We start from the raw sequence: 89,700 nt of genomic DNA on the forward strand, positions 1-89,700 counted from the left end.
GGCCGCGGCCGCAGGCTCCACCGCTCGCCCGTCGCCGACTGGGCCGACGCGCACGGGATCGAGGTCCTCGCCCCGGCCAAGCCCCGCGAGCCCGAGTTCCTCGAGCGGCTGCGCGAACTCGACGCCGACCTCGTCCCCGTCGTCGCCTACGGCGCGCTCGTCCCGCCCGCCGCCCTCGCGATCCCGCGGCTCGGCTGGATCAACCTCCACTTCTCCCTCCTGCCGGCCTGGCGCGGCGCCGCCCCCGTCCAGCACGCCGTCCTCAACGGCGACGAGATGACCGGCGCATGCGTCTTCCAGCTCGAAGAGGGCCTCGACACCGGCCCGGTCTACGGCCGCCTCACCGAACCCATCGGCCCCGGCGACACCGCCGGGGACCTCCTCGACCGCCTCGCCCGCGCCGGCGCCCGCCTCACCGTCGACGTCGTGGACGCCCTCGAAGCCGGCGCGCTCGTCGCCGAACCGCAGCCCGAGGACGGCGTCTCCTACGCCCCCAAGATCACCGTCGACGACGCGCGCGTCCGCTGGGGCGACCCGGCCTTCGCCGTCGACCGCCGCATCCGCGCCGTCACCCCCGCCCCCGGCGCCTGGACCGACCTCGGCGGTCAGCGCCTGCGGCTGGGCCCCGTCACGCCCGATCCCGACGGGCCCGCCCTCGAACCAGGGGAAGTCGCCATCGCCAAGCACCACGTCCACGTCGGCACCGCCACCGAGCCCGTCCGGCTCGGGCAGGTCCAGCCCGCCGGGAAGAAGCCCATGGACGCCGCCGCCTGGGGCCGCGGCCTCCAGACGACCCCGAGGTTCGCATGAGCGACAACCGGTCCCGCGGACGCCGCCGCCACGACGAGGCCCCGCGCCCGACGGTGAACCCCCGCCGCATCGCCTTCGACGCGATCCGCGCCGTCACCGCCGACAACGCCTACGCCAACATCGTGCTGCCGCGCATGATCAACGAGACCGGCCACACCGGCCGCGACGCCGGGCTCATCACCGAGCTCACCTACGGCACCCTCCGCAGCCTCGGCACCCTCGAAGCGATCCTCGCCGCCGCCTCCGGCCGGGACGTGCGCCAGCTCCAGCAGGACCTCGTCGACGCGCTCTGCCTCGGCGCCTACCAGCTGCTGTACATGCGCATCCCCGCGCACGCGGCGGTCGCCACCACCGTCAGCCTCGTCAAGGCCGCCGTCAGCCCGCGCGTGTCCGGGCTCGCCAACGCGGTCCTTCGCAAGGTCGCCGCCAAGGACCTCGACCAGTGGAGCGAGGCGCTCGCGACCGGCGACCGCCTCCACGACCTGTCCCTGCGCCACGCCCACCCCGAGTGGATCGCCCGCGAGTTCGAGGCGGTGCTCGGCCCCGACGAACTCGCCCCCGCGCTCGCCGCCGACAACGTCGCGCCCCCGGTCCACCTGTGCGCCAAGCCCGGCCGCATCACCAAGGGCGACCTGTCCCGCGAGACCCGCGGCGGCGTCCACGGGCGGTTCTCGCCGTACGCGGTGTACCTGCCCGGCGGCGACCCCGGCCGGCTCAAGTCCGTGGCGACCGGCCTCGCCCACGTCCAGGACGAGGGCAGCCAGCTCGTCGCCGTCGCGCTCGCCGAAGCGCCCCTGGAGGGCCCCGACGCCGCATGGGTCGACCTGTGCGCCGGGCCCGGCGGCAAGACCGGGCTCCTGGGGGCGCTGGCCGCGCAGCGCGGCGCGCACCTCGACGCGGTCGAGATCCAGCCGCACCGGGCCGAACTGGTCGCCAAGGCCGCCAAAGGGCTGCCGGCCACCGTCCACACCGGCGACGGCCGTCTCTTCGGCGAGCCGAATTCGGCCGACCGGGTGCTGGTGGACGCCCCGTGCTCGGGACTGGGCGCGCTGCGGCGCCGCCCGGAGGCGCGCTGGCGCAAGCAGCGGTCGGACCTGGACGCGCTGGTGCCGCTCCAGCGGGAGCTGCTCGCGGCGGGACTCCGCTTGGCGCGCAAGGGCGGTCTGGTCGCGTACGTGACGTGCTCGCCGCTGCTGGACGAGACCACGGAGGCGGTCGAGTCGGTGCTCAAGGCCGGGGGAGCGGAGCTCGTGCGGCCGGAGTGGCTGATCGACCGGGTGCCCGATTCGGTGCGCGGCGAGAGCGCCGCGGGCGCGTACGCGCAGCTGTGGCCGCACCGGCACGGCACCGACGCGATGTTCCTGGCGCTGCTGCGCAAAACCGGCAAACGGTAACATCCCAGCTCGGCCGCGGTCGGCCGCCGCTGTCGCTTTTCATCGGGTGGGGTCGCTAAAGTCTGATGTTTGGGACCGCTACCATACATTGACATAAGTGAATGTTCTCCGGGCTACCGGCACCTAGACCCCAAGGAGCACCAGATGAACCGACGACAGCGCCTCGCAGGCGTGGTCGCGGCAGTGGTCACCGCAGCGGCGGCCGCGCTGAGCGCGGGCCTCCTCCTCAGTCCCAACGCGGGCGCACAGGACGTCTCCGCCCAGGCGCAAGCACTGTGGACCAACCCGAACACGCAGGCGGCCCGCTGGGTCGCCCAGAACCCGGGCGACTCCCGCGCGAACATGATCCGCGACCGGATCGCCGAGACCCCCGCGGGCACCTGGTTCACCACCTACAACCCCTCGACGATCCAGAGCGAGGTCGCAGCGGTCGCCGCCGCGGCGGCCGCCGACGGCGCCGCGCCGATCATGGTCGTCTACAACATCCCCAACCGCGACTGCGGCGGGCACTCCGGCGGCGGCGCCCCCGACCACCAGTCCTACCGCCAGTGGGTCGACCGCTTCGCCGCGGGCCTGAACGGACCCGCCTACATCGTCCTCGAACCCGACACGCTCCCGCACGACTGCGCCGACCAGAACCAGCGGCAGCAGATCAACCAGTCGCTGACCCACGCGGTCCAGTCCATCAAGAACGCCGAGCCCCAGGCCAAGGTCTACATCGACATCGGCCACTCGAACTGGCTCGCCCCCGCCACGGCCGCCCAGCGGCTCCAGGCCGCCGGCCTCCAGTACGCGGACGGCTTCGCGCTCAACACCTCCAACTACCGCACCACCGCCGAGTCCACCGCCTACGCCAACCAGATCCAGAACATCGTCGGCTCCGGCAAGAAGGCCGTCATCGACACCAGCCGCAACGGCAACGGACCCGCCGGGGAGCAGTGGTGCGACCCGACCGGGCGCGCCATCGGGAACTTCCCGACCACCGCGACCGGCGCCAACGGCATCGACGCCTACCTGTGGGTCAAGCTCCCCGGCGAGGCCGACGGCTGCGCCGGCGCCGCCGGCCAGTTCATCCCCGACCTGGCCTACCAGCTCGCCAACAACGCCGGCTCCGGCTGGCCCGGCACCGTCGAGCCGACCGACCCGGTCACCTCCGACGGCCCGACCTCGGACGACCCGACCACCGGCGGCCCCGGCGGCGACTGCACCGTCCACATCGAACCCGTCTCGACGTGGAACAGCGGCTGGCAGGGCAAGGTCTCGATCACCGCCGACGAAGCGATCAACGGCTGGACCGTCTCGTGGACCTGGCCCGGCTCCCAGTCGATCCAGTCGAGCTGGAACACGCAGCTCACGACCTCGGGCAGCACCGTCACCGCCAAGGACGTCGGCTGGAACGCCGCCGTCGCCGCGGGCCAGACGAAGGAGCTGTTCGGCTTCGTCGCCTCCGGTCCGGCGGCCGACTTCGACGTCCCCTGCTGAGCCTCAGGTCCTGAAAAACTGACCTGAGCCACAGAAGGCACCAGGTGTCCGGCCTGCGTCGCGGTTTCGCGACCTACACTGTCCGTGTGGCACAGTTCCAAGCGGCGCAGGCCGACACCGTCATCGCCCCGAGCCTCCTGGCGGCGGACTTCGCCCGCCTCGCCGAGGCGGCCGACGCGGTCGAAGGCGCCGTGGACTGGCTCCACGTCGACGTGATGGACAACCACTTCGTCCCCAACCTCACCCTCGGCCCCCCGATCGTCAAGTCCCTCAAGGCCGCCACGGACATCCCGCTCGACTGCCACCTCATGATCGAGCGGCCCGACCGGTGGGCCGTCGGCTACGCCGAACTCGGCGCCTACAACGTCACCTTCCACGCCGAGGCCGCCGACGACCCCGTCGCCCTCGCCAAGGACTTGCGCGCTGCAGGCGCGAAAGCCGGCCTCGCCGTCGACCGCGACACCCCCGTCGAGGACTACCTCGACCTTCTCCCCGAGTTCGACACGCTCCTGATCATGACGATCAAGGCCGGATTCGGCGGCCAGGAGTTCATCCCCGCCATGCTCGACAAGGTCCGCACCGCCCGCAGGCGCGCCGACTCCGGCCACCTCGAACTGCGCATCGAAGTCGACGGCGGCATCGCCGAGGACACCATCGCGGCCGCCGCCGAAGCCGGAGCCGACGCCTTCGTCGCCGGCACCGCGGTCTACGGCGCCGCCGACCCAGCCGATGCGGCCAGGCGCCTGCGCGCCCGCGCCGACGCGGCGCGAACACCCCGATGAGCGCCCCATGGCCCCCACCCCTGACCTGGTCCTCATCGCCGACGCCGACCCCGAGATCGCGGAATTCCTCGCCGCGAGACTGAGGGCCGACGGCTTCGACACCGCGCTCGCCCGCGACGGCTACCAGGCCCTCGCCGGCATCGCCCTGCGCCGCCCCGGCATCGTCCTCCTCGAAGCCGTCCTGCCGTTCATCGACGGCCTCGCCCTCACCCGGCAGCTCCGCGCCGACCCGGCCACCGCGAGCCTGCCGATCATCCTCCTCGGCGCCCAGCCCTCCTCGGCCGACAAGATCGCCGGGCTCAAGGCCGGCGCCGACGACTACATCGCCAAGCCCTTCGACCCCGCCGAGGTCTCCGCCCGCATCGGCTCCGCGATCCGCCGCCACCGCGAGGTCCGCGAGTCCTCCCCGCTCACCGGCATGCCCGGCAACGACCGCATCCTCCGCGAACTCCAGTCCTGGATCAAGCGCGGCGACCCGTTCGCCCTCTGCTACATCGACATCGACCAGTTCAAAGCGGTCAACGACGTCTACGGGTTCGTCCGCGGCGACGAGTTCATCAAGGGCCTCGCCGAATGCGTCTACTCCGCCGCCGGCGACGCCGGCGCAGCCCCGGTCTTCCTCGGCCACGTCGGCGGCGACGACTTCACCATCCTGTGCGTCCCCGAACACGTCGAAGCCGTCACCGGGTTCCTCAACGACCACTTCGCGCGCCGCGTCCGCCAGCTCTGCGACCCCGCCGACGTCGAACGCGGCTACATCGAGCACGCCGACCGCACCTCCCGGCGCATGACCCGCTCCCGCCTGCCCACCCTCTCCATCGGCGTCGCCCTCTCCACCCAGCGGCGCTTCTCCGACGCCTACGAGGCCGTCGCCGAGGCCACCGCCCTCAAGAGCGTCGCCAAATCCCACACCGGCAACTACGTCGCCTACCCCGAGGGCCGGACCCCCGGCCGCACCGGCCGCCGCCCCGTGTTCTGGACGAACGAGCACTGAACCGCCCCGCCGCCAGTAGGGTGCGTCACAGTACGGACCGCCGCGGAATACCGGCGTGGCACAATTCCTTGTAGCAAACGCGCGTCAGCGGGGTCGGTGAAATTCCGAGCCGGCGGTGAGCGGCCAAGGCCGCAAGTCCGCGACCCGTCCGCAACCAGCGGACGGTTGACCTGGTGAGAATCCAGGACCGACGGTCAAAGTCCGGATGGGAGCAGACGCAACGCGGGCCGCCTTCGACGGCGCCTGCGCGCATTTCTCTTGCCCCCGCCTGCGCGTGAACTGACAACCGCAGCAGGTAGGGGGTTCCACCCGTGTTCACCGGAATCGTCGAAGAACTCGGCGAAGTCGTCAAGGCCGACGAGGCGTTCCTCGCCATCCGCGGCCCGCTCGTCACCACGGACGCCGCACTCGGCGACTCGATCAGCGTCAACGGCGTGTGCCTCACCGTGACCCTCGTCGAAGGCGACGTCTTCCACGCCGACGTCATGGAGGAGACCTACCGCCGCACCGCCATCGGCGACCTCCGCGAAGGCGACCGGGTCAACCTCGAACGCGCCGCCACCCTCACCACCCGCCTCGGCGGGCACCTCGTGCAGGGCCACGTCGACGGCGTCGCCCGCCTCGTCAAGCGCACCCCGGCCGCCGAATGGGAGGAAGTCACCTTCCGCCTGCCCCCCGGCCTCGCCAAGTACGTCGTCGAGAAGGGGTCCATCACCGTCGACGGCACCTCCCTCACCGTCGCGGCCATCGACGGCGACGAGTTCACCGTCGGCCTCATCCCCACCACCCTGGAAGCGACCACCCTGGGCCGCAAACAGGCCGGCGACCCGGTCCACATCGAGACCGACGTCGTCGCCAAGCACGTCGAGAAGCTGCTGCAGAGCACCGGGAGCGCGTTGTGAACGACATCCGCCTGGACACCGTGGAAGACGCGATCAAGGCCATCGCCGCAGGGCGGGCCGTGATCGTCGCCGACGACGCCGACCGCGAGAACGAAGGCGACATCGTCTTCGCCGCCGAGGACGCCACCACCGAACTGCTCGCGTTCACGATCCGCCACACCGGCGGATACATCTGCGTCGCCATGCCCGAGGACACCGCCGACCGGCTCGACCTGCCCCCGGCCTACCACGTCAACCAGGACTACAAGGGCACCGCGTTCGCCGTCACCGTCGACGCCCGCAAGGGCGTCACCACCGGCATCTCCGCGGCCGACCGCGCCCAGACCATCCGCGTCCTCGGCGACCCCGCGACCCTGGCGACCGACCTGAACCGGCCCGGACACGTCGTCCCCCTGCGCGCCAAGGACGGCGGCGTGCTCGTCCGCCGCGGCCACACCGAGGCCGCCGTGGACCTCACCCGTCTCGCCGGCAAGCAGCCGATCGGCGCGATCTCCGAGATGATGAACGACGACGGCTCCATGATGCGCGGCCCCGAACTCCGCGACTTCGCCGACGAACACGGCCTGCCGTTCATCACCGTCGCCCAGCTCGCCGAATGGCGCCAGCGCAACGAAGTCCACGTCAAGCGCCTCGCCGAGGCCCGCCTCCCGCTCGAGGCGGGGGAGTTCACCGCGATCGGCTACCGCGCCGTCTTCGACGGCAACGAGCACGTCGCGCTCGTCAAGGGCGACATCGGCGACGGCGAGGACGTCCTCGTCCGCGTCCACTCCGAGTGCCTCACCGGCGACGCCTTCGGCTCGCTGCGCTGCGACTGCGGGCCCCAGCTCCAGGCCGCCCTGCGCGCCGTCGAGGCCGAAGGCCGCGGCGTCGTCCTCTACATGCGCGGCCACGAGGGCCGCGGCATCGGCCTGGTCCACAAGCTCCAGGCCTACCAGCTCCAGGACCAGGGCCGCGACACCGTCGACGCGAACCTCGAACTCGGCCTGCCCGCCGACGCCCGCGACTGGGGCATCGGCGCGCAGATCCTCGCCGACCTCGGCATCACCTCGATGCGGCTGCTGACCAACAACCCGGACAAGCGCGCCGGGATCGAAGGCCACGGCCTCAAGGTCGTCGAGCGCGTGGCACTGCCGACCTACGCCACGCCCGACAACATCGCCTACCTCACCACCAAGCGCGACCGCATGGGGCACCTCCTCGCGGACCTGCCCCGGCTCGCGCCCGTCAACGCACTCGGAGCCGCATAGCCATGTCCGGACAAGGAGCACCCGAACCCAAGGTCCCCGACGCCACCGGGCTCACCCTCGGCATCGTCGCCACCGACTGGAACGCCGCCGTCGTCGGCCAGCTCCTCAAGCGCGCCCTCGAGGCCGCCGAGGACGCCAAGGCCGCCGAGGTCAAGGTCCTGCACGTCGCCGGGGCCGTCGAACTCCCGGTCGCCGCCCAGGCGCTCGCCCGCCGATACGACGCCGTGGTCGCCCTCGGCACCGTCATCCGCGGCGGCACCGCCCACTTCGACTACGTCTGCAAGTCCGTCACCGAAGGGCTCACCCGGGTCGCACTCGACGAGTCGACCCCGGTCGCCCACGGCGTCCTCACGGTCGACGACCAGGAGCAGGCCCTCGCCCGCGCCGGGTTCCCCGACTCGACCGAGGACAAGGGCTACGAGGCCGTCGTCGCCGCCCTCGGCGCCGCGCTGGCGATCCGCTCGCTGGACTGAATGCCGACCGAAGCCGCGCCCGCGTCTGCGGGCGCGGCTTCGCCGTACGCGTGACCGGTGGACCGGATGACGACCGCTCCGACCCGCCGGGCGGCCTAGCTGTAGTGCCGGAAGTCCGGCCACATCAGGTCCCATGCGCGGACCGGGCCCCGGCAGACGGCGACGACCGCGCCCTGCTCCTCGTTGTCGACCCCCACGCGGTTGTCCAGTTCGGCGGCGCGGTCGCACGTGTCGAAGTACGCGCCGACCGCGCCGAGTTCGAGCCCGACCGCGATCACCGTGTCGGTCCCGGCGGGCGGCGGGCCGTACTCGTGGAGGGCGTTGTGGCCGCTGTAGACCGGCGGCAGGTCCTCGCCGTACCGCTCGAGCGCGCCGGCCTCGCCGTAGTTCTGGGTGATGATCACCGCGTTCGCCCGGGTCTCGGGCGGCAGCGCGGCGACCACGGCCTCGACCTGGTCGGTGTACGCCTGCCAGCCGACCTGGTCGGGCACCGAGTTGTTCATGTCCGGGATCGGCGTGTCGCCGACGGCCGCGACGGGGATCAGCGGCAGGGCGACGACCGCGGAGACCGCGGCGTTGAGCGCGACCGCGCCGACCAGCCAGGCGCGGCGGCCCCGGCCGCGGGCCCAGGCCGCCACCGGGACGCACCCGATCGCGTAGAACGCGATCACCAGGCCCATCGGGTAGTAGAACTGGCCGCCGGTCACGAGCACGGCCGCCAGCAGCACCGGGTAGGCGATCGCGAGCGCGCGGATCGGCCGCCACTCGGCGCGCCTGACGAGCGCCCAGACGCCCGCGAACCAGACCGGCACGAGGAACAGCCCGACCAGCAGGAACTGGAAGGGCAGCAGCAGGATCCGGTTCTCGGCACCGTCCTCCTCAGCGATCGCCGAGGCCATCTCCAGCTGCGGCCAGTCGTTCACGGCCTGGTAGACCAGGTTCGGCGACCCGACGGCGAGCGCGATCGCGACGCCCGCCCACAGCCACTTCGAGGCGAGCGCCCGCCTGGGGCCCGCGGCGAGCAGTCCGACCGCGAGGCTCAGGAGCAGCAGCACGACCAGGTGCTTGTTGTAGAGCCCGATCCCGGTCGCGGCGCCGACCGCGAGCCACCACCGGGGGTCGCGCATCAGGGCCCGGATCGCGAACAGCAGCACCGCCACCCACACCACGAGGTCCACTGTGGCCGTCGAAAGGGTGTGCCCGAAGGCGAGGGCGACGCCGGCGAACGCCAGGCCCCAGGCGCACAGCGCCTGGGCGGCCCTGCCGCCGCCGAGTTCGCGGGTGATGAGCACCGCGAGCCACAGCACGCCGATCATGCACAGGACCGACGGCAGCCGCAGGGCCCACAGGCCGTCCCCGAACAGCGCGATCGAGGCCTGCCCGAGCAGCGGGGTGAGCGGCGGCTGGTCGACGTAGCCCCAGGCGGGGTCGAGCATGCGGAAGTACAGCTCGTCGCGGTGGTAGTCGTACCTGCCGTTGGTGAGGGCGAGCGCGGCGGCGAGCGCGAGGCTCGCCAGTGCGGGGTGGAGTCGGTGGAGAGGACGCATGGATCGGCGGCCTTTCGAGGGTGAGGGGGCCCGGCCCTGAGCGTACCGCTCCGGGTCCCCACTCGTCCCTCCGGCATCACATCGACGGCCGCGTGGAAGCCGGGCGCGTCCGCCGCGATGAATCGGCGGCGCCGGCGTCGTCTCAACGGGCACCAACGAACCCGAGGAGACGACATGGCCGACCCGCAGGATCTCGACTACACCTTCACCGCGCCGATCGAGAAGGACGGGTCCTTCCCGACCTACCTCACCGTGCCCGGCTCCGCCGAGCTGCTCGGCACCCGCAAGGCCGTGAAGGTCACCGGGACGATGGACGGCCACGAGTTCGCCGCGACCCTGATGCCCTCGGGCTCGGGCCCGCACTGGCTGCCGGTCCGGGCCGCCCTCGTGAAGGCCCTGGGCAAGGGCGCCGCCGGCGAAGCGGTGACCGTCCATCTGTCCCGGCGGCTGACCTAAGCCGCGTCGAGCCGCGCGAAGTAGGCGTCCACCAGGGGTCTGCCGATCCCGGTCATCCACTGCTCGAAGGTCAGCAGGCCCGGGTGGATCCGCCGCAGCGCCTCGATGTCGACCTCGATGCGGTGCCGGTTGAGCATGCCGATGGTCTTCGCGGTCGTCGGGTCGCCGGCCAGCGCCTGCGCGGCGTCGATGCCCACGAACGGCACCTCGCGCCCGGTGACGCGCGCGATGAGGGCCGCTTTCTCGACCTGGGTGAGGTCGTCTCCGGCGAGCTCGTACGCCTTGCCTGCGTGCGCCTCGGGGTCGGCGAAGGCGATCGCCGCGAAGGCCGCGATGTCGGCGGCGGCGATCTGCGGCTCGTACGTGTCGGCGTGCAGGAGCGAGACCAGCGCGCCGTCCTGGAGCTCCCTGGGGGAGTCGAACGTGTTCTCCATGAACGCGGAGGGCCGCAGGAACGTGTACGGGACGCCGCCCGCCTCGATCGCGCGCTCGGCTGCGGACTTGCGCTGCAGCATGTCCATGTGCGGTTCGAGCGGCCCGCCGACGCCGATCACCGAGGAGTGGACGAGGTGCGCGGCCCCAGCGGCCTTCGCCGCCGCCGCCAGGTTCGCGGCCGAGCGCTCCTCGTGTCCGAGGTCGTGCCCGTACGGCCCTCCCTCGTACGAGCCCGCGTGGACGCTGAAGACGCCCCAGACGCCCTCGGCCGCCCGGTCGAGCGATGCCCGGTCGTCGAGGTCGCCGGCCACGACTTCGGCCCCGGCCTCCTTGAGCGCCTTGGTCTTCGCGCTGGACGCGTCGCGGGTCAGCGCCCGGACCCGCCAGCCGTCGGCGAGGAGCCGGGCCGCGACGGCCCCGCCCTGACGGCCGGTCGCGCCGGTCACGAGAATGGTCCTGTCCGTGGGGGCCATGAGCGGTCCTTTCCGTTCCTTCGGCCGCCGACTAGTATCGGAGTCGGCGACCCGGTTGTTGAAACGGAACACTACACCCGTTTAACAGCGGGCGCGAGAGGGGGCACGTTGGAGACGACTGCGGAGGACGCGGCCAGGGGCACCGCGAAGCGGGCCGAACGCGCTGACGCCCAGCGCAACCGGCTCAAGGTGCTGGAGACGGCCGACCGCCTCTTCGGCGAGCGCGGCACCGCGGTCTCCCTGGGGGAGATCGCCGCCGCGGCCGGCGTCGGCGCCGGCACCGTCTACCGCCACTTCCCGACCAAGGACGCGCTGCTCGCGACGATCCTGGACCACCGCCTGTCCCAGATCGGCGAGTTCGGCGAGCGGGCCCTGCGCGAGCCCGACCCCGAGGCGGCCTTCTTCGGGTACCTGCGGTTCATCACCGGCCGGGCCCTGGAGAACCGGGCCATCTGCGAGGCCCTCGCCGCCCGCGGCGACTGGATCGAACCCGAGAAGGCGGGCGGGAAGTGCGTCATCGACGCGCCCCTCGGCGTGCTCCTGCGCCGCGCCCAGCGGGCCGGGGCCGTACGCGCCGACCTGGACGCGAGCGATGTCCGGGCCCTCATGTCCGGGTGCACCGGCATCGTCCGGTCCACCACCTCGAAGGACCAGGCCCGCCGGCTCGCCGAGATCGTGTGGGACGGGCTCCGCGCGGAACGGAACCCCGGACTTCGTAACGAAACGCGACCCGAGCGCGAGGCTCGTAACGAAATATCCGTAACGGAACGCGCCTGCCCGGTGTGCGGCGGACCGATCGCGCCGACCGCCACCGGCCGCCCCGCCAAGTACTGCTCCCCGGCCTGCCGCCAGAAGGCGTTCCGCGACAAGCGGAAGGCCGCCTGACCGGCGCCCGGCGCCGCCCCTCGGAACCGCTGCGCCTTGCGCCGAGGGCGCTGCCGCGCAGGCCGCCGCCGCATCCTGCCGCCGGAGCCGCCCCGAACTATTGCTTGACCGGTAAACGCTCGCCTAGGATCGACACGGCTTACCGTCGACCCCTTCGGAGGAGACCGCCTTGACCCGTCGATTCACCGCCCATGAGCTGCGCCCGGTCACCGTCCTCGACGGCGTCTGGGACTTCGCCTTCCTCGGCGACGTCGAGCCCGACGACGTGGCGGCCGCCGACCTCGCCTTCGACGACCTCATGGCCGTCCCCGGCTGCTGGGACGCCACCCCCGCATACGCCGGCCGCCGCGGCCTGGCCGCCTACCGCACCCGCGTGCGCACCGGCGCCGGCCGCCGGCGCCTGGTCTTCGACGGCGTCCAGCACTGGTGCCGGGTCCTGTGGAACGGCCGCCCGATCCGCGACCACGCGGGCGGCTTCACGCGCTTCTGGGCCGAGACCGACGCCGACGCCGGCGAAGCCGAGATCACGGTCCTGGTCGACAACCGCTTCGGCGAGCGCTCCCCGCTCCACATGGAGCACTTCGACTGGTACCACTTCGGCGGCATCAGCCGCAGCGTCGAACTCCACGCGCTCGGCCCGGTCCGCGTCGACGGCCTCAAGATCGACACCGCCTCGGTCGCCGAGCGGCGCATCGAGGTCCGGATCGACTACACCGCCGACACGCCCGGCCCCTCCCGCCTGGCAATCGATTGCGACGGGCGGACCGTGCTCACCGAGGACGTCGACCTCGACGCCGCCGGCTCGATCACCCGCACCCTCGAGATCCCCTGGGCCGCACCATGGTCGCCGGCCGACCCGAACCTGTCGGTCCTCGCCGTCGCCCTCGGCGGCGACGACCTGCGCGAGCGCTTCGGCCTGCGCGAGATCGCGACCGCCGGCGGCCGCATCACCGTCAACGGCGAACCGGTCCGGCTCCTGGGCGTCAACCGGCACGAGCTCCACCCGCAGTTCGGCCACGCCCAGCCCGCGCCGCTGCTCGTGGCCGACGTCCAACAGCTGCGCGACCTCGGCGCGAACTTCGTGCGCGGCAGCCACTACCCGCTCGACCCGCTGTTCCTGGATCTGTGCGACGAGGCCGGGATCCTGGTGTGGTGCGAGTCGATCGGCTGGCAGTACCCGGTCGAGCACCTCACCGACCCGGCGTTCGTCGAGGCCCAGCTCGCGCACATCGGCGAGATGGTCGCCGCCGCGCAGAACCACCCCTCGATCCTGCTGTGGGGCATCCTCAACGAGTGCCCGAGCTGGTCCGAGGCCGGATACCCGGTCTACGAGCGGCTCCTGGGCCGCCTGCGCGAGCTCGACCCGACCCGGCCGGTCACGTACGCGAGCATCAACGCCCACGACGACAAGTGCTTCGACCTGGTCGACGTCGTCAGCGCGAACACCTACCCCGGCTGGTACTTCGGCGACGTGCCGGGGATCCCGGCCGAACTCGACCGCATCGCCGCCCACGTCGACGCCCTCGGGCACGGCGACAAGCCGCTGATCGTCTCCGAGATCGGCGCCGGCGCGGTGCCCGGCTGGAACGACGCCAACGGATCACTGTGGACCGAGGACTACCAGGCCGAGCTGCTCGCCGCCGTCGTCGACCACGTCCTCGAGGGCCAGGACCGCATCTCCGGCCTGGCCATCTGGGTCCTCGGCGACTTCAAGACCACCGAGCTGCGCCGCATGGCCCTCACCCGCCCCCGCGGCGTCAACGACAAGGGCCTCGTCGACGAGTACCGCCGCCCCAAGCAGGCGTACAAGGCCGTCCGCGAGCGGTTCCGGAGCGCCGGCCGCGCCGATTGAGGCGCAAGCGGAGAGGGCCTCCCGCCCCAAGCCGGGAGGCCCTCTCCGGCCCGCTAGAAGTTCAGCGAGTAGCTGTTGACGCGGAAGTCGCGCCCGCCCGAGGACGAGGTGATCTCCCAGCCGAGCTGGATCTGGTCGATCCGCACGTTCGGCATCCGCCCGGTGTTGACCAGCCACTGGCAGATCGCGGTGATGTTCACCGACCCGCTGGTGAACTGGCTCTCCGCCAGGAAGCTGTAGACCGGGTTGGACCCGTTGCTGCCCTGGTGGTAGCGCCAGTTGCGGCCGCCGAGGTTGACCGTGGTCTGGTGGCCGCCGATCGGCCCGACCGGGCCGTACCACTGGGTCCAGATCATGATCTCGTGGGCGTGGCCGTTGCCCCACACGTCGTAGGCGGTGTTGTAGGCCAGGCCGGAGCCGCTGGTCGGCACCGTGACGTTGAGGTTGCTCGTCACGTTCCCCATGTTGGAGACCTGGCGCCCGAGCGTGCGCGACACGTTCGGGTAGGACTTGATGCCGCCGGTGTTCGGGTGGTTCGCCCACACGCCCCAGTTGCTGTACGAGTTCGCCCAGATCGACTGCGGCCCGTACCCGGAGCCCCAGATGTTGTTGTAGAGCGTGTAACCGCCGTTCTGCCAGGTCGCCCAGCGGTCCGAAGAGGACCAGGCGGCGGCCTGTGCCGGGGATTGGAGGGCGCCGACGGCGCCCGCGGTGGCCACGGGGGCGGCCAGCGCGGCGGTGAGGAGCGATCTGCGTCGCATGGCGGAACGCCTTTCTCATGAGTGGAGGTCCAGTCGTCGCCATTCATTCGCGAATGTCGATACTTTAATTAGATCATGCGACCCAATTAATGTCCAGGCCCGAAACGTGCGATTTCGTCCCGCCGTGATTCGCGTCCCACCCGTCCCGCCCAGCGGTCGCCGCGCCGCGTCGGCAGCGGTCCCGCCGGGTCCGGCGCGTAGAATTCGCGGACGTGAAGACCTTCGAGCAGCTCTACGCCGAACTCGCCGAGAAAGCAGTCACCCGACCCGAGGGCTCCGGCACCGTCGCCGCCCTCGACGCCGGCGTCCATGCCATCGGCAAGAAGATCGTCGAAGAGGCGGCCGAGGTCTGGATGGCCGCCGAGTACGAGTCGGACGAAGCCGCGGCCGAGGAGATCTCCCAGCTCCTCTACCACCTGCAGGTGATGATGGTCGCCCGCGGCATCAGCGTCGAAGACGTCTACCGGTACCTCTAGAAAGGCCCATCCGCATGCTCCGCATCGCCGTGCCCAACAAGGGCGCGCTCTCACAGGGCGCCACCGACATGCTGACCGAGGCCGGCTACCGGCAGCGCCGGTCCAGCCGCGACCTCCAGTCCGTGGACGCCGACAACGGCGTCGAATTCTTCTACCTGCGCCCCGGCGACATCGCCACCTACGTCGCCTCCGGCGACCTCGACCTCGGCATCACCGGCCGCGACCTCGCCGTGAACTCCGGCGCCGAGGTCGAAGAGGTCCTCGCGCTCGGCTTCGGCCGATCCACCTTCCGCTACGCCGGCCGTCCCGGCGAGATCGACTCCGTCGCCGGCCTCGACGGCAAGCGCATCGCGACCTCCTACCCGGGCGTGGTCCAGCGCGACCTCGACGCGCACGGCGTCAAGACCGCCATCGTCGAACTCGCCGGCGCGGTGGAGAACGCGATCGCCCTCGGCGTCGCCGACGCGATCGCCGACGTCGTCGAGACCGGCACGACCCTCAAGCAGGCCGGACTCGCCGTCTTCGGCGACCCGATCATGCACTCCGAGGCCGTCCTGGTCCGCAAGACCGGCAACGGCGACAGCGCGACCGAAGCCGGGCAGGCCACCGAACGAGCGGTGGAGCAGCTCCTGCGGCGCCTCCGCGGCGTCCTGGTCGCCCGCTCCTACGTCATGCTCGCCTACGACGTGCGCGCCGAACTCCTCGAAGCCGCCGTCGAGCTGACCCCGGGCATCGAGTCCCCGACGATCTCGCCGCTGCATCGGGAAGGGTGGGTCGCCGTCCAGTCGATGACCGAGCGCGCCGACCTGCACCGCGTCATGGACGCCCTCTACGAGCTGGGCGCCCGCGGCATCCTCGCCTCCAACATCGACGCCTGCCGCCTCTGAGGCGCGGCCGAGCGGGCGGCCGTCATCCGGCGCGTTCGCCCGCTCGCCGCACCTGGTCCCGGTCCGAGTCCCCGGCGACGCCCGCGCAATCGCGCAGCGAGCGAACGGACCCGGACACCGGTGATGCCGCACCCCCTGGCACGCAACCGGACCCGCACCGGCGGTCCCGTCACGACAGCCGCGGCCGCTCCCGTGCGGCCGCGGCGTCGGCGCGGTCCCGCAGCTCCGCGGCCATGGCGACCGCCTCTGCCGCGTCGCGGTGGGCCGCCACCGCGTCGTGGCCCAGCCCGCCCGCCGTCATCGCCCGCACCGTCGCGACCCCCTGCATCCGCTGCACGCGCCCCTGCGTCACCCGCACCGACTGGATCCGCGCATACGGCACCGCCACATGGGTGTTCACCCACACGCCGTGCCGCACCACGAACGCCCGTTCCGTGAGCGCCGCGCCTGTCCGCTTCCAGCGCAACGGCATCCGCCACCGCACCCGCGCCGGCGGTCGCTCCACGTCGAACACGCTCGGGAGGTCCGGGACCGCCGCGGCGGCCACCACCGCGACCTGGTCCGGGTCGCCGACCGGCAGCGCCGTCGTCGACTTGACCGCCGTGGCGCTCTGCTGCGCCACCGCCGCCGTCCACACCTCGACGCGCCGCCACCGCCGCGAACGCCACATGACCGGCTCGTCGAAGGCCACGCCCGTCACCCGGTCCACCGGGACCGTCTCATGGCTCGTGTCCGTCAGCCCCCGCTGGACGAGCAGGTTGCCGCCGTCGCGCGCGATCCGGAACCGGCCGTTGCGCAGGAACCGGTTCACCGCCGCCACCGTGCTCTGGAGGTACCCCAGCAGCGCCGGGGCGAAGAACCCCACCCACAGCGTGGTCGCGACCGTGCTGAACCCGAAGATCGAACCGGTCACCGCGAACGCCGTGCCGAACACCAGGAGCGCCGTGATCTGCACCGGCAGCGCCTCCAGCAGCGACGCCAGCGCCAGCCGCTTCACCGTCACCTGCGGCACCAGCAGCCCCGCGTCCCGGTCGGCCGCCGCCTCCTCTGACGCCGCCGCTTCGGCCGCGGCCTCCTGCGCCGCCGCCGGACGCCCGGCGATCGCCAGCAGCTCCGACCGCAGCGCCAGCGCCCGGTCGGCCTTCAGGTACGCCAGCCTCGCATCGGTCCCGTCGCCGCCGGCGACCTCGATGTTCAACTGCGCCAAGCCGAACAGCCGCGCCCGGATCGGCCGCGCCAGGTCCACCGACTGGAGCCGGTCCAGCGGGACCGTGCGGTGGCTGCGCGTGAACACGCCGCCGTAGATGTGCAGCTCGCGGCCCCAGACGACGAAGCCGCGGTACTGGAGCGCGATGAGGCTCGCGATCCCGCCGACCACGGCCGCCGCGAGCGCGATGTAGATCGCGAACAGGAAGTTCCGCGACGTGAACGCCTGGATGCCCGCGGCGGCGACGGCCGCGGTCAGGAACCGGAAGCTCTCCAGCAGCGGCGTGAGCGGGTGCAGGCGCTGGCGCCTGGCGCCTTCGGGCGGTGCGCTCGGCGCATGGGGCCCGAGCGGCGCCTCCGCGAGCGGGGGAGCGGGCTCGTCGCTCACAGGCCCTCCCGGACCTCGGCGGCCCGGACGGCGAGCCGGTCGCGCAGCGCGGACGCGACGGGCGGGTCGAGCCCGGGCACCTCGGTGGTCGAACCGAGCGCCGCGGTGCGCACCTGGACCGTCGTCAGCCCGAACATCCGCTCGATGGGCCCGGCGGACAGGTCGATGAGCTGGATGCGGCCGTAGGGGACGATGCTGAGCCGGCGCGTCAGGAGCCCGTGGCGCACCAGCAGGTCCTCTTCTCGCTCGGCGTAGCCCCAGGTCGCCACGGTCCGCGACACGGTCCAGGACCGCAGCCCCGCGAGGACGACGTACCCGCCGAACGCCCACAGGAGCCCGTCCCATCCGAGCCAGATCACCAGCCCCACGGCCGCGACGATCGCGAGCAGGAAGACGTTGACGAGGCTCCGCAGCACCCACACGGTGCGCAGCCGCGGGGACATCGGCTGCCATGCGAGATCGCCGGGCCACAGGTCCCACACCGGAGTCGCTTTCGGGCTCATCCCTTGATCATTGCACGGTCCCGGAAGGGGGCACTGTCTCGACGGCGCACGGGAATCCGCGCACGGTCAGGTACTCGCGGAGGACCGGCAGGTGCTCGTCGCAGGCGGCCCAGCGCTTCACGCGGTCGCTGCCGTGGATGCGCGGATTGCGCCACAGCAGCATCCAGGCGGCCTCGCGGCGGCAGCCGCGCGAGGAGCACACCGGCGCCTCGTCGGAGGGCGCGCCGCCCTGCGCGTCGTCGGCGCGGGCCGCGCCTCCCCGGGCAGCGCCGTCGCGAGAAGCGCCGTCGGTGGCAGCACTGCCGTCGGAGGCACTGCCGTGAGGAGCGCTCTCGTGAGGAGCACCGTCCTGGGAGGCACCGTCTTGAGAAGCACTGTCCTGAGAATCAACGTCGGGCACAGTGCGATTGTGCGCCACCGCCCTCACCCGTGGCGAGGCCAGACGGCTGTGTCGATGAACGCCTCGACGGCCTCGATGACGTCGGCGAGCGCGTGGGCGGAGTCCACGAGCGGCCTCCCGCGCAGGAACATGCCGTGGTCGGCGCCGCGGATCTCGCAGACCTCGCCGGGCAGCTCGCGCGCGAGCGCCTGGTTCCACGCCGGGTCGGCGGTCCCGCCGATGAGCAGGAACGGCGCGGTGGCCCGGCGCAGCGCCTGGACGATCGCGTAGTCCTGGAGCAGCGGGGTGAACCAGACGGCCGGGAGCCCGTGGTGCGCGGCGAGGACGGCGGCGGCGGTGCCGAGGGACTTGCCGACCAGCAGCGGCGGGTCGTCGTTGTGGACCCGGTCGAGCACGACCTCGGTCTGCTCGCAGACGCCCTCGACCATGGCCTGCCCGTCGGCCGCGAGCCGGTCGACGTTCCGCCACTGGATCGGGTAGGTGTGCGCCCCACGGGACTGCAATGCGACGTGGGTGTACATCAGCAGCGGCCCTTGGACGCTGTAATTGCGTCCCGGTAGGAGGAGGGCCTGGCGACGACGGGGCATGAAAGTGATTCTAGTTGCGCCGGGGCCGCAGGGCCGGTACTCGAGCCGCCACGGTGGGTCGCGGGCGCCAGTGCGTCCGGGAAGGGCGCGCCCCGGGAAACAGAAGTCCCGCACGACCACGGGGGAAGTCGTGCGGGATGGTGAAAGCATAGCGCTCCGACATTTCGCAGCAACGGATTGAATCCGCGCGGCGTGTCACGCTCCAGGGCAAACACCCCCTAGGGGTTTGCCGGATTTCGGCGAGCGCAGTCTAGACCTGCTGCGCCGCAAGGGGTTCGGAGAAAACTGTCGGGTTCCCGACAAAAGGCGGTGCGAAGGCGCGAAACGGGTCCCTCCGGCCCCCTGCGGCCCTCGAACGGGCGAATTACTATCGACAGCACCGGACCGTTAGAAGACCACGAGAGCTGGAGCCGCTATGGGATCGTCCGAGGCCGACCGTTCGAAGGACCGCTCGAGCGGCCTCCCCACCCCCGCGGAGAACGCCGCGCTGCTGGAGAAGGCCCTGTTCGAGATCAAGAAGGTCATCGTCGGCCAGGACGCCTTGGTGGAGCGGATGTTCGCGGCCCTGCTCGCGCGCGGCCACTGCCTGATCGAGGGCGTGCCCGGCGTCGCCAAGACCCTCGCGGTCGAGACCATGGCGAAGGTCGTCGGCGCCGAGTTCAACCGCATCCAGTTCACGCCCGACCTGGTGCCCGCCGACATCGTCGGCACCCGCATCTACCGGCAGTCCTCGGAGTCCTTCGACGTCGAACTCGGCCCGGTCTACACCAACTTCGTGCTCGCCGACGAGATCAACCGCGCCCCCGCGAAGGTCCAGTCCGCGATGCTCGAGGTCATGGCCGAGCAGCGCATCTCCATCGGCGGCCAGACCCACGTCCTCCCCAAGCCGTTCCTGGTGATGGCCACCCAGAACCCGATCGAGCAGGAGGGCGTCTACCCGCTCCCCGAGGCCCAGCGCGACCGGTTCCTGTTCAAGGTCAACGTCGGCTACCCCACCGACGCCGAAGAGCGCGAGATCGTCTTCCGCATGGGCGTCGACTCGCCCGTGCCCGACCGGGTCCTCGACACCGACGACCTCCTGCGCCTCCAGCAGGCCGCCGACGGCGTGTTCATCCACAACGCCCTCGTCGACTACGCCGTGCGCATCGTCATGGCCACCCGCAACCCCGCCGCCGCGGGACTGGGCGCCATCAGCCGGCACATCCAGTACGGGGCCAGCCCGCGCGCCTCCCTCGGCCTCATCCGCGCCACCCGCGCCATCGCACTCCTGCGCGGCCGCGACTACGCGCTCCCGCAGGACCTCGACGACATCGCCCCCGACGTCCTGCGCCACCGGCTCGTGCTCTCCTACGACGCCATGGCCGACGGCATCACCTCCGACCGCCTCGTCGGGCAGCTCCTCGCCGCCGTCCCGGCCCCCACGGTCACGCCGCGCCAGGACGCCGCGCCGCGCCCGACCTCGGAGCCGTCCTACCAGCAGCCCCAGCAGCCGGGGGCCTGGTAGCCGCGTGAACGCCGCCGACCTGCGCGCCCTCGACCGCCTCCAGCTCCTCGTCACCCGCCGCCTCGACGGGCTGCTCCACGGCGACTACCTGGGCCTGCTCCCCGGCCCCGGCTCCGAGCCCGGCGAAGCCCGCGAGTACCGGGCCGGGGACGACGTGCGGCGCATGGACTGGCCCGTCACCGCCCGCACCACGACCCCGCACGTGCGCACCACCATCGCCGACCGAGAACTCGAGACGTGGCTGGCGATCGACCTCTCGCCGAGCCTCGACTTCGGCACCGTCGGCATGCTCAAACGCGACCTCGCCGAAGGCGCCGTCGCCGCGTTCGCCTACCTCGCCGGCCGCGGCGGCAACCGCATCGGCGCCGTCGTCACCGACGGCGGCCCCGCCAAGGCGATCCCGCCGCGGCCCGGCCGCGGCGGCGCCCGCTCGCTCCTGCGCGCCGTCACCACCCTCCCGCGCGCGGCGGGGGCCGACCCCGCGAAAGCCGAAGGCCGGGAAGCGCACGGGCACGGCCTCGCCGAACTCATCGACAAGACCCGGCGCCACGCCCGCCGCCGCGGTCTCGCCGTCGTGGTCTCCGACTTCCTCGAAGACGAGGCGAACCCGAGCGACTGGCCCCGCGAACTGCGCCGCCTCGCCGTCCGCCAGCAGGTCCTGTGCGTCGAGGTCCTCGACCCCGCCGAACTCGCGCTCCCCGACGTCGGCGTCCTCGACCTCATCGACCCCGAGACCGGCCAGACCGTGGAGATCCAGACCGGCAACGCCCGCTTCCGCGCCCGCTACGCCGAGGCCGCCGCCGAGCAGCGCGCCCGCATCGCCACCGGGATCCGCTCGGGCGGGGCCGCCCACCTGCGCCTCTCGACCGGCTCGGACTGGCTGCGCGACATCGCCGCGTTCGTCGCCGAACGCCGGCACCTCGCCGCCTACCGCTGACGCAACCCGAAGGAGAACCGTTGATCCGCCTGCTCGAACCCGCGTGGCTGCTGGCGCTCGTCCCCGTCGCGATCCTCGCCGGGGTCTACGTCTGGGCCCAGTTCGCCCGCAAGCGGATCGCCGTCAGGTTCGCCAACGCCTCGCTGCTCGCCAAGCTCGTCCCGAGGGTCCCCGGCTGGCGCCGCCACCTCCCCGCCGGCCTCCTGGTCATGGCGCTCGCGGTCCTCGTCGGCGGCATGACCCGCCCCGCGGTCGACGTCGAGGAGCCCCAGGAGCGGGCCACGATCATCCTCGCCATGGACGTCTCGCTGTCCATGATGGCCGAAGACGTGCCGCCGAACCGGATCGACGCCGCCAAGGCCGCCGCCGCCGACTTCGTCTCCGAACTGCCCGAGGAGTACAACGTCGGCCTCGTCTCCTTCGCCGGATACGCCTCGGTCGTCGTGCCCCCCACCAAGAACCGCGCCGAGGTCGCCACCGCCATCAACGGCCTCACCCTCGCCGAGGCCACCGCCACCGGCGACGCCGTCTTCGCGTCCCTCCAGGCCGTCCAGCAGGTCATGCCCGACGAGTCCGGGCAGCTCGCCCCCGCCCGGATCCTCCTCATGTCCGACGGCTACCGCACCGCCGGGCGCACCGTCGAAGAGGCCGCCGAAGCCGCCGCCGCCGCGGAGATCCCGGTCTCCACCGTCGCGTTCGGCACCGACGAGGGCGTCATCGAACTCGACGAGGAGCTCGTCTCCGTCCCCGTCGACCGCGACGCCCTCTCGTTCCTCGCCGAGGAGACCGGCGGCGACTACTACGAGGCCGTCACCGCCGAGCAGCTCCGCTCGGTCTACGAGGACATGGGCTCCTCCCTGGGCTACCGCACCATCGCCGAGGACGTCTCGCAGTGGTTCATCGGCACCGCGATGATCCTCCTGTTCGCCGCCGCCGGGCTCAGCCTGGCCTGGACCTCCCGCCTGACCTGAGTCCGGTACCACACGGTGCGTGAAGGCCCCTTCGCCTCAGTAGTCGCCCGTCGCTACGATCGTCGGTGGCTTCATACAAAGAACATGAGGGAGTTCGGACAATGGCGCGCACGGTCCTCGTCACCGGAGGCAACCGCGGAATCGGCCTGGCGATCGCCAAGGCGTTCGCGGCCCAGGGCGACAGCGTCGCCGTCACCCACCGCGGCTCCGGCGCCCCCGACGGCCTCTACGGCGTCCAGTGCGACATCACCGACACCGCCTCGGTCGACGCCGCGTTCACCGAGGTCGAGGACAAGTTCGGCCCCGTCGAGATCCTCGTCGCCAACGCCGGCATCACCGACGACACCCTGCTCCTGCGCATGAGCGAGGACCAGTTCGAGCGCGTCGTCGACACCAACCTCAAAGGCGCCTGGCGCGTCGCCAAGCGCGCCTCCTCGAAGATGCTCCGCGCCAAGTTCGGCCGCATGATCTTCATCTCCTCGGTCGTGGGCCTCTACGGCAACGCCGGCCAGACCAACTACGCCGCCTCGAAGGCCGGCCTGGTCGGCCTCGCCCGATCCATCACCCGGGAACTCGGCTCGCGCAACATCACCGCGAACGTCGTCGCCCCCGGCTTCGTGCAGACCGACATGACCGACGCGCTCCCCGAAGCGCAGCGCCAGGCGTACCTCGACTCGATCCCCGCCAAGCGCTTCGGCTCCACCGAAGAGATCGCCGGCGCCGTCACCTGGCTCGCCGGCGACGCCGCCGCCTACGTCAACGGCGCGGTGATCCCCGTCGACGGCGGCCTGGGCATGGGCCACTAGGCCCCGACAGTTTTCAAGCACGAATAACGACGGAGGAACGCACATGTCTGGAATCTTGGACGGCAAACGACTGCTCGTCACCGGTGTCATCACCGAGCAGTCCCTCGGATTCGGCGTGGCCAAGTACGCGCAGGAGCAGGGCGCCGACGTGGTCCTCACCGGTTTCGGGCGCCTCTCCCTGGTCGAGCGCATCGCGAAGAAGCTCCCCAAGCCCGCCCCGGTCGTCGAACTCGACGCCACCGACCCCGAGCAGCTCGCCGGGCTCGCCGACAAGGTCCGCGAACACGTCGACGGCATCGACGGCGTCCTCCACGCCATCGCCTTCGCCCCGCCCGGCGCCCTCGGCGGGAACTTCCTGAACACCACGTGGGAGGACGTCGCCAAGGCCGTCGAGGTCTCGACCTTCTCCTACAAGTCGCTGGCCGTCGCCGCACTGCCGCTGATGGAGAACGGGGGCTCCATCGTCGGCCTCGACTTCGACGCCCAGCAGGCGTGGCCCGTCTACGACTGGATGGGCGTCGCCAAGGCCGGCCTCGAGGCCGTCAACCGCTACCTCGCCCGCGACCTGGGCCCCAAGGGCATCCGCGTCAACCTGATCTCCGCCGGCCCGCAGCGCACCATGGCCGCCAAATCCATCCCCGGCTTCGAGGCGTTCGAACAGGCCTGGACCAAGCGCGCCCCCCTCGGCTGGTCCCTCACCGACTCCGAGCCCGTCGCCAAGGCCTGCGCCGCCCTGCTCTCCGACCTGTTCCCGGCGACCAGCGGCGAGATCATCCACGTCGACGGCGGCTTCCACGCCGTCGGCGTCGAGCGCACTGAAGACGTGAGCACTGGGCAGTAGCGGAGCCGCCATGACTACCGAAACCACGAACGGATACGACGCCGTCCTGCTCGTCTCCTTCGGCGGGCCCGAAGGCCCCGGCGACGTCCTGCCCTTCCTGCGCAACGTCACCCGCGGGCGCGGCATCCCCGACGAGCGCCTCGCCGAAGTCGCCGAGCACTACTACCACTTCGGCGGCGTGTCGCCGATCAACCAGTGGTGCCGCGAAGTCATCGAGGCGCTCCGCCAGGAGTTCCGCAGGAGCGGCATCGACCTGCCCATCTACTGGGGCAACCGCAACTGGCCGCCGATGCTGGTCGACGCCGTCACCCAGATGACCGGCGACGGCGTCAAACGCGCCCTCGCCCTGTGCACCAGCGCGTACGGCTCCTACTCCTCGTGCCGCCAGTACGTCGAGGACATCAACGCCGCCCGCGCCGCCGTCGGCGAGACCGCGCCCGTCATCGACAAGATCCGCCACTTCTTCGACCACCCCGGCTTCGTCGGCGGCTTCGCCCGCCAGCTCGAGGCCAGCCTCGACCAGATCGAGGACCGGTCGAACACCCGCGTCGTCTTCACCGCCCACTCCATCCCCGACATCATGGAGGAGTGCTCCGGCCCCGAAGGCGCCCGCTACTCCGACCAGGTCGCCGAGGCCGCCGCGCTCGTCGCCGAACGCGCCGGCTGGAACGGGCCCTTCGACGTGGTCTGGCAGTCCCGCTCGGGCCCGCCGTCGATGCCCTGGCTCGAACCCGACATCAACGACCACCTCAAGACGCTCGCCGCCGAAGGCGTCGACACCGTCGTGGTCAGCCCCGTCGGGTTCCTCTCGGACCACATCGAAGTCCTCTGGGACCTCGACAACGAGGCCAAGGACACCGCCGCCGAACTCGGCCTGCGCTACCTGCGCGCCGGGACGCCCACCGTCGACGCCGACCTCGTCGGCATGTTCCGCGAGCTCGTCGCCGAACGCGTCCAGGGCGCCCCGCTCCGCCGGCTCGGCAAGCTCCCGGTCTGGGACCCGACCATCGAAGGCTGCTGCCCCGCCCGCCGGCCCCCGGCGCCCGAGAAGCACCGCAGCCGCTGACCGGACGGGCCCGCGCCCCGAGCCGCCGCTGCGGCCCCGGGCGCGGGCCCGACCGTAATCCCCGCTGGTCCCGACCGCATGACATGCTTAACAGGTGGACGACGTATTCATCTGGATCATCGTCGCCGTCATCCTCGGCGCGGTCGAACTCTTCACCGGCACCCTGGTCCTCGCCATGGTCGCCGTCGGAGCCGTGCTCGCGGGCGTCGGCGCCGCCGTCGGCGCGCCCCTGTGGCTCCAGGCCGTGCTCTTCGGCGTCGGCTCCGTGGCCTCGATCCTCGGCCTCCGCCCCTTCCTCAAGCAGGCCCTCGAATCCGACTCCGGCGCCGACCGCTCCCACCGCCCGTTCGGCACGCGCGCGATCGAAGGCGCCGACGCCCGCGTCGTCGAGACGGTCGACCGCTCAGGCGGACTCGTCGAGATCGCCGGCGACAACTGGACCGCCTACCCCCTCGAACCCGACCAGCTCCTCGAACCCGGCGACACCGTCACCGTCGTCGAGATCAAGGGAGCGACGGTGATCGTATGGAAGCAGTCGTTAAGTAGTCTCTGCCCATAGCCCGCCGATCCGCCAGACCTCTGGAGGCTGAGAAAGACCATGGAACCCGTAGGCATACTCCTGCTGATCGTCGCCGTCTTCTTGATCATCGTGCTCTTCCGCTCGATCAAGATCGTGCCCCAGCAGTGGAACTACATCATCGAGCGCCTCGGCCGCTACCGCCGCACGCTCGAACCCGGGCCGCGCCTCCTGGTGCCCTTCGTGGACTCCGTCCGCGCCAAAGTGGACCTCCGTGAGCGCGTCGTCAACTTCCCGCCCCAGCCGGTGATCACCGCCGACAACCTCGGCGTCCAGATCGACACCGTGCTCTACTACATCATCACGCAGCCCACCGCGGCCGTGTACAACATCGACGACTACCTCGCCGGCGTCGAGCAGCTCACTACGACCACGCTCCGCAACGTCGTCGGCTCCATGGACCTGGAGAAGACGCTCACCAGCCGCGAGGAGATCAACGCCCGCCTCGCCGCCGAACTCGACAAGGCCACCGACAAGTGGGGCCTCAAGGTCACCCGCGTCGAGCTGCGCTCCATCGAACCGCCGCTGAGCATCCGCGACGCCATGGAGAAGCAGATGCGCGCCGAACGCGACCGCCGCGCCGCCATCCTGAACGCCGAGGGCACCAAGCGCTCCGCCATCCTCAACGCCGAGGGCGAGCAGCAGGCCCAGGTCCTGCGCGCCAAGGGCGAGCGCGACGCCGCCGTCCTCCGCGCCGACGGCGAGGCCAAGGCCATCCAGACGGTCTTCGCGGCCATCCACAACGCCAAGCCCACCGAGCGGCTCCTGACCTACCAGTACCTCCAGATGCTCCCCACGATCGCCCAGGGCAGCGCCAACAAGGTCTGGATGGTCCCCGCCGAGCTCACCCGGGCCCTCGGCGGCATCGGCAACGCCTTCGGGGGCGGCGACACGTCGTCCTCCGGCGCCGCCGAGGAGGAGGTCGAGGTCGACACCAGCGCCCTCGAACTCGACGACGAGGCCAAGAAGGCCCTCGAGGCGGCCCAGCAGGCCGCCCGCGAGGTCCAGGACTTCGGCGAGGGCAAGGCGCCCGGCCAGCTCCCGCCGGCCACCGCATAGCACCACGTGACGGCCGGGACCTCCACTGGACGGTCCCGGCCGTTTCGCACGCCGTAGGGGAGAATCATCGCGTGCCCGACCGCGCCTTCGACGACCCCGCCGGTGACGACCGTGCCCCCGAGCACCGCGCCATCGAGATCCACGACCCCGAGGACGAGCGCCTCGCCGACTACCGGGCCCTCACCGACCTGGCCCTGCGCACCCGCTTCGAGCAGCCCCACGGCCTGTTCATCGCCGAAGGCCACCAGGTCATCGGCCGGGCGCTGCGCGCCGGATACCGCATGCGCTCCATGCTCATCGACGCCAAGCGGATCGACCAGCTCGCCCACCTCGCCGAGGACGCGCCCTGCTACGCCGCCGGGCCCGACGTCCTCGAATCCGTGACCGGCTTCCACGTCCACCGCGGCGCGCTGGCGTCGTTCCACCGCAAGCCCCTGCCGGAGCCGGCCGAGCTCCTCGCCTCGGTGCGGCGTCTGGTGGTGCTCGAGCGGATCAACAACCACACCAACATCGGGGCGATCTTCCGCGTCGCCGCGGGCCTGGGCTTCGACGGCGTGCTCCTCGCGCCCGACTGCGCCGACCCGCTGTACCGGCGCAGCGTGCGGGTCTCGATGGGGGAGGTGTTCGCGGTGCCGTACGCGTACCTCGAGCCGTGGCCGTCGGGCCTGTCGCAGGTCCGCGAGGCCGGGTTCACGCTCCACGGGCTCAGCCCCTCGCGCGGCGCGATCGACATCGGCCGGGTCAGCGCCGCCGAACGCGAGCGCCCCGCGCTGATGTTCGGCGCCGAGGGCCCGGGTCTGACCGCGGCCGCGCTCGACGCCTGCGACCGGACGGTCGTCATCCCGATGCACGCGGGCGTCGACTCCCTGAACGTCGCCGCGGCGACCGCGGTCGCCTGCTGGGAACTGTCGCAGCCGAACCCGCGCTAGCGCAGCCCCATCGGCGGCGTCGACGACCGCACCGGTGCCGGCGCGGCCGGCTCGGCGCTCGACGGCGTGCTCCACGTCCCCGGCAGACGGCCGCGTGCCGGCGGGGAGGAGCGGCGCTCGGCGGTGCGCTGACCGCGGTATGAACCGACCGCGAGGGGTCGGCGGGGGGAGGAGTCCGCGCAGTCCTTCGCTAGTCCTTCACCAGCGTGCTCGCGACGGACTCGGCGACGGTCGCCGTCAGCGTCGCGACCCGCTCGCGGTCGCCGCCGAGGATCAGGAGCCAGAAGAAGACCGGCCCGATGAGCTGCGCGTGCACCATGGCGATGTCGGGCCGGGACGCGATCTCGCCGCGGGCGACGGCCCGGTCGAGCACGGTGCCCAGGACGTACTGCTCGCGTTCGATGAAGGTGCCGTGGAAGCGGGCGCCGAGCCCGGTATCGGCGTGGATGTCCGCGAGCAGCCCGTGGAGCACGTCCGGCGGCGCGGAGGTGAGCTGCGCGGCGATGGTCCGGCACACGGCCGCGAGGTCGCCGCGCAGGGAGCCCGAGTCCGGGGGCGGCTCCTCCTGCATGTCGTGCACGGTGGCCGCGAAGATCATCTCCTGCTTGGTGGCGAAGCGCCGGTAGATGGCGGCCTTGCCGATCCCGGCCCTGGCCGCGACCGCGTCGACGGTGAGCTTCGCGTACCCGCGCTCGACGAGCAGCTCGCGGGTGGCGCGCACGATGGCGCCGTCGATCTGGCCGTCGCGAGGGCGACCCACGTTCGGCTTCGGTTCCTGCATGCCCCTACGATAGAGAACCGACAGTATTGGAACTACCAGTTCCGTAATTTAAGGATGGTCGACATGATCAAGTGGGCCGGTTGGATCTTCACCGTGCTGGGCGCCTGCCACCTCGTTCTCGGGTTCGCCCTCACCGCCTCCCATGCTGGCGCGTGGGCGGGCGGGGCCCTCTGGACACCCGACTTCACGATCGCCGAGATGCCGCCGAGCATGGGCGGCTACTGGATGACGTTCGGCAGCTTCGGCCTACCGATGGTGGCCCTCGGCCTCACCGTGCTCTGGCTCGAACGCCGAAGCATCACCCCGCCGGCGTTCATCGCCTGGGCGGTCGGCGCATGGTCGGTTCTCGCCGGACTCGTCTTCGAGCCCGCACCCTGGATCGTCGTCACCGCCGGCGCGGTCCTCCTCTGGGCCGGCGTCCGGAAGGCCGGCCCCTACAGCGCGACGGTCGTGAACTCCGACTCGCAGGGCGGGCCCCACGTGTAGGAGAACCGGAGCGCGTCGAGCTCCAGGTGCGCGGCGAGCGCGGTGTGCGTCCGCAGCTCCTCCGGGTCGCTCTCGACCGGGTGGCGGCACAGCCCCAGCGGGCCGCCGTCGTGGTCCCGCATGGCCGCGTGCAGCCGCTCGGTCGACACCGGCGACTCCTCGGAGAGCAGGTGCTCCATGCGCTCGCAGCGGTGGTAGGTCGATACCCGGCCGGTCTCGAGCCAGCTCTGGTAGACCCCGAGCGCGTCCGGATCCCGGAAGTGGTTGGCGTGCACCAGGGGAGTGGTCCCGTCCTGGTAGATGACCCGCGAACCGAGCGGTGAGGTCTCGACGGTCGCGACCCCCGAGCTCGCGCTCCCGACGAAGAAGTTCGCCGAGCACGCCGGCCGCGGCGCGACCGCGTGCCCGACCGCTTCGGCCATGGTGGTCGAATGCAGGATCCGCCACGTCCGCAGATGGAACGGCACCGAGTCGATCTTCCAGTCGTCGGCGCTCGCACCGAGGCCGTTGACGCACAGGCCGATCCCGGCCGAGTTGATCCCGATCTTGGTCCCGGCGACACCGGCTTCAGTGAACCCGACCACGGTCGTCTCGCCGTGCTTCCACTGGAGCAGCGCGCCCTCGACTCCGGTGAACCAGTCCCAGTTCTGCCCGATGTGGGTCCCGCCGGCCGCCCACACGCCGTCGGCGCCGCCGAACGAGGTGCACTCGGACCGGACCGAGTCGAGCGTCGGCCGCCCGAACTCGCTCCACGCGGTGTAGAGCAGCTCGTACCTCGCGTTGAGCAGCGCGATGTCCAGCAGGTTCTGCCCTGATCCGTCGGCGATGCCGTCCATGATCGCCCGGTACATCGCGTCCTCCCGGGTGAACACCCCGAGGTACCGCTGCGACCGCTCCGCGAGCTCCTCCTCCTTCAACCCGGAGGTCAGCATCCGCGACCGGTACACGGCCACGTTCGTCGCGATCTGCTTCCGCAGCTGCTCGCCGTGCTGCACCCCCTGCCGGTAGGGGCTTCCCTGGAGGTGGATGAGGGGCAGTTCAGTCATGCGAGCCATTGTGACAGAAGCGATATCGCCACGCCACCGTGATTTTCACCGGCCCATGAGCGACTGCTCGACCTGCGAGTAGTGGATCGTCCACCACTTGACCAGGCCGGTCTGCCCCGGCAGCAGGTGATCGCAGGCCGAATTGTGCCGCACGTAGTGCCATTCGATGACCCAGTTGTCGGTCAGCCGGTCCCACCAGAGCTGGTGCGTGGCCAGCCCGATCTCGGGCTCCCCGACGTCGAAGACGCTCCGGTACCCGCCGGCGAACGCGCGGATCCGGTCGCAGTCCAGGCCCCGCTCGTCGCCGTACGTGAAGTAGAACACCGCGGCGCGGGCCATCTCCCTCGCGTACGAGGAGACCGTCAACCGGTCCCAGTCGAGGATCGCGGAGATCCGGTCGTCCGGTCCGTGCAGCACGTTGTGCGGGTGCAGGTCGCCGTGGGTGTACCCGGTGTACTGCGGCGCCAGGTCCGGCGGCCGCCGGTCCCCGAGCCGCACCAGCAGCCCGCGCTTCAACCGCAGCGTCTGCTCGGCGGTCGCCTCGAACCCGGTCTTGTCGCCCCGCCCGGCCGCGACCAGCTCCAGCAGGCGGTCGACCTTCTGCAACGCCGCCTCCGTCGTCGGGGGATTCTCCAGCTTCGGCGCCCGGTCGGCCGGAATCGAGGCGTGCAGCGTCCGGTGCAGCCTCCCGATCACCGACCCCAGATCCCGGCAGGCGTCACGGGACATGGACAGACCGGACCGGTGCCGGCCGCCGACCCACGGGAAGACGCCGAACTCCTCGCCCTCCAGGAAGATGGTGCTGCGGCCGTCGCGGCTGAACACCGGCAGGACGACCGGCACGCCCGACGCGCCCAGCGTCTGGAGCACGTGGAACTGGAACTGAAGCTCGGGGCCGGTCACGTCACGGAACAACTTCAGCAGGTACGACCCGCTCGACGTGTCCACCCGCCATGACCGGTTCATCAACCCGGTCTGCACCCGCTGCATCTGGTAGATCTGCCCAAGATCCCAATGCGCCAGCGCCGCGTCGGGAAGTCTTGGCGCGGTCACGGTCATGCCCTCAAGCGTAGCCGCCGCCCGCCCCTCCCCCCGACCGCGAACCCCCCTTGCGCCGCCCCCGGCTCCGTCGTGTAAAGTTTCGTCTCGTGCCGGGGCAAGCCGAAAGGCCCAACTGGCAGCAGAAACAAACTCCATATACACTCTCTCTGTGCACGCGCGGGTGGCGGAATGGCAGACGCGCTAGCTTGAGGTGCTAGTGTCCTTTAACGGACGTGGGGGTTCAAGTCCCCCCTCGCGCACAGAACAAAGGCCCTGGTAACAGGGCCTTTTTGCTGTCCCGGCGGCAGATATCACGGCTGAACTCCGGGCTCGGTTTCAGGGCCTGAGGGGGCCAATAAGGGGGCCATTGCATGGCCATGGGGGCCTGAAGGGTCAATTTCGGTCATTGAACGTCTGCGGCGGGCACTGCGTAGTGGGGTCGTGTGCTGCGGTGACCGGTGGCCAGGTCTAGAGTGTGAAGTGCGAGACGGGTCGGCGGGTTCATGCCCGGGACACCAGCGCGATCTCTTTACCCGTACGGGGATGCGGCAGTACCTCATCCACCAGCGGAGTCCTCATCGGCTTGCATGGAGTTCGGCTTCGTGCACCACGGAAGCGACCATCATGAACGAAGAATCGTCGCTGGCGTTCCCCCGCCAGTTCGTCTGGGAACTCCAGCAGTCCAAGTACCGGATCTACGCCCTGGTCGACCAGTTCGGGGTGCCGTCCCGGCTCGAAGCGGTCCTGACCGTCAAAGACCGGCAATCGGCAGCCCTGGCGCAGCACCTGCTGAACGCGGCGGTGCGTGAGGGGCGAAGTACATACTGTGAGGCATTGGCGCAGCGGGTCTTCACGCTGCTGCCCGATGCACCGGCGGCATCGCTGCGCCGTGCACTGGAGTGGGTGTACGACCTGTCCTGGCCGGCATCGGAGGATGCCGACGTTCCGCCGCAGGCGCAGCGCGTCTTCGATGAGATGGCGGCGGCCACGGCCGGGCTCGACCGCGATCCGAAGCGCCGCGCCCGGCTCGCCGAGCTCGAGGGCCCGGTGGTGCGCAGCATCCAAATTACCGAGGTTCACGTCCACGACACGCCCCGGGCACTGGCGGCCGCGCGCGCCCGCGGGTTCGAGCCCGCGCCCGACGGCGAACGCGCTGGCAACGACCGACATGACCTGCTCGGTGCCATCTCGTGGCTGCTGGAGGAGGATCCAGAGCCTCCCGGCACCGCCCAGTACGCGAGCTTGGGCAGCTTGGAGCGCCTCGACCCGGCGGAGGGCGACGAGCTCGTCGGCTGGAGCGAGGCGCCGGTGATCGAGGAGTTCATCGGCGGCTGGCACTCGTATGCCGAGCGCGGCCTGGAACCGCTGACTTCCGGGGCCGGACTAGACGAGAAGGACGAGGACTGGCAGCTGGAACAGGGTCGCAACGACATGCGGCGTCTGGCCGAGTTGTTCCCGGTGACCGACCATACATGTTCGGACTCGGATGAGGTGTGCGACGAGTGCCCGGTCGAGTTGCCCCCGCGTATGGCGCATTTGCTCCAGATCGGACTGGAGCTGGTGGGCGATCGTGTGGCAGTGGATCTCGAGGAACACGGTGATACGCCGGTCACCGAGGCCAACCGGGGCCAGTGGTTCGTGATCGACCAGCTGCCGCGAATCACGTGGGTGATGGGTCGGGCATGGCGCCAGCGGTTCCGTGAGGGGGCGCACCACCTCTTGGCGGACCTGGATGCGGGGGAGTGGCCCGAGCCGCGCAACCACGCCGAGGAGATGATGCTGGCCTTGGCGATCGAGGAGGCCAAGGCGGTGTATGAGGAACTGCTCGACGAGGTGTACCCCGAACACCAGGAACTCCCTGCCAGTCCCGACGACTACGACTTCGAATTGCTCGAGGAACTCCTCTTCCAGGACACGGACATCACCTTCCTCTTCGACCCGGAAACGGAGGCGTTCGCTGACCCCGGCCACCCGATGAATCAAGTCATGGGCATCGGGGACCTGCGACCGGTCGCCTGGTTCGACTACTTCGAGAACGTCGCGCCGCGAGCGACCCCATAGCGGCACGTCGGCGACGAGCCTGTAGGCGCACCGATCTATCTGGTTTGACTGGCTTGACTGGCTTGACACCTTCTACGATTTCCCGGCGGGGGCCTGCACCTTGCCGGAGGGTCGACTCGTCATCGCGCGCGACGCTGCTGACGGAGTTGACCTGTGGGACCTCGATACCACGACCAGACTGTGGACGATTCATGTTTCGGAGCCGTGAGAGCATTGGACTTCTGTGAAGACGGGAGACTCGTCATCGGTTCAGGGCGGGGTATCGCGGTGTACCGGTTCGACCATCGCAGGTCCCATTGGAGTCTCTGAGCTCGGCGATGGCACCTTCGATATAGCGGTGCGCGACGTGACCGGACCGGGCGGTTCGCCGTCGCCGCGCAGGCCATGGCGAAGCCGTAGCCGAAGATGAGTTTCGGGGTCCTATCGAGCGCGTCCCACTCGGCGCCGCACCTGCACCGAAACAGGACAATGACTCGACCTTCCAAAGTCGCCGCATTGTGGAGCGTGGACGGTTATGGTCGCTGCGTTATTCACCCGGGACAGTCGCCACGGCGCGGCCGGTAGGCGGCGCAGCTCCGGATAGCCGACCTGGTCCATCGAGGCTCACGACCGGGAAGCGCGCCGTACCGTGATTTCAATATTTATTGAAAATTCTGACATCCCTGGTAGGCTGTGATGGTCCGAGTGAGAGGAGTCCGCATGAGCGGGGAGCGCACCGCCCGGCACGACTACGCCGATGAGATCGGCGCCTATTTCGAAGGCTTCGGCCTGCCGCGCATACCCGGCCGCATCCTGGGTTGGCTGCTGGTGTGCGAGCCGCCGCATCAGTCGCCCGAGCAGCTCGCCGAGGAGCTGGGGGTCAGCCGCGGCTCGGTGAGCATGGCCATGCGGATGCTGCAGCGCAACAACGCCGTCGAGCGGGTCACCGTCCCCGGCTCCCGCCGCACCCACTGGCGGCTGCGGCCCGGCTTCTGGCTCGACGAGGCCGCCGAGAAGGCCAAGCAGGCCCGCGAGTGGATCAAGCAGGCCGAGCGCGGCCTCGACGTCCTCGCCGATGCACCGCCCGAGTCCCGCCGCCGCCTCGAAGAGGCCAAAGAGATGTACACCTTCCTGGCCGAGCAGTACGAGCACATCGAAACCCTCTGGTACGAACAGCGAAAGAAGTGACGGAGATGAGCCCGGTCATCGACATCGACGACCTCACCTTCACCTACCCCAAGGCCGCCGAACCGGCCGTCCGCGGCATCGGCTTCAGCGTCGAGGCCGGGGAGGTCTTCGGATTCCTCGGTCCCTCCGGTGCCGGCAAGTCCACCACACAGAAGATCCTCACCGGGCTACTGACCGGCCACGGCGGTTCGGTCGCCGTGTGGGGCAAGGAGCCCGCGGCGTGGAAATCCGAGTACTACCAGCGCATCGGCGTCTCCTTCGAGCTCCCGAACCACTACCTCAAACTCACCGGCCTCGAGAACCTCGAGTTCTTCGCGTCGCTCTACAACGGGCCCACCGAGGACCCCATGGCGCTCCTCGAACGGGTCGGTCTCGCCGACGCCGCCCACGTGCGGGTCGGCAAGTACTCCAAGGGCATGCAGATGCGCCTGGTGTTCGTCCGTGCGCTGCTGCACCGCCCCGGTCTGCTGTTCCTGGACGAGCCGACCTCCGGCATGGACCCCGCGAACGCCCGCATCGTCAAGGACATGGTGAACGAGCTGCGCGCCGAAGGCCGCACCGTCTTCCTGACGACTCACGACATGACCACCGCCGACCAGTTGTGCGACCGGGTCGCGTTCATGGTCGACGGCCGCATCGCCGCCCTCGCCTCCCCCGCCGAGCACAAGCTCTCCCGCAGCCGGCGCACGGTGACCGTCACCTACCGGGCCCTCGGCTCCGACGACCTCGCCGCCAAAGACTTCCCGCTCGACGGCCTGGCCGAAGACGAGGCGTTCCGCTCGCTCCTGCGCGAGGCCGCCGTCGAGTCGGTCCACAGCCAGGAGGCGGACCTCGAAGACGTCTTCATCGACGTCACGGGAAGGAAGCTGTCATGACCGGCGTCTTCGCACAGGCGCTGCGTCTGGATCTGCGCCTGCTGCGCCGCTACGGCCTGCTGTACGCGGCGCTGTTCTCGGCACTGCTGTGGGAGGCGGTCGTGTACCTCATCCCCGGCCACCTGCGCGCGACCGCCGCGGTCTACATCGTCTTCGGCGACCTCGCCCTGGTCGGGTTCTTCTTCATCGCCGGCGCGGTGTTCTTCGAGCGCGGCGAACGGACGCTGTTCGCACTGCTGACCTCACCGGTGCGGTTCGGGCACTACTACGCCTCGAAGCTGGCCGTCCTCGCCGGGCTCAGCCTGGTGCTGTCGCTGATCATCGCACTCACCTCGGTCCACTTCGCGTTCGAGCCGCTGTCGTTCCTGGCAGGCGTGGTGCTGTGCGCGCTGCTGTTCCTGACCGCGAGCTTCATCTCGGCCACACCGTTCGGATCCATCAGCGAATGGATCATCCCCTCGACCGGGGTGCTCGCGATCCTCAACGTCCCCCTGCTGAACTACTCCGGCCTGTGGGAGCACCCGGTGACCTACCTGATCCCGACGCAAGGGGTCCTTCTGCTCCTGGGCTCCTCGATGGGGCGAGTCGAACTCGAACCCTGGCAGTGGACGTACTCACTCGCTTACCCCCTGGCGGCACTTGCGGTGCTGTGGACGGCCTCCCGCCGGATGTTCCTGCGCCACATCGTCGCCGGGGAAGGAGGCCGCTGACATGGCCGGAGTCGCAGCGGCCTACGGCCGCAACGATGCGCGCAGCATCCGGCGCGACAGCCTGCTGCTGGGCGTCGCCGCCGGGCCGTTCATGTACGCGGCCGCGATGTGGTTCCTACCCGCGCTGACCCGATACCTCGACCGCGACCACGGGTTCGACCTGGTGCCCTATCACGCGCTCGTCCTCAGCGCCTTTGTCGTCATCGGACCGGTCGCGGTCCTCGGCGCGGTGTGCGGGCTCCTGCTCATCGAGGACAAGGACCAGCGCACGCTCGCGGCCCTGCGCATCACCCCCGCCCCGCCGTCGAGCTACCCGCTGTACCGCGCCGGCACCACCATCGCGGCCACCGCGCTGTCGCTGACAGCCTCCATGGCGCTGACCGGCCAGATCGAGGCCGAGGTCGTGGCGGCGTCGGTCCCGGTCACCCTCCTGTGCGGGCTCAACGCCGCAGCCGTCGGGTTCGGGCTGGCCGCGCTGGCGCACAACAAGGTCGAGGCGCTCGCGCTGATCCGCGCCATCGGCCTGCTCCTGTTCGGACTGCCGCTAGTACCGTTCTTCTACGACCACCCGGCCCTGATCGCCTTCGGCGCCATCCCCACGTACTGGCCCGCAAAGGCCTTTTGGGAGATCTGGGACGGCGGCAATCCATGGCCGTACCTCGCCGCCGGGGCACTCTACGCCGGAAGCCTCGCGTGGTGGCTGCTGCGCCGGCTTGCCTCGCAGAAGCACTGAACGCCCCCGGGCCGCCGACGCGCCCCCGTGCACGGCGGCGGCCCGCAGCAATTCCGCGGTGCGGCTCGCGGTCGCCGATCGGCAGTCGTGAACTTCCGGGGTCTAAATCTTGAAGCGCGGATGGCCGGTTGGTTCTGGGGAACGGTATGCCTGAGTGCGCCGGGAAGTCTGGTCGGGCGAGAACTTGTTCCCTTGACCGATCGGTGACCCTGCACGATGCGGAGCTTGTACAAGTCCGAACCCGGGCGGTCTCGCACTGCTGCCGGGCGCGCCTGTCATCCTGGCCGGCACGCGCCGTTGCAGCCCGATCTCCGAGAACTGCACACTGGCGCACGCCACGTTCCTCGGCACGGGCCCGGCACGCGTGGTGTTTCTCCGTGGCACCAACTTCAACGCCGCCACGTGCCTGGCAGTGGCCTGCACGAACTGGTCCCCGACGACCCCGAGACCGCCGGCCTGCTCGCCTCGCCCATCTCCACCAGGCCCGCGAGGCCGCCCGCTTCACCGTCGACGGCCACACGGTGCGGAACTGGTCGAGTCGTTGGTTGAGGCCGACGCCGGCTGGGGCAGAGTCGTCGGGGCTCAGGCCGGTGCAAGCACACCCGCCTCAGCGGGGCTCGGCGCCGGCCCGCACCCCACTCCTATCGCTAGTTAGCTAGACTTGAAGGATGGAGAGGCCGCCATTCCGCGTCACGGCCGCGACACTCGACGTCCTCGAGATACTGCTGTCCGGCCTCGGGGAGCTGTACGGGTTGCGGATTGCGAAGCTGATCGACCGCCCCAGCGGCAGTGTCGTCCCGATTCTCATGCGCCTCGAGCGCTGCGGGTGGGTGACCAGCGACTGGGAGCCCGAGTCTCGCGATCGGCGCGGACCGCGCCGCCGCTTCTACGAGCTCGACCCCGACCATGCCGCAGCGGCCAGGGAACTGCTCGCCGACCGCAGGCGCGCGTCCATCGACAAGGCACACCGGCTGCGACCGGGACTGGCGCAGCGCATCGATCGGCCCGCACCTGCCCGGGGGACGATATGATCGCCATTCTCGCTTTCGTACTCTCGGCCGTCATCATCCCGATCGGACTGCTCCTACTCGTCGAATGGGCGCCGCTCCTGGCTCACCGAATCGTTCGCGCGGCAGCGGCCCGACTCGGCGAAGCTGCGGCCAGCGAACGCTATGTCGCCGAATGGGAAGGGGAAATGGCCGAGCTGCCCGGCGGGCTGTCGCAGCTGTGCTTCGCCCTCGGCCGCATCCTCTACCTCCCGGCCATGACCCGAGAGATCCGCCGCTCCTGGCTGCAACCGGGGGACCTGGAGGGGCGGGACGGAAAGTTCAAGTGGGAGATGCTCATGCCAGTCGGTACCCCGTCCATAGGTGACGAGTGATAACCGCCAGCCTTCGACTTCGTCAATGTCGTGTTGAAGCACAGCGTCTAATTCTGTACCGGGCATGAGACCTTGCTAGGCCACCAGATGGGTGAGGTTCCCGAGTATAGTGACGGATGCAGGCGTCGCTGCCAGTCGCTTATACGACACCACCTTGTCCCCGAACGGCGTTGCGGATTCTGGATAGCCCCAGCGCTACCCGTAGCAGGTCGTAAGGGAGAGCCTTCGTGTTTCGTTGAGGATCGTTTCGAGTAAGTGGACATGGAACGCACATCGCACCAGCAGTCCCAGCGAACTTGAGCCAGTTCTACGAGATGCTTGCGCGACGAGGGCCCTCGAGCAGTTCGCGGAGCGCGCTCGCCAATGGCAGTCCTCCGCGGTCGGCTATATGAAGCGCCTGCTGCCAGTAGCGGCGGGCATGCGTCCACCGCCGGGTTCCCCAAGCGGCGTGGCCCAATCCCGCAAGTGTGTGCGCTTGACCGACGCGATCGCTCGTCTCTCGATAGGTCGCCAGGGCCCGCGTGAATTCGGTTGCCGCGGTAGCGAACGCGTTGCGGGCGAGGGCCGCTTCTGCGAGGCCGCGACGGGCGTTGGCCTGCCCTGCGATGTCGCCGATGCGACTGCAGCTCTCGAGGGTGCGCCGGTAGAGGCGCTCGGCGCGGTGGACGTCGCCGAGGCGCAGGGTGACACCCGCGAGTCCACACCAGGCGTAGGCGGCGCCTCGACGATTGCCGATCTGCCGGCAGAGGGCCAGCGACCGACGGTACTGCCGCGTCGCGGTGGCCACGTCGCCCTGTTCGGCGGCGACATCGGCGAGCGCGCGAAGTCCGTACGCCTCGCCGATACGGTTGCCGATGCGGTGGCAGATGTCGGCGACCGCGGTGGCGTGCGCCGCGGCGGTTGCGTGGTCGCCGACGGACAGCGCGATCTCCGCCAAGCCCCACAGCGCCTCCGCTTCACCGACTGGGTTCCCGAGCTGGCGATGGATCTCCAGTGCCGCCTCGTACCGTTCCCGCGCGGCGGGGTAGTCGTCGTTGGACGCCGTCTGAGCGAGGCCTCGCAACGCGTCGGCCTGCCCCGCGCGGTCGCCGGTCCGCCGGCGCAACCGAAGCGCTTTGTCGAAGCCCGCAGCGGCGGAACGGAATTTGCCGGTCAGTCGGTCGAGTTCGGCGAGTCCTGCACGTGCATCGGCCTCCCAGGCGAGATTGCCCGCCCGGTACGCGATGCGCAGCATCTGCTGGTTACAGATGCGGGCCTCATCGTAGTGGCCGAGCAGCCGCAGGCCGCGATTGAGCGCCGCCGCCAGGGCGGCGACTTCCTCGTCGTGGTCGGCGACGTGCAGGCACGCGAGGAGGCTCGCACGATCGGTGCTGAGCCAGTCGGTGTCTTCGCCTCCGGCAGACTCGAGCCGATGTCGGTAGTGTCGCAGCAGGTTCGCGACGGCCGCGTGCTGGCGGCTCGCGGGATCCTCGCGGTGCGCGAGTTCAGTGGCGAAGGCCCGCACCGAATCGTGGAACTCGTAACAGTCCTCGGCACGCCGCAGGAGCAGGCTCTCGTCGTAGAGCCGCACGAGCTCGGCCGCTGACCGCTTCACCGATTCGCCCGCCAGGGCTTCGACCTCGTCGGGACGGAACCGGCGCCCTGGATGTATCGCCAGCAGTCGGAACAGGCGCCGGGCCGGTTCGGGCAGGCCATTGTAGGAGAGTGCGAGCACTGGCCCGCTGTGCTCGTGCGGGGAAATGCGGCGCAGGCGTTCCACATGGTCGCCGATCTCCCAGTCCGGTTTGCTCTCCAGCTGGCGCCCGACGGCCGCCAGCTCCAACGGCAGATGGCGGCACAGCTCGATCAAGGCCATGGCGTCTTGGGGCGCGGCGTCGAGACGACCTGTCGGGTCGTGGCGCCGGAGTATGGCAAGTGCCTCGCGTGCGGCCAAGACGTCGAGTGGCACGCGAGCGGCCGACTCCAAGCTAGTGAGTCGGCGGCGGCTGGTCACCAAGGCCACGCTGCGGGGGCCGCGTGGCAGCAGGGGCCGAAGCTGCGCCTCGTCGGCGGCGTTGTCGAGCACGATGAGCGCGCTGCGAGGTGCGAGTTCCCGGTGCAGGAGCGCCACTCGGGCTGCGGGGCTCAGCGCGTCGATCCTGCGACCGGGCACGCCGAGGTGGCCGAGGAACCCGCGCACGACGGCGTCGGCGGCGGCCGGGGGTTCCAACCGGTCGTAACCGCGAAGATCGACGAAGAGACGCGTGTCGCCGGTCAGGCCGGCGTCGACGAGATCGAGGGCGGCCTGATGGGCGAGTTCGGTCTTGCCGATCCCGGCCATGCCCTCGATGACGATGACGGCCGCCTTGTTCTCGGCCCGGGCCGCCTCTGCGATGGCGACGATCTGCTCGCGTTCGCCACGGCGCCCGGTGAACGTGGCAGCGGGACTCGGCACCGCATTGCGAGTGGCGACGATGAGGGAGCGGTTGACGCGGTCGATCACGCGATGGCATGCCTGTTCGAGCGTGCGTAGCCCGGCGGCGTCGAGTCCGAGGACGCGGGCGATGTCGAGCACGGTGCCGGGGTTCATGCGCCTTCGACCGTTCCGGAAGTAGCCGTGGATGGTCGCCAGCGATGGCGCCCTATCGGGAATGGACTGTGCTCGATGGATCGACTTGATGCCGGCCAGGATGGTGCGGAACGACATGTTGCCCGCCGCCGACCGCAGATCTCGCAGGAATCCTGCCAGGTCATCGAGGGTCTGGATCGCCCGCGCATCTGTTTCTCGCTGTCCCACAGCGCCTCCCAGGTCCATCGGCCGGTCGGCCGCCGAACGAGTGGATGGTAACCCGCGGTGCCGACACCGTCCTGTTTCCCTGCTCCCCGGACCGGGTGCCGGTGCCGCCGTTCGATTTCGTTCGGGAACCACTCTCGGCCTCCTCCGCCCGCCAGGATCAGATGGCCAGGTGCGCGCAGAAGCGTGACGCCCTGGGGAAAGGAAGACAGATGACCATTCGCCTTCGAACTTCGCTCCTGCGGTCGCTGATTACAGCGGCTGCGGGCGCCATGGCCTTCATACTGCTCGGCGCGTCCCCGGCGGCCGCGCACTACGTGTACCAGGAAGGCCACGTCTACCGCACCAACGACCTCTGCGTCCACGAGCGCTCCGAGATCTCGCACGGCGACGGCGGCGGGTACTCGCGCGTCGACGTCTCCTCGACGACCATTCTGGCACCCGGCGGCGCCTTCCCGTGCGCTCACGCGAACCACAAGCCCGCCAACAACATCGCCGCGAAGATCCAGGTGCTGGCTTGGAACGGCAGCGCCTGGTATGTGTGCGCCGAGACCGCCTGGGTCTACAACGACCACACCACGTGGCAGCTCATCATCGAGTCGCGAATGCTCGGACTGCCGTGGTGCGGTACCGGCTGGTACGGCACCATGGGCCACGGCTACGTCTGGAACAACGCCTGGTACGGCGGCACGATGTGGTCCGGAAACCACTGGCTGCCGGACTACTCCCTCAGCGCGACGGAGGCCCCCACCCACATTCCCGAGGCCGGCGACACCGTCGGTGTCCTCGACGCCTCCGGCAACGAGGTGCTCGACGCCGATGGCGAGCCGGTGACCGTGGTCGTCGGCGAGGCACCCGCCTCCGGCCCGGACACCGCCATCGCCGATGCGGGGACCTCCCTGACCGCCGAAGACGGATCCACAATCACCGAAATCCCGCTGTACCAGACGTCGGAACTGGTCACCAATAACACCTGACACCGGAGGGCTCGCCGCTCGGCGAGCCCCCGGGCAGCTCGTAGAACTGCCCGCCGCTGCCAACCCGCAGCGGCGGGCGGCCCCTATACGCCTGCTGGGGTCCGAGGCGACCTTGCGTTCGGGGCTCGCTGTGGACGTGTCCGCTCCCGCTCCCGGGCCGTTCGACGGACCGGCGGCGATGCGCCATGGTGAACCGAAGTCGAGTGGCGGCCGCGGCCGGGCGTGAACGGTGACAGCGTCGAAGCCTTGCCGGCGAGCGGGCCGGTTCAGCTCGGATCCGGTATGCAGTCAGGGTGCTGCTTTGCCAGCCAGGCCGCCATGTGCTCGCGCAGTTCGCACCGCAGGTCCCATTGGTCGCGCGGGTTGGCGGCGGAGATCAGGAGCCGCACCCGCATGACTCCGCCCGTGGCGTCGAGCACCGCGACGCTCGCTTTGCGCCCGTCCCAGAACGGATTGCCGGCCAGGAACCGCTCCAGCTCCTCGCGCACCTCGGGCACCGGCAGGGTCAGTTTCGCGTCGAAGACCACCGAGCCGAGCACCTCGGGCGTGTCCCTGGTCCAGTTGACGTACGGGTTCTGGGTGAAGTACGAGGTGGGGAGCACCATTCGGCGGTCGTCCCAGATGCGCACCACCAGGTAGGTCAGCGTGATCTCCTCGATCGTGCCCAGTTCGCCGTCGACGACGACCACGTCGTCGAGGCGCAGCGCGTCGCCGAAGGCGAGCATGATGCCGGCGAACAGGTTCTGCAGCATGGTCTGGGCGGCCAGGCCCGCGATGATCCCCGCGACGCCGGCCGCGCCGAGCATCGAGACGCCGACCTCGCGCAGCGGCGGGATGTTGAACAACACCAGTCCGATCGCGACAGTCCAGACGATGACCGAGGCGAGCCGGTAGAGGATCACCATCTGGGTGCGGCGGCGCCGCCCCTCCACGTCGTCCTGCTCGAGCCCGTCCCAGCGGCGGTGGATGGGCTCCTTGGCGACGCTGAGCAGGTTGGAGAGCAGCCACGCGCCCGAGGCGGCGGTGCCGAACAGAAGGGATTGGCCTAGGACCGCGTTCCACTCCCCGCCCCAGCCCAGCTGCCCTTGTTTCGCGGAGAGCAGGATCTGGAGGCCGCCGGTGACGGCCATCAACTGGGCCGGGCGCAGGGCCTTGCCGATGAGCCGGGAGGCGTTCTCGGAGCGGTGGCGCAGCAGCAGCCGGGTGACCACGAGTCGGGCTGCGCTCACCGCCAGCGCGCATCCGATGGCGACGAGCGTGATGACAAGCCAGGGGGCGGGGGCGGGCATGTCCACAGCGTAGCGTCGAACGCGACGAGGACTCGGACCTCGACGCGCGCACCGGGGTCGTCCGCCTGGTGCACCACCTGTCGAGGGATGCGGTCACTGCGTACGGGCTACCGGGTACTCGAGCAGTGCACACACGCCAGCAATGTTGAACGGGCGTGAGGCGGCCCGGCTCACGCCGTACCGCTACGCCATCACCGAATCCGCCGCGAGAATGCCGGGTGAAGTGGAGATGGCGGACTATGCAACAGACGTTGGTGCCGGAGGGGTACGGTATGCGTTGGTGTGCCGGGAAGTCTGGTCGGCAGGATTCGTTCCTTCGACCGATCGGTGACCCTTGGTATGCGGAGTCTGTACAAATCCGAAGCCGGCCAGCGGATCATCGGTCACTGGTGCCGCGCGCAGCTCGACGCATGGCCGGTACCGCACCGGCGCAGCCTGATCCCTGTGAACGGCGCGCTCGCGCATGCGGTCTTCCTCGGCGAAGGCCCCACGCGGGTGGTGTTCGTACCGGGCACCAACTTCAATGCCGCCAGCTGCCTGGGCGTCGCCGAGGCCCTTGGGGCCGGGTGGGCGACGATGGTTGTGGACATGCCCGGTCAGCCCGGGCTCGCCAGCGGTGAACGCCCTGCCACGCCGCTGCGGTCCTGGTATGGATCGATGCTCGCCGGCGTCCTCGATGCGGTCGACGCCCGGGACGCGGTGGTGGTCGGGAACTCGCTGGGCGCGGCGATCGCGCTCGCCTGCGAGTCCCAGCGGATCGCCGCGCGCGTCCTGTACTCGCCCGGCGGGATCGTCCCGCTGCATACCGACGCGCTCCTGATCCGGCGTTCAGCCGCATGGCTGCTGCGGCCTTCGCCGGAGCGGGCCCGGCGGCTGCTGGAGCTGTTCGTCGCGCCTGGCAGCGCACCTTCGGAATCGGCGGTGGCGTGGATGGACCTGGTTGCTCGGTACTGCCGGACGACTCTGGCCCCGCAGCCGCTGGGCACCCAGTTGCTCGAGCGGTGGCGCGGCACCCCGCTGGTGGCCGCCACCGGCGAGCACGACCGCTTCCTGCCCCCCGACCGGCTCGCGCCGGTAGTCGAGTCGGTGTTCGGCCGCCGACTGCACGTCCTCCCCGGCGTCGGCCACCTTGCGGTGGAGGAGCGCCCGGAGGACGTCGCCGACCTGGTCCAAGCAGCCCTCGACCTCACCACCCGTTGACCGTCAAACCCTGCCCACCTGGAAAGGCCCTAGAGCATTGACTGACAGCCCACCTGCCGCATCCGCGTACATGAGCGGCTGCGGCAACGTGATCATCGAAGCCGCCGACACCGCACCCGTGGTCAAGTTGCGCGCGGCGGCGGTTCGCCTGCCGGTACGCGAACTCGCCGACCTCGTGGTCTACACCGCCCGGGAAGCCGCGGACGCGAGGCGGACGGCCGCCGAGGACCGCGAGGCCGGACTCGCGTCGGCCGCCGACGCGCTCGCGGAGTTGAAGAACCTCCGCGACGGCATCCGAGCCGAGGGGCTCCAGGCGGTCATCGACCGAAAGAAGGCGGATTTCGGCGCCGAGGACACCGCTGCTGGCGACGATCCGCGAACGATGTCCCGACTCGCGCTCAACCCCGACGCGTATCCGACCGCGAACCTGGATGCGGCGATCGAACTGCTCGAACGCTTCCAGTCGACTCCCAGCGGCCGGCCCACGCCACTCGAAACCGACGCCGACACCCTGGTCGGCGTCGCCACCAGCCAGGACGGACAGGTCACGGTCGAATCCACCGCCGCCTACCCGATCGCACGACTCCTTTTGGGCCTGCACGCCAGAGAGATCGGCCCGGAGCTCCTCGCCGAGCAGATCACCGCGACCGCCAAGCGCGCCGTCGAGAACCGCGACGAGAAGCAGCGCGCGCATATCGACGCGGTCGGCCTTCCCTTGACGATGGACCAGATCGACGACCTCCCGGGCCAGATGGGGGACTACGCCCGCAAGGTCTCCGGCCAGGCCGCGTTCCTACAGCAAGACTACGAACAGCACATCCGCCGATTCAAGCAGTGAGGACCCCTGTGACCAAGGCAGACCCGACCCAGATCCGCACCCTCGGCCAGAACATCCAGACGAAGGTCACCCCGACCCTCGAGGAGGCCAATGAGATCCTCCCGAACCTGCGCGGCATCGACCAGGCGCTGTACACCTCGGTGACCCCGGCGCTCGCCGCCGTCTACACCACCGCCGTGTCCTACATGAACGAGATGGTCGCAGGTGCCGCCGAGTGCTTTCAGACCATGAACACCAACCTCGACGGGTGCGCCACCTCCTGGGAAGACGCTGACCAGGCCGCCGCCGACATCTTCAAATAGACCGCCCTCCCAAGAACTCGCAAAGGAACCCCGCCATGTCGATCGGCGCCCCCGACCCCAAGAGCTTCCAGGGCATGATGGACGCGTTCGCGATGGTCGCCCCCGCCGCGGCCGTCGAGATCGTCCTGCCCGCCTTCACGTTCGGGCCCTCCTGCACCCAGATCGCCCGCATCATCTACATGAACCAGTGCAACCCCGGCCAGATCATGATGGTCGGCGCGTTCTGGTTCCAGCTGGCCGAGAAGTACATCACCGCCGGCAAGGACCTCGAAGGCGAGGTCGCTGCGATGGATGCCGAGGCGTGGGAAGGTGACGACTGCGACGCGTTCGTCGACCAGTCCGGCAAGGTCTCCATGCAGCTGTTCACGATCGCATCCTTCGCCATCCAGGTCGGCCTGGGCCTGTTCACCATCGCCGCGCTGCTGGCGGTCATGGTGACCGCCTACGCGGCGCTAGCGACCTGTCTGATGGCGATGGCCTTGGTGTACTGGCCGCTCCAGGCGTTCCCGCTCACCGCAGCCGCCGCAGTGGCCGTGCGAACGGCGGCGATGGCCATAGCCGCCACCGGGCTGGGCATCCTGCAGACCATCGACACCGCGCTCGATGCGTTGGGCAACGGCCTAGCGGCGTTCATCGGCGGCGGCATGACCGCCTCGTGGGCGGTCCTGGCCACCCAGGGCAACGTCGTCAACCCTCTCGACCTGGTCGGACCCACCGCCTTCAACATGGCGAACGGCTTCGCCCAACTGGGTCTGCGCAACGCGCTCGCGCCTTCGGGCGGCAAGCACGTGGCCGGCGGGCTCGGGCACCTGTTCGTCGGCGGCCAAGGCGCCTACAACTTCGGGCTCAACGCCAACGACCTGGCCGGAAACGGCGACATCGACGGCAAGGAAGACCCTCGCGGTACCTACGGCATTGACCCGGGCAACCTCGACTTCATCCCCTTCGTCGACACACCTGAAGGGCAGGAGGAGCCGACCGGCACTTGGGAGAAGCCCACCTGGGCCGACGACGCCGCTCCGAACTGGAGCGGCAGCTAGTGGGCGGGGTCCGGTAACCCATGGGCGGTGACGACCTCCTCGGTCTCTGGCTCGGGCTCGCGGTGATCGCAGTGCTGGCCTCCTGGCCGGTGCTGCCGGGGCTGCGGCGCTTCGCCGGCTTCAAGACGTTCCCGCCGTTCCGGGCCTGGGCCGCGCAGCCGCATCCCGATGCGGCCGTGCCCGTCCGGGCCGGGCGCCGCCTGTCCCGGACGGCAGGGGACGCCGATGCGGCGCACGCGACGGTCGTGGTGCGCACCGCCTGGCGCAATCAGGACTCGCGCGACGTGCACCCCTCGCTGCGGGTGTCGCGGCCGCTGGTCCCGGTCGTGAGCGTCGACGGCTCGCCCGCCTCCTGGGGATGGGGCACGACCGAGCTGACACTGCCGCCGGGGCGGCACCTGATCGCGGTGACCAGCAGCCATTCCCGCTGCTACCAGACGGTCGACCTCCGCAGGGGCGAGCGGCGCGAACTCGACTACGCGAGCATTCTCGGAGCGACCGCCCACTGGTATGCCGAGGCCGGAGCCCAGATCCGGGACCTGACCGCGCTCGGGCCCCGTCGCCCCGGGCCCGGTGGGATCGGCTGGTACCACCTCATCACGGTCGGCGGGCTCGTCCTCGTCGCCGCGCTCACCGCCGTCGCCCTCACCAGCGCGGACCCCATCGCGGACCTGCTCATTCCAGCGGCGGTCTGGGGCGCGGTCGCCATCGGGCTCGGCATCGGCATCGGCGTCATCGCCGTCTCCCTGGTCCAGCAAGCACGCGCCCGGAAGGTCGTCACCGTTCCACCACCCAGCGACCGCACCGCGGCTACCGTCCGGGTCCTGGACGCCGACGTTCCCGAGCGACTCGCGCCCGCATCCGGATGGGCAGGACTCGGCCTCCACCTGCGGTTCGAACTCGATGCGCATCCCGAACCCGCGCTCGCCGCCCTCGCCGGCGGCCGGAAACCGAACCTGATGCAACGGTGGCGGGCGATCCGGATCGGCGAACCCGAGCCACCGGCATGCCGGCCCTGGATCCCGCCCCCCGAAGTACTGCTCGACGGCGAACCGGTGCCCGCGAGCTGGACGCGCATGTGGATGCAACTCGCGCCCGGCGAGCACGAACTCGTCGTGCGCGTCGCCGCTCCACCGAGCCAGATCGACGCCCGGACGATGCTCGATCTCAGCGAGGCCGAGCTGCGCCGGCGATTCCGAACCACCGCCGGAGAAACGCTCGACCTGCGGTTCACCGCCGACATCGCCGCGCTTGCCGCACACAACCGCCCCCAACTGGCCGCAGTCCGCGCCAGATGGCGCTGACACTCCATGCCCGCGCGACCGCTGATGCGCACCGCCACGGGCGACAACCTTCCACCGCGCGAATGCAGTCTCAACGACGAGATGCACCCGTCCTCACCGGCCGCGCGTACCCGAACGAGGATTCCCAAGGAGCCACTGTGAACGAGACCCCCGACAATGAGCCGACGCAACCCGGTGACCACCAGGTCCCCGACTTCGACTTCGCCGCCTTCATGAGCGGCTTCCGGAATCAGATGGCGCAGCTTGACGAGCACGCGCGCCCGGTGCGGCGCCTCATCGAGGCGACCAGCATCCGCGTCGAATCCGAGGGCAGCGAAGTGGCCCTCACCGTCACCGTTGGCGGCGACCTGGTCGGCATCGAGTTCCTCTCCGCCGCCGAGGACCTCGCGCCGGTCGATCTCGCCGAAGCGATCATGACTACCTACGAGCGCGCCAAGCAGACCGCCCGCGAACGCTCCCCGGAGGTCCTCGGCCGGTTCCTGGACCACCAAGCCCGCACCATGGCCCAAGCCGAGGACCTCCTCCGTCAAGCCCAAGCGCGACGAGCCGGAAGCGACGGCGAGACTCCTCCGGAATCCTGACCCTGATCCTGACAGGCGTTCAGTCCGAGCCAGCCGACCTGGAGAGGAGCCCGTTCGATGACAGGCATGTCGGCGCACCCAAGCCGGAGAGCGTTCGAGCACATTGCGCGGTACTACCGAGGCGACCGCGATTTCACCGCCAGCGCGCAGCTGTTCGTCGAGGCAGCTTTGGACAATGCCGAACCGGTGCTCGCCGCCGCGCCGACGCCGCGCCTCGACCTGCTCCGCAGCACCCTGGGGAATGCCACCCCGCGGGTGTCGATGGTCGACCTGGCCGACGCCGGGCGCAACCCCGCCTGCATCATCCCGGTCATGCGCGAGTTCTGCGACCGGCACCCGGGCCGGCGTACTCGCCTCCTGACCGAATCCACATGGGGCGATCGCAGCCCCGCCGAGCGCCGGGCCTGCATCACGCACGAGGCCTTGGTCAACCTCGCCTTCGTCGGGCACACGGCGACCGTGCTGTGCCTGTGCGACGTGAACCGGCTCGACGCCGCCATCGGCGACGCGTTCCGGTCCGCGCATCCGTTCCAGCTCGCGCACGGCCGTCTCCAGGTCAACGACCGGTACCGTCCCGACCTCCTCGGCGCCATCGCGAACCAGCCGCTGCCGCCCCGACCGCCGACGGCGATCGAGCGCGCCGTCGACGCCGCCACCGTCGACCATGCGCGCTGGTTCGCCACCGCATACGGCCGCAACGCCGGTCTCGACGCCACCCAGCTCATCGACCTCGAGATAGCGGTCACCGAACTCGCCACCATGACCGCTCTGACCGGGGACGGCACCGGCCTGCTGCGGATGTGGACCGATGCCGACCACATGGTCTGCGAAGTCAGCAATCGCAGACATCCGTCCGATCCTCTCGAGGGCCGCCGACCCTTTCAGGAAGCCGACCCACTTTCCCGCGCCCTCCTGGTGGTCAACCAGGTAGTCGACCTCGCTCATACCCACACCGTCCCGGATCGCACGACCACACGGATTCACCTGCGACTGGCCTGAGAGCCGGCCTCGACCGGTCTGGCCGGGACCGTCGCGTCGGCGGCGGCTGAGTGACCGAACCGTCAGAAGCCCTTCCCGAGGCACGAGACAGATTCACTGGTCGATGGTCGACCTGATGAGCAAGCACCTCACCGAGCAGTCGGCCCTCTAGCGACCTTTCGCTGCATCCGACATATTGCTCTGGTCGAAGCCGAATGCTCTCTCAGCGCAGCCGGACCGGGCTGCAACGGTTCGCACCGCTCGGGCCTGCGGGCCGGTGGGCTGCGCTGTCATGGATCGGGGCGCTGTCTCGTTAAGAGGGTGCAAGACTCAGACAGGAGCCAGACATGAAACACCGCATCATCGTCCTCGGCGCGGGGTACGCCGGGGCGTTCTCCGCCGGCCGGCTCGCCCGCCAACTGCATCCGGACGACGTCGAGATCACCGTGGTCAACGCCGAACCCGACTTCGTCGAGCGGCTTCGCAACCACCAGGCGGCCGCGGGGCAGGAGCTTCCGCGCCGACCGCTGTCGAAGGTGTTCGCGGGCACCGGGATCCGACTCAAGGTGGCGCGGGTGACGAGGCTCGACCCCGACCGCCGGACCGTGCACGTCGAAGACAGCCTCGGCACCGACACGCTCGAGTACGACACGCTGCTGTACGCGCTCGGCAGCACAGTCGACGACCACGGCGTCCCCGGCGTGCGCGAGTACGCCCACCACGTCGCCGCCCGGCCCGCCGCGCTTCGCCTGCGCGAGCGCCTGGACGAGCTCGGCGACGGCGGGAGGGTGCTCGTCGTGGGCGGCAACCTGACCGGGATCGAGACCGCCACCGAGCTCGCCGAGTCCCGGCCCGGCCTGCGCATCGCACTCGCCACCAGCGGCGAACTGGGAGGCTGGCTTGGCGACAAGGCCCGTCGGCACCTCCTGCGGTCCTTCGAGCGGTTCGGCATCGAGGTGCACGAGCGCGCCCCGATCGGTCGGGTCGAGGCGTCGGCGGCGATCGCGGCCGACGGCACGGTCTTCGAGACGGACGTGACCGTGTGGGCCGCCGGGTTCGCCGCTCATCCCATCGCGGCCGACAGCGGGCTCGCCGTCGAGGAGAACGGCCAGATCACCGTCGACCGCCGGATGCGGTCGGTCTCGCACCCGGAGGTCTTCGCCGCCGGCGACAGCGCGTTCGTCATCGCCGAGAACGGGAAGCCGCTCCCGATGTCGTGCGCCTCGGCCGGCCCGACCAGCAAGCAGGCGATCGCCGGGATCGTCGGCGGCCTCACCGGCCACGAGGTGTCGCTGACGAAGTTCCCGTACATCGGCAACCACATCAGCCTCGGCCGCAAGGACGCGATCTTCCAGCTCGTCGACGGCGACGCGCAGGCCAAGCCGGGCGCGATGCTGGGCGGCTCCGCCGCGCGGGTCAAGACGGCGATCCTCAAGACCGCCGCCTGGAGCGTCGCCCACCCGACGTCCGGCCTGCCGACCCGCAGGCACCGCAGCGCAACAGCCGAGGACAGGACGGTGCGGACCCTTGCCGCATAACTCCGCCGACACCACCGGGGAGCGCTTCGAGGTCAGCCGGCAGCGGCTGGCCTCGCTGGCGTACCGACTGCTCGGCTCCGCCGCCGAAGCCGAGGACGTGGTGCAGGACGCGTACCTGCGGTGGCAGGCCGCGGACCCGGAGCGGCTCCCCGCGCCTGAAGCGTGGCTGACGAAAACGGTCACAAACCTGGCCGTCGACCGGCTCCGGTCCGCGAAGGCGCGGCGCGAGCGCGCCGTCGGCGTATGGATGCCCGAACCGCTCCTCGAAGGCGACCCGATGCTCGACCCGGCCGAGACCGCCCAGCAGCGCGAGACGGTGTCGTTCGCGGTGCTCACCTTGATGGAACGGCTCAGGCCGGTCGAACGAGCCGTCTACGTGCTGCGTGAGGCTTTCTCCCACAGCCACGCCGAGATCGCCGCGATCCTGGACATCTCCGAGTCCGCCAGCCAGCAACACGCGCTCCGCGCCCGGCGCCGCCTCGGCGCCGGAGCGAACGTCACCTCCGTCGACCGCGCCGAGGTCCGGCGCGTCGTCGAGGCGTTCGTCGAGGCCGCGTCCTCGGGACGCACCGCTCGGCTGGTGGCGATGCTGACCGACGACGCGACCGCGGTCTTCGACGGGTTCGGCCTGACCGAGCGCCTGCTGCGATTCTCGGTGCCCGAGCGGATCGCCGCCGCCCTGCGGTCCTCGTTCGAGCCCACGCCGGCGAAGCGGCGACTGGCGGGCGGTGCGATCCGGTTCCACGCCGGCACCGTCAACGGCGCCCCCGCGATCATCGCCGTGCTCGACGGCCGCGTGGCAGGCCTGGGCGTTCTCGACTGCCGCGACGGCAAGGTCGCCGCGGTGTACGGGATCGCCAGCGCGCCCCGGCTCGCCCGCGTCGCCGAGGCCTGGCGCGGGAAGAAACCCAGTGAGCCGATCGCGGCATGGTGACGGGTCGAGCGGCCCGAGGTCCAGGCCGCCCGACCGCGACGGCCCCTCGCGCGACACCGACCGGTCGGGCGGCGCTCCTTGTGTTCCGGGAAGATGCTGCAGCATGCTAACTCATTGGCGGGTTGCCAATTTCTTCCTCGCACACGCATGCCGGTGAGGCCAAATTCCAACTGCAGGCCGACCCGGTCGCGGTGTTGTCCAACGCCATGCGGCGGCGATCGTCAGAGGCGGCGCCGCCGCGAGCGACAGCCGCATCAGCACAGGTGCGGGTTGCGCTTACTCATCGCCCATTGAGGTGAGTCGCGGAGCTGCGAGCGTGGCCGCGGCGGCTGCCGTCCAAACCAGTGGGCGTGGGGCAGGTGGATGGTGTCGGGGCCCGCTCGGAGGAGTTTGAACACATTGGAGAACGCCAGGGGCGAGCGGACATCGCAGATGGCGCGCGCGTCGCGGTCGCGTGCGCCCCGCTGCGCCAGAGCCGAGGCCGGTCCCGGGCCGGGATCAGCCGGACGGCCTCGGCAAGGCGCGGACGAGCGTCCCCCGCCGAAGAAGTGCAGCGGTTTCGGTTCCGAGAAGGACGGCAGGCGGTGCCGGAGCCGGCTCAGGGCGGCCGATCCTCCTGCGCTTCTTCGATCGGGCGGGTGGCGGTCGATGTCAGTGCAGGCTGAGTGCGACTTCGGTGTTGATATGGGTCAGTTTATGTGGGTTGCGGACGAAGTAGAGACCGGTGATGCGCGCGTCCTCGACCCGCACCGCGATGACGCCCTCGAGCTGTCCTTCGACATGCAGCGCGAGGGCGGGGCTGCCGTTGATCGCGGTCGGTTCGAGGGTGAGTGCGACGTCGTGCCTGGTGAGGCCTCCGACCACGAACCGCGCGACCTTGTCCGCGCCGACCACGGGCCAGGGAGCCGCCTGCTTGACGCCGCCGCCGTCGCTGATCGCCACCACGTCGGAGGCGAATACGTCGAGCAGTCCCTGCAGGTCCCGGGTCTCGAGCGCGCGCCGGAACGCTTCGACGACCGCTTGCGCCTCGCGCGCGCTGACCGAGCGGCGCGGCCGGCGGGCTTCGACGTGGCGGCGGGCGCGGTGAGCGATCTGGTACACGGCGGTGTGGGTCTTCTCCAGTGCGGCCGCGATCTCGTCATAGCCCAGCCCGAACGCTTCGCGGAGGACGAACACCGCTCGCTCGGTCGGAGTCAAGGTTTCGAGCACGACCATCAGGCCCATCGAGACGCTTTCGGCGAGTTCCACATCGGCGGCGACATCCGCGGTGGTGTGCAGCGGCTCGGGCAGCCAGGAACCCACGTACGCCTCCCGCCGACGCTTGGTCGATCGCAGCTGGTTGAGCGCCTGCCGTGTGGTGATCCGAACCAGGTAGGCGCGGGGGTTGTCGACGAGCGACGCGTCGACGCCGGCCCAGCGCAGCCAGGTCTCCTGCAGGACGTCGTCGGCGTCCGCCGCGGATCCGAGCATCTCGTAGGCGATGGTGAACAGCAGATTGCGGTGCGCGACAAACGTTTCCGTTGCGGCGAGCGTGGCGTGGCCGCCGAGGTCCGCGTCCTGGCGCCGCTCACCGGATGCACCCGTCGAGTTCATGGAATCCCTCTCCTGTCGTCATGCTTGCAGAGGCGCCGCGCGCCCGATTCGGACACCGCCGGAACCCGCCTCTGGTGATTCCAGTCGGTCCGGCTGCGGCTACGCGCCCGGTGCCGACTCGTTCTCGCTTCTGGCCCCGAGCTGGGCGGGCCGGTGCACGCCGTCCTTCGGCCAGTGGTGCGAGCCGGGCTGGCGCGCCTCGGTCACCAGGTGCTTGACGCTGGCGGCGCACGAGAACTCCTTGAGTTTGCGGCCCATGAACCCGGTGAAGTACCACCGTTTCGCGGTGTCGTCCTTGTCGAGCAGTTGGAAGATCCCGGCACCGCGGCCAAAGCTGAAACACATGGCCTGGAACGACAGGTCGATGGGTGCCGGGCGCTCATCGGCGATCCGGGCCAGCACCGTGTCGGCGGCGTGGGCGCCCAGGCATCCGGCGATGTAGGCGCTCATCCGGAACGGCAGGTCCGACGGCGCCGAAGCGTCGCCCGCCGCGACGATGCGAGGACTGTCGACGCTGGTCAGCGTCTCGTCGGTGAGCAGCCGTCCCGCGGTGTCGGTGCGCAATCCGCTGCGGCGGGCCAGCTCGGGCACACCGAAACCCGCAGCCCACACGGTGACCTCACTGGGCAAGGCGCGACCGTCGACCAGTTCCACCTCCCCGGACCTCACCGCAGTCACCGACGTCCCCGGGCCTTCGATCACCTCGACGCCCAGTCCAGTGAGGTATTTGCGGGCGGTACGCCGCGCGCTGGGGTGCAGCGACGGGCCGACGACGCCGCCGCAGACCAGCCTGACACTGCGGCCCTGCTCAGCCAGTTCCGCAGCGGTCTCGATGCCGACCGGCCCGCCCCCGACGACCGTCACCGCGGCCGCCATGGGCCTGTCCTGGAGCACCGATCGAAGCCCTTGCGCCGCTTCCAACGTCGCGACCGGGTAGGCGAACTCGGACGCGCCCGGCACCTGGAGGCCGCCGCTGTGGCTGCCGACCGCGTAGATCAGGTAGTCGTAGCCGATACTGCCGCCCTCGGCGAGGGTCACGGTGCGCCGGGCCGCGTCGATGCGCGTTGCATTGTCGACCAACAGGTCCACGTCGTCGGCAAGGACCTCCTGGTAGTCGACGACCGCATCGTGGGTCCCGGCCACCAGCTGGTGCAGCCGCAGCCGAGGTACGAAGACCTGCCGCGGATTGACCACGGTCACCTTCACGTCCCCGCGCTGCCGCATCCGGTTGGCCGCCATCACTCCGGCGTATCCGCCGCCGACCACGACGATCTCGATGTTCTTGCCCATGGTGTCTCCTTCGATCCGAGAGGGTCGAGAACAAGACACCGCTCCGGCGAGAATCCTGACATCGCATGAACCAGATCACGGCACGGCCGGTCTGCTCCCTGCATTCGGCCGGCCGATGGGCCCGGGGGCGAGGCCGTCGGCCCGTTGAGGCTCCGAGTGATCCGCGTCATCGCTCACCGCTGTCAGGAAACTGCGATCGACGGTGTCCCATGCACGAACAGTCGCCTCCACACTCCTCAAGGAGAAGCCCATGAACCTCGCCCTCTGGATCGTCGCCGAACTGCTCGCCGCACTCGCCCTGTTCAGTGGCGCCACCAAAGTGCTCCTGCCGAAGTCCAAACTGGACGGATCCACCGACTGGACCGGGAACTCGAGCACTGGCTTCGTCAGAACTTTGGGAGTTCTGGAGATCCTGGCCGCCGCGGGCCTGACCCTGCCCGCGGCGCTCGACATCGCACCGGTATTGGTGCCGGTCACCGCCGTGTGCTGGATGCTCCTCATGATCGGCGGGATGATCACCCACGCCCGCTACGGGCACTACAAGTACGCAATGCTGTGCCTCGCCCTCCTCGCCGTGGCCGCCTTCGTGGCCTGGGGCCGATTCGGCCCCGAGTCGTTCACCGGCTGACCTGCAAGCAGTCGACGTTGCGATGCGGGAATCGGGGCGCGTCGAGTGTTCGAGGCGCCCCTCCTCGACGACGGCACCGAGGAGGGCGGCAGGTGCGTGTCCGGACCAGGTGCCGGCGGCCGGCCTGCCGACGCCGTGCGAACGCCCGACGGCAGGACGGGGCGCACCGAAAGGGCGGCGCGCGTTCTCACACGGGCGAGCCGCCTGCGAACCCGGCGACCGCCCCGCCGGCCCCACCGGGCGCACCTCAGCGTCGCGACCAGCGTGATACCGGGTCTGTGAGGACGGCTCCTCCCGGACGCCTTCGCCAGGTAGGCGGCTCTTCAGCGTTAGCCAGCCGCTGGGTGCGTGTCGCGGAACCCGCCTGGGGTACTCGCGTGCATGTTCTTCGATTCCTGGGACGGGCTGCTGCGTGTGGCGGTTATCGGCGCGTGCGCCTATGCGTCGTTGGTGGCCGTGCTGCGGCTGTCGGGAAAGCGGACACTGGCGAAGATGAACGCGTTCGACCTGGTGGTGACGGTGGCGCTGGGCTCGACGTTGGCCACCGTGCTGCTCTCGTCCGAGGTGGCGCTGTCCGAAGGCGTACTCGCCCTGGTGGTGCTGGTAGGTGCCCAGCTGGCGGTCGCGTGGACTTCGGTGCGTTCGCAGCGGTTCCGAATGGCGGTCAAATCGAGGCCGACGCTGCTGGTGCGGCACGGTCGGTTGCGCGACCGGGTGCTGCGGGAGCAACGCGTCAGCCGGGCCGAAGTGCTGCAGGCCGTGCGCTCGCAAGGTCTGGGCGGATTGGACCAGGTGGCGGCAGTCGTGCTGGAGACCGACGGCACGTTCAGCGTCATCCCGGCAGCGTCCGCCGGAGACCTCGGCGCGCTCGAAGACGTGCCCGGCGCCAGCGGCGAATGACGCCGCTTCCGGACGAGATCGCCTTGCGCCCGAGCGCCGGCCACCGCACCTGGACCGGATTGGCCGGGCGCGCGCACGGCTCCGAAGTGAAGTCAGTCCGCCGCCTGGCACGGGTGTTCGGCGGCCTCGGAGAAGTCGGGGGACGGGTCGCTCCCGCGCCTCCTCGGGCGTCTCGGCCCGGCTGTTGCGCCCGATGTCCTCGAAGCGCCACTTCATCCCGAGGATCTCACGCCACAGCACTTGAACGGAATACCGAACCGCCTCCGTCGGGCCTTCGCCGGCGTCACCATCGATGGATCGGAAGCAGGGAACCAAATCCCCGCCAGCCGAAGCTCGGTCCACCGCCAAGCGAGCCGCATGGTTTGACGCCCTCGATCCGGGGCACGAACGGCGCTAGACCGGTTCCGTTCTGAATGCCGGTGTCGCCGGGGGACACCGGGGGCCGGGTACGGCCGAGGCGTGGCGGCGAGTGCGACGGGAAGGGGCGAATGGATTTCGAGAAGGCCGTACATGCGGTGGGCACGGCGGTCGACCTCGCCGGGGTGGCCGCGATCATCGTGGGCGCGCTGGTGGCGACGGTCCTGTTCGCGGTCCGCATCAGGAGCTTGGGGGACTTCGCCGCGGCCTACCGCCATTACCGCCGGGGGCTCGGCCGGTCGATCCTCCTGGGCCTGGAGTTCCTCGTCGCCGGCGACATCATCCGCACCGTTGCGATCTCGCCGACGTTCGAGAGTGTGGGCGTGCTGGCTGCGATCGTCCTGGTCCGCACCTTCCTGAGTTTCGCCCTCGAGAAGGAGCTCGAGCACACCGAGGGCGGCGCCCCCGCGAATGCCGAATCACCGGACCGACCGGGCTGATGAAGACCCCGACGGAAGCACCGGCGCGGGGCGGGCGTTCGGACACGGCGGTGCCACCGGGTCGTTCGCCTTCGCCGACATCGTGAACGGCATCGCCTGCGCCTACACCCCGCCCGGGACGAGCGCCTGCGCTGTGACAATGCCTCGAAGGCCCGCCATGATCCGCTGTCTCCTTGCGGGAACAGGTGGTGCTGGGGTCTTGTTCCACTTGGAAATGCCCGGCGGATAAGTGGAGGATGACGCTGTCCATGCCCAAACCTTCAGCCAAGGAAGCGAGTTCGTTCTTTCACAGGTTCGAGCGGTACCCGTCGGCGCCGCCGGCGTCCCCGGTCAGGTAGAGGGTGCCGAACCGTCGTAGAGGTTTCGTAGATCCCGTTGGCGGATCGCCCTTCGGGACACCGGCGGGAAGTCGCGGGCGGTGACTTCGACAGGGTTGTGCCTGGGGCCCGTCGCGCGCACAACGGTGAACTGCTGATCGAAGCCGACCGGCAAACCGAGCAGGTGCTGACCTACGAGCTCCCGGCCGAGCAGCGAAGCGGTACCGCCCGAGGAGTCCAGTGCACCGTCGAGATCAGCGATCGGTCACGTTGCAGGACAAGCCTATAGGGGTACCTTCCCCGTGCGCAGCGGTCGCCGGGACCGTTGCTCCAGCCAGGAGTGCTTATGACCTCAGGCAAGAGCGATCACGTCTCGTCTCGCACGGCGATGGGCTCCTTGGCCGGTGCTGTCCTGCTGCTCGGCATCGCGGACTCGATGGTCGGCTCCTACCTGGTCCTGTTCGCATCCGACCAGTTGCGTCTGGACCCGCTGCGTGTCGGCATCATCTCCTCGGCCACCGCCGTTGGCGGAATCGCGGTCAGCTGGCTGCTCGGCCGGTGGTTCGATCGCAGCCCCGCCCGCTGGTACACGGTAGCGGTGGCCGCGGCCAGCGCCGTCGGCCTCGTGCTGGCCAGCCGGGCCGCTTCCTTCGAGGTGCTCCTCTTGTTCGGACTCACGCTGCTGGGCAGCATGGCGGCAGCGTTTCCGCAGCTGTTCGCGATGGCTCGGCTCGTCCTCGGCGCCGGACCGGTCAGCCAGCGGTCCGCGCCGCTTCTGCGCTCGTGCTGGTCCACCGCCTGGGCGATCGGGCCGCTGCTCGGCGCGGCGGTACTCTCCCGGAGCAGCTACTCAGGACTGCTGCTGACCGCAGCCGGGGTACTCGTACTCGTCGCACTGGTCTCACTCACCGTGCCGCCACCGCGCGGCGGTCCGACCGCCGAACCGGAACCGGACGGATCGTCCAGCCAACCTCGCAGCGGCGCGGTCGCCTGGTTCACCACGAGCGTCACGCTCTTCTTCACCGCCATGTTCGCCGGATCGGTGGCGCTGCCGCTGTACGCCACCCGGTCTCTGGAACAGTCGCCCTCATCGGTGGGCGTGCTGTTCAGCGTCTGCGCCGTCGTCGAGGTCGCCGCCGCTCTCGGTCTCGCCGCAGTGCCGGCCCGCATCGGTCAGCGGGCGCTCATTCTCAGCGGTATGGCCGCGTTCGTCGCCTATTTCGGGCTTGTGATCCTGGCCCAGGGCATGCCGTTGCTGATCATCGCCCAAGTTGCCCGCGGCTTCGCGATCGCCGTGGTCGGCGCGGCCGGCATCCGGTTCTTCCAAGACCTGCTGGCCCCTGCCACCGGCAGGGCCACGACACTGTTCTCCAACGCCTCGACCGCCGGCTCGCTGGTGGCTGGGGTGCTGACCGGATTGTCGATCGGAAGGTTCGGGTACAGCATTACCCTCGCTCTGTGCGGCGCCGTCGCAGCCACCGCCGCTGCGGCGTTCATCGGCGGAACGGCGGCCCACCGGCCGGTGAACACCCGCACGACGGCGTTACAGTGCCCTGCCACCCAAGACCGCGGTGTCCGGCCCGGATCAAGCGACCAACGCTCGAGAAGGCGGCGCAGAGCAGCCAGCACCTGCTGCCAGCAACTCGCCAACTGCGACGAGACAAGCTCGAAGGCTACATTCGAGGATCACCGAGGGTCGCCTCGCCTGCGCCGGTGCGTCGGCACGAGGGCGAGCAGGTCCTCGACGACGGTTTCGACCGGAACGGTGGTATCGATCTCGAGGGTGGCGGTCTCGCGGAGGACGGGCTCGAACTCGGTGAGGTCGGCGATGACCTGGAGGCGCTCCGCCGGGCTCTGCACCGAGCGGTCGCCGGTGCGGGAGGCAAGGCGCTGGAGGACGATAGCCGTTGGGGCGCTGAGGAGCACGACGTGGTCGAAGCGGTGATAGAACCGGCTTTGGTTCCACACCGCCCCTGCGATGAACAGCGGCTCCCCGGAGCGTTCGTGGTCTGACAGCAGCGCCTCGATCCGGTCCTCGCGCCACGCCGGCGCGAGGTCGCCTCCGCCCGGCAACGGCCTCGGCTCGTTCCAACCGGGCCCGGATGCGCGACCAGGCGCGCGGTGACGACCATCTGCATCCCCGCGCGAGCGGCGTGGTCGAGAATCGGCGCCCACGACTTCCAATCCACCGACTGAGGTGCAGGCCAGGGCCGTCCGTCCGCCGCGATACGCGAATCTGCGGCCGGCCGACGGATTCGGATCGAACGGCGGCCCTCGACGTCCCGCGGCCTGCGTCGAACTCCTCAACCGAGACCGTGAGCTGGTGTTCCACGAACGGAAGGGCTGCGAGGCCGTCCGGGCGGGCGGAGACGCGGCGCCTGGCGCCGGTGTCGATGCTCGCCGGCGTCCTTGAGATGACAGTCACGCGTGCAGGTAATGCGGTCTTGGGCCTCATTACGAGTGGCCGACGGTTCCTCTGAAGAGCGCTGCCTGGATGCCGACCGTCGATCGAAGCGATCGGGTTCAGGGCAACGGAGGCCAGAGCGCGGAGTCAGACGACTCGTCGGATCGGTCGGACCGTGGTTCATAGGGCCCTTGCGCTCTGCTCAATGCGGCGAGCACTTCGGATACGTGGATGCGGCTGACGCCGAGGCGTGAGGCGACATCGGCTGGGGTCACTAGGCGCGGCTGGACCTGGTCGTGCTCGCCAGTCGCCGGTCGGGTCGGCTCGCGCTTCGTGGCGATGTGGAAGTACCGGCTGAGCTCGCCCACGACGGTCGGGACGGCGAGGTCCAGGAAATCGCCGCCGGAACCCGGGTCGAAACGGTCGATCGCGTAGGCGAGGGCGATGACGCCGACTTCCAGCAGGTCGCCGGGGTCGGCGCCCCTGCCCGCATACTTGCGCACGGCGTGCTCGACTACCGGCGCATAGCCGGTGATCAGGCGTTCACGGCAGCGCCACCACTCGGGGTCGTCCTCGTCGAGCCGGGCAAGCTCGCCGAAGAGCGGACGAAGTCGGTCGAAATCATCGGGAGCACGATCGCGGTATTGATCGGTGTGCTTCGGCATAAAGGGTTCCCCGTCCGCACCGCCAGCGGCAATGAACCCCCGTTCCCGCCTGTTCCCGACACCGCCGCCGCGCGAGCGCGACAGGTGGTTCGAGAAGACGATTCGAGAGGGAGATGCCGTGACGGTGAACCGGAACGAATGAACCGGCTCCCTTGCGCCTGGATGTCCTCTGACGCGCTTCGTTTGCAGTGGTTGCTATGTGGACAACGATACGTGCGGGGCCACGGGTCCGCCACGTTCTCGAGCGTGAGCACCGCCTCGCACAGGCCCCTTCGGGCACCGGCGCCTTCGCATCTGACGTCGGTCGGCACGGACCCCGGCGGGTCGTGACGCGATCAGGCGAGGGCCGGCGGTGATGCCGGTCAGGGCAGGCGCAGGTAGACACGCACGACGGTGCTGAGAGGGCCGGTATAGGCGCGGACCAGATCGACCACGTGGTGGACCGCCGTCAGGCTCCGGTCCCGTGCCTCGTCGACCGTAGGGTGGCCGGCGAGCGGCGTGTCGAGGCGTCCGGCGCTCTCCACCTCGCAGACCAGGTGCTCGGCTTCGGTCCAGATCCGCATCATGCCGAAGCCCCAGCCGTACAGCACGCATTCGGTGGCCAGTTCCGTGACCGCGATCTGGAGGTCGACGAGTTGGTTCACGGTCAAGCCGGCCTGGCGGCCGTAGGCGGCGGCGAACCAGCGCGCGTTCTCGATCGTGCTGGTATCGAGCTGTCGCTCGATCGCGGTTCGTGGCCTGGGGTCGAGCGGCACGTTGTAGGCGGCGAAGATGCGGTCGGGGTCGTACTCCTCGCTGGTGCGGTGCCCGGTGCGGTCGACCAGGGTCGGATGCGTGGCCCGGGAGTCGGCGAGCGCCTGCGAGTCGAGCCCGGCGCAGTCGCAGGGGCAGAGAATGGCCGCGTCTCGGCCGGCGAAGGCGCGGTTGATGAGCGCTTCGTGCTGGGCGCAGGCGGGGTACTCGGTCGCACTCCGATCCGGCCAGGTCGGCTCCTCGACGATATGGACGCGACGGCCCGGATGCCGGTCGGCGAAGTCGCGCAGGATGCCGGAGATGATGCGTCCGGGGTTGGCCCCGGCTCGGGTCATGTCGACCATGAGGACGCGTTCGGCCGTGTCGTCCAAGGCGTCGCGCAGGAGCTGCAGGTTCGGCTCGGGCACGGCGACGGCGACCGGCTCCCCGGCGGCGAGCGCGGTTTCGATGAACGGGATCGTGCCTGCGAGGTACTCGCGTTCACCGGCGTAGTGCAGAGCGATGTGATCGAAGGGGTCCGCGCGGTTGGTGGTCATCGGGTCTCTCTTCGCGGTCGATGCACCTAAGGCCGGCACGGCCGGAGCCCGGCGCGCCGCGACCCGCGTGTGCGGCGCGTCTGTCAGGAGCGCGTCTGGTCAGCCGTTCCCACACAGGAGACCGCGAACCGCATTCCTGAGCTCGTTACCATGATGAGACGAACGCTCAGCAAGTGGGCGAGAGTCGGCTTCGCGCCCACTGTACCGACTTGGTTTCGGGACTGTGCGCCGCTGCTTCGAAACTGTGGCGCCGACCCCGATCGCCGCGATTCCCTGCCCACAAGGGTCGTCGAGGGGGCCACATTCCACGAACATCGTCCGACGAGTTCCCAGCGGCACTCCGCATCCGCAGCGTCGATTCTTGCGAAGATTGCCATTGCAGACCCATCCGAGAACGCGGCGGCTCCGAATCGGTGTGGAGAAGGCCGACTGACCGCCAGGAGTCCGATGATGTTCGACCAGGGCGCTGAAGCCCATCGCCGACAGGAGCCGACGCGGCTGTCCGTGGCGCCGGGCGCTGAGTCCGACACTGCCGACGCGCTGCTGCACCGTGCCGCGCTGGGAGAGGACGACGCCTTTGCGGCGCTGTACGACCTCGTGTCCGCTCGCGTCTACGGGCTGTGCCTGCGCGTCGTCCGCGATCCGGCGCAGGCCGAAGAGGTCGCCCAAGAGGTGTTCGTCGAGGTGTGGCGGACGGCCACCCGCTTCGATGAGCGGCGCGGCTCGGCCACCGCGTGGATTGCCACGATCGCCCACCGCCGGGCGGTCGACCGGGTCCGGTCGGCGCAGGCGGCCGGGGAGCGGGAGCGGCGCGCCGCCACCGAGACCGCCGTGCCCGAGTACGACCAGGTCGCCGAGGCCGCCGCCGGGCGCCTGGAGCACCGCCAGGTCCGCCGGTGCCTGAAGACCCTGACCGAGCTGCAGCGGCAGGCGATCACGCTCGCCTACTACGGCGGCCACACCTACCGGCAGGTCGCGACGCTGCTGGAGACCGCCGTCCCCACGGTCAAGTCCCGCATCCGCGACGGCCTGGTCAAACTGCGCGACTGCCTGGAGGTGGCCCGATGAGCGCCGACATCCACGCCCTGATCGGCGCCTGGGCCCTCGACGCGGTCAACGACCAGGAGCGCCGGCTGGTCGAGGCCCACCTGGGCGAGTGCGCCTCGTGCGCGCAGGAGGCGGCCGAGCTGCGCGAAGCGGTCGCGCGGCTGTCCGACGTGACGGTGGCGGAGCCGCCGGCGCGGCTGCGCGGGCGGGTGCTCGCCGAGGTGCGGCGCACCCGGCAAGCGGCACCGGCCACGACCGGGGCCGAGGCCGCGCCGCAGCAGGCGGCCCCCTCGCGCCCGCGCCGCACCCGCCGCACCTTCCATCTGCCGCGCCTGCGCCTCGCGCTCGGCGCGGCCGCGATCGCCGTGGCCGCCGCCTTCGCCGGCGTCGTCGCGACCTGGGCGATCATGCACCAGCAGCCCGGCCCCAGCGAGGCGGACCGGATCGCGGCGGTCCTCGAAGCCGCCGACGCCGAAGTCGCCCAAGAGCAGCCTGACGGCGGCGGGCAGGTCACCGTGATCTCCTCGGCGTCGCTGGACCAAGCGGTCGTGGTGATCGCCGACCTCGCCTCGCCTGGGGCAGACCGCTCCTACCAGGTCTGGATGGTCGACGAGGCCGGGCAGGTCTCGGCCGGCGTCATGGACGCCGGCGACTCCTCGGCCACCATGCTCATCGAGGGCGTCGGCGACACCGACCTCATCGGCGTCACCGAGGAACCGGCAGGAGGCTCCGACACGCCCACCCTGCCCTTGATCGCGGGCCTACCGCTCGACGCCTGATCGGCAGCGAGATGACGGGCCCGGCCGGTGGCCGGGCCCGTCGCCTTTGCGGTCGATCACGGAAAAAATCCGAGAATCTCCGCCTCCGCACCCATCCAGCGCGGCCACGGCCCCGAATCACGGGCATGAACGGCAAACTGATCGCGGCCCTCGGCGGCATCGCATGCGCCGGGGGAGCCCTGGCGGCGGCGCAGCTCGCGGCGATCGCCGTGGCCCCCGGCAGCGGACCGGTCGCGGCCGTCGGCGCGGCGGTGATCGACGCGACGCCCGAGCCGGTCAAAGCGTGGGCGATCCGCACCTTCGGATTCCACGACAAGCTCGTGCTCCTGGCCGGCATCGGGCTGGCCCTGGTCGCCGCCGCCGCCGCCGTGGGATTCCTCGCGCGCCGCCGGATCGCCGTCGGCTACGGGGCGCTGATGCTGCTCGGCGTCGCCGGCGCGGCCGCTGCGATCTCCAGGCCCGCCGCCTCCGCGGCGTGGGCACTGCCGCCCCTGGCCGGCGCCGCGTTCGGTGCGGCGCTGCTTTTCCTGCTCTACCGCCCCAGCCCCGCGACCGGCGCGGCCCCCGGACGCGCGGTCGACCGGCGCGGCGTCCTTCTCGCGCTGGCCGGGGCCGGTCTCGCCGGTGCGGCCGGATGGCGTTTCGGCGGCACCGGCGAGATCGAACAGGCCCGCCGGGGCCTGACCCTGCCCGAGGCCGACGACATCGGCCCCGCCGGGACCGGACTCGACCTCGACGGCCTCACTCCGTACCTGACACCGAACCCCGACTTCTACCGCGTCGACACCGCCCTGGTCCTGCCCCGGGTCCTGCCCGAGGACTACCGGTTGCGGATCGGCGGCCGCGTCGAACGCCCGCTCGAACTCACCTACGGCGACCTGCTCGACCGCGAACTGCTCGAACGCGAGATCACCCTCGCCTGCGTCTCCAACGAGGTCGGCGGCACCCTCGCCGGAAACGCGCGCTGGCTCGGCGTCAGCCTCGCCGACCTGCTCGCCGACGCCGGCCCCGAGCCCGGCGCCGACCAGGTCGTCTCCCGCTCGCACGACGGCTGGACCGCCGGGACCCCCACCAGTGCGTGCACCGGCGGGCGCGACGCGCTCATCGCCATCGGCATGAACGGCGAACCGCTGCCCCTCGAACACGGCTTCCCCGTCCGCATGATCGTCCCCGGCCTCTACGGGTACGTGTCCGCGACGAAATGGCTGGTCGAGCTCGAGCTCTCTTCGTTCGCCGACTTCGACCCCTACTGGGTCCGCCGCGACTGGGCCGCCCAGGCCCCGATCAAGACGTTCTCGCGCATCGACACGCCCAAGCCCCTCACGACCATCGCACCGGGGCGCACCACCGTCGCCGGGGTCGCGTGGGCGCAGCACCGCGGCATCGACCGCGTCGAGGTCCGCGTCGACGAAGGCCCTTGGGCCGACGCCGAACTCGCGCCCGTGATCGGCCCCGACACCTGGCGCCAATGGCAGTGGGCGTGGGACGCCAGGCCCGGGCGCCACAAGTTGGAGGTCCGCGCCACCGACGCCGAAGGCGACACCCAGACCCGGGAGCGGGCCACGCCCTTCCCCGACGGCGCGACCGGCTGGCACTCGGTCGTCGTGACCGCCGCGTAGACCACCCGAACGACCGCCGGGGACGACCGTCCCCGGCATCCGATAAGAGAGGCAAGACCATGAACACTCGATTCCTGACCCGCGCCGGAGCCCTGGCCGCGGCCGCCGGTATCGCGATCACCTTGTCCGCGTGCGGTTCCGACGAGGGCGGCGACGAGGCCGGCGAGGACACCACCTCGACCGAGGAGTCCATGCCCGAAGAGACCACCGGGGAGGAGATGCCGGTCTCGGGCGAGTTCGGCGCGGCGTGCTCGGCCGTCCCGGCCGACGGCGAGGGCTCCTTCACCGGTATGGCCGACGACCCGGTCGCCACCGCCGCGAGCAACAACCCGGTGCTGTCCACGCTCGTCACCGCCGTGAGCGAGGCCGACCTGGTCGACACCCTCAACTCAGCGGAGAACATCACGGTGTTCGCGCCGGTCAACGACGCATTCGCCGCGATCCCCGAGGCCGACCTGGAAGCGGTCATGGCCGACCAGGAGCAGCTGACCAGCATCCTGTCTTACCACGTGGTGGGGGAGCAGCTCGCCCCTGAAGACCTCGCCGGCGAGCACGCCACCCTCCAAGGCGGCACGCTCAACGTCGAAGGTTCGGGCGAGACCTTCACCGTCAACGGCGAAGCCGCCGTCGTCTGCGGCAACGTCCAGACCGCCAACGCCACCGTCTACATCGTCGACACCGTCCTCATGCCCGCATAGGACAGGCGCCTTCCCGCCGGGGCCGACCACGATCCGTCGTCGGCCCCGGCCACTGAGAAACCACGCGGGAAGGCCGGGACATCCGTCCGCGACGCCCCCAGCCGAAAGGCGTAAAAACCTGCTCAGCGGGTATATGTCGGTCCCCGCCAACGAAAAAGGAGTTCAAAATGTCCGCCCAACAGACGCGCGGCCGCGCACCGGTCCAAATGGTGACGATGGTCGTCTCGCTGGTGTTCGTCCTGGTCGGCTTGCTCGGGTTCGTCCCGGGCATCACCACCGATTTCGATTCGATGACCTTCGCCGGCCACCACTCCGATGCCCGGCTCCTGGGCGTCTTCGAGGTGTCGGTCCTCCACAACCTCGTCCACCTCCTGTTCGGCATCGTCGGGTTCTTGATGGTCCGCACCGTGAGCGGCGCCGTCACCTACCTGATCATCGGCGGCGCGATCTACTTCGTGCTGTGGCTGTACGGTCTCATCATCGACCTCGACTCGGCCGCGAACTTCGTCCCGGTCAACGACGCCGACAACTGGCTTCACCTGGCCCTGGCCATCGGCATGATTGGACTCGGGGCCCTTTTCGCACGCAAGAGGAGCGCCGCACACTGACCGGTCGGAACGGCGGGTTCCATGTCCACCTGGTCCGGCACTTTCAACGACCTCCGCTTCGACTACCGAGCGGCTGCCCAGCGGGCCTGCCGCAACCTCGCCGAATACCACGCCGAACACGGCGACCCCGCCCGCGCCGCCGAATACCGCGCCATGGTCACCGAGTCGACCGGGCCCTGACAACGTTAGATAAGCCAACCAGGCGCAATGGAACGCTCGCGGGCATTCAGCGCACGGCAGCGGGCCGCGACCTCAAGGTCGCGGCCCGCTCTACTGCTCCCGGCGTCTACTTGAGCCAAGGGTTTCGCTTGACGATGGGAAGGTCGCCCCAGGTCTTGCCGAGGCCGAGGGTGTCCTCAGCGCGGGTCATGGCGAGGCCGATGAGGAGGCCGGCGTAGATCAGGTGGTCGTCCATGAACGGGTTGTTCTCGGGCCACAGGGCGGCGGTCCACATGAGGACCAGCAGGAGGGCGCCCGCGGCGGCGGCGATCCGCATGCCGATGCCGAGGATCAGTGCGAGGCCAATCCCGAGCAGGCCGGCCATGAACAGCCAGTCGGCGGCGGCGTTGCCCGCCATGCCCTGGTAGAAGTCCGCGAACGGGCCTTTGGTGCCGAAAGTCAGGAAGCCTTCGGTCGGGCTGCCGCCCTCGATCCAGGCGGCCTTCTTCTCGGTGGCGAAGCCGAGACCGAAAGTCTTGTCGAGGAAGGCCCACAGGAAGACCCAGCCCAGGGCGATGCGCAGGCCCGCCCACACATAGTCGACAGCACGAGCAGCGGTGGCGGTAGTGGCGGTGGTTCGCTCGGTGGCGTTGACGGTGGCCATCGGAGTTCCTTTCGAGTCGGGGCACCGTATCCGGTGACAGTTCAATGAAACCGCAGTTCAAAGTGGTTCTGGAGAGGTCGGAAGGCGGGTCTTCAGGGGACGAAGGTCCTGCGCGGCAGCGGGAGCGGGCAAGGGAAAGGCGGCCGTCCCCTTGAGGGACGGCCGCCCGGGAGCGGCCGGCGCGACGGCCCGAAGGTCACTCCCGCACTGCGCCCGAGATGGTCCTGGTCAAGCCCTTGAGACCCAGGGACACCGCGTCCTGTGCGAGGCCTCCGTGGACTGGGTGGCCGGCCCGGAACTGTTGCGGCAGGTAGGTCCCGAGGGTCTTCTTGCCCAGGTGCCAGATCGGGGAGACGCCGATGCGATGTCCGCTGCCGGCCCGGGCGGCCGGTTCACCGGTGAGCGTGAGGGGCGTCTGTGCGAACACGGCGTCGTCGAGCATTTCCAGGACGTACAGGCCGACCGGGTCGAACCGCCGCGGGTCGGTGACGGCCGCGGGGTCGATCCGGGCGGCGATGTCGTCGGCGACCGCGTCGGCCTGCAGGAGCGAGAGGTAGCCGAGCTTGACTGGGAAGTCCCCGGCGTCGCCGGGGGCGTAGACGGCGTCGGTGCACCGCACCCGGCGGGTGTCGGGCTCGGTCAGCAGGAATCCGTTGCGGTCCTGCGGCAGGCCCTCGTAGTCGACTGAGGCGGCCTGGGGTGCGGTGGACACGAGCGCATCGAAGGTGTGCGCGGTGCCGTCGGCGAAGCGGGCGCGGTGCGGTTCGACGCGCTCGACCGCCGATCGCACGTGGCTGATGATGCCGCGTTCGGTGAACTCGGCCTCGATGACCGGGTGCAGGCCGGTTCCGAACGACTCCAGGTAGCGCTCTTCGGAGGTGGCGAAGGTCAGGCACACCCGGTCGCGGACTCGGGAGCGGCGCAGCCAGGTCTCGAGCATGAACGCGAGCTCGTAGACCGGGCCCGGGCACTGGCTGTCCGGCGGGACCAGGAACAGCACGTGCTGCGGTGAGCCGTCGACGGCCGCCTCCCGCACCCGCCGCAGTGTCCGGCCGAGTTCGCGCATCTGGTTCAGGGCGCCCACCAGGTGCGCGTGCTCGGCCAGGCCGGGCACGCGCTCGGGCCGCATCGCGGCGCCGGTGGCCAGGACCAGGTAGTCGTAGTCGAGGGTGCGGCCGTCGGCGAGCGCGAGACGCTTGGGGTCGGTCTCGACCCAGGCGACCGCGCCGCGTTCGACCGCGATGCCCTGCCGTTCGGCCGGGGCCGCGACTGGAATGGTGAGGTCGTCCTCGGCGCCGCCGAAGGGGACGTAGACGGTGGCGGGCCGGAACTCGAACTCATCGCGGTCGGCGACCAGTGTCAGGTCGACCCGGTCGCTCAGGCGCCGGCGGAGCGCGAACAGCGTCTCCATGCCGGCCAGACCGCCGCCGACGACGACCACGCGGGGCTTGGTGTCCATGGCATCCTCTCGAAGCTGTGCGTTCATGCCTCCATGCCATCACTTCGGACAGCGGCGGCACAGCGACCAAACGCCCTGGATCGGGGGACCTCCGTCCTTCGGAAGCAGGGGTTCAGGGTGCGGTCCTCCTCGGGCGCTCAGGGGACGCCGACGGGCCGCGACCATCGGTCGCGGCCCGTTCGTGCTCGGCCGGTGTTCAGCCGCGGACGAGCACGACCGGGCATGCGGCGTGTGTCACGCAGTGGAGGCTGACCGAGCCCAGCAGGGTTCCCGCCAGTGCGCCTCGGCCGCGGCTTCCGACTACGAGCAGGTCCGCCGTCTTGGACCGCTCGACCAGGATCTTGGGCGCATACCCTTGGCGGGTCACCGCTTCGACCGGTGCGTCGGTCCGGCCGCCGAGGACTTCGGTGATGGACCCCTGTAGCGAGCGCTTGGCGGTGTCCTCGAAGGACTCGCCCGGCAGGTCGGGGACCGGGGTGCCGTAAATGTTGGGGATCTGCCACACGTGCAGTGCCTCGACTACGGCACCGAGGCGGTCGGCGTGGTCGATCGCCCAGCGCAGAGCGTCCAAAGACGTCGGCGAGCCGTCGATCGCCACGACGATGCGTTCTGGTTCCTGTTCGGTCATCGGTTCCTCTCCTCTTGTGACTCTTGCGCCTTGGCAGGCGTTGCTCCAGCTCGCGATCGGACGGTTCAGTGGGTCGCCGGTACTGCGGCGGTGCCCGGGCGAGCGGGTTCCGCTCTTCCGGTGTCTCGGGGTCCTGGTTCGTCGAGCGCCACGGGGTGGAGGCCGATGCCGCCGCGTTCGAACGCGTTCAGGTTGGCGATGGTCGTGGCGGCGATCGCTTGGATGGCCTCGGCGGTGAAGAACGCCTGGTGGCCGGTGATGAGCACGTTCGGGAAGGCGTTGAGCCGGTCGAACGCGTCGTCGCCGATGACCTGGTCGGACAGGTCCTCGAAGAACAGGTCGGCCTCCTCTTCGTATACGTCGAGGCCGAGGTGGCCGATGCGACCGGATTTGAGCCCCTCGATCACCGCGGCCGTGTCCACCAGCGCCCCTCGGCTGGTGTTCACCAGCATCACGCCAGGGCGCATGAGCGCGATCCGCTCATGGTCGATCAGGTGGTGCGTCTGGGGCGTGAGCGGGCAGTGGAGCGACACGATGTCCGAGGACGCCAGCAGGTCTTCGAGCGGCACGTACTCGGCGCCGGCCGCGCGGGCCGCCTCGCTCGGGTACGGGTCGTAGGCGAGGACCCGGCACCCGAATCCGGCCATGATGCGGACGAAGCAGATGCCGATCTTTCCAGTCCCGACCACGCCGACCGTGCGGCCGTGCAGGTCGAACCCGAGCAGGCCCGTCAGCGCGAAATTGTGCTCCCGTACCCGGTTGTAGGCCCGGTGCGTCTTGCGGTTGAGGGCCAGAACCAGGGCCGCGCAGTGTTCGGCGACGGCGTACGGCGAGTAGTCCGGCACCCGCGCGACCGCGATTCCCAGCTCGGCCGCCGCCCGCAGGTCGACGTGGTTGAATCCGGCCGAGCGCAGCGCCGCGAACCGCACGCTTCGCTCGGCCAGGACCGCGAGGGTCTCGGCACGGAGGTCGTCGTTGACGAACGCGCACACCGCCTCGCAGCCCTCGGCGAGTGCGGCGGTGTCGCGGTTCAGGCGCGACTCGAGGAACACCAGTTCGTGCGTGCCGTCTCGGGCGGCGTCGCTCAGCGACGTCCTGTCATATGGTTTGGTGCTGAATACGGCCACTCGCACGGCGGCCTCCCTTCGTGCGGACGCGGAGAACGCAGCGGCGGACAGTGTCGTGGCGCATGCGCATCGGTGTCACTCGGCGCCGCGGAAGACCAGCACCGGGCAGTGAGCGTGGGTGACGCAGTACTGGCTGACCGAGCCGATGACCGCGCCGACGAACCCGCCGTGGCCGCGGGAGCCGACCACGAGCATCTGCGCCTGCTCCGCCTCCTTCAGCAGGACCTTCGCGGGGTGGCCTTCCTTCACCCGCCGCTCCACTGGCACTTCCGGGAAATCCGCCGCGGCCTCGTCCACGATCTCCTTGAGACTGCGCCGGGCCTCCTCGGCGAACTCGGTCGCCGGGAGCACCATCGCGAGGGAGCCGTAGTTCATCGGGATCTCCCACGCCTGGACCGCCGTCACCGGCAGGTCCGTCGCTTCGGCGTGGCGCAGCGCCCATGCCAGTGCCTGCTTCGACGAGTTCGACCCGTCGACGCCGACGACGATCCCGTGCTCCTGCTTGCGGTTCGACATGACCCGCTCCTTTCTCTCCGGGTCCAGTCTCGCCGGTGCGGCGGTGCCGGATCAGGGCCGAAAGTCCCAGTTTCACCGGGCATTGGTCATCAGCAGGACGCGGGTTTCAGCGGCCGATGGTCAGGCGCAGTCCGGTCACCTCGTGCGGACGGATGGCGATGACCATGTCGTGCGGGCGGTCGATCCATGATTGGACCTGCTTGCCCATCTGCGCGGCGCGGGGGTGGTCGGAGACGTCGGTCGCGGTGCCGGCGACCAGAACGCTCCAGCCGGTGTGGCTGTGGGCCTCGATCTCGTCGGACTGGTAGGCCACCGGCAGCCCCGGCCGCGCCCGGACGGCTTCGGCGAATGCGGAAGCGTGCCAGGTGTACACGATGATCTCGCCGTCGACCACGACGTGGTTCAACGGTCTGATCACCGGCAGATCGTCGACGACGAACGCGACCCGCCCGAACTCGGCATGGATCAGGTACCCCATCGCCACCTTGGGCTCCAGCTTGACCGGTTCTCGCTCGTACTCCACATTCGCCTCCGCACGCCATGCCGCGGGCCGTCTCGTCCGGCCGCGGCTCGATCCCTACCGGGGAGCGCGCAACGCTCCCGGCCCCTCTGGCTCGACCGTAACAGCGTTGTCGGCCTCAAGGAGATGACTGCGGGCACCTGGCGGCGGGACCTTCGGCTCTGACCCGGCCGCGCCCCTGCGAGAAGACTCGAGCACAAGAGAGAGAGGAACAGCCATGACCGACATCAACCACTCCGAGGGCCGCCTCGTCGTCGGCGTCGACGGATCGGCCTCGTCGAATCGGGCGCTCGCATGGGCGCTCGCCTACGCGGAGGAGCTGCATCTCGAGGTCACCGCGGTGCACGCTTGGCAGTATCCGTACGCATACGGGTCGGGAGCGACGGTCCCGGCTGCCGGCGACGTCGCCGCCGCGGCACGGCGCGTTCTCGACGACGCCGTGAGCAAGGCCGCCGCCGAGCACCCCTCCGTGCGGGTGAATCGGCATCTCGCTGAGGGCCACCCGGCACGGGTGCTGATCGAGCAGTCCGAGGACGCCCACATGCTCATCGTCGGCAGCCGCGGCCACGGCGCGTTCGTGGGCGCGCTCATCGGCTCGGTCAGCCAGTACTGCGTCAGCCACGCCCGCTGCCCGGTCCTGGTCGTCCGCGAAGCCGACTGACGGACGAGGTCGTGTCCCCCGCACGATCCGGTCGCGAAAGAGGCAGCCACTCAGCAGTGGCTGCCTCCTTCGTGTTCCGGCCTCATCGTTGCTGCGGTGCGCTTCCTTCTACCCGCACGCGCAGCCGCTTCTCCAGGGCCACCACGAGGCTGGTTGCCGCGGCGATGGCGAGGATGCGCAGCCAGGTGCCCGCGCCGATCGGGGAGGTGTCGAACACCGCGTTCATGGCCGGCGTGTAGGTCATGGCGAGCTGCCCGGCCGCCTGGACGGCGAGCCCGAGGATGATCCACGGGTTGGTGAACATGCCGATCCGCCACGCCGACCTGGTCAGGGAGCGGCAGCTGAACAGGTAGAACGCCTGGACGGTGACGAAGACGTTCACAGCAGCGGTGCGGGCCTGCGCGACGTCGGCACCGTTCGCCAGCTCCCAGTTGAACAGCCACCACGCTCCGGCCACGAGCAGGACCGAGACCAGCGCGGTCCGGAACATCAGTGTCCCGGTGAACAGGGGCTGCCCTGGGCGCCGCGGGGGACGGGTCATGATCCCCGGTTCCTTCGGTTCGAAGGCGAGCATCAGGCCCAGTGCGACGGCGGTCGTCATGTTGATCCACAGGATCTGGCTCGGCAGGATCGGCAGGGCGGCTCCGAAGAGGATCGCCGCGAGGATCACCAGGCCCTCGCCGAGGTTCGTCGGCAGCGTCCAGGTGATGAACTTGGTCAGGTTGTCGAAGACCCCGCGGCCTTCTTCGACGGCGGCTTCGATCGTCGCGAAGTCGTCGTCGGTCAGGACCATGTCGGCGGCCTCTTTGGCGACGTCGGTGCCGCTCGCGCCCATGGCGACGCCGATGCCGGCCTGCCGGAGTGCCGGGGCGTCGTTGACGCCGTCGCCGGTCATGGCGACCACGTGACCGCGCTCTTGGAGCGCGGCGACCAGGCGCAGTTTCTGCTCGGGGGAGACGCGCGCGAACACGCCGGTCCGGTGCGCGGCCTCGGCCATGTCGGCGTCCGGCAGGGCGGCGAGCTCGGCGCCGGTCAGGACGGCCTCGTCGCCGGTGCCGATCAGCCCCACCTCGCGGGCGATAGCGGTGGCGGTGGCCGCGTGGTCGCCGGTGATCATCTTGACCGAGATGCCGGCGGTCCGGCAGGCCGCGACCGCGGCTGCCGCCGCTTCCCGAGGCGGGTCGAGCATGGCCTGGAGTCCGGTGAAGACGAGTCCCTCGGCGAGCGCGCCCTCGTCGAGATCCTCGATGCCGTCTGCTGAAGCGTCCGCCGGGCGAACGGCGGTAGCGAGTACCCGGAGCCCTCGGTCGGCCAGTTCCGCAGCGGCGCTGGCGGCGGCGAGGCGGTTCAGCGGTCGAGTCGTCCCGTCCGCGCCCATCTCCAGCTCGCAGAGGTCCAGCAGCCGTTCGACGGCGCCTTTCGCCAGGACGAGAGGGCGGCCGTCGGCGGCGTGGCGGTGGGAGGTGGCCATGAACAGGCGCTCCGAGCTGAAAGGGAGTGCGGCGACTCGTAGCCATCGCGCGCGTGCGGCGGCCGCGTCAAGGCCCGCCTTCGCGGCTGCCACCAGCATCGCCCCTTCAGTGGGGTCGCCTACCACGCTCCACTTCCCGCCGTGGTCGACGAGGCTCGCGTCGCTGCAGACGGCGCCGGCCAGCAGCGTCCAGTGCAATGCCCGGTCGCGGTCGGTCCCCGCCGCGGCGCCTGAGTCGTCGCGCACCGTGCCCTCCGGTTCGTAGCCGCGGCCGCTGACCTCGTATCGGGCGACGGGGGTCCAGACGGCTTGCACGGTCATCTGGTTCTCGGTGAGCGTGCCGGTCTTGTCGGTGCAGATCACCGTGGTGCTGCCGAGCGTCTCGACCGTCGGCAGGCGCCGGATCACCGCGCGGCGCCGCGCCATCCGGCCCACGCCGATGGCCAGGGTGACTGTCACCGCGGCGGGAAGCCCTTCGGGGATCGCCCCTACGGCCAGAGCGATCGCCGCGGTGAACATCGCGACTGCGTCGTGGCCGCGGAGCAGCCCGACCGCGAACGTGACGGCGGCCAGCGCCAGGATGCCGACAGTCAGCATCCGGCTGAACCCGGCGAGCTTCGCCGTCAGCGGCGTCGCCAGCGTCTCGGCGGCCCCGATGAGCCGGTGGATCTCGCCCAATTCGGTGGCGGCGCCGGTCGCGCAGACGACGCCGGTTCCGGTCCCTGCCGTGACGAGGGTGCCGGAGTAGGCCATGTTGCGCCGGTCGGCCACCGGGACCATCGCCGGCAGCGGGTCGACGTGCTTGTCCACCGGTTCGGACTCCCCGGTCAGCGCGGACTCGTCGACCTGCAGTCCGGTCGAGTGCGTCAGGCGCAGGTCGGCGGGGACCTTGTCGCCCGCCTCGAGCTTGACGAGGTCGCCGGGGACGAGGTCCTCGGAGGGCACGGTCCGCTCGCGTCCGCCGCGGACGACCCTGGCGCTGGTGCGGACCATCGATCGCAGGCCGGCGAGCTCGGCTTCGGCCTTGGACTCCTGGACGAGGCCGATGGCGGCGTTGATCACCACGACGCCGAGGATCACTGAGGAGTCGACGTACTCGCCGAGGACGGCGGTGATCGCGCCCGCGGCGAGCAGGACGTAGATCAGCGGGTTGTGGACTTGCCGCAGGATGCGCACCGCGAGGCTGGTGCGCGGGGCGACCGGCAGGCTGTTGGGTCCGGTCCGGGCCAGCAGCGCGGCAGCGCCTTCCGGGGACAGGCCGGATGCCGGGTCGGTCGAGAGGAGCAGGAGCACTTCGTCGGCGGACAGCTCATGGAATTCCGGGGGCGCACTCGTATCGATCGCGGTCGTCATGTCGCCAGCTTGACCCGCCGGGGCCCGGCTCGGCACGGGACGATGGTCCCGAGCGCGGCCGCGTTCGTCCCTCAACGGCATCCTTCATCCAATGTGGACTGCAATGAGTACCTTGAGCCCCTGGAGATCGCGGAGGCGGAGCACGAACGGGTCCCGGTCGGGCGAACGGCTTGCCGGGGGGCGTCGAAGGCGACAGCGAAAGGGGCGGACCGTCCGGTCCGCCCCTTTCGCTCGTCGCCCTACAGTTCCAGCGGCCGACCGGGTCGCCAGTCGGCGACGGCCGGGTGGTCGACACCGAACGCCCGGGTGTGCTCGCGGCAGGCGCGGCGCGCGTCGGACATCTCCTGGCGCAGGCCCGCGGCGTTCTGGCCGAGCCCGGGGACCCGGTCGATCACGTCGATGACGAGGGTGAACCGGTCGAGGTCGTTGAGCATGACCATGTCGAACGGCGTGGTGGTCGTGCCCTCCTCCTTGTAGCCGCGGACGTGGAGGTGCTCGTGCCCGGCCCGGCGGTAGGTGAGCCGGTGGATCAGCCACGGGTAGCCGTGGAACGCGAAGATCACCGGCTTGTCGGTGGTGAACAGCGCGTCGTACTGCCGGTCGGGCAGGCCGTGCGGGTGCTCGGTGTCCGGCTGGAGCCGCATCAGGTCCACCACGTTCACGACCCGGACCTTCAGGTGCGGAAGGTGGCGGCGCAGCAGGTCGGCGGCGGCCACGGTCTCGAGGGTGGGGACGTCACCGGCGCAGGCGAGGACCACGTCCGGCTCCCGTCCGCGGTCGGTGGAGGCCCACTCCCAGATGCCCAGCCCCCGTTCGCAGTGGCGAACCGCCTCGTCCATGGAGAGCCAGTTCGGGGCGGGCTGCTTCCCGGCCACGACCACGTTCACGTACTGGCGCGACCGCAAGCAGTGGTCCATCGTGGACAGAAGCGTGTTGGCGTCCGGCGGCAGGTAGACCCGGACGACCTCGGCCTTCTTGTTGACGACGTGGTCGATGAACCCGGGGTCCTGGTGCGAGAAGCCGTTGTGGTCCTGGCGCCACACGTGGCTCGACAGCAGGTAGTTGAGCGAGGCGATCGGGCGGCGCCACGGGATGCCGTTGGTGGTCTTGAGCCACTTGGCGTGCTGGTTGAACATGGAGTCGACCAGGTGGATGAACGCCTCGTAGCTGGTGAACAGGCCGTGGCGGCCGGTCAGCAGGTAGCCCTCGAGCCAGCCCTGGCACAGGTGCTCCGAGAGCACCTCCATCACGCGGCCGTCGGGCCCGAGGTGGTCGTCGCCGGGTTCGATGCGGGCGCCCCAGGCGCGGTCGGTGACCTCGAAGGCGGCGCCGAGCCGGTTGGAGGCGACCTCGTCGGGGCCGAAGAGGCGGAACCGGTCGGGGTTGGCGGCGATGACGTCCCGCACCCACTCGCCCAGGACCCGGGTGGCCTCGGCGTCCGTACCGCCGGGGCGGTCCACCGCCACGCCGTACCGGCGGAAGTCCGGCAGCACCAGGTCGCGAAGGAGGAGCCCGCCGTTGGCGTGCGGGCTGGCGCTCATGCGCTTCTCACCGCGGGGCGCCTGGACGCGCAGCTCGGCGGCTGGGGCGCCGGTCGCGTCGAACAGCTCCTCGGGGTGGTAGGACCGCAGCCAGTCCTCCAGGGCCGCGAGCTGGCTCGGGTCGTCCCGGACCGCGCCCAGCGGCACCTGGTGCGAGCGCCAGGTGCCCTCGACCGGCTTGCCGTCGAGTTCGCGCGGGCCGGTCCAGCCCTTCGGGGTGCGCAGCACGATCATGGGCCAGCGCGGCCGTTCCACCGTACCGCCGGAGCGGGCCTCGTGCTGGATCGCGCTGATGCGGTCGAAAACGGTGTCGAGCGTCGCCGCCAAGGTCCGGTGAATCGTCGCGGGGTCGTCGCCCTCCACGAGGTGCGGCTCGTAGCCGAAGCCATGCATCATCGAGAGGAGGTCCTCGCGCGGGATGCGGTCGAGGACGGTCGGATTCGCGATCTTGTAGCCGTTGAGGTTCAGGATCGGCAGGACCGCGCCGTCGCGGGCCGGGTTGAGGAAGACGTTCGAGAGCCAGGAGGCGGCCAGCGGCCCGGTCTCGGCTTCGCCATCGCCGATCACGCACGCGATTGTGAGGTCGGGGTTGTCGAACGCGGCGCCGTAGGCGTGCATGAGCGCGTATCCGAGCTCGCCGCCTTCGTGGATGGAGCCGGGCACTTCGGGGGCGGCGTGGGAGGGGACGCCGCCGGGGAAGGAGAACTGGCGGAACAACCGCGCCATGCCGGCCTCGTCGCGGCTGACGGACGGGTGGTGCTCGGAGTACGTGCCCTCGAGCCAGGTGTTGGCGAGCATGGCCGGGCCGCCGTGGCCGGGCCCGGCCATGTAGACCATGTCGAGCCCCTTCTCGGTGATGCACCGGTTGAGGTGCGCGTAGACCAGGTTGAGCGCCGGGCTGGTGCCCCAGTGGCCGAGCAGGCGCGGTTTGACGTGCTCGGGTCGCAGGGGTTCGCGCAGCAGCGGGTTGTCGAGCAGGTAGATCTGCCCGACGGTGAGGTAGTTCGCGGCCCGCCAGTAGGCGTCGATCTGGCGCAGGCGCGCTTCGGTGAGCGGTGCAGGAAGCGTCTTGTCCATCGGAAGCTCCGTCGGTGAAGTGGTCGTTCGGTGCGCTTCCAGCCTCGCCGCCGTGGCCGCCGCGCGGCAGGGACCGAAGTCCTCACTGCGGGGGCCGAAAGGCGTGCATCGCTTGTGCTCCCGGCAGAAGTCGATACGATTCAGGCATGGACCCCACGCCGCCGCACTCCCGTGGTAAACCGCACCTGCGGAAACTGCCGATCGACGACCTGCTTGGCGAGTTGTCGTCCCGGATCGGCGAGATCGTGCTCGGCCGTGAGCGGCTGCGGGCGCTCCTGGACGCGGTGATCAGCATCGGATCCGACCTCGAACTCGCCGCGATCCTTGACCGGATCGTCGCCGCCGCGTGCACGCTCGTCGACGCGCGGTACGGGGCGCTCGGGGTCCTGGACGACTCGGGCGGCTTGGCCGACTTCCGCACCCACGGCCTCACCGCCGAGGAGATCGCCGCACTCGGCGACCCGCCCGCCGGCCGCGGCATCCTCGGCCACATCATCGACGTGCCCGAACCGCTGCGGCTCGAAGACCTCTCGCAGCACCCCGCGTCAGTCGGCTTCCCGCCCGGTCACCCTCCGATGCGGACGTTCCTCGGCGTGCCGGTCAAAGTGGGGGATAAGGCTTGGGGAAATCTGTATCTGACCGACAAGCGCGGCGGCGGGCAGTTCACCGACGACGACGAGGACATCATCAAAGCGCTCGCCGCGGCGGCCGGGGTCGCGATCGACAACGCCCGGCTGTACGGGCAGCTCGCCGACTCCCAGGCGGAGCGGGAGCGCCTGGTCGTCTTCCGCGACCGCGACCGGATCGGCCGCGACCTCCACGACCTGGTCATCCAGCGGCTCTTCGCGACCGGCCTGCAACTGCAGTCGATCGTGCACATGGTGGACGAGCCGGTGGCCGCCGAGCGGGTGCACGCGGCCGTGGACGAGATCGACGGCGCCATCTCGGACCTGCGCGCGGCCATTTACAGCCTCCACACCGACGCCGACCAGGCGTTCTCGCAGACGGTCCGGGGCCTGGTGGGAGTGGTGCGCCATCATCTCGGGTTCGCCCCGGACGTCGAGTTCTCCGGCCCCGTCGACGAGGGCGTGCCCGAGCTGGTGCGGCTCGAAGTGCTCGCGATGCTGCGCGAGGCGCTGTCCAACGCCGCCCGCCACGCGAAGGCACGGCACGTGACCGTCGCGATCGCGGTCGAAGCGGGCGCACTGCGGATGCGGGTGGCCGACGACGGGCGCGGCATCCCGCCGCAGACACCGCGCCGTGGACTGGCGAACCTCGCCTCCCGGGCCGCCGCGCTCGGCGGCGAGTTCTCGATCCACCCGGTCGAGCCGTCCGGGACCGAGCTGCGCTGGTCGATTCCGCTGGACCAGTCCGGCCGCGCTGCGCAGACGCCGTGAACGGCGGCGGGCAGGTGAACCCCAACCGTCAGCCGAACAGCCGCGACGCCAGCACTGCGGCCTGCGTGCGCCGCTCGAGGCCCAGCTTGCCGAGCACCCGGGTCACGTAGTTCTTCACGGTCTTCTCGGCCAAATGCATCCGCTCGGCGATCTGCCGGTTGGTCAACCCCTCGCCGATGAGCTCCAGGATGCGCTGCTCCTGCTCGGAGAGCAGGTCCAGCTCCGGGGCCGTGGGCGGGCCCGTGCGCAGCCGCTCCAGCACCGCACCGGTCATCCTCGCGTCCAGCAGCGACCCGCCGGCCGCGAGCTTGCGCACGCCTTCGACGAGGTCGTTGCCGCGTACCTGCTTGAGCAGGAATCCGGACGCGCCCGCCTCGATCGCGGCGAACAGCGTCGCATCGTCCTCGTACGAGGTCAGGATCACCACGGCGATGTCCGGGTCGGTCTCCTTGATCCGGCGGCACACCTCGACGCCGCTGCCGTCGGGCAACTGCGCGTCCAGCACCGCCACGTCAGGTCGGGACGCGGGGAAACGCCGGACGGCCTCCGCCACGTCCGCGGCCTCCCCGACCACCTCGATGTCGCCGTCGCGCTCCAGCAGCTCGCACAGCCCCCGCCTGACCACCTCGTGGTCGTCCAGCAAGAACACCCTGATCTTCTCAGTCTCCATGGCTCAAGTATCAGCGATGCGAGCCCGTAGAACACCCCCCTGAGGTCCGCCCCGCCAGGGACCTAAGGCCCTTCGGAGTCCAGGCACCGAGATTCTCACGCCGCTGCATGTCGGCCCCGAAGCGGCGGTGCCGGCCGCGGTCCGGTGCTCGGCTCGGGGCGGATCGCCCGCTCCGACCAGCGACGAGCCGGAACTGCTCATCCGGCCGACCTCGCCCGCCGACGCAACCGACCCCGACGGACGCGCCTTCTCCGTCCACGCTGATGCTGCCGCACCGGCGGCTCTGCCCGCCATTCCGTCCCTGGTGACACTCCCCGAGCCGTCGATTCGGGCATCGTTGCGGTACGTGTCCGACCGTCGCGAAGGTGAACATTCGACAGCCCCGCACCCGGAACGTTGCTACGGTCGAACCAACGGAGCGAACGCTGTTCGCTGAGTTCCATGGTTTGGCACCGGTCTCGGCCGCGGTGACCGCAGCCGCACCGCAGCGGCGTTTCCGAATCGTGTCGAAGGGGAAGCAGTGGAGAACGAGCGAGTTCCCGTCGAACTCGACCCGACGCTCGCGCTCAGCCTGCTCGGGCACGCCGAGTTCGGGCGCATCGCTTTCGTCGCCGACGGCGTCCCCACCATCCGACCCCTGAACCACGTCGTCCTCGATGGCCGGATCATCGTTTTCACGAGGCACACCTCGGCGCTCGGGCGAGCAGTACGGCACCATGCAGAGCTGCAAGTCGCCTATCAGGCCGACGAGATCGAACCGCACAGCCGACTCGGTTGGAGCGTGCTGGTCACGGGCATCGCGGTCGACATCTCGCACGACCGCCACGGCGGGCAACTCGGACTGCAGGTCGAGTCCTGGATGAAATACCCCCTCGACATGGTCATCGCCATCGACCCGCAGGAAGTGACGGGTCGTCGCCTCACGGTCGCGAACTGACCCCGAGAATCTCGCTGCACGACGACACCGCTTGAACGCCTCGTCCGAATCGCTCACACCCGGTCGTGGACGACGACCACTGGGCAGGACGCGTGACGAACGCAGTGCTGACTCACCGATCCCAGCAGCGCCCCGGCGAAGCCGCCCAGGCCCCGATTGCCGAGAACCAGCAGATCCGCGTTCCGGGCCGCGTCCAGCAATACCTGGACGGGGTGCCCCTCGACCGCATGCTGCTCGACCACCACGCCAGGCCAGGCGGCGGCAGCGGGCTCCACCGCGGATCGCAGCGAATTCCGAGCCTCCGCATCCCACTGCGCCCCGGGCATCAGCATCACGCCGGTTCCGTACTTTCTGGGAACCTCCCACGCCTGTACCGCCACGACCTTCGCTGCGGTGGCCGATGCCTGCCGCAGCGCCCACCGAAGCGCCCGCCGCGAGGACGACGAACCGTCGACGCCCACCACCACGACACCGCTCTGCGCAGGATCAGGATCTGACATGGCCACCTCCTCCCTTCGGACTCTAGCCCGAGGCGGAGCGCCCCGCCGCGGAGCGCAGAAGAGAGACGAGGCAGGTCGGTCCCGAAGAACGGTGCAGGAGCGGCACTGTCACACGGTCCGTGCCCGGCGCGCGTGGACGACTCCCGAGACACTGCGCAAGGGCGGGCCGACGCGCTGCACCGTCTCGGGTACGGGCACCGTCCTCAAGGGCCTACGGGCCCTCAGGTCGGGGACTTCAGGCTCTGTCCTGTCCAGGTCGCGTCGGTGAGACTGGAACCGAGGGAAGGGGTTGGACATGTCGGATCGAGAGCGTACGGGCGGCAGGATCGGCATCGGCGTCGACGGCTCCGCCTCCTCGCGCCGGGCCCTCCAATGGGCCGTGCGGCAGGCCGAACTCGAGGGTGCAGACGTGGTCGCAGTGCATGCATGGCAGATGCCCGTCACCTACGGGGCCGGCGCGATGCTCAGCCGCCAGAGGCATTCGCCAAAGACGCGAGGCGGGAACTCGACGACGTTCTCGCAGCACTCGGTCCCGAAGGGCCGGCGGTGCGCGTCGAGCGCGTCGTCTCCGAGGGCAAACCGGCGAGGGGGCTGATCAACCAGTCAAAGGACGCCGACCTGCTGGTGGTCGGCAACCGGGGACATGGCGGGATCGTGGGGGCGCTCATCGGCTCGGTGAGCACCTCCTGCGTCCACCACGCGCACTGCGCAGTGGTCGTGATCCTGGCGACGAGTGAAGGCCGGGATCCAAAGCGGGGCGGCGGCTGCCGCCCCGCTTCCTCCGCGGGGAGGCCGTCGGGGTCAGGCGGCACCGCCGTCGCCGACCTCCGCGAACTTGCATGTTCAAGTGCCCTGGCTCCCGATCCGACGGCACGATTGAGAAAGGGAAGGGGGCGTCGATGAATGCGTCCGACACGCGGAAGCCGGCGGAACGCGTCGTGGTGGGGGTCGACGGCTCGCCGTCGTCGCTCTCGGCGCTGCGGTGGGCGGTGCGCCATGCGGCCGCGACCGGGGCCGAGGTCGAGGCCGTGTACGCCTGGGAGTATCCAGTGGCGTTCGGGGAGCCGTTGGCGCTGCTGCCAGGCGAGAATCTCGCCGCGGCCGCCGGGACGGCGTTCGCCTCCGTCATAGAGAAGGCCGCTACAGGGAGCCCGAGGGTCGAGGTGCGGCACCGGGTCGAGCTCGGCAACCCCGTCACGGTGCTGCTGGCCCGAGCCGAGCGCGCGGACCTGCTGGTAGTCGGATGGCGGGGCTACGGTGGTTTCGACAAAGCGCTGCTGGGCTCAGTCAGCCAGCACTGCATCCGACACGCTTCCTGCCCGGTCGTCGTCGTACGCGGCGAACAGTGACGTGCGTCCGAGTGCATCGCTAGGCGCCCTCCACGAACAACGGGCCGCGTCCCTTCGGTGGACGCGGCCCTCCAGCGGACGGAGCTACTTGAGCCAGCGGAAGCGCCGGACGATCACTTCCCGCGGCGGCGGTAACGTGCACACCGCGTCCGGGCGGCAGGCCGCCACCACTCGCGCCACGGCCCGGGAGCCCTCGATCAGCTCGCGCATGTTCCACTCCCTTCTCTGGTTCGGGCGCCTACCGGCGCGCCGCCTGGGCGCGCACTGTGCGGAAGCCCCGCAGGGGCGCTCGCTCGTGCCGCCGCCGCTGGGCGGCCACCAGTTCGTACGCCGCGGCCGCGGCGCGGACGTTGGCCTCGCCGAGGTCGCCCTCGAACCGGCGGCGGATCGCGGCGGTGATCGACTCCAGGGCCAGGACATCGGCAAGGGCGGCGAAGGCGCCGAGCAGTGCGGTGTTGGGCAGCGGCCGTCCCAGGTGCTCGCGGGCGATCTGGGTCGCGTTCACCGACGCGACGCGCGCGCGGGCCAGGCCGGCGAGGCGGTCGCCGATTCCGAGCTCTGCGAGCGGGAGCGCCGAGTTCACGAGCAGGAACCCGCCGGCGGGCATGCCGGCGAACACGTCGGGAAGGAACCGCAATGTGGCGTCCTGGATGATGAGCGCATCCGGTCGGGCCACCGGTTCCCGGCCGCGCATCGCGCGGTCGGCGATGCGGCAGTAGGCGACGACGGGCGCGCCGGTCCGTTCGGAGCCGAAGGTCGGAACGGCCTGGGCGAACTTCCCTTCGATGAACGCCGCTTGGGAGAGCATCTCGGCGGCGGTGACGACCCCTTGGCCGCCTCGGCCGTGGAATCTGATGGCGAACATGGCGTGCCCCTTCGGATGTGTCTGATCCGAGTCAACCGCGCCTGCGACCGCGCCGACAGATGCCATACGGCCCTAGTGAGTGATCCTTCGGTCCCTCAGGGGCGGACGGTCACACCGCGCTGGGACCAAAGTCGGACCTTTAGGTGGCCTGAAGCCCCGTGCGCGCCGGCACCGGAGGAAATCCAATGGAGGGAGTCACGCGAGACGAAGGAGATCAGCGCGATGAGCGATGCGAAGCGGCGCTATGTGTACGGGTTCGCCGAGGGCGACAAGGACCACAAGGACCTGCTCGGAGGCAAGGGGGCGAACCTGGCCGAGATGACGAATCTCGGCCTGCCCGTCCCGCCGGGCTTCACGATCACCACCGAGGCCTGCCGCCGGTACCTGGCCGACGGCCAGGAGCCGCCCGGCCTCGCCGAGGAGATCGGCGAACACCTGGAGCGGCTGGAGGCCGAGCGGGGCCTGCGCCTCGGCGCCGCCGAGGATCCGATGCTGGTCTCGGTCCGGTCGGGCGCGAAGTACTCGATGCCGGGAATGATGGAGACCGTCCTCGACCTCGGACTCAACGACGCCTCAGTGGACGGACTCGCTGCAGCCTCGGGCGACGAGCGGTTCGCGTGGGACTCCTACCGGCGGCTCATCCAGATGTTCGGCGCAACGGTGCTCGGCATCGGCGCCACCCGGTTCACGGCCGCACTGGACGCGGTCAAGCAGTCCCGTGGCGCCGCCCGCGACGTCGATCTCGACGCGGACGCCCTGCGCGGCGTGGTCGCGGACTACAAGGCGATCGTCCGCGAATCGACCGGCCGCGACTTCCCGCAGGACCCGCGCGAGCAGCTCGACATGGCGGTCCGGGCCGTGTTCGCCTCCTGGAACACCGAACGCGCCCGCGTCTACCGCGGCCGCGAGCGCATCCCTCACGACCTCGGCACCGCCGTCAACGTCATGTCGATGGTCTACGGCAACCTCGGACCGGACTCGGGCACCGGCGTGGCCTTCACGCGCGACCCCGCGACCGGCGCGCCCGGCGTCTACGGCGACTACCTTGCCAACGCCCAGGGAGAAGACGTCGTCGCCGGCACGCGGACCCCCGTCCCGCTCCAGGAGCTCGAACGGATCGACCCCGCGTCCTTCGACGAACTCCAGATCGCGATGTCGATCCTGGAAGACCACTACCGGGACCTGTGCGATGTGGAGTTCACCATCGAGCGCGGGAAGCTGTGGATGCTCCAGACCCGCGTCGGCAAGCGCACCGCGGCGGCGGCGTTCCGGATGGCGGTCCAGTTCCTCGACGACGGGCTCATCGACGTCAAGGAGGCCCTCGGCCGCGTCACCGGCGAACAGCTCGTACAGCTCATGTTCCCGCAGTTCGACCCCCGCAGCCACGCCGAGCCGATCGCGAAAGGCGTGCCGGCCTCCCCGGGTGCGGCCGTCGGCGCCGCCGTCTTCGACTCGGCCGCCGCCGCCCGCCGCGACGGCCCGGTGATCTTGGTGCGCCGCGAGACCAGCCCCGACGACCTCCCCGGCATCATCGCCGCCGAAGGCGTCCTCACCAGCCGCGGCGGCAAGACCTCCCACGCTGCGGTCGTCGCGCGCGGCATGGGCAAGACCTGCGTGGTCGGCGCCGACGCTCTCGAGGTGGACACCGAGCGGCGCGAGTTCACCGCCCCCGACGGGACCGTCGTCCGCGAAGGCGATCTGATCTCCATCGACGGCACCACCGGCGCCGTCTACTCCGGCACGATCGACGTCGTGCCCTCGGCGGTCGTGGAGTACTTCGAAGGCCGCCTCGACCCCGTGGTGCGCCGCCGCGACCCGGTGGTCCAGGCGGTCTCCCGCCTGATGATCGCCGCCGACGAGCACCGGCGCCTCGGCGTCCACGCCAACGCCGACACGCCCGCCGACGCGAAGCGGGCCCGCCGGTTCGGGGCCGACGGCATCGGCCTGTGCCGCACCGAGCACATGTTCCTCGGCGAACGCCGCCGCCGCAGTGGCGCGGTGACCCCGCACGGCAAGGGGCCGCGACCTCCAGGTCGCGGCCCCTTCTCCTGCCCTATTCCTTCACTGCGGACGCCAGTGCCTTGGACATTCCTTTGAGGCCCAGTTCCATGGCGTGCCACGGCAGGCCGCCGTGGAAGGGACGGCCGGCATGGAACTGCTGCGGCAGGTAGACGCCGAGGGCCTTCTTGCCCAGACGCCACAGAGGTGAGACGCCGACGAGGTAGTCGTCATCGGCGTCCGCGTCGACGCGTACCGGCGCCGCCGCATCGCCGGTGGTCTCCAGCGGCACTTGCGCGAAGGCGGCCTTGTCGAGCATCTCCATGACGCACATGCTCACGGGCTCGAACCGGCGCGGGTGCTTTACGGCCGCCGGGTCGATGCGGGCGGCGATGTCGTCTGCCACCGCGTCGGCTTGGAGGAAGGCAAGGAACGCCTGTTTGACCGGGAAGTCACCCGAGTCGCCGGGCGCGTAGACGTTGTCGGTGCCCCGCACGCGGCGCGTGTCGGGCTCGGTGAGCAGGAACCCGCGGTCGTCGGTCGGCAGCGTCGGGTAGTCGACCGCCGCCGTGTACGGCGGGAAGGCGACGAGCAGGTCGTAGGTGCGGGAGGTGCCGTTGGCGTAGTGGACCTCTCCTCCATCGACGCGCGTGACGGCGTGATGGGTGTAGCCGTTGATGCCGCGGTCGTGGAACTCCTCGGCCACGAGCTTGTGGATCCCGGGCCCGAACGCCTGGATGAAGTGCGCCTCGAATGTGGTGAAGGTCAGGCAGACCCGGTCGCGCAGGTGGTGTCGGCGCAGCCACGTCTCGGCCATGAACGCGATCTCGTAGAGCGGCCCGGCGCACTTGTTGCCGGGCGGCATGAGGAACAGGACGTGCTTGGTCTGCCGGGCCTCGACGTCGCCCTGGAGCCGCTCGAGCTCGTCGCCGAGTTCGCGCATCTGCTCGGGGGTCCAGATGGTCCGGGCGTACTCGGCGAGCCCGGGCACCTCCTCCGGGCGCATCGCGGCGCCGGTTGCGAGGACGAGGTGGTCGTAGTGCTCCAGGGTGCCGTCGGTGAGTTTGATGCGGTTCGCCTCGGTGTCGACGCGGGCAAGCGACCCGCGGATCAGGTCGATGCCGCGCCGGACCGCCGCGTCGGTGAGCGGCACGTGAAGCTTCTCCTCGTCCCCGCCGAAGGGCAGGTAGATCGAGTTGGGTTTGAACACGAAGTCGCGCTGGTCGGCGATCAGCAGCAGCCTGGCCCGGTCGCCGAGGTGCGCGTGGAGCGTGAAGGCCGTCTCGAGGCCGGCGAAGCCGGCGCCGACGATGACGACTCGCGGTGCGGTGTGCATGATGCCTCCCAGAATGGTCGCCTTGCTTCTCCATCTCACTCCGCCGGAGAGGCTCGCGACAGTGACCAATCGCCGAATCGGGAAGGACTTTCGGCCTGTCCTGGGCGTCAGAACGGGCCGGGGCGGGGCTCGATGCCCCGCCTCGGCCCGCCTGACCGTGCCGGTCGTCAGCGCAGGCGGCGGGCGACCGGGTCGGGTTCGTCGCCGACACGGGCGAGACGCAGCTTCAGGTCGACGGCTTGGACGCCGTAGCGGACCGGCATGATCGGGTTGAGGTCGAGTTCGGCGATCTCCGGGATGTCCTCAGCGAGGCGGCCGAGCCGCTCCAGCAGGTCCGTCAAGGCATTGAGGTCGACCGGCTCGGAGCCGCGGTAGCCCCTCAGGAGCTCGGCGGTCTTGAGCGAGCGCCACATCGAATCGGCGTCGGCGTCGGTGAGCGGCAGCAGCCGGTACTGCCGGTCCCTCAGCAGATCGGTCGCGGTACCGCCGAGACCGAGCATGACGAGCGATCCGAACAGCGGGTCGTGTACGATCCCGGCGGCCAGCTCCAAATCGGCGTCCACCATCGGCTGGACCACGACCGCCGCACCCTCGTCTCCCTCGACGGACTTGGCGACCGCCTCGTACGCGGCCCGGACCTCGTGCGGGCTGTCGAGGTCCAGGTGCACGCCGCCGGACTCGGTCTTGTGGATCAAGCGGGGGTCGTCGGCTTTGACGGCCACCGGGAATCCCAGGTCGCGGGCCGCGGCCACCGCTTCCCGCTTGGAGCCGACGGCCACGATCGGCGTCAGTTGGATGTCGTAGCAGGCGAGGAGCTCGGCGGCATCGGATGCGGACTGCCACCCGTCCCCTGCCTCCAGCAGCCGGTCGACGATGGCGCGCGCGCCGGCTCGGTCGATGCAGGGCAGGTCGGGTCGCGATCCCAGCGGGCGGGCCCGCCAGGCGGCGTAGTCGGCGGCCTTGGCGAGCGCTGCGACGGCCGTCTCGGGGAAGGCGAACACCGGGACGCGGCGGGCGCCCAGGCAGGCCGGCGGGTCGACCAGCCCCATGACCACTGCTGCCGCCGGGAGGCCGGGGAGTGCGTCGAGCGCGTCGGCGATGGCGTCGAGGTTCCCGTCGACGTCGCTCGTCCCGGTCACGGCGAACACCGCGACCAGGCCGTCGATCTCACCGGACGAGCCGAGCACGGTGATCGCCTCGGCGAACGCGTCGGGTGCGGCGGCCGCGCCGAGGTCGACCGGGTTGTCGCCGGCGGCGGCATCCGGAACGCCCGCGGCCAGCCGCTCACGGGTGTCGGGGCCGAGCGAGGGCACCTCGAGCCCGGTCGCCGCGGCGGCGTCGGCGGCGAGGACGCCGACGCCCCCGGCGTTGCCGACCACGCCGATGCGCTTGCCTTGTGGGAGCGGCTGGTCGACCAGGACGCGGGCGGTGTCCAGGAGCTGCTCCAGGGTGTCGCAGCGGATGACGCCGGCTTGGGCGAAGAGCGCGTCGACGGCGGTGTCGGAAGTGGCGGCCGCGGCGGTGTGGGAGAGCCCGGCCCGACGTCCGGGCTCGGAGCGCCCGCCTTTGACGGCCAGGACCGGCTTGCGGCGGGCGACGGCTCGGGCGACGCGCGCGAACTTCCGCGGGTTCCCGAACGACTCCAGATACAGGGCGACGGCTTTGACCGCGGGGTCGTCGTACCAGTAGGCGAGGAGGTCGTTGCCGGAGACGTCGGCCTTGTTGCCCAGGGAGACGAAGGAGTGAATGCCCAGGCCGGTGCGAGTGGCGTGGGCGAGGGCGGCGATGCCGACCGCCCCGGACTGGGAGGCGAGCGCGAGCGCGCCCGGCAGGGGCGGCTCCGCGGCGAAGCTCGCCTGGAGACGCACCGACCGGCCGGTGTTGACGATGCCGAGGCAGTTGGGGCCGACCAGCCGCATGTCGTGGTCGCGGGCGATCCGCACGAGCTCGTCCTGCGCGGCGGCGTTACCGGTCTCGGCGAACCCGGCGGAGACGACCACGGCCGCGCGCACGCCCGCCGCACCGGCCTCCCGCAGCACGCCGGCGACGGACGGGGCGGGGACGGCCACGATCACCAGGTCGACCGGCGCCGGGAGGTCGGCTAGGGAGGGCACGGTCCGGAGGCCGGCCAGGACCGCCGCCTCGGGATGGACCGGGTACACCTGACCGGCGAAGTCGCCGTCCACGATGGATTGCAGGATCTCGGCGCCGACGCCCCGGCCCGTCCTGCGAGCGCCGACCACGGCGACGGAGGCCGGGTCGAGCAGGGGCCGAAGGGAGAGTCGCTCGGCGGCCCGCTCGCGCTCGGCCACGTCCTCTGCGAAGGCGCCGTCGACATCGGCGGTGAGCACGACGTCGACCACGCCGTCGGCGTAGGGCATCGCAGTACCCGGGGCCAGGCGCCGGGCGAGGCGGAGCATGCGGTGGTTGCCGCCGAGGACCTGCCCGGAGAGCTCCTTCACGCCGCCGGCGGCCGCGATCAGGGCGAGGTGTTCGAGCAAGAGCGTGCCCAGGCCGCGCTGCTGGTGGCCGGGGGTCACGAGCACGCCGAACTCGGCGCGGTCGGGCTGTTCCTCCTCGCGTTGGAAGGAGGCGACGCCGAGCGTCTCGCCGTCGTCCTCGACGAGCAGCGCCGCGCCCTTGCCGCTGTCGTTGAGCCCGGCGAGCCGGCGCGCTTCGATGGCGAGGACGCCGCGGCCGGTGCCGAAGAACCGGTAGCGCAGATCCGGGAGGGAGCAGCGCTCATGCATGGCGATGAGCGCCTCGAGGTCGGAGCCGACGACGGGGCGGATGTGGACGATTCGGCCGTCGGTGTCGAGTGCATCGGCTGGAGGAGGGAGGTGGAGGTTCATGTCGGCTCCTTGCGGCGGTGGCGGCGGGCGGGGCGTCTCCCCGCTCACGACCCGATCGTCCAGCCGGAGGGCCCCTCGCTGACAGGGTCGAACGCCGGGGCTTGCTGGGACATTGGTCCCGGTCGGCATCTAGGTGTGATGTCCGGGGAGGTTGTTCAGTCGGGTGATGGGTGGTTGGCCTCCGATGGCGGAGTGGGCTCGGTGGTGATTGTAGAAGTGGAGCCAGCCCGGTAGGGCGGCTCTGCGTTCCTGCTCTGATGG

The 89,700-nt window shown here is 70.6% G+C and carries 83 protein-coding genes, 1 tRNA gene, 4 pseudogenes and 1 riboswitch (1 of these 89 cut by a window edge); of the genes and pseudogenes, 57 read left to right on the plus strand and 31 right to left on the minus strand.

Annotated features, from left to right (window positions below; genetic code table 11):
- From fmt to ribH, 8 genes are all read left to right on the plus strand, one after another.
- Window positions 1-810, plus strand: partial view of a methionyl-tRNA formyltransferase gene (gene fmt, locus GFD30_RS11115; RefSeq protein WP_153025279.1) — the 3' portion only. It extends 111 nt beyond the left edge of the window; only the last 810 of its 921 coding nucleotides appear in the window; its start codon lies off the left edge, out of view; the stop codon is at window positions 808-810.
- Complete coding sequence (locus tag GFD30_RS11120; protein ID WP_153025280.1) at window positions 807-2,204, plus strand: RsmB/NOP family class I SAM-dependent RNA methyltransferase; 1,398 nt, start codon at window positions 807-809, stop codon at window positions 2,202-2,204. The genes fmt and GFD30_RS11120 overlap by 4 nt, the downstream gene beginning before the upstream one ends.
- 144 nt (window positions 2,205-2,348) lie before the next feature.
- On the plus strand, window positions 2,349-3,686 hold the full coding sequence (locus GFD30_RS11125; RefSeq protein ID WP_153025281.1) for a glycoside hydrolase family 6 protein: 1,338 nt from the start codon (window positions 2,349-2,351) through the stop codon (window positions 3,684-3,686).
- 86 nt (window positions 3,687-3,772) lie between these two features.
- The gene (gene rpe / locus GFD30_RS11130) at window positions 3,773-4,468 is read left to right on the plus strand and encodes a ribulose-phosphate 3-epimerase (protein ID WP_322633159.1); all 696 of its coding nucleotides are present in this window, start codon (window positions 3,773-3,775) and stop codon (window positions 4,466-4,468) included.
- A 7-nt stretch (window positions 4,469-4,475) separates the two neighbouring features.
- Entirely contained in the window at window positions 4,476-5,462 is a 987-nt protein-coding gene (locus GFD30_RS11135) for a GGDEF domain-containing response regulator (protein WP_153025282.1), read from the plus strand.
- Window positions 5,463-5,541: 79 nt separating this feature from the next.
- A riboswitch (FMN riboswitch) is annotated at window positions 5,542-5,683 on the plus strand.
- A gap of 90 nt (window positions 5,684-5,773) precedes the next feature.
- The gene (locus GFD30_RS11140; protein WP_194201927.1) at window positions 5,774-6,364 is read left to right on the plus strand and encodes a riboflavin synthase; all 591 of its coding nucleotides are present in this window, start codon (window positions 5,774-5,776) and stop codon (window positions 6,362-6,364) included.
- 5 nt (window positions 6,365-6,369) lie between these two features.
- Window positions 6,370-7,611: a bifunctional 3,4-dihydroxy-2-butanone-4-phosphate synthase/GTP cyclohydrolase II gene (locus GFD30_RS11145; protein ID WP_407649020.1), complete on the plus strand. Its 1,242-nt coding sequence runs from the start codon at window positions 6,370-6,372 to the stop codon at window positions 7,609-7,611.
- 2 nt (window positions 7,612-7,613) lie between these two features.
- Complete coding sequence (gene ribH, locus GFD30_RS11150; protein ID WP_153025283.1) at window positions 7,614-8,084, plus strand: 6,7-dimethyl-8-ribityllumazine synthase; 471 nt, start codon at window positions 7,614-7,616, stop codon at window positions 8,082-8,084.
- Window positions 8,085-8,179: 95 nt separating this feature from the next.
- Here ribH and GFD30_RS11155 read toward each other — a convergent pair whose 3' ends face one another.
- Complete coding sequence (locus tag GFD30_RS11155) at window positions 8,180-9,631, minus strand: glycosyltransferase family 39 protein (RefSeq protein ID WP_153025284.1); 1,452 nt, start codon at window positions 9,629-9,631, stop codon at window positions 8,180-8,182.
- 174 nt (window positions 9,632-9,805) lie between these two features.
- On the opposite strand from GFD30_RS11155, the gene GFD30_RS11160 reads away from it, so the two are divergent.
- Window positions 9,806-10,087: a DUF1905 domain-containing protein gene (locus tag GFD30_RS11160; protein WP_153025285.1), complete on the plus strand. Its 282-nt coding sequence runs from the start codon at window positions 9,806-9,808 to the stop codon at window positions 10,085-10,087.
- Here the strand turns inward: GFD30_RS11160 and GFD30_RS11165 are convergent.
- On the minus strand, window positions 10,084-10,995 hold the full coding sequence (locus GFD30_RS11165) for an NmrA family NAD(P)-binding protein (protein ID WP_153025286.1): 912 nt from the start codon (window positions 10,993-10,995) through the stop codon (window positions 10,084-10,086). The two genes, GFD30_RS11160 and GFD30_RS11165, sit on opposite strands and share 4 nt — an antisense overlap.
- A gap of 108 nt (window positions 10,996-11,103) precedes the next feature.
- Between GFD30_RS11165 and GFD30_RS11170 the strand changes: the two genes are divergently transcribed.
- The gene (locus tag GFD30_RS11170) at window positions 11,104-11,880 is read left to right on the plus strand and encodes a TetR/AcrR family transcriptional regulator (protein ID WP_194201928.1); all 777 of its coding nucleotides are present in this window, start codon (window positions 11,104-11,106) and stop codon (window positions 11,878-11,880) included.
- Between the two features lie 169 nt (window positions 11,881-12,049).
- Window positions 12,050-13,732: a glycoside hydrolase family 2 TIM barrel-domain containing protein gene (locus GFD30_RS11175; RefSeq protein ID WP_153025288.1), complete on the plus strand. Its 1,683-nt coding sequence runs from the start codon at window positions 12,050-12,052 to the stop codon at window positions 13,730-13,732.
- Window positions 13,733-13,785: 53 nt separating this feature from the next.
- Here the strand turns inward: GFD30_RS11175 and GFD30_RS11180 are convergent, their stop codons facing one another.
- Window positions 13,786-14,493 carry a GH12 family glycosyl hydrolase domain-containing protein gene (locus GFD30_RS11180; RefSeq protein ID WP_153025289.1) on the minus strand — a complete coding sequence of 236 codons (708 nt, stop codon included), beginning with the start codon at window positions 14,491-14,493 and terminating at the stop codon, window positions 13,786-13,788.
- Between the two features lie 212 nt (window positions 14,494-14,705).
- On the opposite strand from GFD30_RS11180, the gene GFD30_RS11185 reads away from it, so the two are divergent.
- Together GFD30_RS11185 and hisG are read left to right on the plus strand one after the other, a co-directional pair.
- On the plus strand, window positions 14,706-14,969 hold the full coding sequence (locus GFD30_RS11185) for a phosphoribosyl-ATP diphosphatase (RefSeq protein WP_322633160.1): 264 nt from the start codon (window positions 14,706-14,708) through the stop codon (window positions 14,967-14,969).
- 14 nt (window positions 14,970-14,983) lie between these two features.
- Complete coding sequence (gene hisG / locus GFD30_RS11190) at window positions 14,984-15,856, plus strand: ATP phosphoribosyltransferase (protein ID WP_153025290.1); 873 nt, start codon at window positions 14,984-14,986, stop codon at window positions 15,854-15,856.
- A gap of 169 nt (window positions 15,857-16,025) precedes the next feature.
- Here the strand turns inward: hisG and GFD30_RS11195 are convergent, their stop codons facing one another.
- Genes GFD30_RS11195 through GFD30_RS11210 form a run of 4 tightly spaced genes read right to left on the minus strand, consistent with a single transcriptional unit; the run spans window position 16,026 to window position 18,940 of the window.
- Window positions 16,026-17,450 (minus strand): PH domain-containing protein, encoded by a 1,425-nt coding sequence (locus GFD30_RS11195; RefSeq protein ID WP_153025291.1) that lies wholly within the window; start codon window positions 17,448-17,450, stop codon window positions 16,026-16,028.
- Window positions 17,447-17,953: a PH domain-containing protein gene (locus tag GFD30_RS11200; RefSeq protein WP_153025292.1), complete on the minus strand. Its 507-nt coding sequence runs from the start codon at window positions 17,951-17,953 to the stop codon at window positions 17,447-17,449. Before GFD30_RS11200 ends, GFD30_RS11195 begins: the two co-directional genes overlap by 4 nt.
- A gap of 7 nt (window positions 17,954-17,960) precedes the next feature.
- Complete coding sequence (locus tag GFD30_RS11205) at window positions 17,961-18,353, minus strand: hypothetical protein (protein WP_153025293.1); 393 nt, start codon at window positions 18,351-18,353, stop codon at window positions 17,961-17,963.
- A 23-nt stretch (window positions 18,354-18,376) separates the two neighbouring features.
- On the minus strand, window positions 18,377-18,940 hold the full coding sequence (locus tag GFD30_RS11210) for a dienelactone hydrolase family protein (RefSeq protein WP_153025294.1): 564 nt from the start codon (window positions 18,938-18,940) through the stop codon (window positions 18,377-18,379).
- A gap of 415 nt (window positions 18,941-19,355) precedes the next feature.
- Between GFD30_RS11210 and GFD30_RS11215 the strand changes: the two genes are divergently transcribed.
- The 9 genes from GFD30_RS11215 (at window position 19,356) to GFD30_RS11255 (ending at window position 27,630) form a co-directional block, all read left to right on the plus strand.
- On the plus strand, window positions 19,356-20,444 hold the full coding sequence (locus GFD30_RS11215; RefSeq protein ID WP_153025295.1) for an AAA family ATPase: 1,089 nt from the start codon (window positions 19,356-19,358) through the stop codon (window positions 20,442-20,444).
- A gap of 4 nt (window positions 20,445-20,448) precedes the next feature.
- Window positions 20,449-21,381 carry a DUF58 domain-containing protein gene (locus tag GFD30_RS11220; protein ID WP_322633161.1) on the plus strand — a complete coding sequence of 311 codons (933 nt, stop codon included), beginning with the start codon at window positions 20,449-20,451 and terminating at the stop codon, window positions 21,379-21,381.
- 20 nt (window positions 21,382-21,401) lie between these two features.
- Complete coding sequence (locus GFD30_RS11225; protein WP_153025296.1) at window positions 21,402-22,352, plus strand: VWA domain-containing protein; 951 nt, start codon at window positions 21,402-21,404, stop codon at window positions 22,350-22,352.
- A 101-nt stretch (window positions 22,353-22,453) separates the two neighbouring features.
- The gene (locus GFD30_RS11230) at window positions 22,454-23,158 is read left to right on the plus strand and encodes a beta-ketoacyl-ACP reductase (RefSeq protein WP_153025297.1); all 705 of its coding nucleotides are present in this window, start codon (window positions 22,454-22,456) and stop codon (window positions 23,156-23,158) included.
- A 43-nt stretch (window positions 23,159-23,201) separates the two neighbouring features.
- Window positions 23,202-23,999 carry an enoyl-ACP reductase FabI gene (fabI, locus tag GFD30_RS11235; protein ID WP_153025298.1) on the plus strand — a complete coding sequence of 266 codons (798 nt, stop codon included), beginning with the start codon at window positions 23,202-23,204 and terminating at the stop codon, window positions 23,997-23,999.
- Window positions 24,000-24,009: 10 nt separating this feature from the next.
- Window positions 24,010-25,065, plus strand: a complete 1,056-nt coding sequence (locus GFD30_RS11240; protein ID WP_153025299.1) for a ferrochelatase — start codon at window positions 24,010-24,012, stop codon at window positions 25,063-25,065.
- A gap of 94 nt (window positions 25,066-25,159) precedes the next feature.
- A complete protein-coding gene (locus tag GFD30_RS11245) occupies window positions 25,160-25,624 on the plus strand; it encodes an NfeD family protein (RefSeq protein ID WP_153025300.1) in 465 nt (154 codons plus the stop codon).
- 39 nt (window positions 25,625-25,663) lie between these two features.
- A complete protein-coding gene (locus GFD30_RS11250) occupies window positions 25,664-26,701 on the plus strand; it encodes an SPFH domain-containing protein (RefSeq protein ID WP_153025301.1) in 1,038 nt (345 codons plus the stop codon).
- 131 nt (window positions 26,702-26,832) lie between these two features.
- Entirely contained in the window at window positions 26,833-27,630 is a 798-nt protein-coding gene (locus GFD30_RS11255) for a TrmH family RNA methyltransferase (RefSeq protein WP_407649021.1), read from the plus strand.
- A 190-nt stretch (window positions 27,631-27,820) separates the two neighbouring features.
- Here the strand turns inward: GFD30_RS11255 and GFD30_RS11260 are convergent, their stop codons facing one another.
- Window positions 27,821-28,411 (minus strand): TetR/AcrR family transcriptional regulator, encoded by a 591-nt coding sequence (locus GFD30_RS11260; protein ID WP_153025302.1) that lies wholly within the window; start codon window positions 28,409-28,411, stop codon window positions 27,821-27,823.
- A gap of 63 nt (window positions 28,412-28,474) precedes the next feature.
- Here GFD30_RS11260 and GFD30_RS11265 point away from each other — a divergent pair, with 63 nt between their 5' ends.
- On the plus strand, window positions 28,475-28,897 hold the full coding sequence (locus tag GFD30_RS11265) for a DUF6463 family protein (RefSeq protein WP_153025303.1): 423 nt from the start codon (window positions 28,475-28,477) through the stop codon (window positions 28,895-28,897).
- Here GFD30_RS11265 and GFD30_RS11270 read toward each other — a convergent pair.
- Both GFD30_RS11270 and GFD30_RS11275 read right to left on the minus strand, forming a co-directional pair.
- Window positions 28,846-29,943, minus strand: a complete 1,098-nt coding sequence (locus tag GFD30_RS11270) for a C45 family autoproteolytic acyltransferase/hydolase (protein ID WP_194201929.1) — start codon at window positions 29,941-29,943, stop codon at window positions 28,846-28,848. The two genes, GFD30_RS11265 and GFD30_RS11270, sit on opposite strands and share 52 nt — an antisense overlap.
- A gap of 45 nt (window positions 29,944-29,988) precedes the next feature.
- Window positions 29,989-31,002, minus strand: coding sequence for a phosphotransferase enzyme family protein (locus GFD30_RS11275; RefSeq protein ID WP_194201930.1), 1,014 nt, complete (start codon window positions 31,000-31,002; stop codon window positions 29,989-29,991).
- 157 nt (window positions 31,003-31,159) lie between these two features.
- Here GFD30_RS11275 and GFD30_RS11280 point away from each other — a divergent pair.
- From GFD30_RS11280 to GFD30_RS11315, 8 genes are all read left to right on the plus strand, one after another.
- Window positions 31,160-31,244: transfer RNA gene (locus GFD30_RS11280), tRNA-Leu, on the plus strand.
- 364 nt (window positions 31,245-31,608) lie between these two features.
- Window positions 31,609-33,045 (plus strand): hypothetical protein, encoded by a 1,437-nt coding sequence (locus GFD30_RS11285; protein WP_153025306.1) that lies wholly within the window; start codon window positions 31,609-31,611, stop codon window positions 33,043-33,045.
- Window positions 33,046-33,744: 699 nt separating this feature from the next.
- Window positions 33,745-34,212 carry a GbsR/MarR family transcriptional regulator gene (locus GFD30_RS11290; protein WP_125245899.1) on the plus strand — a complete coding sequence of 156 codons (468 nt, stop codon included), beginning with the start codon at window positions 33,745-33,747 and terminating at the stop codon, window positions 34,210-34,212.
- 5 nt (window positions 34,213-34,217) lie between these two features.
- Window positions 34,218-35,087, plus strand: coding sequence for an ABC transporter ATP-binding protein (locus GFD30_RS11295; RefSeq protein ID WP_153025307.1), 870 nt, complete (start codon window positions 34,218-34,220; stop codon window positions 35,085-35,087).
- Entirely contained in the window at window positions 35,084-35,797 is a 714-nt protein-coding gene (locus GFD30_RS11300; protein ID WP_153025308.1) for a fluoroquinolone export ABC transporter permease subunit, read from the plus strand. The genes GFD30_RS11295 and GFD30_RS11300 overlap by 4 nt, the downstream gene beginning before the upstream one ends.
- 1 nt (window position 35,798) lies before the next feature.
- A complete protein-coding gene (locus GFD30_RS11305) occupies window positions 35,799-36,530 on the plus strand; it encodes an ABC transporter permease (RefSeq protein ID WP_153025309.1) in 732 nt (243 codons plus the stop codon).
- 668 nt (window positions 36,531-37,198) lie between these two features.
- Entirely contained in the window at window positions 37,199-37,561 is a 363-nt protein-coding gene (locus tag GFD30_RS11310) for a helix-turn-helix transcriptional regulator (RefSeq protein WP_153025310.1), read from the plus strand.
- On the plus strand, window positions 37,558-37,911 hold the full coding sequence (locus GFD30_RS11315) for a hypothetical protein (protein WP_153025311.1): 354 nt from the start codon (window positions 37,558-37,560) through the stop codon (window positions 37,909-37,911). Before GFD30_RS11310 ends, GFD30_RS11315 begins: the two co-directional genes overlap by 4 nt.
- Before the next feature lie 307 nt (window positions 37,912-38,218).
- Here the strand turns inward: GFD30_RS11315 and GFD30_RS11320 are convergent, their stop codons facing one another.
- Complete coding sequence (locus tag GFD30_RS11320; RefSeq protein WP_194201931.1) at window positions 38,219-40,687, minus strand: tetratricopeptide repeat protein; 2,469 nt, start codon at window positions 40,685-40,687, stop codon at window positions 38,219-38,221.
- Between the two features lie 269 nt (window positions 40,688-40,956).
- On the opposite strand from GFD30_RS11320, the gene GFD30_RS11325 reads away from it, so the two are divergent.
- A complete protein-coding gene (locus GFD30_RS11325; RefSeq protein ID WP_194201932.1) occupies window positions 40,957-41,661 on the plus strand; it encodes a hypothetical protein in 705 nt (234 codons plus the stop codon).
- A 266-nt stretch (window positions 41,662-41,927) separates the two neighbouring features.
- Here GFD30_RS11325 and GFD30_RS11330 read toward each other — a convergent pair whose 3' ends face one another.
- Window positions 41,928-42,950, minus strand: a complete 1,023-nt coding sequence (locus tag GFD30_RS11330) for a mechanosensitive ion channel family protein (protein WP_153025314.1) — start codon at window positions 42,948-42,950, stop codon at window positions 41,928-41,930.
- 282 nt (window positions 42,951-43,232) lie between these two features.
- Between GFD30_RS11330 and GFD30_RS11335 the strand changes: the two genes are divergently transcribed.
- From GFD30_RS11335 to GFD30_RS11375, 9 genes are all read left to right on the plus strand, one after another.
- Window positions 43,233-44,150, plus strand: a complete 918-nt coding sequence (locus GFD30_RS11335) for an alpha/beta fold hydrolase (protein ID WP_153025315.1) — start codon at window positions 43,233-43,235, stop codon at window positions 44,148-44,150.
- A gap of 37 nt (window positions 44,151-44,187) precedes the next feature.
- Window positions 44,188-44,988: a hypothetical protein gene (locus GFD30_RS11340; protein WP_153025316.1), complete on the plus strand. Its 801-nt coding sequence runs from the start codon at window positions 44,188-44,190 to the stop codon at window positions 44,986-44,988.
- A gap of 8 nt (window positions 44,989-44,996) precedes the next feature.
- The gene (locus GFD30_RS11345; RefSeq protein WP_153025317.1) at window positions 44,997-45,290 is read left to right on the plus strand and encodes a hypothetical protein; all 294 of its coding nucleotides are present in this window, start codon (window positions 44,997-44,999) and stop codon (window positions 45,288-45,290) included.
- A gap of 35 nt (window positions 45,291-45,325) precedes the next feature.
- Complete coding sequence (locus GFD30_RS11350; RefSeq protein WP_153025318.1) at window positions 45,326-46,330, plus strand: hypothetical protein; 1,005 nt, start codon at window positions 45,326-45,328, stop codon at window positions 46,328-46,330.
- Window positions 46,331-46,350: 20 nt separating this feature from the next.
- Window positions 46,351-47,634, plus strand: coding sequence for a hypothetical protein (locus GFD30_RS11355; protein ID WP_153025319.1), 1,284 nt, complete (start codon window positions 46,351-46,353; stop codon window positions 47,632-47,634).
- 137 nt (window positions 47,635-47,771) lie between these two features.
- Window positions 47,772-48,215 carry a YbaB/EbfC family nucleoid-associated protein gene (locus GFD30_RS11360; protein ID WP_153025320.1) on the plus strand — a complete coding sequence of 148 codons (444 nt, stop codon included), beginning with the start codon at window positions 47,772-47,774 and terminating at the stop codon, window positions 48,213-48,215.
- Between the two features lie 57 nt (window positions 48,216-48,272).
- Window positions 48,273-49,214, plus strand: coding sequence for a sensor histidine kinase (locus GFD30_RS11365; RefSeq protein WP_153025321.1), 942 nt, complete (start codon window positions 48,273-48,275; stop codon window positions 49,212-49,214).
- Between the two features lie 326 nt (window positions 49,215-49,540).
- Window positions 49,541-50,731 carry an NAD(P)/FAD-dependent oxidoreductase gene (locus GFD30_RS11370; protein ID WP_153025322.1) on the plus strand — a complete coding sequence of 397 codons (1,191 nt, stop codon included), beginning with the start codon at window positions 49,541-49,543 and terminating at the stop codon, window positions 50,729-50,731.
- Window positions 50,721-51,665 carry a sigma-70 family RNA polymerase sigma factor gene (locus GFD30_RS11375; RefSeq protein ID WP_153025323.1) on the plus strand — a complete coding sequence of 315 codons (945 nt, stop codon included), beginning with the start codon at window positions 50,721-50,723 and terminating at the stop codon, window positions 51,663-51,665. Before GFD30_RS11370 ends, GFD30_RS11375 begins: the two co-directional genes overlap by 11 nt.
- A 651-nt stretch (window positions 51,666-52,316) precedes the next feature.
- Here the strand turns inward: GFD30_RS11375 and GFD30_RS11380 are convergent.
- Both GFD30_RS11380 and GFD30_RS11385 read right to left on the minus strand, forming a co-directional pair.
- Window positions 52,317-53,258: an RNA polymerase sigma-70 factor gene (locus GFD30_RS11380; RefSeq protein ID WP_153025324.1), complete on the minus strand. Its 942-nt coding sequence runs from the start codon at window positions 53,256-53,258 to the stop codon at window positions 52,317-52,319.
- 99 nt (window positions 53,259-53,357) lie between these two features.
- The gene (locus GFD30_RS11385) at window positions 53,358-54,548 is read right to left on the minus strand and encodes an NAD(P)/FAD-dependent oxidoreductase (RefSeq protein WP_153025325.1); all 1,191 of its coding nucleotides are present in this window, start codon (window positions 54,546-54,548) and stop codon (window positions 53,358-53,360) included.
- 250 nt (window positions 54,549-54,798) lie between these two features.
- On the opposite strand from GFD30_RS11385, the gene GFD30_RS11390 reads away from it, so the two are divergent.
- From GFD30_RS11390 to GFD30_RS11405, 4 genes are all read left to right on the plus strand, one after another.
- A complete protein-coding gene (locus tag GFD30_RS11390) occupies window positions 54,799-55,176 on the plus strand; it encodes a DoxX family protein (RefSeq protein WP_153025326.1) in 378 nt (125 codons plus the stop codon).
- Window positions 55,177-55,557: 381 nt separating this feature from the next.
- Entirely contained in the window at window positions 55,558-56,076 is a 519-nt protein-coding gene (locus GFD30_RS11395; RefSeq protein ID WP_153025327.1) for a DUF421 domain-containing protein, read from the plus strand.
- 488 nt (window positions 56,077-56,564) lie between these two features.
- A complete protein-coding gene (locus GFD30_RS11400) occupies window positions 56,565-56,933 on the plus strand; it encodes a DUF1622 domain-containing protein (protein WP_153025328.1) in 369 nt (122 codons plus the stop codon).
- Window positions 56,934-57,596: 663 nt separating this feature from the next.
- Complete coding sequence (locus GFD30_RS11405; protein ID WP_153025329.1) at window positions 57,597-59,195, plus strand: MFS transporter; 1,599 nt, start codon at window positions 57,597-57,599, stop codon at window positions 59,193-59,195.
- Window positions 59,196-59,773: 578 nt separating this feature from the next.
- Here GFD30_RS11405 and GFD30_RS11410 read toward each other — a convergent pair.
- Both GFD30_RS11410 and GFD30_RS11415 read right to left on the minus strand, forming a co-directional pair.
- Window positions 59,774-60,319 carry a sigma factor gene (locus GFD30_RS11410; RefSeq protein ID WP_153025330.1) on the minus strand — a complete coding sequence of 182 codons (546 nt, stop codon included), beginning with the start codon at window positions 60,317-60,319 and terminating at the stop codon, window positions 59,774-59,776.
- Between the two features lie 362 nt (window positions 60,320-60,681).
- The gene (locus GFD30_RS11415; protein ID WP_153025331.1) at window positions 60,682-61,608 is read right to left on the minus strand and encodes a sensor histidine kinase; all 927 of its coding nucleotides are present in this window, start codon (window positions 61,606-61,608) and stop codon (window positions 60,682-60,684) included.
- Window positions 61,609-62,058: 450 nt separating this feature from the next.
- Here GFD30_RS11415 and sigK point away from each other — a divergent pair, with 450 nt between their 5' ends.
- The 6 genes from sigK to GFD30_RS11445 all read left to right on the plus strand — a co-directional run bounded on the left by sigK (window position 62,059) and on the right by GFD30_RS11445 (window position 66,539).
- On the plus strand, window positions 62,059-62,676 hold the full coding sequence (gene sigK / locus GFD30_RS11420; protein WP_407649022.1) for an ECF RNA polymerase sigma factor SigK: 618 nt from the start codon (window positions 62,059-62,061) through the stop codon (window positions 62,674-62,676).
- Window positions 62,673-63,434, plus strand: coding sequence for an anti-sigma factor (locus tag GFD30_RS11425; RefSeq protein ID WP_153025333.1), 762 nt, complete (start codon window positions 62,673-62,675; stop codon window positions 63,432-63,434). The genes sigK and GFD30_RS11425 overlap by 4 nt, the downstream gene beginning before the upstream one ends.
- Window positions 63,435-63,559: 125 nt before the next feature.
- Window positions 63,560-65,053 carry a molybdopterin-dependent oxidoreductase gene (locus GFD30_RS11430; protein WP_153025334.1) on the plus strand — a complete coding sequence of 498 codons (1,494 nt, stop codon included), beginning with the start codon at window positions 63,560-63,562 and terminating at the stop codon, window positions 65,051-65,053.
- A gap of 59 nt (window positions 65,054-65,112) precedes the next feature.
- Entirely contained in the window at window positions 65,113-65,751 is a 639-nt protein-coding gene (locus tag GFD30_RS11435) for a fasciclin domain-containing protein (protein WP_153025335.1), read from the plus strand.
- A gap of 167 nt (window positions 65,752-65,918) precedes the next feature.
- Complete coding sequence (locus tag GFD30_RS11440; protein ID WP_153025336.1) at window positions 65,919-66,359, plus strand: DUF4383 domain-containing protein; 441 nt, start codon at window positions 65,919-65,921, stop codon at window positions 66,357-66,359.
- Between the two features lie 21 nt (window positions 66,360-66,380).
- A complete protein-coding gene (locus GFD30_RS11445; protein ID WP_153025337.1) occupies window positions 66,381-66,539 on the plus strand; it encodes a hypothetical protein in 159 nt (52 codons plus the stop codon).
- 106 nt (window positions 66,540-66,645) lie between these two features.
- On the opposite strand, the gene GFD30_RS11450 is transcribed toward GFD30_RS11445, so the two are convergent.
- The 6 genes and pseudogenes from GFD30_RS11450 to GFD30_RS11475 all read right to left on the minus strand — a co-directional run bounded on the left by GFD30_RS11450 (window position 66,646) and on the right by GFD30_RS11475 (window position 71,435).
- A complete protein-coding gene (locus tag GFD30_RS11450) occupies window positions 66,646-67,182 on the minus strand; it encodes a DoxX family membrane protein (protein ID WP_153025338.1) in 537 nt (178 codons plus the stop codon).
- Window positions 67,183-67,378: 196 nt separating this feature from the next.
- Window positions 67,379-68,641 (minus strand): NAD(P)/FAD-dependent oxidoreductase, encoded by a 1,263-nt coding sequence (locus tag GFD30_RS11455; protein WP_194201933.1) that lies wholly within the window; start codon window positions 68,639-68,641, stop codon window positions 67,379-67,381.
- 196 nt (window positions 68,642-68,837) lie between these two features.
- Window positions 68,838-69,269, minus strand: a complete 432-nt coding sequence (locus tag GFD30_RS11460; RefSeq protein WP_153025340.1) for a universal stress protein — start codon at window positions 69,267-69,269, stop codon at window positions 68,838-68,840.
- 149 nt (window positions 69,270-69,418) lie between these two features.
- Window positions 69,419-70,402: pseudogene (locus GFD30_RS11465) on the minus strand (2-hydroxyacid dehydrogenase); the annotation flags it as partial.
- A 69-nt stretch (window positions 70,403-70,471) separates the two neighbouring features.
- Window positions 70,472-70,912, minus strand: a complete 441-nt coding sequence (locus GFD30_RS11470; protein ID WP_153025342.1) for a universal stress protein — start codon at window positions 70,910-70,912, stop codon at window positions 70,472-70,474.
- Window positions 70,913-71,018: 106 nt separating this feature from the next.
- A complete protein-coding gene (locus GFD30_RS11475; RefSeq protein ID WP_153025343.1) occupies window positions 71,019-71,435 on the minus strand; it encodes a pyridoxamine 5'-phosphate oxidase family protein in 417 nt (138 codons plus the stop codon).
- Window positions 71,436-71,649: 214 nt separating this feature from the next.
- Here GFD30_RS11475 and GFD30_RS11480 point away from each other — a divergent pair, with 214 nt between their 5' ends.
- Window positions 71,650-72,093 (plus strand): universal stress protein, encoded by a 444-nt coding sequence (locus GFD30_RS11480; protein WP_153025344.1) that lies wholly within the window; start codon window positions 71,650-71,652, stop codon window positions 72,091-72,093.
- Window positions 72,094-72,175: 82 nt separating this feature from the next.
- On the opposite strand, the gene GFD30_RS11485 is transcribed toward GFD30_RS11480, so the two are convergent.
- Entirely contained in the window at window positions 72,176-74,917 is a 2,742-nt protein-coding gene (locus GFD30_RS11485; protein WP_153025345.1) for a cation-transporting P-type ATPase, read from the minus strand.
- Between the two features lie 239 nt (window positions 74,918-75,156).
- On the minus strand, window positions 75,157-77,535 hold the full coding sequence (locus GFD30_RS11490; RefSeq protein ID WP_153025346.1) for a phosphoketolase family protein: 2,379 nt from the start codon (window positions 77,533-77,535) through the stop codon (window positions 75,157-75,159).
- Between the two features lie 146 nt (window positions 77,536-77,681).
- Between GFD30_RS11490 and GFD30_RS11495 the strand changes: the two genes are divergently transcribed.
- The gene (locus GFD30_RS11495; protein WP_153025347.1) at window positions 77,682-78,932 is read left to right on the plus strand and encodes a GAF domain-containing sensor histidine kinase; all 1,251 of its coding nucleotides are present in this window, start codon (window positions 77,682-77,684) and stop codon (window positions 78,930-78,932) included.
- 28 nt (window positions 78,933-78,960) lie between these two features.
- On the opposite strand, the gene GFD30_RS11500 is transcribed toward GFD30_RS11495, so the two are convergent.
- The gene (locus GFD30_RS11500; RefSeq protein WP_153025348.1) at window positions 78,961-79,602 is read right to left on the minus strand and encodes a response regulator; all 642 of its coding nucleotides are present in this window, start codon (window positions 79,600-79,602) and stop codon (window positions 78,961-78,963) included.
- A gap of 520 nt (window positions 79,603-80,122) precedes the next feature.
- Here GFD30_RS11500 and GFD30_RS11505 point away from each other — a divergent pair.
- Window positions 80,123-80,539, plus strand: a complete 417-nt coding sequence (locus tag GFD30_RS11505) for a pyridoxamine 5'-phosphate oxidase family protein (protein ID WP_153025349.1) — start codon at window positions 80,123-80,125, stop codon at window positions 80,537-80,539.
- A 53-nt stretch (window positions 80,540-80,592) separates the two neighbouring features.
- Here GFD30_RS11505 and GFD30_RS11510 read toward each other — a convergent pair whose 3' ends face one another.
- Entirely contained in the window at window positions 80,593-81,039 is a 447-nt protein-coding gene (locus GFD30_RS11510) for a universal stress protein (protein ID WP_153025350.1), read from the minus strand.
- Between the two features lie 295 nt (window positions 81,040-81,334).
- On the opposite strand from GFD30_RS11510, the pseudogene GFD30_RS28240 reads away from it, so the two are divergent.
- Together GFD30_RS28240 and GFD30_RS11520 are read left to right on the plus strand one after the other, a co-directional pair.
- Window positions 81,335-81,942, plus strand: a pseudogene (locus GFD30_RS28240) (universal stress protein).
- Window positions 81,939-82,388, plus strand: coding sequence for a universal stress protein (locus GFD30_RS11520; RefSeq protein WP_153025351.1), 450 nt, complete (start codon window positions 81,939-81,941; stop codon window positions 82,386-82,388). The pseudogene GFD30_RS28240 and the gene GFD30_RS11520 overlap by 4 nt, the downstream one beginning before the upstream one ends.
- Window positions 82,389-82,472: 84 nt before the next feature.
- On the opposite strand, the gene GFD30_RS27545 is transcribed toward GFD30_RS11520, so the two are convergent.
- Together GFD30_RS27545 and GFD30_RS11525 are read right to left on the minus strand one after the other, a co-directional pair.
- On the minus strand, window positions 82,473-82,598 hold the full coding sequence (locus GFD30_RS27545) for a hypothetical protein (protein WP_265575416.1): 126 nt from the start codon (window positions 82,596-82,598) through the stop codon (window positions 82,473-82,475).
- Between the two features lie 28 nt (window positions 82,599-82,626).
- The gene (locus GFD30_RS11525; RefSeq protein WP_153025352.1) at window positions 82,627-83,253 is read right to left on the minus strand and encodes a 2-oxoacid:acceptor oxidoreductase family protein; all 627 of its coding nucleotides are present in this window, start codon (window positions 83,251-83,253) and stop codon (window positions 82,627-82,629) included.
- Between the two features lie 222 nt (window positions 83,254-83,475).
- On the opposite strand from GFD30_RS11525, the pseudogene GFD30_RS11530 reads away from it, so the two are divergent.
- Window positions 83,476-85,236: pseudogene (locus GFD30_RS11530) on the plus strand (pyruvate, phosphate dikinase); the annotation flags it as partial.
- A gap of 70 nt (window positions 85,237-85,306) precedes the next feature.
- Here GFD30_RS11530 and GFD30_RS11535 read toward each other — a convergent pair.
- The 3 genes and pseudogenes from GFD30_RS11535 to GFD30_RS11545 all read right to left on the minus strand — a co-directional run.
- Window positions 85,307-86,587, minus strand: a complete 1,281-nt coding sequence (locus GFD30_RS11535) for an NAD(P)/FAD-dependent oxidoreductase (protein ID WP_153025354.1) — start codon at window positions 86,585-86,587, stop codon at window positions 85,307-85,309.
- Between the two features lie 167 nt (window positions 86,588-86,754).
- Window positions 86,755-89,439, minus strand: coding sequence for a bifunctional acetate--CoA ligase family protein/GNAT family N-acetyltransferase (locus GFD30_RS11540; protein WP_153025355.1), 2,685 nt, complete (start codon window positions 89,437-89,439; stop codon window positions 86,755-86,757).
- A 129-nt stretch (window positions 89,440-89,568) separates the two neighbouring features.
- Window positions 89,569-89,700: pseudogene (locus GFD30_RS11545) on the minus strand (integrase core domain-containing protein); the annotation flags it as partial.

It is taken from the genome of Glycomyces albidus (assembly GCF_009451885.1).
Classification (GTDB): domain Bacteria; phylum Actinomycetota; class Actinomycetes; order Mycobacteriales; family Micromonosporaceae; genus Glycomyces; species Glycomyces albidus.

Bases quoted from the DNA above. Each gene is read 5' to 3' on its own strand.
- GFD30_RS11120 (WP_153025280.1), top strand. From the start codon at position 807: ATGAGCGACAACCGGTCCCGCGGACGCCGCCGCCACGACGAGGCCCCG.
- GFD30_RS11125 (WP_153025281.1), top strand. From the start codon at position 2,349: ATGAACCGACGACAGCGCCTCGCAGGCGTGGTCGCGGCAGTGGTCACC.
- GFD30_RS11135 (WP_153025282.1), top strand. From the start codon at position 4,476: ATGGCCCCCACCCCTGACCTGGTCCTCATCGCCGACGCCGACCCCGAG.
- ribH (WP_153025283.1), top strand. From the start codon at position 7,614: ATGTCCGGACAAGGAGCACCCGAACCCAAGGTCCCCGACGCCACCGGG.
- GFD30_RS11155 (WP_153025284.1), bottom strand. From the start codon at position 9,631: ATGCGTCCTCTCCACCGACTCCACCCCGCACTGGCGAGCCTCGCGCTC.
- GFD30_RS11160 (WP_153025285.1), top strand. From the start codon at position 9,806: ATGGCCGACCCGCAGGATCTCGACTACACCTTCACCGCGCCGATCGAG.
- GFD30_RS11165 (WP_153025286.1), bottom strand. From the start codon at position 10,995: ATGGCCCCCACGGACAGGACCATTCTCGTGACCGGCGCGACCGGCCGT.
- GFD30_RS11180 (WP_153025289.1), bottom strand. From the start codon at position 14,493: ATGCGACGCAGATCGCTCCTCACCGCCGCGCTGGCCGCCCCCGTGGCC.
- hisG (WP_153025290.1), top strand. From the start codon at position 14,984: ATGCTCCGCATCGCCGTGCCCAACAAGGGCGCGCTCTCACAGGGCGCC.
- GFD30_RS11200 (WP_153025292.1), bottom strand. From the start codon at position 17,953: ATGAGCCCGAAAGCGACTCCGGTGTGGGACCTGTGGCCCGGCGATCTC.
- GFD30_RS11210 (WP_153025294.1), bottom strand. From the start codon at position 18,940: ATGCCCCGTCGTCGCCAGGCCCTCCTCCTACCGGGACGCAATTACAGC.
- GFD30_RS11215 (WP_153025295.1), top strand. From the start codon at position 19,356: ATGGGATCGTCCGAGGCCGACCGTTCGAAGGACCGCTCGAGCGGCCTC.
- GFD30_RS11230 (WP_153025297.1), top strand. From the start codon at position 22,454: ATGGCGCGCACGGTCCTCGTCACCGGAGGCAACCGCGGAATCGGCCTG.
- fabI (WP_153025298.1), top strand. From the start codon at position 23,202: ATGTCTGGAATCTTGGACGGCAAACGACTGCTCGTCACCGGTGTCATC.
- GFD30_RS11240 (WP_153025299.1), top strand. From the start codon at position 24,010: ATGACTACCGAAACCACGAACGGATACGACGCCGTCCTGCTCGTCTCC.
- GFD30_RS11250 (WP_153025301.1), top strand. From the start codon at position 25,664: ATGGAACCCGTAGGCATACTCCTGCTGATCGTCGCCGTCTTCTTGATC.
- GFD30_RS11260 (WP_153025302.1), bottom strand. From the start codon at position 28,411: ATGCAGGAACCGAAGCCGAACGTGGGTCGCCCTCGCGACGGCCAGATC.
- GFD30_RS11265 (WP_153025303.1), top strand. From the start codon at position 28,475: ATGATCAAGTGGGCCGGTTGGATCTTCACCGTGCTGGGCGCCTGCCAC.
- GFD30_RS11270 (WP_194201929.1), bottom strand. From the start codon at position 29,943: ATGACTGAACTGCCCCTCATCCACCTCCAGGGAAGCCCCTACCGGCAG.
- GFD30_RS11275 (WP_194201930.1), bottom strand. From the start codon at position 31,002: ATGACCGTGACCGCGCCAAGACTTCCCGACGCGGCGCTGGCGCATTGG.
- GFD30_RS11285 (WP_153025306.1), top strand. From the start codon at position 31,609: ATGAACGAAGAATCGTCGCTGGCGTTCCCCCGCCAGTTCGTCTGGGAA.
- GFD30_RS11290 (WP_125245899.1), top strand. From the start codon at position 33,745: ATGAGCGGGGAGCGCACCGCCCGGCACGACTACGCCGATGAGATCGGC.
- GFD30_RS11295 (WP_153025307.1), top strand. From the start codon at position 34,218: ATGAGCCCGGTCATCGACATCGACGACCTCACCTTCACCTACCCCAAG.
- GFD30_RS11300 (WP_153025308.1), top strand. From the start codon at position 35,084: ATGACCGGCGTCTTCGCACAGGCGCTGCGTCTGGATCTGCGCCTGCTG.
- GFD30_RS11305 (WP_153025309.1), top strand. From the start codon at position 35,799: ATGGCCGGAGTCGCAGCGGCCTACGGCCGCAACGATGCGCGCAGCATC.
- GFD30_RS11310 (WP_153025310.1), top strand. From the start codon at position 37,199: ATGGAGAGGCCGCCATTCCGCGTCACGGCCGCGACACTCGACGTCCTC.
- GFD30_RS11315 (WP_153025311.1), top strand. From the start codon at position 37,558: ATGATCGCCATTCTCGCTTTCGTACTCTCGGCCGTCATCATCCCGATC.
- GFD30_RS11325 (WP_194201932.1), top strand. From the start codon at position 40,957: ATGGCCTTCATACTGCTCGGCGCGTCCCCGGCGGCCGCGCACTACGTG.
- GFD30_RS11330 (WP_153025314.1), bottom strand. From the start codon at position 42,950: ATGCCCGCCCCCGCCCCCTGGCTTGTCATCACGCTCGTCGCCATCGGA.
- GFD30_RS11350 (WP_153025318.1), top strand. From the start codon at position 45,326: ATGTCGATCGGCGCCCCCGACCCCAAGAGCTTCCAGGGCATGATGGAC.
- GFD30_RS11355 (WP_153025319.1), top strand. From the start codon at position 46,351: ATGGGCGGTGACGACCTCCTCGGTCTCTGGCTCGGGCTCGCGGTGATC.
- GFD30_RS11365 (WP_153025321.1), top strand. From the start codon at position 48,273: ATGACAGGCATGTCGGCGCACCCAAGCCGGAGAGCGTTCGAGCACATT.
- GFD30_RS11370 (WP_153025322.1), top strand. From the start codon at position 49,541: ATGAAACACCGCATCATCGTCCTCGGCGCGGGGTACGCCGGGGCGTTC.
- GFD30_RS11380 (WP_153025324.1), bottom strand. From the start codon at position 53,258: ATGAACTCGACGGGTGCATCCGGTGAGCGGCGCCAGGACGCGGACCTC.
- GFD30_RS11385 (WP_153025325.1), bottom strand. From the start codon at position 54,548: ATGGGCAAGAACATCGAGATCGTCGTGGTCGGCGGCGGATACGCCGGA.
- GFD30_RS11390 (WP_153025326.1), top strand. From the start codon at position 54,799: ATGAACCTCGCCCTCTGGATCGTCGCCGAACTGCTCGCCGCACTCGCC.
- GFD30_RS11395 (WP_153025327.1), top strand. From the start codon at position 55,558: ATGTTCTTCGATTCCTGGGACGGGCTGCTGCGTGTGGCGGTTATCGGC.
- GFD30_RS11400 (WP_153025328.1), top strand. From the start codon at position 56,565: ATGGATTTCGAGAAGGCCGTACATGCGGTGGGCACGGCGGTCGACCTC.
- GFD30_RS11405 (WP_153025329.1), top strand. From the start codon at position 57,597: ATGACCTCAGGCAAGAGCGATCACGTCTCGTCTCGCACGGCGATGGGC.
- GFD30_RS11410 (WP_153025330.1), bottom strand. From the start codon at position 60,319: ATGCCGAAGCACACCGATCAATACCGCGATCGTGCTCCCGATGATTTC.
- GFD30_RS11415 (WP_153025331.1), bottom strand. From the start codon at position 61,608: ATGACCACCAACCGCGCGGACCCCTTCGATCACATCGCTCTGCACTAC.
- sigK (WP_407649022.1), top strand. From the start codon at position 62,059: ATGTTCGACCAGGGCGCTGAAGCCCATCGCCGACAGGAGCCGACGCGG.
- GFD30_RS11425 (WP_153025333.1), top strand. From the start codon at position 62,673: ATGAGCGCCGACATCCACGCCCTGATCGGCGCCTGGGCCCTCGACGCG.
- GFD30_RS11430 (WP_153025334.1), top strand. From the start codon at position 63,560: ATGAACGGCAAACTGATCGCGGCCCTCGGCGGCATCGCATGCGCCGGG.
- GFD30_RS11435 (WP_153025335.1), top strand. From the start codon at position 65,113: ATGAACACTCGATTCCTGACCCGCGCCGGAGCCCTGGCCGCGGCCGCC.
- GFD30_RS11440 (WP_153025336.1), top strand. From the start codon at position 65,919: ATGTCCGCCCAACAGACGCGCGGCCGCGCACCGGTCCAAATGGTGACG.
- GFD30_RS11445 (WP_153025337.1), top strand. From the start codon at position 66,381: ATGTCCACCTGGTCCGGCACTTTCAACGACCTCCGCTTCGACTACCGA.
- GFD30_RS11450 (WP_153025338.1), bottom strand. From the start codon at position 67,182: ATGGCCACCGTCAACGCCACCGAGCGAACCACCGCCACTACCGCCACC.
- GFD30_RS11455 (WP_194201933.1), bottom strand. From the start codon at position 68,641: ATGGACACCAAGCCCCGCGTGGTCGTCGTCGGCGGCGGTCTGGCCGGC.
- GFD30_RS11460 (WP_153025340.1), bottom strand. From the start codon at position 69,269: ATGACCGAACAGGAACCAGAACGCATCGTCGTGGCGATCGACGGCTCG.
- GFD30_RS11470 (WP_153025342.1), bottom strand. From the start codon at position 70,912: ATGTCGAACCGCAAGCAGGAGCACGGGATCGTCGTCGGCGTCGACGGG.
- GFD30_RS11480 (WP_153025344.1), top strand. From the start codon at position 71,650: ATGACCGACATCAACCACTCCGAGGGCCGCCTCGTCGTCGGCGTCGAC.
- GFD30_RS11485 (WP_153025345.1), bottom strand. From the start codon at position 74,917: ATGACGACCGCGATCGATACGAGTGCGCCCCCGGAATTCCATGAGCTG.
- GFD30_RS11490 (WP_153025346.1), bottom strand. From the start codon at position 77,535: ATGGACAAGACGCTTCCTGCACCGCTCACCGAAGCGCGCCTGCGCCAG.
- GFD30_RS11495 (WP_153025347.1), top strand. From the start codon at position 77,682: ATGGACCCCACGCCGCCGCACTCCCGTGGTAAACCGCACCTGCGGAAA.
- GFD30_RS11500 (WP_153025348.1), bottom strand. From the start codon at position 79,602: ATGGAGACTGAGAAGATCAGGGTGTTCTTGCTGGACGACCACGAGGTG.
- GFD30_RS11510 (WP_153025350.1), bottom strand. From the start codon at position 81,039: ATGTCAGATCCTGATCCTGCGCAGAGCGGTGTCGTGGTGGTGGGCGTC.
- GFD30_RS11520 (WP_153025351.1), top strand. From the start codon at position 81,939: ATGAATGCGTCCGACACGCGGAAGCCGGCGGAACGCGTCGTGGTGGGG.
- GFD30_RS27545 (WP_265575416.1), bottom strand. From the start codon at position 82,598: ATGCGCGAGCTGATCGAGGGCTCCCGGGCCGTGGCGCGAGTGGTGGCG.
- GFD30_RS11525 (WP_153025352.1), bottom strand. From the start codon at position 83,253: ATGTTCGCCATCAGATTCCACGGCCGAGGCGGCCAAGGGGTCGTCACC.
- GFD30_RS11535 (WP_153025354.1), bottom strand. From the start codon at position 86,587: ATGCACACCGCACCGCGAGTCGTCATCGTCGGCGCCGGCTTCGCCGGC.
- GFD30_RS11540 (WP_153025355.1), bottom strand. From the start codon at position 89,439: ATGAACCTCCACCTCCCTCCTCCAGCCGATGCACTCGACACCGACGGC.